We start from the raw sequence: 115,343 nt of genomic DNA, 5'->3' as shown, positions 1-115,343 counted from the left end.
CCCGCACTCACCCTGACCACCTTCGTCGACGTGGCCTGGAACGCCCCGTACTACGCCGCGCGATGCGGCTTCCGGGCCCTGACCGAGGCCGAGCTGACCCCCGGCCTGCGCGAGATCCGGCGCAGCGAGGCCGGTCATGGGCTGGACCGCTGGCCACGGGTGTGCATGCGCAGGGATGTGGGCTAGGGGCCGTCCGGCGGATCGTGACGCCCGCGGTGGGCCGCTCCCCTCCCCGCCCCTTCCCGACACCTGACGATATGCGGCTCAGCTGCGTGGGGGGCTCCGCCCCTTAACCCCGGGGTCCAGGGGCGAAGCCCCTGGTAGCGGGAAGGGGCGGGGAGGGGAAAGCCGCCGCCTAAGCGCACAGCTCCTCCACCGCCCGCCCGAACGCCCGTAGCCGCGCGGTCTCGTCCGCCCGCCGCCACACCAGGCCGAGCATCGAGTCCGGCACCCCCTCGACCGCTACGAAGGTGATGTCCCGGCGGCGGTGGTACTCCGCCGTCGGGGCGCACAGCAGCATCCCGCCCAGGCCCGCCGCGACCGCCGCCAGCCCCTCCTGGAGCGTGTGCACCAGAGGCCCGCGCGGGATGGGCCGCCCGCCGGGGGTGACGGCGGGCGCCATCGCGTCGTGCCAGTAGCGCGGCGCGGGGGCGGACGGGCCGATCAGCGGGCAGTCGGCCAGCGCCTCGGCGTCCACCCGGCCGCGGCCCGCGAACGGATGGCGGGCCGAGACCACCACGGTCTGCGGCTGCTTGGAGAAGACCGGGCCGAGGACCAGATCGGGCTCGGCCACCGGCAGGCAGACGATCGCGGCGTCCACCTCACCGGCCCGCACCGCGCCGAACGGATCGGCCAGCGGGATCTCCACGGTCGTCGGTTCACAGGCGGGATGGCGCTCCCGGAAGGCCGCGATGGCCGCGGTCACCCGTTCGTTGGCGGCTCCCTGGAACCCGATCCGCAGCACGCCGTCCACCCCGCGCGCCGCTCCGCGGGCGCTCTCGAAGGCCCCGTACAGCGCCGCGTAGGCGGGCCGGAGCTCGGCCAGGAACCGCTCGCCGAGCGGGGTCAGCCGCGCCCGGCGGCTGGTGCGCTCCAGCAATCGGGCGCCGATCCGGCGCTCCAGGTTCCGCAGCAGCTGGCTCACCCGGCTCTGCGAGACGTATAACCGCTCCGCCGCGCGGCCGAAATGGAGCTCCTCGCTCAGCACGAGGAAGCACTCCAGCTCGCGGATCTCCAACTCGGCCATGGCCTCCCACCGACTCCGACTCCGACTCCGGTCACCGTCACCGATTGATGAGGCTCGCTCATGGAAGGCTGAAAACTACGGCGTTGTTCCCGCAGGGGCACAGCTGTTCGCTAAAGACATGTCCAATAGCACGGAACTCAGCACTCCGGCAGGCACATCCGGGTCACCTCCGGTGGTGCGCTCGCCGCTCAGAGCCCGGCTCGGGGCCTGGCTCGGGGCCTGGCTCGGGGCCTGGCTCGCCGTCGTCGCCGTCGCGGTCGGCACCTTCGCGGTGGTCACCACCGAGATGCTGCCGGTCGGCCTGCTCACCTCGATCGGCTCCGCGCTCCGGGTCTCGGACGGTACGGCGGGGCTGGCCATGACCGTGCCCGGCCTGGTCGCCGCGCTCGCCGCCCCGCTGCTCACCGTCACCGTCGGCCGCTACGACCGGCGGCTGGTGCTGTGCGGTCTGATGGGGCTGCTGGCCGTCGCCAATCTGCTCTCCGCGCTCGCGCCCGGCTTCGCCGTCCTGCTGTTCGCCCGGGTGCTGGTCGGGGTGAGCATCGGCGGGGTGTGGTCGATCGCGGGCGGGCTCGCGGTGCGGCTGGTGCCCGAGCGCTCCGCGGGCCACGCCACCACGCTGATCTTCAGCGGTATCGCGGTGGCCTCGGTGCTCGGGGTGCCGATCGGGACGCTCATCGGCGATCTGGTCCACTGGCGGGTCGCGTTCGCCGGCTTCGCCGTCCTGTCGCTGGCCGTGGCCGCCGCCATGGCCGTCACCCTGCCCCCGCTGCCCGCCACCGGCACCGTGCGGCTGCGCGAGGTGCCGGGCCTGTTCCGCAACGTCCGGCTGCGCACCGGCCTCATCACCACCCTGTTGCTGGTCACCGGCCACTTCGGCGCGTATACGTACGTCCGCCCGGTGCTCGAGCACGTCGCCGGGGTCGGGACGGGTCTGATCAGCACCCTGCTGCTGGCGTACGGCGTGGCGGGCATCGCCGGGAACTTCCTGGCCGGCGCCACCGCCCACCGCGATCCGCGCCGCACCCTCATGGTCATCTTCACCCTGCTGGCGGCCGCCGAGCTGCTGGTCCCGGTCGCCGGGGCCACGACGGCGGGGGCGGCCGTACTGCTGCTGGTGTGGGGGCTGGCGTACGGCGGGGTGTCGGTGACCTGCCAGACCTGGGTGCTGCACGCGGCACCGGACGCGCGGGAGGCGGCGTCGGCGCTGTACGTCGGCGTCTTCAACGTGGCGATATCGCTGGGCGCGCTGCTCGGCGGCCGGGCGGCGGACGGCATCGCGGTCCCCAGCGTCATGTGGTTCGGGGGCGCGCTGGTGGTCCTCGCCTTGGCGAACGTGGTGCTGTTCGGCAGACGGCGGTGATCGGCAGACGGCGGTGATCGGCAGACGGAGGTGAGGGGCAGACGGAGGTGAGGGGCAGACGGAGGTGAGGGGGCGCGGGGGCTGCGGGCAGTACAGAGGTCACGAGGGCCACGTCAGGCCATGTGGACCCGGCGATCAGGTGAGACCCTGAAACCAGGGGCCTCGTCGGCGGGAGTGGGTCCGATGGCAGTGAGCATGCACGTGGTCTGGAGCAAGTGCGAGCCGGGACGCGTCATCTACGAGACGCATTCCATCGAGACGGTCACCGACGGCTCGGGCGTCCATGCGACCGTCGACAGCCATACGTACGAGATCTCCCTCCGCAGCCAGGCCCAGGCGGAGTCCATCGCGGACGAGGAGGGCTTCGAGCTGTACCGGAAGGGCGAGGCGTGGGCGAGCCTCCCCGAGGAGGAGGGGCTCTCCGAGGAGGGCCTTCCCGAGGAGAACGCATGAGTAAGGAGCAGCGCCCAGGGCGCTGCTCCTTACGTCATGCTCTGTCCGGGCCCCCGCTCAGGGCCCGGACTCACTCCTGGCCGTCGCCGTGCCCCAGCAGGAAGTCCACGTCCCGCCGCTCGGTGCCCGCCGCGCCGCCGACCGTGATCTGGCGGGTCGCCGGGGCGTAGCCGCTGGCCACCACCGTGTAGTGGTCGCCGGTGAGCGCTTCGAAGCCGAAGGACCCGTCCGTACCGGTGATGGCCTGGCCGACCACGTCCCCGGAGGCGTCCAGCAGCGAGACCCGCGCATCCCCGAGCGGCCGGCCGCCCCGGGCCCGTACGGTGCCCCGGACCCGGGCCGCGGGCGGCAGCTCGGCGTCCACGCGCACCGGCTCACCGGCGGTGAGTTCCACCTGGGTGGCGTACGGCCGGTGCCCGGCGGCGGCCACGGTCAGGGTGTACGTCCCCGGAGCCAGCTCCGGCAGCGCGAACTCGCCCTTCTCGTCGGCGGTCACCGACCCCGCGACCTCGCCCTCGGGCCCGGTGGCCGTGGCGGTCGCACCGGCCAGCGGCTCCCCGTCGACGGCCCGTACGGACCCGGTCAGCCCGCCCCCGCCGGACAGCCGCAGATCGCAGACGACCGGCAGATCCGAGACCAGCAGCGTGGCGGCCTGCGGCTGATGCCCGGCGGCCGAGCCGATGAGGACGACACTCGCGGTGTCGGGCGCGGGCAGGTGGTACCGGCCGTCGCGGCCGGTGACCGTACGGCCGAGCTGACGGCCGCCCGTGTCGATGAGGGTGATGGCGGCGTCGGCGAGCGGGGTGTCGCCGGGGCCGAGAACTCGGCCGTGAATGACGCTGCCGGTGAGGACGGGGAGGTCGTCGGCGACCGCGGCGGCAGGCGCCTCCGCGGCGGCTGAGGCGGCAACGGCAGCCGGGACGCCCGCAGGAACGGAGTCAGCGACCGGAGCTGAATCAATCACAGGGGCTGAATCAGCCACCGGAGCCGAAGTGGCCAGGGGACCCGAGCCCGCCACCCGCCCCGCGCGCTGCCGCCCGGGCAGGCAGAGTGCGATCAGCAGACCGCCGACCGAGGCGGCGCACGCCACCAGGAACGAGACCTTGAAGCCGTCCTTGCTCGGCAGCGCCACCCCACCGAAGTCGATGGTCTGGTGCGCCAGGATGACGCCCACCACCGCGCTGGAGGTGGACATGCCGATCGACCGCATGAGGGTGTTGAGCCCGTTCGCCGCACCCGTCTCAGCGGCGGGGACGGCACTGACGATCAGGGTGGGCATCGCCGAGTACGCGATGCCGATACCGACGCCGAGCGCGGTGGAGAGCACCACGATCTGCCAGATGTGGTCGATCATGACGAGCCCGGCACCGTACGTCGCGCCGATGACGATCAGCCCGAGGACCAGCGAGACCTTCGGCCCGCTCGAGGCGTTGATCCGCGCGGACAGCGGGGAGACCAGCATCATCGCGACGCCCATGGGGGCGAAGTAGAGCCCGGCCATGACCATCGACTGGCCCAGGCCGTACCCGGTGGCCTCCGGCAGCTGCAGCAGCTGCGGAAGGATCAGCGACATCGCGTAGAACGAGAAGCCGACCATGATCGAGGTGAGGTTGGTCAGCAGCACCTGGCGCCGCGCCGTGGTCCGCAGATCGACCAGCGGCTCGGCGGTACGCAGCTCGAAGACGCCCCAGAGCAGCAGGATCACGACGGACGCGCCGAACAGCCCGAGCGTGGTGCCGCTCGTCCAGCCCCAGTCACCGCCCTTGGTGATGGGCAGCAGCAGACAGACGAGACCGGCCGTCAGCCCGAGCGCGCCGATGGTGTCGAAGCGGCTGGGGGTGCGGACGGAGGACTCCGGGATGACGGCGAGCACGAGGGCGATGGATATCGCGCCCAGCCCCGCGGCCCCGTAGAAGAGCGCATGCCAGTTGGTGTGCTGCGCCACGAACGCGGCGGCCGGCAGCCCCAGCGCGCCGCCGATGCCGAGCGACGAGCTCATCAGGGCCATCGCCGAGCCGAGCTTGTGCGGCGGAAGCTCGTCCCGCATGATGCTGATGCCGAGCGGAATGGCGCCCATGGCCCCGCCCTGGATGGCCCGGCCGATCACCATCACCACCAGGTCGGAGGTGACGGCACAGGTCAGCGAGCCGATGACCATCAGCGCCAGCGCGACCATCAGCATCCGGCGCTTGCCGAACATGTCCCCGAGCCGCCCCATGACGGGCGTGGAGACGGCACCGGCGAGCAGGGTGGCGGTGACCACCCAGGACGCGTTGGAGCTGGTGGTGTGCAGCAGCTGGGGCAGCTCGGTGACCAGCGGAACGACCAGCGTCTGCATGACGGACACGGCGATGCCGCAGAACGCGAGCACCGCCACGAAGCCGCCGCCGACCTCCCGCGGGAGCGGCGTGCCGGACGGCGCGGCGCTCAGATGTTCCGCGACGCGAGGTGGGGCTGACTGGGGCATGCGAATGCCGCCTCCAAAGAAAGTTCAGGAGATTGATGGAAGCATGAGAGATGTGCATCCTACACAGGGTGTGTATCGTGCACACTTCCATTGAGGGGCGCGGGGGAGGCGAGGAGGAATCGTGCTGGATCGTCGGCTGGAGCGGCTGGAGCGCGAGCTGATGCTGGTGGCCAGGTGCTCAGTCCTGACCCCCCGCGAACGAAAGGGCCAGGCGACGGACCCCCAGGACCCCACCGCGCAGCCGGACACCGGCACAACCGCTGGGGTTGACTCATGTACCCCCACCCGCCTGGACCGCTCCGGCTATCTGCTCCTCTCCCGCCTGGACGCCGAGGGCGCGATGACCATCGGCCGGCTGGCCGACGCCTTCCAGCTGGACGTCTCGACCGTCAACCGCCAGACCGGCGCCCTGCTCCGGGCCGGCCTCGTCGAACGCATCCCGGACCCGGAGGGCGGCCTGGCCCGCAAGCTCCGCGTCACCTCGCGGGGCGCCGACCGCATGGCGGCGGAACGGACCTGCAGACAGACCGACCTGTCCCGGCTCCTGGAATCGTGGACCCCGGAGGACGTGGCCCGCTTCGAGGACGTCCTGACCCGCTTCAACCGCGAGGTGGAACGCCAGGAGGGCCGGGTCTGGCCACGGGAGACGGACGAGGCGGCAAGCGTTCCGGAATGAGGGCGCGGCGAAGAGTGTTGAAAGACACGTTGTGAGGCACAAAGGCATGACGCCCGTCACACCCCCCCGAGGAGGCCAGGAAGAAATGCCCACCCCCGCTTCCCACCCCAAGACCACCGGCACCAGCGGCGGACACCGCGTGGACGTGGAGCGCGGCGCGCAGCACGTCACGGTGACGATCGACGGCCGCGTCGTAGCGGACTCGACCCGCCCCCTGCTCGTCCACGAGACCGGTCTCCCGGTCCGCTACTACCTCCCCCCGGAGGATGTGGACCTGACCCTCTTCGAGCCCACCGACACCCACACCATCTGCCCCTTCAAGGGCGAGGCCGCGTACTGGACCTACCGCGGCCCGGCAGGCGAGGGCGCGGAGCCGCGACCGGACGTGGTGTGGGCGTACCCGCAGCCGATCGAGAAGGTGTCGGAGATCAAGGACCACCTGTCGTTCTACGACGAGGTGGCAAAGATCGACGTAGCAAAGTAAAGGAGCACCAGCAGGCCGGCAGAACGCCACCCGGGACATCACCCAGTCAGGGGCCTTCCGGAAACCCTCCGGGGGGAACCCCTGACGCGTGCACATCCACGCGTACTCGTGGCTGGGCGAGAAGGAGCTGTTCGACCGGGAGTCCCTCCGCCGCCCGCCCGACCGCCCCCACCCGCCCGTCACGGCGGAGGACGAGGAGCACTACCGCACGCTCCTGGAAACGTTCCGCCACTCGGAGCTCCCCCCACTGGAAACCTCCCTCTGGCTCCTGAAGTCCCCCACCCTGATCCACGCCACCTTCGAGGAACCGAAGGACGCGGCGGCGTGGCTGGGCCGCGAACTGACCGAACACGCCCCCGGCTTCCTCTCCCACCAGGAAGCCGACACGGCCCGCCAGGCCCGCCTGGTCACCACGGCCACCGACCGCCTCACCCACGGCACGGACGTCTCCTTCGGCTTCTACCTGGGCCGCACATCATTCCTCTCCCTGGCCCTGGTCACCTGCACCCCCAACCACTGGACCCCGGCCCTCCCGTGCCCCCTCACTCAGTGACCGCGTCGTCCGACGCGGTCAGGGGCAGACGACGGCGTCCGATTGGTATCGGAGCCACCGTTTGAGGTGTGTTGTGTGTACTGGGCTGGTAGATACGGTGTTTGGGGGCCTCTGGATGGCGGATCGTCCCCATGTGCGCGTTCTTGCTCCTGTGGAGGTACTGCCCGTATGACACCCCGGCCTGTGACCGGTGCCGCACGCCCCCGCATCAGCGACCCCGGTCTGGACCGGTTGAAGGCGGCTCGACATGGGCGGACGGAACAGACTGCTGAACTTCCGCCATACGAGGACCGCGACCCTGGAAATCACCTCGCCCGATGCCGCTGCCGTGCTCCATGGTCTGGTGCGGGGCTGGGACTTCGCACCCATCGAGGAACGCGAGGACGACGGCGACGACGGGCACGAGAAGGCAGCTCAGGAGGCGCTGTTCTTACGGGGAAGTCGCGGAGCGATACCAACCGGCGGACTCATCACCCAGAAGACCCGGCAGACGGCGCTGGACGGGGCTCTCCGCCTTCTTCGCAACAAGTCCGCCCAAATGTACAACGACTACGGTCTGTGGGTGCTGTGGCTGGGCGTGGGCATGCTCGATTGGCGGGAAGTGGGCGCGCAGGAGCCAAGCTCGGCCCCGCTGCTGCTCATTCCGGTGGAACTGCGCCGCGATGGGCGGACCGGCCAGGCCCGACTGTATCCGGCGGAGGGCCAGGAGCCGGTTCACAATCCGGCCCTGGAAGTGAAGTGTGACCGGCTGGGCATCGACTGGTCACCGGTGACGGGCAAGGACGTCGCCGAACTCGGGCCGGTACTCACCGCGGCGCGACACATCGCCGACGGGCAGGACGGCTGGTCGGTCGACGAGCGGGTGGTACTCGGCCTCTTCTCCTCGTACAAGGAGGCGATGTACCAGGACCTCCAACAGAACGAGGACCGCATCCTGGCCCATCCTCTGGTACGCGCGGTCGGGCTCGGCCCCGATTCGGAACTTCCGCCGGACGCGATCGAGTTCGAGCCCCCTGATCTCGACCGTATCGACGAGATCCAGCTTCCGGAGCGGACCCCTCTCGTCCTCAACGCCGACGCGTCCCAGCGTCAGTGCGTCGCCGCGGCCCTCGGCGGGCGTTCCTTTGTGATGAACGGCCCGCCCGGAACGGGCAAGAGCCAGACCATCACCAACATGATCGCAGCACTGATGCACGAGGGCCGCACGGTGCTCTTCGTCAGTGAGAAAGCCGCCGCCCTCGACGTCGTACGCAACAGGCTGCGTGAAGTCGGGCTTGGCGACTTCGCCCTCTCCCTGCACAGTGGTGACACCGCCAAGAAGGCCGTGGCGATGGAACTCGCCCGTGTACTCACCACCGAGGCGCGGGTCACTGGAGCCGCCGAGCACGAACTCGAGCGGGCGCGCCGACTGCGCGAGGAACTGTCCCGCTACGCGGCGGCGATGAACCAGGTGCGTGAGCCGCTGGGGCGCACTTTGCACGACGTCCTGGGACGTGTGGTCCTCCTCGAACAGGACGACACTCCTCGGCTTCCGCTGAGCGCCGCCCACCGAGAGGCCGTCGGCGTCTTGAGCGCCGGGGCTCTGCAAGACGCCATCGCGGCCGCCCAAGCCATCAGCCGCGCCTGGCGGCCGGCGGTCGAAAGGGAGGCGTTCGTCTGGCGCGGGCTGGTGGGTTCCACGGCGATGACGGCGGCGTCGGAGGCCGCCGAGGCGCTGACCGCGCTGCGTATGGCCGGTGAACGCAGGCCTTTCGCGGTGGCGATCGACGAACCTCGTACCGTGCATGACCTCGAACGGACCGTGGAATCACTCCGTGCTGGGCTGCCGGACCGCGATCCGGCCCCGCCCAGCGCACTTCCCGAAGACGTTTCGGGCACGCTCGCCCAGCTCGCGGATCGCCTCGGCGCCCGTGAGCCGGTCACGCCCGAGGATGCGTTCACGCTGTTCGCGCTGACGGATCTGGCCTCTGCCGCCGAGCGGCCGCCGCGCGCGTGGTTCGGCACGGAAACGCGTCGCGAGGCCCATGCGGCCGCAGAGGAGCTGCGCCGAGCGCTCGCTGTACTCGCCGAGGCGCGCGGTGGGGCCGACGACGCCTTCGGGGAGCAGATCCTCACGGCGGCAGAGCTTCCGGAACTCGTACGGCGTTTCGCGGAGCAGCATCGCGGCATCACGGGCCGGTTCTCCGCGCAGTACAAGGCCGACCGGGCGGCTGTCGCGGCGCTCACCCGGGACGGTGTCTGGCACAAGAGGCTCATCGGGCGCCTCGACCACGCTCTGGCCTGGCAGCGGGCCGCCGCCGAGGTGGCTCGCCTCGCCGACCGGCACGGCGGGCTCCTCGGCCGCTACACACCGCGTACCGAAGCGGACCTTCCCGCCCTCGACCGGGCACTGGCCACCGCGGATCGAATCGCGGGTCTCTCCGGAGGTATCGAGCACCAGGACAAGATCGCCTCGTACCTCGCCGACGGCGGCTCCACCCCTGACCCGCTGCCGGGACTACTGGCCGGGAGCGCACGGGACTCCTTGACCGAATGGTGCGACGCCGTGGCGCACCGCGTCGCTCGCTGGTCGGACGCGGTCACGACACTTCTCAGTCTCTTTGATGACGCCCGGCGCGCGCACCTTTCCCCCGCGCTATCGGGCACCTTCGAGCAGGCCCAGCAGGTCGTGGACGCCCTCCTGGCGGACCCACAGGGCCCGGAGGAGTGGCAGGCGTACCGCGACGGACTGGCCGTGCTGGCCCGCCACCATGTCGATGAACTGGTGCCCCGTGCGGCGGAGCGCGGTATCCCCGCGGAACGGCTGTCCGACGTCGTAGAACATGCCCTGCTCAAGGCGTGGGCGGACCGGCTCCTCGACACCGACGAGAGGCTCCGCACGACGCGCTCCGCTGACCTGGACGCGCGGGTCGCCGACTTCCAAGAGGCCGACCGCCGTCTCATCGAGGCGGCTGGCGGCGCGGTCATCGAGGCATGCAATCGGCGCAGGCCCCGCAATTTCGGCAGCGGAGCGGGCAGGGTGATCATCCGGCAGGCGGAGCTGCGACGTCGCCATATGCCCGTCCGTGAACTGCTCGGCCGCACGAGGGAAGTGGTCCGGACGATCAAGCCGTGCTTCATGATGAGCCCTCTGACTGTAAGCCAGTTCCTGCCATCGGACTACCATTTCGATGTCGTCATCTTCGATGAGGCGTCCCAGGTGCGTCCCGCCGACGCGATCAACTGCATTTACCGGGGCGATTCCCTCGTTGTCGCCGGCGATGAGAAGCAGCTTCCCCCGACGTCGTTCTTCGACGCGGCCGTCGAAGACGACGGTGATGAGTACGACGAGGACGTGCCCGACTCCTTCGAATCCCTGCTCGACGCCTGCAAGGCCGGAGCCCTGAACGTCCTTCCCCTGCGCTGGCACTACCGAAGCCGCCATGAGGACCTGATCACCTTCAGTAACCGGGAGTTCTACCAGAACTCGATGGTGACCTTCCCCGGCGCCATGGACGGCGGAAACGATGTGGGTGTCGGCTTCTTCCCAGCAGGCGGTACCTATGACCGGGGCGGACGACGGGACAACCGGATCGAAGCGGAAGCCGTGGCAAGCCGCGTCATCCACCACTTCGATACCCGCCCCGGCCGCACCCTCGGCGTCGTCGCCCTCTCTCAGGCCCAGGCATCGGCGATCGAGCTGGCGGTCCAGCAGGCCCTCCTGGCGCGCCCCGACCTCGACCACTGCTTCACCGAGGACCGTCTGCACGGCTTCTTCGTCAAGAACCTCGAATCGGTGCAGGGCGACGAACGCGACGTCATGATCATGTCGATCGGATACGGTCCTGACGAACACGGCAAGCTCGCCCTCAACTTCGGTCCCATCAACAAGGACGGCGGCTGGCGTCGGCTCAACGTGGCTGTCACGCGCGCTCGCCACCGTATGGAGGTCGTCGCGTCCTTCCACGGCGGCAGCCTCGGCGACAGCCAGAACAAGAGCGTCCAGCACCTCAAGCGCTACCTCCAGTACGCCGAGAACGGCCCCGACGTCCTCGCCCAGGACGTGGTGCAAGCCGCCGACGCCGAGCCCGAGAGCCCTTTCGAGGAGTCAGTGCTGCGAGTGCTGCGCGGCTGGGGGTACGAGGTCCAGCCGCAGGTCGGCGTCGCCGGATTCCGTATCGACCTGGGCCTGCGCCACCCCGACGCGCCCGGCACGTACGCCCTGGGCATCGAGTGCGACGGGGCGATGTACCACTCCTCCAAGGTGGCCCGCGACCGCGACCGGCTGCGCGAAGAGGTCTTGCGGGGCCTGGGCTGGAAACTCCACCGCATCTGGGGCACGGACTGGTACCGGGGGAAGGCCGCCGCCGAGGAGCGGCTGCGGAAGGCCGTTGAGCGGGCCGTGGCGATGGACCCGCTGACTGCCTCGGCCGACGAGCCGCCACCTCCCGCGCAGACCCACCCCGCTGTCCCGGCCCAGCAGAAGCCGAGCCCGGACCCCGGCCCCACCGCCGTGGACCACGAGCGGGTCCCCGTCGACACGGAGCCCGACCGCCCCTGGAGCGCCCCGTACGCGGTGCACGAGGTGTACGTAACACCGTCGGCCGAACTCCACACGCCGGAGGCCCGGCCCGCGCTGCGCCGGATCCTGACCCAGGTCATCGAGGCCGAAGGCCCCATCCACGAAGAACTGCTGGTGCAGCGTGCCCGCGAAGCGTGGGGCGTGGCCAGGGCAGGTTCCAGGATCCGCGAGAACATCAGGCAGGTGGTGCGTGGTCTGGGCCGGACGGGCAACGTCAGCGTGGACGGCGACTTCCTCGACACGGCGGACCGGCAGAACCTCAAGGCCCGCCACCCGGCGCACGGAACCGCCCCACGCCAGGCCGCCCACATCGCCCCGTCCGAACGGCGGCTCGCCCTCCGGGAGCTGGCGGCTGAATGCCCTGGGATGTCAAAGGAAGAACTACTTCGTCAGGCTTGCGACTTCTTCGGCTGGCGACGACTGGGCCAGGACATCCGTGCCGCACTGGAAGCGGACATCGCTGAGCTGCACGCACAAGCGGTGTTCGTGGGAGCGGAGGGCCGGATCACGGTGTCGCGGTGACCCCGGCCCGTAGCCTGGCGGGCCCTACGAGCCGGTTCAGGGCACCGTCAGCCCACCGGTTCCGGGGTCCTGGCCTCGGCTTGGACGAGTTCGCGCAGCTTGGCACGCGTCTCGGCGTCCGTGGAGTAGATCACAGTGCCCTTCATGCCTCGGGTCAGCAGGACCTTGTACGTGTTGCGGATCAGGCGGTCCACGTCCTCGTCCGGTGTGGACTTCTTGAACGCCGGGTCCTTCGAGGCAGAGCGATCGGCCACCCAGCGGTCATCGCGCCACACCAAGTCCGACCCCATGATGACGCCGCTCCAGTCGTACTCGAAGCCCTGCGCCGTATAGACACAGCCGACCTGTCCGAAGCCAGCCGAGTCTGTCGCCCACAGGGCGGCCGGAGGCGCACCGGCCACCGCCCGATCCCCGTAGACGTTCCAAGGCCGGGCCCAGTCACCGATGACGACATCCGCAGGGAGCGACTGACCCGGTGCGATCTTGGTGGTCCACTTCCAGCAGTACCCGGCGGACATGCGGGCGCCGTACCTTTGGGCGCGTCGATCTTCGAGGAACACCTCCATTTCCTCAGGACTGTCAGCCACCATGAGCTCCATCTTGGAGTCGGGCTCCCAGGTGACCGGGCCTCCGTCCTCCAGACCGAGCAGCCGTACCACCCACTCCAGATAGGCGTCGCTCCCGCCGCAGCGGAACTGGCCGTCGAGGGGCACCGTGGTGACGGGCAGCCCCTTGGCAGCCGCAGCCTCTTCGATCTCGTGTAGAGAGCCCATCTCGCCGGGGCGTACGACCTGGTGCTCGTCCAGGAGGAAGACCGGCACACGGGCCGCGTCGATAAGTTCCTCCACCTGGCGCTTGCCGGTGCGATCAGCGGCCCGGGTGTAGCGGTTGGCTGAAGTCTGGCGCATCCGGTGTGCCTCGTCGCAGATCAGCACGTCGAGACCGTTGCGTTCGGCGGCCATGAAGCTGTTGAAGTACTTGAAGAGGTCTTGGACCTCCCGTTTGCGGGCCCCCGCCACCTTCCGCATGGTTTTGGTGAAGGAAGCCGAACCTGTGGCGTGCAAAGCGGCGCGCCCCTGGCGGTACAGCTCCCCGAGAAGAGACAGCGCGATGACGCTCTTCCCGCTTCCTGGCCCACCGGTGACGACGATGACTTCCTTGTTGTCGGCCTGCCGGGAGTTCCGAACGGCTTTGAGCACGAGTTCGTACGCGATCTGCTGCTCAGCGAGCAATCGGAACTGTTCCCGGTCGCGGATCTCCTGAGCGGCGACATCGATGAGCTGGGTGGACGGTTTGATCTTTCCTGCCTGGAGGGCATCGGCGGCGGGGGCGCCGGATTCCGGCGCGAGGTTCTCCTGGAGAAACTCGATGAATTTGCCCCGCTTGTCCCCGGTGAAGAAGCGACCCCGTGGGCTCTGCCCGGCGATGTCCAGCGCTCCGGCTCCGAACACCGTGGCGTTGTGGAGGTAGGCCGCACCGACGATCTGGTGTTCCCGCCCGTCCAACGCCCCGTTGAACCGGGCCAGGTAGTCGCAGTATCCCCGGACCTGCTCGATGGGGTTCAGCATCGGGCGGGAGCGCATTCCGTCGACGTGGCAGAGGCGTGGGGCTTCCTCATCCGGATGAGCCTCGGTCCACTGCTTCAATTCCACGACCACGTAGGAGGGTTCACGGGTCTTCGGGTGTACGCCGGCGAGTATGGCATCGGCACGCATGCTGGTGAGTGGCAGCGTGTACTCCAGCATCACCTCGACCTCGCCGAGACCAGCCTCCATCGCGGCGTTCACCAGAGCGGGAAGGGAGTGTTCCCACGATCGGCGCTCGGCGTAGGAGGGCCGATATCCGTGCGCATGAACGAATCTGTCCTCCAGATGGAAGTACAGCGCTCCCGACTGGATCTCGGCGGCGGCCGAGGCAAGGGATTCACGGATCAACAAGAAAGGCCCCCAGACAGCACACGATCGCTGGAGCGGGTGGGGGCGTGTCCTTCACATCCTGTACGGGGAAAGCCCGTCAGAAACGGAAGCCCGGCGGGCCGCAGGAAAATCGGTATCAACTCTAGCTCTGTCACGATGGTTCTCACTGCCCTCCAGGGCAGAGGGGCGAGCCCGGCACGCCCCCCTGGCTGTCGCTGAAAGATCTACCTGCGGCGCCACCACGGCCGCAGGAAATGACGAAAGGCCGTGCCCAGGGCCTGGATGATCTGTGGGCGGTCGGCTGAGCGGCTGCCCCGGAGGGCGGCGGCAGCGATCTTGCCAAAGGTGTTGCAGACGAAGGCGCAACAAATCACCGCTGCCATCGAGGCGACACACACGGTGACGAGGATGGGCGTGGAAAGCACAGCAGTCCTTTCGCGCCCGGCCGGTGTAGCGGGAAGAACCGTTTCCCGTGAGCACGGGCGCAGGCATGAGGTGGAGAGGTGAGATCAGGCGGAACGGGGGAGGGGGCGAATCGGCGACGCCGCGCCGTTCCTGTGGCCTGTCTGCTGTGCGAACGATGATGACCCAGGGTGCCGAATCCCGGCTGCATCGAGGCTGCCGGTGGAAGAAGAAGGCACGTGTGTGCTCCATATGTAGGCGGGAAGGCGATGTCCGGGTCAGACCCGGAAGCCTTGTCGTGGCCGAATGATCTTTCGAAAGTGTACGCAGTCGGTCTGATCGCGACAAGAAAGTTCGCGAGATTGATCAGTCGCCTTCGTTGCCGCTGAGCCCTGCGAGCACGGTCCGGAGGAATGCCTGGGTCTTCGGATCGGTGGAGTAGAGGCGCGTACCCCGTGTGCCCCGGGTGGCGAGGACCCGGTAGGTGTTCAGCGCGTACCGCAGGTACTGCTGAGGGGTGAGGTGTTTCAGGGCCGGGTCTTCGCTCTCGTCGGGCTGGGCCCGCCACCCCTGGGCCGTCCAGACGAGGTCCTTTCCCAGAATGACCGCCCCATAGTCGTACTCCATGCCTTGCGCGGTGTAGACGCACCCGACCTGGTGCTGTCCGCCCTCGTCCGTGGCCCAGAAGGCGCGTCCCGGGACCCCGTCCCCGGCGACGATCATGTCGGCCCGCGAGTTCCAGGGCCGCTCCCACAGGTGTTCCCCGGAAGCGTCCTTCCAGCGAATGGAAACGTCCGGCAGCAGAGGTGGGACGTCGGGGGAATTCCAGCGCCAGCAGTAGCCGGCGGTGATGCGCGCGCTCAGGCCGTCGCGTATGTGACCGGTGATCCACTCCTCGAGCTGTGCGGGATTCTCCGCGAGGGCCAGGTCGTAATCGTCGCCACTCCAGCGCGGCGGGTGCGCTTCCGGAGACAGCAGGGCGTCCACCCAGTCCAGATAGGGGCGAGAGCCGCTGCATCGGAACTGGGTGGGTAGATCGACACGGGCAAAGCTGCAGTTCTCCTGCTCGGCCATGCGCTGCAGCTCATCCACGGTGGTGCCTTCGCCTGGGCGGACGATCTGGCCTTCGTCGAGGAAGAGGACGAGGACGGCACACTCAGCTATCAGGTCGGTCAGCAGCTTGGGGAATTCTTTGGTGCGCAGGCCTTGGCCCGTGCGGGCACGGTGGGCCTCATCCAGCAGCACAACGCTCGTATCTTTGTTGAGCTCGCGGGGCAGGCGGGTGGTGAATGTGGCGATGAGCCCCCGCGCCGATTCTCCGACGGCGCGACCGAGCTGCTGAGACAGGGTCCCCGTCGGGGAGAGAAGACGCGGGTTGGCGCCGGATTCCCGACAGAGGTCACCAAAAATCCGGGTCGCAATGGCGGTTTTCCCGGTCCCCGGTCCTCCGGCGACGACGACGACGTGCCCACGGTGCCCCTGCCGTGCGGCTTTGATGGCGCTGTCGATGCGCTGACGCGCCTCGTCCTGCTCTCCGATGAGGCGAAACGTTTCGTGGCCGCTGATGACGCCGGCGACCCTGGCCAGCAGTTTCGGAGCCGGGCGGTGTCTCGTCTCCAGGAATTCGGTGACACGTTCCGGGGCCGCTGGCTGCAGCCCCGGGCAGTGGAGGCGTTCGGCCAGCAGACGCGGCGGAGTGTCAGCGGTCACGTCGTCGGGGCCGAGTATGGAGTACGCGGCGCTGGGGCCCGACTCCTGAAGCCTCCGCAAGCCGTTGATCAGGTCCGGAGGAGCCGCATGGAGATAAGCGAGGCCTTCGACGTCAAGGTGCAGCTCGGGAGGAACCCACTCGTTGAGGTAGTTGACGTAGCCACCGACCTGACGTGCCGGGTGGAGCACTTCCCTCTTTCCGACATGGAGCATCCCCGACCCCGCGTCGTGGGGCGCGGCATATTTCCACTGCTTGAGTTCGACGGCAACAGCGACCAGGGACTCTGCCCCGGGACGGTGGCCAAGAAGGAGCGCGTCGATGCGCTGGCTGGTGCCCGGCAGCTCGTACTCAAGCAAGAGGTGCAGCTCGCTCAGCTTCGCTGCGAGCAGGACCTCCAGCAAGGGCGGCCAGCTGTTCACCCAACTCTCTACTTCTTCTTCGCCGGGGGAGCGTCCGTGGATGGTGCGGTAGCGATGGGTGCACTCTCTGATGAACTCGGGATCGGTGACCTTCACCGCAGCCTCAGCTACCGTTCCTCCGAAAATATGCATGGCCACGATCTAATCAGTGGTGCCCGCAGGCAGCCGCGCCGCCCCTTGGGCACGGGGCGGTGGCTGATTTCGCCCTCTACCTGTCCACACTCGACCAGGTCACGCTGTCAGATGCGGCTGAATTGTCGACTGGCTTGATGTGCTGGTGGCGCCTGGGGGTGGCCGGTGGCCTACGTGCCGATACTCAAGGGCAAAGCGGGTGAGTTCATGGCCCTTGAGCACGCGACGCCTGAGGTCCGAGCTTGCATCCGCCCAGTGATGGAGATCGTCCCCGACCCGGAGCTCAGGGACATCTTGGAGACCTTCAGCGACCACGCCATGGACGCTGTGCCGAATGGCACGGTGCTCACCGTCGACTGTGGTGCCCTACCAGAGGTCCAGGTTCTCCAAGGTGACGTCGGCGGTCCGATGGCCCGAGTGAGTGAGTCGCTTGGCCTCAGGGGCGTGACCATGTGCCCGGTCGTCCGGTGCACCGACACCGACGGCGCGATGGCCGAGGCGGCGAGCGCGGTGGCCGGACACCAGAGCGGGGCGTGTCTTCGCGTCGCAGTGGCCGCGGACCCAGGCGAACCCTTCCCGGACAAAGAGCGAATTCGCGGGCTGCTCCGCGACCTCAAAGTCGAGCCCGAAGAGACCGACCTTCTGGTAGATGCCGGCCCCGTACGGTCCATCGCTGGTCGGGACGGCGCCGTGGAGCGCGTTCTGGAAGCGTTGAGGTTGCTTTCCCCGTGGCGATGGCGAGAGAGGTGTGTCGCTGCGGGCGCGTTCCCTGCCAATCTCACCGGCTTCCCCCGCGGCCAGGCGACACCTGTGCCACGGCTGGACGCGCAACTGTGGCAGCAGGTGATCAATCGGTGGGATGGCGAGCCGCCGGATTTTGGGGACTTCGGGGTCACGCACCCGCACATGCCGAAGAGATCCAAGGGAACGCCAGACCCCAACATGCGCTACACGACCAGAGGCGACTGGCAGGTCTTCGTCTACCCGAGGATCCGCTCCGGCAATGATGACTTCTTCACCCTGAGTCAAGACCTCGTCGCTTCCCCCTACTGGCCGTCCACTGGTGCACAGACCTCGTGGGGGGACGGCCGGATCCTCGACTGCGCTCATCGACGACGGCCGAAAGCCGGAGGTGGTGCAGAGTGGCGAGCATGGGCGACATCCCACCATCTTGCTGTGGTTTCAGCCAACTTGGAGGCCCTTGGGCGCCCATGACCGCTCCGCTATGTGAGGATGTCGGCCTCTCTGCCCGGCCAAGCGAGTTCGATCCCCGCCCGGTGACATATCCCGAGCCAACGGGAGTCAGTGGGTTCGTGCTCCACCCAGAGGACCGCCCGCACATTCGCGGCTCGAGCTCGGAGCAGATCGTGGTAATCGAGAAGCTGACCCACGCCGAGACGCATCTGTCGCGCCTCATTGGTTCTGGTCAGAGACTTGACCTCACATACGGCGAGGTCATGGTCACCCTTGCGCCAGGCGAGGTCGAAGTCCGGATCAGCCGCGCCGGGCGAGAGGACCGTCATCCCCCGCTCCCTGGCAGCCGCCGCCAGATGGTTCTGCAGTCTCCGATGTGCACTGAGGTTCCGCGTAGCGAGGTCCGCGTCCACTGGACCGGGGGTGGCGGCGGCCGGCTCGACAGTATCGTCCGCGACTCGGTACTCACAGCCCACGGGCACGGTAGCCGGCTGCGAAGCGATGCCCACGGGGACGAGATGGAATTGGATGACCCGCCGCATCGAGCCGCCGCCGGGCTCCGAGACGTCTGCGTAGTTGTACGGAGTCGAGGGATCCACCGCGAATTCCCCGACGTAGCGGACGTCATCGCCGACTCGGTCGAAGAGACGCAGCGCCAGGCCCTCGCGCGCATGGTCACGGACCGCCGTGTCGTTCGTGCTTGAGAGGTCTTGGTCACCGGTCCAGCCTTCACCGATGTAGCGGAAGGTCCCATCCTCCGCCCATCCGTTACGACCACCTTGTCCGTGATCGGTGTGTGAGCTGGTGAAGAGGAGAATGTTCCCGGACTCCGGGCATGTGCTGATGTCTCCGGCCCGGCTGCCTCCGTAGCGGTCGTGGAGATCCCCGCGCCGGATCGTGTCACCGGGCCGCAGCCGCCATTCGCGCGACCCAGCGGTACGGTGCTGGTCGAACGCTTCGCTGAAGGCTTCCCACTGGTCATCGCTCAGGCGATGGGGATTTCCGGCGAAGAGCGTCCGAAATGGCGAGGCACCCACGAACCGTGGGTCCTCGGTGAACTCACTCCGAGGGACCGGCTCGTCGAGCCATTCATCCATGACGAGTGGGGCGTACCAGCGTTGCCCTGGGTCCTCCTGCCAGTACTCGTCCGGAGAGGATGCCTGCTGTGTCGGGGGCCCGGTGAATCGACCGCGGCCGATGAGACCTCCCTTGGGCCCCGTAATCCACATGACGAACCGGCCGCCGTCTGCTAATTCCCTTCTGTAGCGCACCACGCTCCAGGCCTCCAGCTCACGGCCGTCCCGGCGGAATGAGTCCAGATCGAACACCTTTCGGTTGCAGGTGAGGAGCCAGGCGTTCATGTGTCACCTTCTGAGTCGGCCGACCTGTTGAGCAGGACTTGGAGGCTACGGCACGCCTCTGACACACGGTCCCCAGCCATCAGCCGGCTCCACAGCGATCGGCGCCCCGTCACGCATTCCACGTCGTGAACCTGACCGGTTCGCGGAGCGCCGCGGACGCTCCGTCGAGATCGGCCAGGCGGGTAGCCAGCGTCGCCTCGGCGAGGCGAGGTGGAAGGGCGACGCTGAACTTCAAGCCGGTCAGGGCGCGTGGGTCCACCGCGGGCAGGCACAGGTGCTCGGCGCCCTCCGCAGCGGCCTTCTTCCACTCCAGTGGGGTGATGTCCTCACGCAGCCGGACGTACGCGTCCGTGGGGCGCTGGAGGGGGTCGGCGACAGAGGTGAGCGTGGCGGCGAGGGTGGCATTGGCGCGGTATCCCGCCCACGTCCACCAGCGGACGTTCGTGTCCCGCCCGCCCCGCATGATCACGGTGCCGCCGGAGTGCACCAGGTTGGTGCCCGCCTCGCGGGCCTGGGCGAGGGCGCCCTCAGCGCGCCGGGTGAGGGTGACCGGCGGCGTCGCGCCGAGCAGCACTTCCCGCGCCGCCCGCATCAGCTCGTACGAGGCGGCGCGGGCGAAGCCGGCGCTGCCCCAGCGAGCCCTTCCGCCCCCGTCCACCGGCTCGACGAAGCACCGCCGCCGTGACCAGTCGATATAGGTCACCTGCCAACTGCGCCCGGCGAGCAGCAGCCGCCGCGGTCCCACGATCTCGTCGGTGAGCAACGCGGGGTCCGTGGTGCCGATCACGGTACGGCCGGACAGTACGGTGAACTCCGGCGCGGCGGTGAACACCGCCGTAAGGTCCATGAAGTGCCGGAAGCCGAAGCGCTGTTCCGCCTCGGGCCCGATGAACATCAGCCCGCCGTCCCGATTCAGGTATCCCTCGTCGATCAGGTGGCGCACGATGGGCTCCGCCGAAGCGCCGAACGGGCCGAGCCCACCCCACCATTCCCGCCACAACCGGTCGCCGACCCGGTGTTCCTGAAGACACAGGGCGAGGATCTGCTGGGCGGTGATATGCCGGGGTTCCGGCGGAGCGACGACCGGTTCGACCCAGCCGCGGGACCAGAGCAGGAGAAGAGCGGCCGCCGACAGCAGCCCGGCCTCGTCCACGGCCAGGAAGAGGCAGTTGCGCTTCGAGCCGGGCCGACGTCCGGTGCGGCCAAGCCGTTGAAGGAATGAGGCGACCGTTGCCGGCACGTCGATCTGGATGACCCGGTCCAGGTCACCGACGTCGATCCCGAGTTCCAGTGTGCTCGTGGAGACGATCACACAGTCGCGGGCCTCCGCGAAGGCTTCCTCCGCCCGGCGCCGCTCGTCCGCGGACAGCGAGGCGTGGGAGAGGAAAGTGGTGACCCCTTTCGCACGCAGCGCTTCGCCGAGCTTTTCCACGTCCCGGCGCGCCTCGCAGAACACCAGACGCTTCTCGCCCCGGTGCAGGGCCGCGATCACCGTTGCCGCATTGGCCAGCGACCCCACGTAGTCGAGTTCGATGTCACCGGGCGGAGGAAGCTCCGGAGTCTTCTCCCGCAGGTGCGGAGCGACGACCCGCGCCGTGCGCTTGCCGACCCCGGACCCCTGCAACCAGGTCAGCAGCTCCTCCGGGTTCCCGACCGTCGCGGAGAGGCCGACGCGCTGGACCGGCCGGTTGGCCACTCGCTCCAGCCGTTCCAGCACGGCCAGCAGGTGCCAGCCCCGGTCATCGCCCGCGAAGGCGTGTACTTCGTCGACCACGATCGCGCGCAGCCCCGAAAAGAAGGCCCGGTGATCGACGTTCGCGCTGGCCAGCATCGCCTCCAGGGACTCCGGGGTGGTCAGTAGTACATCCGGTCGTTCAAACAGGATGCGCTTGCGGCGCGTCTGGGGGACGTCGCCGTGCCAGAGCGCGGCGGTGCGACCGAGCCAAGAGGCGTACGTCTCCAGCCGGGGCAGCAGATTGTTCAGCAGCGCCTTGAGGGGACAGACGTAAAGCACCGACGTGCCTGTCCAGCTTTCCTTCACCATCCTCGACAGCAGGGGAAAGCTCGCCGCCTCGGTCTTCCCGCCGGCGGTGGGCGCCAGCAGTACCGCGTCCGTCCCGTCCATCAGCGGTGCGATCGCTTCTTCCTGGAGCGGCCGCAGGCCCGGCCAGCCCAGGGAATTCACGATATGGTGGACGAGACCCCGGTGCAGTCGGTCCAGCGGATCGGCGTCCCCCGGCACCTCCGTCACGGCAGGTCCAGGGCGATGTCGTCGGCACTCGTGGCCGCCGCCGCGTTGCGTTCGACCTCGCTCAGCTCCGCCGTGTTCACGGTCAGGGCGTAATGCTCGCGTGGGTCGAAGTCCTCGAACTGATCGACGCGGTCGAGGACGTCGCCGACGAGTTTCTTCAGGAACAGCCGGGGCGCGACCCCCACCTTGCCGCCCAGCGCCCCGCCTACGGCCTTGGCCAGCTCGGTGATGTACGCGTCGTCCGCGACCGTCTTGATGCGGTCCGGGTTCGAGGAGCCGCTCGCGTACAGGTCACGGATGGTGAGCCCCAGGCCGACGAGCGAGTCGAGGGTGAAGCCGGACAGCCGGAGCTGCACCGCGCGCGGGTTGTCGAAGCGGGGATCGGTGGTGAAGTCGGTGGCCAGCCGCTGAGCCAGGGGCGCCAGCCGCTGGATGCCCTGTTGTCCGTCGTAGAAGGCCGGTGTGCCGGTGATCATCAGATAGAGCCCGGGGAAGCGCCCGGAATGCACCTCGTCGATGAGCTGGCGCAGTGCGTTCAAAGCCTTGTCCCGCGCGTCGGAGCGTACCCGCTGAAGCGTCTCCACCTCGTCCAGTACGACGAAGAGTCCCGAGTGCCCGGAGTCGCGCAGCACGGTCAGCAGTCCCTGCAGGAAGCCGAGCGCGCCGAAGTGGTCCAGATCGCCGCGCACCCCGGCCGCCTTGCGCGCTGCGGCGGCCACGTGCGGCTGTCCGCCCAGCCAGGCCATGACGGCTGACGCGGTGGCCTCGTCCCCCGCCGCGAGCGCGTTCCGGTATCCGCGCAGCGCGATGGCGAACGACGGAGCGTGCCGGGAGACTTCGACGAGCCTGGCCGTCATCAGCCGTTCGACCTCGTCCGGCAGGTCCTCCTCCGAGGCGCCGGCGGCGAGCGCGTCCTCTTCCAAGGCGTAGGACCACGCGTCCACGACGGGCCGCAGTGCGCTCGGCGGGAACCCGGGTGTGGCCAGCCGCTCGGTGAGGCGGCGGTAGACGGTCTCCAGCTTGTGCAGCGGTGTCTCGTTCTCGGAGACCTGGATCTCGGCGACGGCGAACTTACGGCGCTTGGCACGCTCGCCGAGCCATCGCGTGAAGAACGTCTTGCCGGATCCGTACTCGCCTCGGACCGCCTTGAACACCGAAGCCCCCGAAGCGACGGCGTCGAGCTCTGCGTCCAGGGCCTGCTCGAAGCGCCCCAGCCCGGTCGCCAGGAGATCGAGTCCGCTTTCGGGGACGGCCCCACGTCGAAGGGCATCGATCACGTCGCGGCGCCGGGCGGCGCTGACGGGTCCGCTCCGGCCGGGGCTGTCTGTACTCACCCCATCAGTCTCGCACTGCGGCAGGCGATTCCGGCGTCCCTGTCATCGCACTTGACGCACGGTTGGTCACTTGGTGCAATCGTGTGTTTACACCGCTCCGCCTCAATCGGGGGGAAGACCCAGCGTGGCGCTCGACGGCCTCAACCTCGGCAATGTCCTCAAGCTCGTGGCATCCGGAGCTCTTCAGCTTCCTGATTTCCAACGCGAATGGAAATGGGATGACGAACGCATCAGGGCTCTCATCGCGACGGTGACGCTCGACTATCCGCTCGGCGTCGTGATGGCGCTGCAGACGGGCGAGACCTCCCAGTTCAAGCCCCGCACGCTCCACGGCGCGGAGAGTGCGGAGGGCACGATGCCCGAATTACTCCTCCTGGACGGGCAGCAGCGCACGACCTCCCTGTTTCAGGCACTTCACCGGGACCAGCCGGTCGATACCGTCGACGCGCGGGGCAAGGAACTCAAGCGCTGGTACTACATCGACATCGCCAAGGCCATCGGAGCGCCGGCGGACCGAGACGACGCGGTCGTTTCCGTGCCGGAGGACCGGATCCTGCGGTCCGATTTCGCCCGCAGGGTCGTCCTCGACCTGAGCACGGTTGAGAAGGAGTGCGCGGCCGGTTTCTTCCCGCTGCACCTCGTGTTCGATACGCAGCGCGTGAACGAATGGCTCCAGGAGTTCGTGAAGGTCGATTCGGCGAACTGGGGCATCTGGAGCGAGTTCCAGCAGCATGTCCTCAACAGCGTGCAGCAGTTCCAGGTGCCGATGATCAGGCTCCCGGCCTCCACCACCATGGACGCCGTGTGCGCCGTGTTCGAGCGGGTGAACACCGGTGGTGTGCCGCTCAACATCTTCGAGCTGCTCACCGCCACCTACGCTGGCAACCAGGAGCATGTCGCCGAGCGCGGCGACTACTACCGGCTCCCGGTCGAGTGGGAGCAGATCAAGAAGGATCTGACCTCCTCCTACCCGGTGTTCGGTCGCATGGAGGCCGGAGTCGAGGACGGCCTGAGCAGCAGCGACTTTCTGCAGGCCGTCGTCCTCGTCTGCACCTGGGAGGAGAAGCAGGCCGGCCAGCGCAGCTCGGTGGCCTGTAAGCGCCGTGATCTGCTGCGACTGCCGCTGACGGACTTCCGGCGCCTGGCGCCTCGGGTGGCCGAGGCGTTCAAGTGGGTCGGGTCGTTCCTGGAGCAGCAGTGCATCGTCCGCTCGGCCGACCTCCCGTACCGCACCCAGCTCGTGCCGCTGGCAGCCGTCCGGGCCATCCTCGGGGAGGAGCTGGACACGCCGGGGGCTGATGAGCGGATCGCCCAGTGGTACTGGTGCGGTGTGCTCGGTGAGATGTACGGCGGATCGACGGAGAGCCGTTTCACCCGCGATGTTGAGCAGCTCATCGGCTGGATCCGCGGCCATGAGGGGACCATCCCGGACACAGTCGCCGAAGCCGCCTTCCTGGACGACCGGCTGGACAGCCTGACCACGCGCAACAGCGCCGCCTACAAGGGCATCTACGCGCTGCTGGTCAAGCAGGGTGCGGTGGACTGGTACTTCACCGAGGCGCCCCTTACCGCCGGGCGGCTGATCGAGCACAACGTGGACGTACGGCAGATCTTCCCCAAGGGATGGTTCGCCAAGAACGCCCCGGCGCTATCGGCCAAGGCGAACTCCATCGTCAACAAGACACCGCTGTCCGCCCGGGTGAGCCGCAGCCTCGTGGGGTCTCCCGGCGTGTATCTCAAGTCGCTCACGCTGGAGTCCGGGATGCGGCCCGAGTGGTTCGATGACGTCCTCGCCACGCATCTCATCGACCCGGCCGCCCTGCACGAGGCGGACTTCGAGCGCTTCTACGAGAACCGCGCCCGGCAGCTCCTCGACCTGGTCAAGTCCGCCATGGGCAAGCGCACCGTCTTCCGTGACACGGCGAGCTGGTGAGTCAGGCCATGTCACAGCCACCTTCCGATGAGCGGCTCCGCGAGCTCCAGGGCAAGAAGATCCCGGTCAGCGAACTGCTCGCGATCTTCGGGACGCGGGTGCGCAACGACCAGTCCGTGCTGTTCATCACGCAGACCCTGAAGGATGCCGGGCTCTCGACCCTTCCCGACTTCGCCAATTGCAATGCCAAGGCCGATGTCCATGTCGTGCCCTTCGAGTCCGTGGTGGAGTCGGAGGAGGAGTCCGGTGGCCAAGAGGAAGAAGGTGAGGGGGACAGGCTGACGCCTGGGGCGCTGCCGCAGCAGTCCTTCAGGATCGGGGATCTCCCGGCCGCCCACAGCGGAGTGGACTGCGTGCCCTCCGAAGCGCTGGTGACCCAGGCCACCTATCTCATGCGCACCATGAACTACTCCCAGGTGCCCGTCATCGACGGCAGGACGACGCTGCACGGCGTGATCACCTGGAGTTCGGTCGCCAAGATGTACGAGACCAACGCGACCACCACCTTGGCGAACGCCCTGGTGGACGATCCGCCGATAGCCGACTGGCGGCAGGACTTCTTCTCCCTCCTGCCGATCATCTGCGAGTACGGCTACGTGCTCGTGCGGGACAACAGCGGACAGTTCACCGGAATCGTCACGGGCGCGGATATCACCGAGCGCTTCGATGCGACGGCGTGGCCGTTCTTCGTGGTGGGAGAGATCGAATTCCGGCTCCGCAAGTGCCTGGGCGCGGCGCTCGATCCGGACAACATTCGTGCGGTGCAGATGAAGAACAAGAAGACCGGCCAGATCACCGATCTGATGTTCAACGGCTATGTGAAGCTCCTCGACGGCCATCAGCAGAACCCGGCACTTCGCCCCCTCGCCGACCAGAACTGGCAGGCTCTGGGCTGGACGGGAGTGGATCGGGTCCAGTTCGTGCACCAGCTCGACCGGGTGCGGGAAGTCCGCAACATGATCGCGCACTTCGAGCCCGAGCCGCTGTCGAAGCGGCTGAGTGACGAACTGCGTCAGTTCGTCGGGCTGCTTCGACAGCTCACCTGACCTCGGTCGTCCGCTGCGGGACCCGTTACCTCAATTCGAACTGGTCCCGCAGCAACCCAAGGCTCAGCCGCAGGGTCCGGCCGTCCGGCAACGTCTCCAGGACCTGCACGCCGTCGTGGTTGAGGAGCTGCCGCAGCACGGCGGCGAAGCCGTCAGCCGCCCTGGAGGCGGGCAGGCCGATGCGCTGGGCGAGAGCGGTTACGGGGAGTGTGCCGCCTGCCTCCAGCAGCGCCCGTACGGCCTTCTCCACCCGGGCCAGCTCCGGTGGGCGGGGCCTGCGGGCGAGCAGATCCACCTGGGCCTCGAAGATCTCGGATGCCATCAGTCCGCTCACCAGCGCGTCGTCCGGTGAGACCGGCTCGGCGGAGAGCAGGGCGTCCTCATCCGAGGGGACCAGCGCCACCTCGAAGAGCGAGTCGTGGCTCCTGGCCAGCTCGGCGGCCTGCTTCGACGGCTTCTTCGCCTGGGCGGTGGCCTGGGCGGGCCGTACCGGCGTCGGCTGCTCGGCGGACGCGGATTCCGTGGTGAGCGACCACCACGAGGGCTGCTGGTCGCCCAGCTCCCGCCAGCCGCTGGGCGGTTCGGCGCCGAACGGCAAGAAGGCCAGGACGGGGATGGCGACCTCGGCCAGGGAGGCGCCCCCGTGGTAGCCGGCCTTCTGCGAGGTGTAGCGGGAGTTGGCGTCCCAGAGCGCGACGATCTGACCGCCGGGCTCCGGAGCGACCACCCGGGGCCCCGAGAGCGCGATCTCCGTCTCGGCGAGCGGGGGCCCGGCGGACCGGTGCCGGGCCGATTCCACGCGGTCGGGGTCGGCGTCGACCCGTACCCCGTGCCGGTCGATGACATGGCCGTGGTCGCTGGTGAGGATCACGGCCCGGCCCTGGGCGGCGGCGAAGCGCAGCAGCTCCAGGAGCCGCCCTATCTCACCGAGCCGCCAGGCGCCGTCGCCGAGCTTCTGCTCCGTGGCGAGCCGGTCGTCGATGGTGTTGAGCACCACGGCGACGTGCGTACGGTCGCCGACGAGCGCTTCGTGCAGCTCCGGCCCGAGGGAAGCCCCGCTGGTCTCGCCGCGCAGGTCGTCCTTGTGGAAGACCGCGGCCTCCTCCTCGCCCCAGAAGGCGTGCGCCGGGAAGAGCCTCGTCTCGTCGGCCTGCGTGCCCCTGGTGAGCCGGGCGGCGAACAAGGAGGTCCGGGACACTGCCGTGACGGTGGGCAGCGCGGCGGCCATCGCCCGGCGCCGCGGGAGACCCTTGGCCTTGGGCATCGGGTCGTACTCGACCCAGTGTTCGCGCAGTTCCTCGCCCAGCTCCGCCGCGATCGCGGCGCTCATCCCGTCGAGGACCAGTAGCAGCACCCGGCGTGTCCCCGCCTTCACTACCGGGCCGACGACGGTGGGCAGGAAGGACTCCACCGTCAGCATGCTCTCCGGAGACCTGCCGGCGGTGGTCCGGGCGGCGAGGCACTGGGCGAAGGAGCGGTCGATCTCGCGGCGGCGGGCGCGTACGGAGCCGCCCAGGGCGTCGTAGGCGGACTTCAGCGTCGGCTCCACGTCCCCGCCGGATTCGATGTGCTCCAGTGCGAGGTCCACCCATGCGGTTTCGTCGACATGGCGGTTGATACCGTCCGCCACGCTCTCGCTCTCCACCGCCGGTTCGGTCGCGAGCCACTGGGCGAGCCGCTGTGCCATGCGAGCCCGTTCGACGCGGGGCCGGGTGTCGGACTCGGGCGCGAGCCGGTGGTCGTCGAGCGCCGCCACGGCCCGCGCGATCCGCTCCCCGTCGTGGCCCAGGAGCGCGTCCCCGACGGCGGTGAAACGCCCCTCGAGCCCCGCCGCCAGCAACGGGCTCGTACGGGCGGCCTGTTCCGCGCCGAACTGCCGGGCCAGGGACGCCGCCCGGTCGAGCGCGGCGCCGGTCAGCCGACGCGCGGCCGACGATGCCTCGTCCTGGTCCGACCGTCCCGTCAGCAGCAGTCCGGAGACGAACTCCTCGCAGGCCCGTCCGAAGGCCGCCACCAGCGTGTCCAGGGCCTCCCCGGGGACGGGCGGCTCCTCGCCCAGCCATTGCTCGGCCCGCCCCCGGGCCCGGTAGTTCTCCGGATCCGCCGCCGCGTCCGCGTGCACCCACAGCGCCGCGCAGACGAGGCCGTACGCGACGGCGTCCGGCCCGTGCTCGGCCTCGACCAGGGCGAGCAGCGCCCGCCCGGCCTGCCCCGCCTGCTCCGACTCGCCGAGGAACTGCCGGATACCGGCCCGCTCGGGCGCCCGCAGCGCCAGATAGCGGTCCGGGCCGCCGGATGCCAGGGACCACCGCAGCAGCGTGTGGATGTCGAGTCCGTCGCCGTTCGCGGACAGGGCGTGCTGGTCACGGTCGGGGTCGTAGCGGCCGATGCCGAGTCTGCGGAGCGTGAGTTCGCCGAGCGCCTTGTCGCGGGAGAGCACACCGCCCGGCAGCTTGGTCCAGCCGGTCGGCGGGGTGGCGTCCAGCAGCGCCTCGGCCGCCCAGTTCTCGTGGACGAGCCGGTTGTCGGTGTGGAGGGCGCCGAAGGTTTCCCGGACCACGTCCCAGGTGTCCACCGCGTTGACGCGGTGGCGGTGCACTTTGGCGAGCAGGTCGGGGCCCAGCTCGGCCTCCTCCCGGTCGGTGAGCACGACCAGCACCTCGGGGCCTGAAGCCGAGGGCGCCTGATGTGCGAGGACCAGTTCGTACGCGGCCAGCGGCGAGGGCGCCGCCACGACGGTCGCCTGGCGCCGCTCGCCCCAGGCCAGCTCGGCCGGGCCGTCCCAGGAGGGCGCGGCACGCAGCAGTACGGCCCGGCGCTTGTCCGGCGTGAGCCGGGGCTGCGAGGCCAGGTACTGGGTGATGGTCGCGGCATTGAGCCGCACCGCGCTCGTCGTGCCCGCCGTGGCCGTGCTCGTGTTCGTGGTGCTCTCCGTGTTCGTGGTGGTCGTGCTCACCGCACACGCCTCGTTCCGCTCATGCTCATTCCACGACCCGCCAGGTGATCTCGACCATCGCGTCGGGCTCGCTGCGGGCCAGCTCGTCCAGCTCCGCCCGGAGCTGGGCCACCGCCTGCGCCGCCTTCGTCCGGCCACCGCCCGAGCGGCGCGCGGCGCGGCGGCCGGGGAGCGGGTGGTGGGTGGACACCGGCGGCTGGGCGGTGTCGTCGTTCAGGCTCACCTGGTTGGGCGTGGTGATCGGGGTGGCGGGGGAGGCCGGGGCGGGCACGGTCGCGGACGGCTGCGGACGGGCGGGCGCCTGGCTGCGCTCGATGACGGTGACGATGGACTTCCGCGCCTCCCGCAGCGCCTCCTCGAGCCGCATGGTGCGCTGGTCGGCACGCGCGGCGCCGCGCAGCGCCTCCAACACCGCCTCGCCCTGCGGCCCGTAGTTGGGCGCGAGCTTCAGCATGTCCCACGCCGCGGTCACCAAGGCGTTGGCGACAGTCTTGGCCTGCTTGATCGAGGCGCCGTAGCGGCTGGCGGACGCCTCGCCCAGATCGAAGGCGGCGAAGGCCGTGATGGCCTGCTTGGCCGCCGCGGAACCTCCGGCCGGGCCCTGGGAGAGGCGGCACAGCTCGTCCAGCAGGTCACGCGAGCGACGGGCGAGGGTGAGCCTGCCCGAGGCGGATTCGTCGGCCCCGTCCAGTCCGAGCAGCCTCGCGTGCTCCTCCAACTGGTCCACGAGCGTGTCCACATGCGGCTTGTACTCGCGGGCCTGGGTGGTGATCTGCCGCGCGAAGTGGCTGACCAACCGGCCGCGGCGCAGCTTCGGCGGCTGGTCGCCGAAGATGTCCCAGAACCGGCGCCCCGCCTCTTCCCAGACGGATTCCTCCGGCAGCGGCTGAGAGCGCAGTGCGTCATGGGGCTTGATCGCCGAGAGCTCGGGGGAGGGGTCGAGCAGCGCGCCGGCCCGCACCCAGACCCGGTCGTCCATCTCCGCGTAGGAGGCGATGACCAGGTTGGCGAGGAGGGGTTCCAGGCCCATCGGCTGGGGCCGGTCGATCCACTCGGTCAGCTGGACCACGCTCAGGTCGCCCGGCCCCGCGTCGTTACGGGCCTGCAGATTGAAGTGGTCCACCCAGCGGTTGGAGAGCTGGAAGTACGCCTCCTTCTGCTGGCCGAGCCCGAGCGGCGCCGCGATCCGCCGCATCGCCGTCCGGTCCTTGGCGGGAATCTCGGCCCGCCGCTCCCCGGCCTCCACCGCCGCCCGGATGTGTCCGAACACGGTGCGGGCGTCGCCGGACTTGAACGCGGTCTTGGTGCCGTCGGGGTCCAGGTCCGGGTGCGCGGGGAACTGGTGCGCCAACAGCTTCCTCACGATGTGCCGGGCCCCCTCGGACAGCGACTGCCCGATGGAGACCCGCAGCTCGGCGGGTGCGTCACGCAGGGGGTGGAAGTGGTCGTCGAAGGACACGTCGACATCGACGGACTTCTTGTCGGCGCAGTCGTATGCCTGCTTGAACGCCCTCTTCACGGTCTTCTTGAGGGATTCCCGCTGCTCTTCGAGGAGCACCCGGGCCCGCGCGCGATTGTCGGCGTTGAGGTGCTGGGCGTAGTGGGTGTCGAAGCGCCGCTGGTCGGCCAGCGCGTAGTCGATGACCACCAGCCGCTGGAAGTCCTTGAAGCGGGCGGCCGACAGATACGTGGGGATCCACCCGACGGTCCGGGGCCCGGCCCCGGACAGCGGTCGCAGACCACGCACGCGGTTGACGGCCTCGACGGCCCCGTGCTCGCCCTCGTGGAAGGGCAGGTCGATCACCAGCCGCCACAGGCCGTCCTGGCTGGGGGAGAACTCGTGGTCGGGCATGTTCTCGGTGTCGTTGACATCGCCGATCACGACCTCGGCGATCCGGTTCGACCCGCGCCAGACGAGCGTCAGCTCGTCCGAGCCCATCCGGTCATGGACCTCCAGGCCCAGTTCGTCGGCGAGGAGCCGCTTGGCGAGGGCTCGGCGGTTGGAGCGGTTGTTGTTCACGTTGGCGTTGGCGATGACGGAGTCGACGTCCACTCCGGCCAGTTCGAGCCGTACGCCCGGGTTGGTCTTGGTGCCGGTCGACTTGATCTCGATGAAGCGGGTGGCCCACTCGTCGACCTTCGCCTGGATCAGTCCGACCTCGGCACCGGGGATGGGGGAGAGGACAGAGCCGTGGTTGAGCGCGCCGAGCCGCCGGATGGTGAGGTCCCGGAGCGCGGGCACGCTGGGCGCGAGCGCGGAGAGCAGCAGCGTGCACATCAGCCGGTTGTCGCCGACGAATCCCTTGCAGCGGCCGACGAGCTGCTGATCGGTGATGGACTCGCGGCGGTGCTGGTAGCGCTCGACGTCCTCCTCGGTGATCTCGTACGCCGCCAGGAGGTGGGGCCGCAGCTTGGTCCGGTACAGCTTGTCCGCGACCTTGAACTCCACCTTCAGGCTGTCTACGAAGGGCCTGTCGCCGCCGTCCGCGATGACCGGGTACAGATCGCCGAGCGGGATCAGGTTCTCCAGCGTCGCGTCGTTCCGGTGGCTGGCGAGAAGCTGGCCCATGAGCTTGAGGCCGGTGCGGGAGCGCTGAAGTGCGGAGGAGATATGGACGAGCGTGTCCATGAAGGCGGGGGAGAAGGGGTACGTCAGCCGGAACGACTCCTCGTCGGCCCCGGTCGTCGTCTCGTCCGAGCCGAGCAGGACGTCCCAGATCTGCGGCCCGACCCGCTTGATCTTGGCGAAGGCCGCGTCGAGTTTGGCGGCGGCCTCGGCGTCCTTGGGGGTGAGGAGTCGGGCGTGAGCGATCTGGGGGAGGTTGCGGTCTTCGAGCGTGATCTTGTCGAAGCGGCCGGAGGCGAGGTTCAGGCTGTCCTGGATGGCTGTCTCGGCGGCGCCGGAGGTCTCTTCGCCGACGAGTTCGCGCAGGTCGCGCTGGCGGGCGATGAAGGAGACGATCGGGATGGCCCGGCGTGAGTCGGCGCCCTCCACGAAGTTGGTGATCTTGTCGGTCTCGCGGGAGACGAACTTCTGGTCGTGGATCCGGTTGGCGAGCCAGAGGATCAGCTCGTCCATGAAGAGGATCAGTCCGTCGTAGCCGAGCGACTTGGCGTGCTCGGCGATGACGGCGAGGCCGGCGTCGAGGGAGATGAACCCGTGCTCGTCCTCCGCCGCGTTACGGGCGAACCCGGGGAACCAGGTGACGCTCGCGTCATGGACGAGCTTCGCGCGTAGCTCGGCCGGCGTGCTGGGGTTGACGAGGTTCAGGTTCGCCTCGCCACCGTCCAGCTCCTCGGCGGCGAGGGCGGTGTTGAGCAGCTCCGGCGTCCAGGCGAACGGCTCGCCCCACTCGTCGTCGTCATCCTCGGTGTCGTCGGCGCCGGCCCCGGGGACGCTGGGGGCGTCGGCGAGCCCGTCGATGAAGGTCTGGTCGCCGACGCGCTGGCGGTGCGAGCGGATGTCCTCGAAGAGGGAGTCGGTCCGGTAGACCTGGGGGGTGGGGGCGTCCTTGTGCTGAGGAAGGCCCTTGATGTGGCTGACATAGCCGCCGAGGACGCGCTGCTCCAGCGACTTCGCGCCGAGCATGTGATACGGGACGAGCAGGAACCGCTTGCCGTCGGTGCCGAGCCACTCGTGCTTGGCCAGGACCGGATCGAAGTCGGCGCGGGCGCGGGCGGCCTGGTCGCCCCGGAGGAGGGCGTGCAGCACGGCCATGAAGTGCGACTTACCGGAACCGAAGGAGCCGTGGAGGTACGCGGCCTTCGAGGTGTGCCCGTCGAGGGACGCCTTGATGAGGCTGAGGGCCTCGTCGAAGTTCTCCAGGAGGCGCTCGGTGACGACGTAGTCCCGTAGTGCCCTTTCCGCGCCCTCCTCGGTGACGGCCTCGGCGAGCTTCAGGACGAAGTCGGAGGTGGAGATCGACGTCTTGATGTCGATGACGTCGCGGAGGAGAGGTGCCGTGCCGGTGGCGTTCGGTGCCATTGGTGTCTCGCTTCTCCTGGTTCCTGCGGTCCTGCTGGCGCGTGGGCCTGGACAGCAGGGTCTCCCCCCTGGGCCGGGGTACGGCGGTCACGGATTGTCTCCGTCCGGCCCCGGTGTGTTGTCGTCCGCCGTCATGGCACGGCTGCGGCCCGTCCTCGATCGTAACCGGGCCGTATATGGAAAAGAACCAGAGTGCGTGGCGGGCCGCGTGGGGCGCTATGCGGCCCGCACGGTCACTGGCCTACAGGTTGTCGAAATCTCCGGCGGTCATTCCAGCCTTGGAGGCTCGCTACTCGCCGGAGGTGAAGCAGAGGTGGAGTCCGGACGGGTTCTTTGAGTCGCGGACGGCCACCCCTCCGTCGGGGAGGGCCGCCAGTTCGAAGCACTCGCCGTTGTTTGCGGTGAAGCTGCTTTTCTGCCAGGCGAGGGTGGCAGGGTCGATCGAGTAGAGGTCCATCTTCTCCATCAGTCAGCCTTCCCTGTTTCTCGTGCGAGCGATGGCGTGGGCTCCGGCCGATGTGCGTGGCGGGACGGTGTGGGGCGTCCCGCCTTCGCTTCGTTCTTCCCCGGGGGTCCTCGGAGCCTGACCTCAGCCCAGATTCGCGAGGAAGGTGCCCCAGGCGGCACGGCTGAACGTGATGACGGGGCCGGTCACACGCTTGCTATCGCGCACATGAACGACGTGCGGGAGGTCGTCGGCGACCTCGACGCATTCATTGTTGCCACCGCTGTACGTGCTGCTGCGCCATGTCGCACCCGACAAGTTCGGCGATATGCCGCCTGCGCTCTTCATGCTTTGTGCTCCTTGGCCCTGCGATGGATGACGGTACGGGACTCCATCGGTGACAGAGCAGACGTGCGTGCGGCGTCGAATAGATCTTGGTAACGAGCGACCTCGACCTCTCGCTCCAGCCACATGGAACCGGTCGGGTTGTCCGCCAGCACCACGTCGAGTGCCCCCTCCTCGGGAAATCCCAGCACTACGTACGGCCCGAACATACTCGCATGGGCTCCACGGGAGAACGGCAGCACCTGAACGGTCACGTTGGGGTTCTCGGAGACGGTCAGCAAGTGCTGTAGCTGCGTCTTCATCACCTCTGACCCACCGACCTGCTGGAGCAGCACGGCCTCGGACAGAACCGCCCAGAGGCGCAACGGGGAGTCACCACTCAGACGTTCCTGGCGAGCGAGCCGCACGTGGACGAACGCCTCGATCTCGTCTGCAGTCTGCCACTGTTGGGAGGCCACTGTCACGGCCCGGATGTACTCGGGGATCTGGAGCAGGCCGGGCACGAGCTGGGCCTGGAACGTGCGGATGGAATCCGCCATGGTCTCCAAGGCGATGTAGTCACGGTACGTGTCGGCCAGGACCGAGCCGTACTGATTCCACCAGCCTTGCCTGCGGCGGCGGTTGGCCTTGCGCGCCAATGCGCCCAGCCGCCCGCTTACCTCGGGATCCGACACGCCGTACGCCTGCAGCATCGCCGTCAGGTCGGGTAGTCGTACTGCCACCCGACCGTTCTCAATGCGGCTGATCTTGCCTTTGGTGCAGTCGAGCGCCTCGGCAGCCTGGGTGGTGGTGAGGCCCGATGCATCTCGTAACCGCTTCAGCTCATCGCCAAGTTGGCGACCGAGGACGGTCGATGGGTTTGGGCTGGCGCTTTTCGCAGACATGCGTACACCTCTAGCAGGCCAGCGGCTTCCATGCGTCGAGATTAACTCGGAAGAGGGAATTTCGGCACGATCCCAGTCGGCAACGTTGCAGATTCGCAGCGTGCCTGGCCATCCTGCTGCGCATGGACATCGGTGTCCTGCGGCTCGAAGTGCGGTCTGTGTCGCGGGATTCCGGTCGAACGTCGACCTTCTGGGGACCGCCATGGCTGCACCGAACGAAGTCACCTTCCGCCTGTCCCGTCGCCGCAGCAGCGTTCCCAGGGCGCGTGCACTGTTGCACGCCGTGCTTGGTTCCTGGGGCGCTGGACCAGACGCATTACAGACTGGGGAGTTGGTCCTCTCGGAATTGGTGACCAACGCGCTGCGGGTGCGGGTGCCGAGTGACCGGCTGGTGGGTGTGCGGATCGCCCGGCTGGTGGACGAGGGGCTACTGCGGCTGGAAGTCAGCGACGCCGGCGATGGCAAGCCCGAGGTGCGGCAGCCCGGCGAGGATGAGACGGGTGGACGCGGGCTACAGCTCGTGGAGGCGATGGCGCATCGCTGGGGCTATGAGGCGCGCGCGTGCGGGATTGGAAAAATCGTCTGGGCCGAACTGAAGGTCCCGGGTCTGGCGCCGGAACGCGACGGCATCGAGGTCGCTGCGGTGGCGGTCCGGGCTGGTCAGCGCGTGCGGGTGTGGGGCGCATGGCACGTGGTCCGGAGTGTGGGCATGGAGCGGTCCTCGTCAGACGGTGGCAGGGACACGCTTGTGCTCGAACTGGGCGAGGGTCCGGCGCTGCGGATCGATTCCACCGCGCCGCTGACCGTATGAGACGGCGATGCGTCCTCCCCGTAACCGCGTGGGGAGGACGCATCGAGCTGATCAGTCGTTCTTGCGGCGTCGCCCACGAGTTGCCGGAGCGGGGCGCCAGTTTCGAAGATCGTCGTCGCTCAGGCCGTGCTCGCCCTGCTGGGTGGTGCGGTAGCCCGCGAAGAAGGCGGCGGGGGAGCTGCCGTACAGCGGGTCGAAGTCGTTGTGCCACTGGTCCAGCCAGGGCTGAAGCTCGAGCAGACCCGCGAGAAGCGGAGTCATCTCCTCGGAGGACAGCCCGTCGTGGTTGGTGAAGTACGTGGCGAGGGCCTGCGCCTGCTCGCGGTGATCCCAGCCCGCCCAGCCGAACAGGTTCGGCGTACCGGAGATCGCACCGGTCGCGTACGAGATGAACCGCTCCTTGGGCATGTCTAGCTTGCCCCGGGCCCGCCAGTAGGACGGCTTGAGGAAGTCGGCCGAGGTGTACTTCGGCGGCACGGGGATCGTGTCCCGGATCTTTCGCTTGGCGGGCTCGTCCGGGGCGGCGTCTTCCTTCCGCTGGAGAGCCCAGACGTGTTCCCAGTCCGCGCGCTTCTTGAGCGCGGCGGGCTTGTAGCGCAACGCGGCCAGGAACGGCACGTGCTCGTCGGCGAGGAGATCGGTGATGACAGTCGCCAGCTCCGTACGAGGGGCGTACAGCTCAGCGACGGACACGAAGTCCTCGTCGAGGGCGAGCGCGGAGGTGAGCTGGTCCCGGGTGAGGAGGGTCGGCTGCCCGTCCTGGAACCAGAGGGCGCGATTCTCTAGCCTGCCCAGCAGCCAAGACTTGAGGGCGCGCTCCTGGAGAACACCCCACCCCTCGGTCGCCCAACGGCGCTTGTACTCCGGTCGCTCGATCATCCCGATTGCGCGGGAAGTCTCGATGACGTTGATACGTTTTTGAACGATGGCCTTGTATGTATCGGACCAGTGGTCGGGCAGTTCAGTGATGGGTGTGGAGTTGTGCCGCTTAAACCACTCGCCGGACGCCTCACCCTTCTTGACGCGCCGAGCCAGTGCAATCTCAAAGGCGCGCTCGCCAAGGGCAAGTACGGGAACTTCGGATTCAGGAGCACATAGATCCTCCTCGTGTAGCTTGTACCGCGAGTACACCTTCCAGTCGAGCTCCTCTTGGAGGGCAATCATTCGGGCGAGTGTCGCCTCCCATTTAGCGCGCGCCTCATGAAGGGCGAGAGCGGTTGGGTGGGCACGGTCGAGGTCGGCCAGCGACGTCGGGGCTGCGGCATCTAGATCCCGAGAAAGGGAGTCGAGAGTGGCACCAAGGGTGGTTGGGTAATCAGCAGGGAGAGGGAAATCCTGGAGCTTGGTTCCTGTGAATTCGAAGAAGCGCTCCCAGTCATCACTAGTGAATCCCCCACCTTCACCTCGGATTCCCTTGTCGTGGCTGACCTGTTTCAGCCAGAAGCAGGCGGTGGAGCTATTGAGAATCCCAAGTAGTCCTTGATGTTCCTTCTCGCTGGTCCCTTCTTGAAGCTTGATAACTGGCGCTGATCTGTTGAAGACTTTACCGCCTCGATCCAGCGCAAAGTGGTTGTGGGTCGTCACGAACGCGAACGCAATTGAGAGTGGTACGCGATATCGCTCCTTGAAAAACATGGAGTACTCGAACCATGCCAGTCCGCGCCCCAGTTGTGTCTTTCCGAACGCAGTGCGGTCGCGGAGTCTTACGCGATGGGGCCACAAGAGCTGCTCGATTGAATCGGACGACTCAGGAGTCAATTTGTGGCTATTGTACGGCCACAGCGACATTACGGGATCCAAAACGAGGAAGTCTCGCACTTCGGTGCCCTCTACCAGCGGTCGTTGATGTTTTGGTGAGACCCGATGCCGGCGAAGGGCGCCCGCCCCGATCATGTATGCGTCGTCTTCTCGCGTAACAGCGCCCGATCCGATATCGCTCGCAACTCCTGACAGGGTTGTTTGTGCTGCGGAGTTGATCTGTTCTACCAACTCAAGGCCGCCCGCAGCAAGAATCCATGGTTGTTTATTAAAGTATCGCTCGCGTTGCAGGTCGTCTACTGAGATCCACTGGCTGATGGAGCCTGGCTGGTCGACATGGGTGACGATTGAGTTCCAGACCAGGCCGTCTTTCCCGTTCTCCGGTGCTTCGGGCTCGCCTTGAACGCTGCGCACGGTTCGAATCGTGGCTGTGCGGCTACTGCCGGATCGCTTTCGCCCAACCAAAATCACCGTGGGTGTGCCGTGTCCGGGAATGTATGCTCCCGATGTGTCGATGACCTCCGTCAGCTCAACCTTGTGGGCGAAGTATTCTTCGATCAATTTGGTCCCGAACTCCCGTTTCATGAAGGAATTCGCGGTGATCTGGCCGACCATTCCATATCCAAGGCCTTCAGGCTGTCCGGCCTTGGCCAACTGGAAAAAGCGTTCAGCGAAGGGGACCGACAGTGCGTACGCCCCACCGCAAGAGGCGTACAATTCCCTATACAATGCATTCAGCTTCTTGTCTTTCACCGTGATGTAGGGCGGGTTCCCCACCACCACGTCGTACCGCCCCACCTCAAGGATCCCCGGGTACTCGTGCACGTCCTCCGTCGTGTACGAGAACTCTGCCAGCGGATCACCGGACTCCTCCCCAAGCAGCGTCAACTCAAGCTGTCGCGCCTTCATGAGCGAGTCGCCCACCGCCAGGTGAATCGGCCAGTCGTACCGGCCCGCCTGTGTCAGCGTCCGCACTCCCGCTGCGGCCATCCCCCCAACCAACAGCCGGAACCGTGCAATAGCCACCGCGAACGGGTTGATGTCCACCCCGTGCACGGCATTCAGCGCATCCCGCACTCGCTCATGCACATCCCGCCCCGGCTCCCGCTCCGCGAATAGCCGCACCATCCGCCGGAACGCGCCCAACACGAAGTGTCCGGACCCGCACGTCGGGTCGATCATCTTCAGCTCGCCGAACTTCTGGCCCAGCTCCCGCACCACGGGGTCCATCGTTCGGTCGAGGATGAACTCCTCCACGAACTCCGGCGTCTGGAGCAGCGCGTACGTCTTCCGGGCCGATTCCGACAACCACTGATACAGGTCACCCAAGAACCGGGTGTCCCACCCCTCCGTACCGTCCTCGTTCAGCGGGTCGGTGAAGTCATGCACCAGCTTGCCGTCGTCACCTTCGCCTCGCTCGCGCCAGAACTCCACCAGCGCGCGCGCACCGTCATGCGACAACGGAATCTGGTACAGCGGATTGCGCTGCTTGTTGAACAGCAGCTTCCCCGCCTGACCCGCGCCCAGTTCCTCAAACGCCCGCTCCAGCCAACCCCGGTAAGTCGGGTCAGCCTCATCCTCCACGTACTGCGCGTACCGCGCCTCCGCCAGGTCCCGACGCTCCGCGTCCGGACCCGACAGATACGGCTCGGGGATCAGCCCGTTGTCCTCGCAGAACCGTACGAACACCGTGCCCAGTACCCACGCCACCGCGACCTGAGTCACGCGCTCGTCCAGCCACGCGTTCCAAGTTGCCGCTGTACGTTCCAGCTCGCGCGCCTTGTCGTACTCCGCCCGCAGCCGCCCCGCGACGGCCTCCGCCGCCCGCACCCGCTCCACGCGGTCCGCCGACAGCCCGTCGCCCTCCGACAGGCGGGCCTCCAGCCAGTCCGCCCACTTCGACGCGCCCGAACCCGATCCCGCTGCCTTGCTCGCCTTCTCGTACTCCTGACGCAGCGGTTTGAGTGTGGACTCACCGTCCTTGACCTGCTTGGCCAGGTCCACCTCAAGCGCCTTCACCTGCTTGATCAGGTCGGCCCGCAGCGCAGCAGCATCGATCACGTCGTCACATCTCCCGAATTCCCCGTCGTCCCCATCGCCTCGGCAGCGCCACCGCCACTACCGGTCCCCGCCCCCGTCGTCTCCACAAGCCCCGCCGCCTCGGCCCGGTGGGCGTTCGCCACCCACGACTCCGGCAGCTCGATCCACTCTCCGAGCCCCGCTTGGTACGGCACAGCCGTCGCCCCCAGCCTCGGCGGTCGTGCCGGGTCGCTCTGCGGGCACAGCACCCACAACCCACGCCCTCCATCCCGCGCGACGTCCGCCAACCGCTCCAGCACGCCCATCGCGTCATACCGGGCGAACGCACCAGAATCGGTGAGCAACACCGGAGACGTCAAGCCCCCCGACGGGGACCCCACCCCCGCCACCAGCTCCCGCAACCGAGGCTCCACCGCACCCCAACTCGTCCGCGCGTACTCCGCGAACCGCATCGCCGCCCTCGAACCCGGCTCCGCCGCGTCCGCCTTCAGGATCGTCTCCCAGGTCGGCTTCGGCCGCGGGTCCACCTGCTCGTGCAGGGCCCGCAGAAACAGATCGGTCACCGACACCACCTCCGCGCCGAAGCGGTCCGACATCAGCTCCCGTATCGCGTTGCCCGCCGACCGCGTTGGCACCGTGAGCACGCGGAAGCCGTCGCGGCGCGCCGAGGCCAGCAGCTGCTCCTCGGCCACGGACGCGCCCGCGAGCTGCGGGTCGTCGGAGTAGCGGTGGGCGGTGAGGGTGCCGGTCGCCTGGCGGGCGGCGTCCGAGGACAGGTATGAGGAACCCCCGTCCCGCTGGCGCGGGATGTACCGCAGCGTCTTGGTGCCCTCCCGGGTCTTCAGCTCCAGGTCGAATCCGGCGTCCCGCAGCGCCTTCGTCAGCGGTCCGCCCGTCGGCAGGGCGTGCCCCCGCCGCTCGTTCAGCAGCTCCGGGAAACGGGACCGCACCCGCTCGTGGATCTCCGGGACAGTCAACCCGGGCTGCCGCCCCTCCGGCATCCCGGGGATGTGCGACACCAGTCCGGCCTGGGTGAGGCGCAGCGCCCGGACGAGCGGGAGGCTCCGGGGGTAGATCTCCAGCCGTGGCGTCGCGGCGGCCCGGCGCGAGGCGGCCGCGGCGACTTCCACCAGACGCCGCTCGTCCCACTCCAGGGCCCGGCTCGGCGCGGTGATGGCCTCCAGCTCCGCCAGGACCGTCGCCGCCGTCGGCAGCGTGTCCAGCTTCGCCAGCCGGTCGGCGACCTTGCCCAGCCGCTGGGCGTAATTGAGCAGTCCGGGCCCGGACGGGGTCTCGGGCGCGTCGTCGGAACTGACCTCCAGGGCCAGCAGGCCGGCGCCCATGCCCTCATCCGCCGCGTCGCGATTCGGGGCGTGCTGGAACTCCGCCTCGTCCGGTACGAGTTGCTCGACCTCCACCACGGCCCGTACGGCGGCCAGCGCCAGCGCCCGCCGCTGCTCGCGCTCCAGCAGCTCGGTGCCGCGCCGTACGGCCAGGGCGTCCGCGATCTCCGCCGCGGAGGCGACCCGGCCCAGGTCGCGCAGGAGCGCGAGGATCTCGGCTCGCAGTACCTGTACGGAGCGATTCCGCTTCCACCGGGTGCGCTGGGTCTTCAGCATCTGCGGGATACGGCCCGCCGACAGCCCGAGCGCGTTCGCGACATCCTTCTGCAGGGGCCACACGCCGATGTCGGGCAGCGTGCCCCGCTCGTCCGGGAGGCGCAGCAACAGCCGCACCATCTCGCACTCGTTGCGGTTCGTCCCGTCCTTCTTCAGCTCCGGTACGAAGATCGTGGCAAGGGTGTCAAGGCTGACGCTGCGCAGCGCGCGCTCGGGCAGTCCGCCCGCGGCACCCTCGGCGGCCATCGCGCTCGCCATCGCGGCCTCGGCCGCCGTCAGCTCCTCCTTCGCCGCCTTTCGCCCGGCGGGGGTGAGAGGAGCCGCGGGCTGCTCGGCGAGGCGCTGACGCCATTCCTTGATGCGGCGGAGGACTTCCTTACGCGTCTTCGCGCCCAGCCCGGGGGCGTTGACGAGCTGGTGACGGCTGTAGTCGAGCAGTTCGCCGACGGTGTTGACCCGCAGGCCGTAGACGAAGGACTCGGCGGCCGGGCTGAGGCCCGAAGCCGAGATGGGGGTCGTACGGTCGACCTGGCCCGCCAGCCGGTCGCGCTGCTGGTCGGCGCTCTCCTCCTCGGCCTGGGGGATGGGAGCGTCCTGGGCCTCGGGCGCGTCCGGTCGCTGGTCCGCGTCACTCGGCGGGGCGGGCTGCCGGGAGCGGCGCGAGGACGGCTTCGCCTCGTCCATCGCCAGGAAGATCTTCTTCCAGTCGTCCCGCATCGGCTTGAGGTCCGGGTAGCGCTGTGCCGCGTCTCGGTGCAGCGCCTTGCGGAAGAACGCGACCAGCCCGTCCCGTACCGCCGGGTCGAACGCGTCACCCGCGATCTTCGGGTACGGCTCCTTCTTCGCGTCGGTCTGGCGTGGCGAGACCTTGCCGTTGCCCCACACCGGAAGTTCCCGGGAGGCCATCTCGTGCAGGGTGACGGCCAGGGCGTAGCGCTCGGCATGCCCGTCGTACACCGAGCGCTCGGTGAGGGTGCCGATGAACGGGTCCAGATAGCCGTCCGTCCCGGCGCCGGTCTCCTGCACGGGGCAGCCGGCCAGGGAGAAGTCGATGAGGACCAGCTCGCGGGTGCGGTTCGGGCGGATACGGATCGCGATGTTGTCGGGCTTGATGTCGCGGTGCCACACGCCCTCGCCCTCGAGAAAGTCCACCGCCCCGAACAAGTAGTCGCCGTACCCCTCCAGCTGGTCCACGGACAGTCGGCCGGACTCGCGCAACTGACGGGCGACGGTCTCCTCGCGCCGCCTTCTCCTCCGCTCGCCGGGGGCGCCGGGCTCGCCGTCGTTCTCGCGCTCGTTGCCGACGTACTCCATGACGAGCACCGTCCGGCCACCGATGCGCTGCGGCTCCGGCTCGACGAGGCGGATGATCCGCGAGTCGGGGCGCAGCCGCCCCATCACCTCGGCCTCGTGGGCGAGGACCTCGCCCTTGCTGTCCGACACCGCGACCTTCAGCACGGCGAGGGACTTCGCGAAGCGCACCTCCGGCCCCGCCGTCACGTCCCGCACCAGGAACGCGCGGCTGGTCGAGCCGGTGCCGAGGCGGCGCCGCACCTCCCAGCGGCCGGCCAGCAGATCGCCCGCGACCGCCTCCAGGGGGTCCTTCTCGGGCTGCGCCGGACGTACAGGTTCTGCTGAGGCGGGCTCGGTCAGGGTCTCCTCGACGACCTCCAGCAGGTCGAGGAAGTCGTCCACCGAGTCCAGCCGGTCGTCGACGTGGTAGGCGGTGGCCATCTGCACCAGTTGGTCGATGTCCTCCGAGAGGCCGTCGACCACCGCGCTGGGCCGCAGCCCCTCGCCCGCCTCGTAGCGGGCCAGCAGCTCGGCCTGGCTGGCGGCCGGAGCCTTGCCGGTGGCCAGCAGATACGTCAGCACGCCGAGGCCGTAGACATCCAGCGTGACCGGGTCGGCCTTGAGCGCGGTCAGCTCCGGGGCGAGATACGGATCCGCGCCCTCGGCCAGGTGCGCGCCCGCGCGGGAGAACGTGGTGGGCGCGAACCGTTCGCTGCCACCCGGCGCGCCCGACTCCGGGCCGCGCTGGACCGCGACCTGCCAGTCCGAGATCTGCAGATACGGGCTGAGCCAGCCCGCCTCCTCACCGTCCGGGCCCGCCGCGCGGCCCCGGGCGCGGGGCAGCACATGGATCGCGCGGGCGGCCAGGGTGCGGTGGTAGATGCGGCGGCCGTGGGCCGAGCGCACGGTCTCGGCGAGCTGCCGGACCAGCGCCATCCGGCTGAGGATGTCCAGCTTCTCGCCGTACTGCGCCAGATACTCGTCGAGGCGCAGCGTATGCGGGTCGAAGTCGAAGATCAGCGCGGGCCCGGCCGAGTGCCCAGACGGGTCGTACTGCTTCAGCTGGACGACACCGGGGTGCTTGAAGCGCCGCAGCACCGCGGCCTCGCGCCGTGCCGCGCGCTCCACCGAGGCCCGCAGCTCGGCGTCCGAGCCGCGCTCCCGCAGATAGACGCGGATCCGGGCGGCCTCCGGCAGCTCGCTGTGCCGGGCCAGATAGTCCGCCCAGGTCGGGCCCGAGTCGAACGACTTCCGGGTCAGCAGGTACGGGCCGACCTTGTACTCGGCGTCGCTACGGGCGATCCCCACCCGCTCCAAGGCCGACTTGATCCGGCGCGACCGCGACCGGTCGATGCGACGGTGCTCGTCGCGCGGGGGCGCCTGGAGGAGCTGGGCGAGCTGGTGCACGGTGTACAGGCCGTGCTGGTCATGGGCGGGCAGCCGGTTCCTCAGAGAGGAGTCGGTGAAGCAGACGGCCTCCGACACCCAGACCCGCTCGCCCTCCTGGGCCAGAAGGCCGGCCAGCTCCTTTGCCTTCTTGTTCGCCAGGTGCAGGGGGTTGCCATGGGTGATCTGCCGCCCGCTGGGCTGGGTCTGCAGCCAGGTGCCGTTGCGGGACTCGACCGAACCGTGCCAGTCCTTCAGCTCGATCAGATACACCCCGCCGGGGGTGACCACGAGCAGGTCCACTTCCCGCACGTGGCCGCTGTGCGCGGTGAAGGTGAAATTCGACCAGGCCCGCCATGGGTCGTTGTCGGGGAGCTTCTCCCGGATGGCCTCCAGCCCCCGGCGCTCGTGCTGGAACTCGGATTCGGTGACCGTGACCCACCGGCCGTCCCGCATGCGCCATCCCCGCTTCGTGTCCACGTCGATCTGTACTGATTGCGGCTGCTCGGCAGCGATATCCCCGGCACAGATCGTATCGGCTCGGGCGCCGGGCGGAGGTGCGCCCGACGGATAGCTCCTGAAGCGGTCGGCAGATGTGCGGCGCGGGACGAATTTATTAATTCACCACATCCACTTTGAGTGCGCGGTCGAGCGTGAAGCAAACCCCAACGGACTGCTGCGAGGATCCCCAACGGACTGCTTCGGTCGTGTACAGTCGCGTGCGGCACGGTGGAGGGGTGCGTGGGTCCACTGACGCTTCGTTTTGAGCTACCCAAAAAGGATTTAGGGGGAGATGTGGACCGGATGCGCCTCATGGCCGTCGCGCTCATCGTCGCGATCGCGGTGATCTGTGCGCTGGTGGCGGGGATTTGGCAGATGGCGAGCACGGGCAGCGTCAACCAGGCCGTGGCGACGGGGGGCTGTGTGTTCGTCGCTGTCGTCGGGGTGGAGTTCTTGATCGTGAACTATCTGCAGTCCCGCTGAGTCGACGGGCATGATGGGGCAGGTCAACGGAGGACGAGAACGAGAACGGCGGTGGCAAGGGTGGCGAGGACGCTGGAAGGCCCGTCGCTCGCACAGGCGCTTGACGCCCTGAGCGGAGCCATGAGCCCGGATGACGCGCTGAGCCTCGCCATGGTGTTGATCCTGCTTCGCCACAAGGCGGAGGCTGCCCAATCCGGCCACGGAAGCGGCACATCTGCCGAGGTGCCTGGCGCCTGGGAGGTGGCTCGGGAGCTGAGGTCGTGGCACCCCCAAGATCTGGAGGTATGGATCCGGGGCGGGCTTCGGCGGTGGGAATCGGAGGCCGGAGAGGCGATGGATCTGGCCGTTCCCTCCCTGGAGGGGGTGCGCGGTTTCCAGCTGGGGCCGTTGTTCGACCTGGTGGCTGCCGCCTCCGATCCCGCGGCTCTCTTCGATATGTGCCTTCAGGCCCAGTCGCAGATGACTGGGAAGGGCGGCCGGTACTACACGCCGCGGCAGATCGTCCACCTCATGACCATGGTGGTGAATCCCAGGGCAGGGGAGACCGTCTACGATCCAGCCTGCGGCTCCGGAGGCTTGCTCCTTCAGGCCCGCGCCCACGTGGAGTCGGCCGGGGGGCAGGGCGACAGCCTCGGCCTATACGGGCAGGAACAGAACAAGTCGGCCCAGGCCATCGCGGCGATGAACCTCGAGGTGCACGGAGCGAGGGCCCGCATCGCCAAGGTGTCGTCCAGCCTCCTCGACGACGGGTTCACGCGGACGCACTTCGATGTCGTCATGGTGAACCCGCCCTTCAACCAGTCCCATTGGGACGACGGGCGGTGGGGACGTTACGGACATCCGTGGTTCTACGGGCCACCGCCGGCCGGGAACGCCAACTTCGCCTGGGTCCAACACGCTGTCAGCAAGATGTCTGACTCAGGGCGAGCCGCAGTTCTTCTGCCCATAGGCGCCGCCTCGGGGACCAGGACGGCGGAGCGCGCTATTCGCGCGGGACTCATCCACGACGATCTCCTGAGCTGTGTCGTCGAGCTGCCCGCGGGGCTGATCCCTCATGTGCGCAATGCCGTGACCCTGTGGGTCTTCGGCAGGAGCAAGAAGCCCGACCGGAGGGAGCAGCTCCTGTTCATCGACGCGCGAGACGCGGCGCTGACCGCTGGGCGGGGCCGCCGCAATCTGCCGGACGAGGCGATCACGCACATCGCGGACACCTTCGCCGCCTGGTGGGGAGCGCAAGGGGCGGAACCGTACGAGGACGTGCCCGGCTGGTGTCGGTCAGTGCCGACCGCCGAGATCGCGGCCAGTGAATACGACGTCTTGCCCAGCCACCACGTCGGCGTGCCAACACCCGCGTCCCCGGCTCAGGAAGGGCGTGAGCGCGTGGCTGACCTGACCAAGGAGCTGTACGAGCACTTCGAGACCTCTCATCGTCTCGAACGTGAGCTTCGCGATCTTCTGGGGCCCGTGTGACATCGTCACTCCTTGAGGACCGGTTGCGTGCGCTTCCCGAAGGCTGGGCACTCGGAAAGCTGAGTGAGCTGGTTACGGTGCTCAGCTACGGGATCACTCGTCCGGGCGCTCACGTGGAAGACGGCGTCCGAATGGTCCGGGCCTCGGACATCCAGCACGGACACCTCAGCAGCAACAACCCAAGGCGCATCGCAGCACGGATCCACGAGGCGAACCCGCGCAGCGAACTTCGGACCGGGGACGTGGTCGTGGTCCTGGTGGGGAGGGTCGGGGAAGCAGCGGTGGTCACCGACGACCAGCACGGCTGGAACGCGTCCCGGACAGTCGCTGTGCTGCGCCCTGGCGCCCATCTGGGAGCTGACTGGCTGAGGCTATGGCTCGGGTCGGCGTACGTCCGAGATTGGTGCGAACGCCGGGCAACTGGATCCACCTTGCAGCGCACGTTGAGTCTGGCCGCTCTGCGAGACCTCCCCGTGCCCCTGCCTCCAGCCGGGCCTCGAGCGGCGTTCGTACGCGCGATGCACACAATAGAAGCGAAGGTGGCGGTCAACGCACGCATAGCCGAATGCGCGGTGGCCTTGAGCGACGCACAATTCGTTGTTGATGCGGAGGCAGGCGAAGACTGGCCTGAGCGAGCCCTCGGCACTTTGGCGCAGATGCAGTCCGGGGCCGCCTCGCGCCCGCGTCCACAATCGGGCAATAGACCGCATGAGACGGGGATGGCATTCGCGGCTCCCGCGGACATTTTCCGAAGCGTCGTGCCTTACCTGTATCGGACAGAGGCGAGTCTCGCCTCTACCGAGGGAGCCGCAGACTGCCCTCCATCCTCGCTCTTGGTGGCTGCCAGGGAGGACGGTGTGCAAGTCGCCGTGAACGCTATGCCGGTCGTCCCCGGCCGTGGTGTCCTCACCCTGCGCCCTGAGAACGCAGCTGACGGGTACTGGTTGCTTCACGAGATCCGTTCCCGAAGCGCCGCACTGACAGCGGCTTCTCAGGGTGTGGGTGGGCGTGAACTCAGTCGACGTGCGTTCGCGGAAGTCTTGATCCGGTGGCCTCCGCTGGGGGTTCGTGAGCGGTTCGCTCAGTTCGCGAAGGCGCTCTATCGGCGGGCACGAGCCGCAGATGTGGAGAACGAGGTTCTCCACAGCCTGCGCGGCAAGCTGCTGGACCGTTTCTTGGACGGTGTGACACCTACCGGCTTGCGTAATGAATCCCTTCGAGCTCACAGCCCTGGAACGACAGCCGCTGCCCCGCCAACGACTCGGAGCCATCAGGATGATCGTGTCCACACTTGAACAGGACGCCCAAGGGAGCGATTAGCGGGGCTCCGATCGTCTCGAATAGCGGTCCAGATTTGGTCCGGCGCCCGGGTTCCGGGGCTGCCTCAGTGGTAGCGGACTGGCCAGAGGGGCCAATGGGCAAGAACAGACAGGTGTGGCCCCGGAGACGCTTCAACGGGCGAAAATTCGAGGGGCGACCTCGTCGGCACGCCGACAGGCGCTGGTAGTCCCGCTGCGCGCCCTTGCGGAGCTTCTGAAGGTAAGTCATCGTCGGGATGCGGGAAGTTGCCTCTGACAGTGCCACGAGTGCGAGCGGAGGAACGGAAATGGCGCAACCGGTCGGCACTTCGTGGTCGCAGGGCGTCTTCGGTGAGTTGGCAGCTCCACTGTCGAAGGTGATACCGAAGTGCATTGTCCGAGCTCATGAACGAGCACGGGATGGTCATCAAGGGGTACACACTCAGACGCTAGAAGCCTACGGACACGGCCTTCACGCTTCTCAGTACGAGGAGTTGGCGGCGGGCTTGGCCGAACTTCCGGGCGCCACTCCGATGCGCCTTCAGGCACGTACGGTCATGGTCGTCACCGGGCAGGTGCTCTACCCGATCCGCTATGCGAAGCGAGACGTCCCGGTCACAGCCGCTCGGCTTCGCCGTGCGGTGGGCTTCCGAGCCGACCTGATCCGCCGCCATGGTCCCGAACCCATGCAAGCGGAGCTGGACCTAGGGCTCGAAGAGCTACAAGAGCATGATTATCACAATGATCTGAATCAGCTCGACCCCAACTTCAGCTTGGTGCTGTTGGCCTATGCGTGTTCCATGGACAGGGGTGTCCTGCGCCTTGAATGGGGAGATGCGGAGTTACGCAGGGGTGACCGCCATCTGCTCTGGCATCATCACGAGGCTCTCGAACTCCCCGACGCCCCTGGATCGGCGTGACGACGTCCATTGCGGAGGTCTGTTCATCATTCTTTCGTGAGCTGTCTGCTGACCGTATTTCCCGGGGTCTCCGCCCGGCCGGTGATCGAGGTAATCCGAGGCCCCGCCGGACAGGGCGCGTCCGGCGGGGTCGTTGTGCGGACGCCTGAGCCGTGGGGTGCCGCTCAGCTGAAGTTCACATCACTGCACAGGAAGTACGTCTGGTCCATGTGCGACGCCTGCCAGATCGTGTAGACGACATGGCGGCCGGTGTAGCCGGAGGTGCTGACGTCGATCGAGTAGTTCTGGCTGGGGGCGTACTTGCCGGTCGTGGTGACCAGCTGCAGGTCACTCCACTTGAGCGGCTGGGTGGTGGGGTCGTAGCCCTGGCGGCTCACATAGACCTTGAAGTAGTCCGCACCATGGCTGGCCTGGTCGTACAGCTTGACGGTGAACTTGCCGCCGATCTTCGTCGTCTGCCAGGCGCCCGGCTTGTCCAGCGAGTTGTAGCGGCCACCCTCGGTGTGGCCACCGCTGCACAACTGCCCGTCCGGGATCACCGCGGGGAAGTTGCCGGCGGAGCCGTTGCGGTACAGCCCGTTCCAGTTCCACATGGCGTTCGGGTTGTCCTGCCACGCCTGCCAGCACATGGGGTCCAACTGCGCCATCTCGGGGTTCTGGAAGTCGTCGCCCCAGCGCAGCCAGCAGCCGTAGTTGCGGGACGCGGGGTCGACGACGGATCCATGGGCGCTCGCGGTGGTGGACCACGGGATCAGGCACAGCAGCGCCGCGGCCAGCAGGCCGAGGGCGCGAGATGCCCAACGTAAGGAATTGCCGCGTTCATGACAAATCATTTGCGATCTTCCTCCATCGTCCTAGGGGGAGTGGGAGAGTGAGTGGGAGCGCTCCCAAACCGGCTGCTTCCCCAACGATGAGCCCTCGAAACGTAGCGCCGGGGGCGGGCGTTGAAAGGTCCTGACGGTTGCGGTTCATGCCAGCTGCCCTCGAACTTCCGGGCGTCCAGGAACGGTTGGCCAACAGTCACTCACCCCTCCATTCACACGACGGCCTGTCTGTTGCGCTCCCCCCCCGGGGTAGTCGGCAGGGCACGGGCGAGATTCTGGTCGGCACGTGTTCATGGACAGACCGCGCGCTGGTGTCCAGCGGCTGGTACCCACCGAGGCTGCGCGACGCGGAGGGAAAACTGCGGCACTACGCCGGCGCCGCCCGTTGCCGGGCGCAGCCCGATTTGCGGATCATGTCGTGTGTGACGGACTGGAATGATCTCATAAGTCAAGCGCTCAGCGCCTTACTGGGGACCGTCGTTGGCGGCGTCATCACGGTATTCGTTGCGCGCTGGCAGACCGACAAGACGATCAGCGCACAGACTCAACTGGCAGCTGAGCAATACGCCGCCAGCGCTCAACTGGCGCGGGCTGAGAGGGAACGGGAGAACTCGGCGGTCGCCGCCAAGCAGCTTCTTGAACGCTTGGCCGATCTCTATGCCTGGTTGCCCTCACTGCCAGACGTAGCTCTTGAAAATCCCAGGCTGAGTGAACATGCGCGGGTGTGTTGCGCCGACGCGATGGAATCTGTCCGACGTGGGATGTTCACCGAACTCTTCTCGATCACGGACACCGAGATGCGTGAGCGGTATCGAGTGTTAGTGCGTCTCGTCTACGACGCAGGGCGGCGCGGGGCAGGAGGCCAGCGTCCTGAACGGCTGATCCGAGATGTGCGCAACTACCTGCGCTACGTGCAGGTGTCTCTCGGTTTCGTCATAGATGGCGAGCCTCTGCCCGTCCACGAAGAGCCTCCGATCCTCGACCGAGACTCACCTGCTGTCTGGTTGCCGTCCAGTTCTTCGGTGACCTGGAGCGATCCAGCCGACGGCAGCTGAAGAAGGAGACAGTGCAGACACGGCGCTCAAAGCGCATGTGACCCGTGTATTTGTCCTTTAAGATCATTACGTGGTCATTGCGTGATCGTCGGCATCGGGCTGCGTTCGTCGGCATCCGGCCGCACATATGCGAAGACCCCGCGCTCAGCGTCTGGGCTGATGGCGGGGTCTGCTGGCACCTGCTGCGAGGTGCCCCCGGCAGGATTCGAACCTGCGCACACGGCTCCGGAGGCCGTTGCTCTATCCCCTGAGCTACGGGGGCTTGCGCCTGTCGCTGCTGTCGCGGCGACAGGTAGAACACTATCAGCTCGCAGAGGGTGGTCATGAACGTTTATCGGGGGGCGGATGTGGGAGTGGAGGGGCGTATACCGCATGTGGAGGGTGGGGCGCAGGGGTCTTGGGGAAAGGTCCCTCGCACGGGGCGGAAGTGGGGAAAACCCGGACGCAGCCGTGGCTGCGCGCCTACTCTTCAGGATGTGCCTGGCTTGTCCGGCCGGGTCCTTGTCGTCGACGACAACAAGGTCATCCGGCAGCTGATCAGGGTCAACCTCGAGCTGGAGGGCTTCGAGGTCGTGACCGCGGCCGATGGTGCCGAGTGCCTGGAGATCGTTCACCAGGTGCGGCCCGATGTGATCACTCTCGATGTCGTGATGCCCAGACTTGATGGGCTGCATACGGCGTCGAGGCTGCGTGCTGATGCTCGAACGTGTCATGTGCCCGTCGCGATCATCAGTGCGTGTACGCAGTACGAGATGGACAGCGGGAAGGCGCTGGGCGTCGATGCCTTCCTCGCGAAACCCTTCGAGCCCGTCGATCTTGTCGAGCTCGTGCGGCGGCTGATGCGGCAGGGGGCGGCCGGTGCGGCCGCGCCTGGTGATGCCGAGCCGGTTGTGGGGCCCACCGGGTAGTGGTGGGCCCCAGGCCCGGGCCTCTGCCTTTTCCTTCCGGTTCGGCCCGGGGGGCTTGGGCTTCGGTTCTGTTCGGGGCTTGGGTTTTTTGTGGGTTCGGTCGGGCCCCGGGTCTCTTTGGGCCCGGGGCCCGACCTCCTCGTTGTGCGCTCGTCCGAAGGGCGAAACCGGTTCGCTTTCGTACCCCCCTCCTCCCATACGCTGGTCCCGTGACTCCCGCCCAGCTCTCCCGCACTGTGCTGCACACCGTGCGTCGTGCCGTTGAGGACGACGAGCTGTGCGTTGCCGTGCCGGAGCGGGTGAAGGTGCGGACGCCGCCTCGGCCTGGGTGTGGGGATTACGCCACCAATGTCGCCCTGCTGCTGGCCGGGGGTGAGGGGGATGCGCTCGTTATCGCCGAGGTTTTGCGGCGGCGGCTTGTCCTCGCTCCCGGGATCGCCCGCGTTGATGTCGCCGCTCCTGGGTTTCTCAACATCACTCTTGATGCCACCTCCCATGCTCAGCTTGTGCGGGACGTCCTCTCCCAGGGGTCTCGCTACGGGCACAGCGATTTGCTCGCTGGGGTTTCGGTTCGGCTTGGGTCAGCTAGCGAGGTGCGGGCCGCCCTTGTCGCTCATGTGGTGCGGGGGCTTGTCCACGCTGCCGGGGGAGTCGTTGTTCCTGGTCATGGGCCTCTCGTGCGGGCCGTTCCGGTCTCCGGGGCTGATCTGCTCCGTTCCCTTGGGGGCGACGCCGCGCGCTGGGCGTTGCTTCGGCCCGCCGGGCATGATCTGCCCGATGTCGACCCTGCCCGGCTTCTCTCGCAGCGCGAGGACAACCCCCTCTTCCGGGTTCAGTACGCCCACGCCCGCACCCGCGCCCTCGTGCGGAATGCGGGTCAGCTCCGCGTCACGCCCGAGCCGGCGTCCGGGGCGTACGACCACCCCGCCGAGATCGGGCTCCTCGGCCTCCTCGCCGATCATCCCCGCATCATCGAGGCCGCCGCCCGGCACCGTGCGCCCGATCGGCTCGCGCGGCATCTTGTCGGTGTCGCCGATGCCTTCTTCCGGTTCCATGACCGGTTCCATGACCGGTTCCATGACGGCTGTCCGGTCCTGCCCTCCGGAGACCCCTCCCACCAGCTCAAACCCTCGGCCGTCCACCGTTCCCGGCTGGCCCTTGCCGATGCCACCGGGGCGGTGCTCGCCGGCGGCCTGCATCTGCTCGGCATCAGCGCACCCGAACATCTGTAAGACCTTGAGAGAGACAGCAGAGACAGCATGAGCCGTTCCGCCCATCCCGCCGGGCCCCGCCACGCCGATGTCCTTCCCGAGGGGCACTACGCCGCGCCGCCCGCCGATCTCAATCAACTCGATCCGCGCGTGTGGTCCCGTACGGTCGGCCGGAACGCCGATGGCGTCGTGGCCGTCGGCGGGATCGACGTCAAGACGCTCGCGGAGGAGTTCGGGACGCCCGCGTACTTCCTCGACGAGGCCGACTTCCGGGCCCGCTGCCGGGCCTGGCGGGAGGCGTTCCAGGAGCAAGGGGACGACGCCGATGTGTTCTACGCCGGGAAGGCGTTCCTCTCCCGCGCCGTCGTGCGCTGGCTGAACGAAGAGGGGCTCAACCTCGACGTGTGCTCCGCCGGGGAGCTGGCCACCGCGCTCGCCGCCGGGATGCCCGCCGAGCGGATCGCGCTGCACGGGAACAACAAGTCCACCGCCGAGATCGAGCGGGCGGTCGAGGAGGGCGTCGGGCGGATCGTGCTCGACTCGTTCCAGGAGATCGTGCGGGTCGCGCACATCGCCCAGCGGCTCGGCAGGCGCCAGCGGGTGCAGATCCGGATCACCGTGGGTGTGGAGGCGCATACCCACGAGTTCATCGCGACCGCCCACGAGGACCAGAAGTTCGGCATTCCGCTCGCGGGCGGGCTGGCCGCCGAGGCCGTACGGCGGGCGCTCAAGCTCGACGGGCTCGAGCTCATCGGCATCCACTCGCACATCGGGTCGCAGATCTTCGACACGTCCGGGTTCGAGGTCGCGGCGCACCGCGTCGTCGGGCTGCTCAAGGAGATCCGGGACGAGCACGGCGTCGAGCTGCCCGAGATCGACCTCGGCGGTGGCCTCGGCATCGCGTACACCTCGGAGGACGACCCGCGCGAGCCGCACGAGATCGCCAAGGCGCTGCGCGACATCGTGCACCGGGAGTGCGACACGGCCGGGCTCGCGGTGCCGCGGCTGTCGGTCGAGCCGGGGCGGGCGATCGTCGGGCCGACCGCGTTCACGCTCTACGAGGTGGGCACGGTCAAGGAGCTGCCGGGGCTGCGGACGTACGTCAGCGTCGATGGCGGGATGTCCGACAATATCCGTACCGCGCTCTACGACGCCGAGTACTCGGTGGCGCTGGTCTCCCGCGCTTCCACCGCCGAGCCGATGCTCTCCCGCGTCGTCGGCAAGCACTGCGAATCCGGCGACATCGTCGTACGGGACGCCTTCCTGCCCGCCGATCTGGCGCCCGGCGATCTGATCGCCGTCCCCGCCACCGGCGCGTACTGCCGCTCGATGGCGAGCAACTACAACCACGCGCTCCGGCCGCCCGTCGTCGCCGTACGGGACGGGCAGGCGCGCGAGATCGTCCGGCGTGAGACGGAGGAGGATCTGCTGCGGCTCGATGTCGGCTAGCGAGGTTCCGCTGGTGGGGGCCTGTTGGTGGGGATCCGCTGGTCGGGACCTGCTGGTATGGGACTGCTGGTAGGGGCCTGCCGGTGGGGCCCGCCAGCGGCAATCCGCCGGCGGAATCGGCTAGCGAGAAATAGATCTCGGATACTGGACCCGGGACAGGAAATCCCGTCCAGTGCATGAGACTGGTGCACTAACGCGCTGATGCATTAACGCGATGGATGAGAGACGAGGTCGGATGATGCGTACGCGTCCGCTGAAAGTGGCGCTGCTGGGCTGTGGAGTGGTCGGCTCAGAGGTGGCGCGCATCATGACGACGCAGGCGGACGACCTCGCGGCGCGCATCGGGGCCCCGGTCGAGCTGGCCGGGATCGCCGTGCGCCGCCCCGGCCGGGTCCGGGAGGGGGTGCCGGCGGAGCTGGTGACCACCGATGCCACGGCCCTGGTCAAACGCGGGGACATCGATGTGGTGGTCGAGGTCATCGGCGGGATCGAGCCCGCCCGCACCCTCATCACCACCGCCTTCGACCACGGCGCGAGCGTGGTGTCCGCGAACAAGGCGCTGGTCGCCCAGGACGGCGCGGCGCTGCACGCCGCGGCCGAGCAGCGCGGTGCGGACCTCTACTACGAGGCCGCGGTCGCGGGGGCGATCCCGCTGGTGCGGCCGCTGCGCGAGTCGCTCGCGGGCGACAAGGTCAACCGTGTCCTCGGCATCGTCAACGGCACCACCAACTTCATCCTCGACCGGATGGACTCCAGCGGCGCCGGTTACAGCGAGGCGCTGGACGAGGCCACGGCCCTGGGGTACGCCGAGGCCGACCCGACCGCCGACGTCGAGGGCTTCGACGCCGCCGCGAAGGCCGCGATCCTCGCCGGGATCGCCTTCCACACCCGGGTCACCCTCGACGATGTGCACCGCGAGGGCATCACCGAGGTGACCGCCGCGGACATCGCCTCCGCCAAGCGCATGGGCTGTACGGTCAAGCTGCTCGCGATCTGTGAGCGGGCCGCCGACGGCCAGTCGGTCACCGCGCGGGTGCACCCGGCGATGATTCCGCTGAGCCACCCCCTCGCCTCGGTCCGCGAGGCGTACAACGCGGTCTTCGTGGAGGCCGACGCCGCGGGGCAGCTGATGTTCTACGGGCCGGGCGCGGGCGGTTCGCCGACCGCCTCGGCCGTCCTCGGCGACCTCGTCGCCGCCTCCCGCAACAAGCTGGCGGGCGCCACCGGACCCGGGGAGTCCGCCTACAGCCGGCTCCCGGTGAGCCCGATGGGCGATGTGGTCACTCGCTACCACATCAGCCTGGACGTCGCCGACAAACCGGGAGTTCTGGCGCAGGTCGCCACAGTCTTCGCCGAGCACGGCGTGTCCATCGATACGGTCCGCCAGCAGGGGAAGGACGGCGAGGCGTCCCTCGTCGTCGTGACCCACCGCGCGAGCGACGCCGCGCTGTCGTCGACCGTGGAGGCGCTTCGCCGGCTCGACACCGTCCGCGATGTCGCGAGCATCATGCGGGTCGAGGGCGAGTAGAAGGCGAGTAGAGGGCGACTGGAGGATGAGTCGTGGGCGAGCAGTGGGCGAGCAGACGCCGGGTAGCGGCCGCGCTGAGGCCGTACAGAGGGTGAGCGGAGAGTAAGGAAAATCATGAACGCAATCGCCGACGCCGGGCCTCGAATGTCCGGCACCCGCCAGTGGCACGGCTGGCGGGGCATCATCGAGGAGTACCGCGACCGCCTCCCGGTCGGCGGGACCACCCCCGTCGTCACCCTGCGCGAGGGCGGTACGCCGCTGGTCCCCGCGCAGGTGCTCTCCGAGCGCACCGGCTGTGAGGTGCACCTCAAGGTCGAGGGTGCCAACCCCACCGGGTCGTTCAAGGACCGTGGGATGACGATGGCCATCAGCGCGGCCAAGGAGGCCGGCGCCAAGGCCGTCATCTGCGCCTCCACCGGCAACACCTCGGCCTCGGCGGCGGCGTACGCCGTACGGGCCGGGATGGTCTGCGCGGTGCTGGTCCCGCAGGGGAAGATCGCGCTGGGCAAGATGGGCCAGGCCCTCGTCCACGGCGCGAAGATCCTCCAGGTCGACGGCAACTTCGACGACTGTCTGACGCTGGCGCGCGGGCTGTCGGAGAAGTACCCGGTGGCGCTGGTCAATTCGGTCAACCCGGCCCGGATCGAGGGCCAGAAGACCGCCGCCTTCGAGATCGTGGACATGCTCGGGGACGCGCCCGACATCCATGTGCTGCCGGTCGGCAACGCGGGCAACATCACGGCCTACTGGAAGGGCTACACGGAGTACGCGGCGCCGTTCGCCGACAGCGAGCCGCGCGCCTCCCGTACGCCCCGGATGTGGGGCTTCCAGGCGTCCGGCGCGGCGCCGATCGTGCGTGGTGAGCCGGTCAAGGAGCCGAGCACCATCGCCACCGCCATCCGCATCGGCAACCCGGCCTCGTGGACCTTCGCAGAGCAGGCGCGCGACGAGTCCGGCGGCCTCATCGACGAGGTGACCGATCGTCAGATCCTCGCCGCCTACCGGCTGCTCGCCGCCCAGGAGGGCGTTTTCGTCGAGCCCGCCTCCGCGGCGAGCGTGGCGGGTCTGCTGAAGGCGGCCGAGCAGGGGCTGGTCGACCCGGGCCAGCGCATCGTCTGCACGGTGACCGGGAACGGGCTCAAGGACCCGGACTGGGCGGTGGCGGGCGCGCCGCAGCCCGTCGTGGTCCCGGTGGACGCGGACGCCGCGGCCGTACGGCTCGGGCTGGCCTGACACCGCGTGCCGCGACGCGACCCGGAGCAGGCTGCTCCGGTAAGGCGCGACGCGACCCGGAGCGGACTGGCCCGGTAAGGCGCGACGCGACCCGGAGCGGGCCGGTCCGGTAAGGCGCGATGCGACCCGGAGCGGGCCGGTCCGGTAAGGCGCGGTACGCCTTGGGCCGGGCCGGTCCGGGCCCCCGGTCCGGGCCCCCGGTCCGATACGCCGCGACCCGGCTCTGACCAGGGCCGGTGCCTGATGTGGTGGGGGTTTCGGCGGCCGCGTGGACCGGCCCGCCGAGCCTCCGCGCACCCCCCATCGGCCCCTCGTCCCACCCGTTCCGTAGGCTTCTCTAAAGATCCACTCAAGCGGTGGCAGAGCAGCGCGAGGGCGCGCGGAACGCTCCAGTAGAGTGGTCGCGGATGATGGCAGGGAGCGCGACACGCATCGTGCGCCTCCCGTGCGCCCTATGTCGCCACAGAACCTTCCTTCGATAGGCTGTACTGAATCCGCCCCGACGCAGAGCGCTCGCCTCTGCGCGGCGTCGCCGTACTTGTCACGGCCCTCGCGGTGTTCCGTACCTCTTCGAGCAATCGCACGTAACCACAAGGAGAGTCATCGAGCGATGGCCGGTCCAGCGTTCCGCGCCGCCGCCGTCCGAGTGCGCGTCCCCGCCTCGAGCGCCAATCTCGGTCCTGGCTTCGACGCCCTCGGCCTGGCCCTGGGCCTCTACGACGATGTGGTGGTCCGGGTGGCCGACTCCGGTCTCCACGTCGACATCGCCGGTGAAGGCGCGGAGTCGCTCCCGCGCGATGAGAACCATCTGCTCGTACGCTCCCTGCGCACCGCCTTCGACCTGCTGGGCGGGCAGCCCCGCGGCCTCGAGCTGGTCTGCGCCAACCGCATTCCGCACGGCCGGGGCCTGGGCTCCTCCTCCGCCGCCATCTGCGCCGGGATCGTCGCCGCGCGCGCGGTGACCATAGGCGGCGCCGAGCGGCTCGACGACGCGGCGATGCTGGAGCTGGCCACCGAGATCGAGGGCCACCCCGACAATGTCGCCGCCTGTCTGCTCGGCGGCTTCACCCTGGCTTGGACGGACGCGGGGTCCGCCCGTGCGATCAGGATGGACCCTGCGGATTCCGTCGTTCCGGTGGTCTTCGTCCCTGGTCGGCCGGTGCTCACCGAGACCGCCCGCGGCCTGCTGCCGCGCACCGTCCCGCATGTGGACGCCGCGGTCAACGCGGGCCGGGCCGCACTGCTCGTCGAGGCCCTGACCAGGCGTCCCGAGCTGCTGCTGGCCGCGACCGAGGACCGACTGCACCAGGAATACCGTGCTCCGGCGATGCCCGAGAGCGTGCGCCTGGTGAACCGACTGCGGGCGGACGGCGTCCCCGCGGTCATCTCCGGCGCGGGCCCCACGGTGCTCGCGCTGGTCGAGGACGGTGCGGCCGACAAGGTCGCACGACTGGCGGGCGAGGGGTGGGCGGCCAACCGGCTGGCTCTCGACGCCGGGGGGGCGAGCGTCCTGCCGCTCACCTGACACCGCGCTCCGGGGTGTCCCGGAGCCGGGAAAACTCGATAGCCGGTCTTGGAGAGGGGGAATGTTTGTTGGATCCGGTAGTGTTAACCTCAAGTCTGCACTCGATGCCTCTTGGATGTACTCGGAGGCGAGGTGCGCAGTGTCCCCATCAGGGACCACCCTTCTTCCGGGAGCCTCCCCCACTGCCTGAGCAGCCTGCCTGAGCAGTACCGAGCACGCTCCGGAATCGGCGTGGCGGATTCTCGTGAATCCTCCGCCGCGTCGGAACCATGAACTGATTCCTCCGCCGTACCCGGCGGACCACCGCCCCGGCCCGGTCCGTAACCGAAGGACCACAGCCGGACAGCACAACCGGTCGCCGAGCCAGACAGGCCGACGCCCGCTCCAGGGAAGGACCCTTCGTGAGCGACACCACCGATCTGATGGGCGTGAACGCCTCCGGCACCTCCGACAGCGGTGTCGGCAACAACGCGCCCGCCACGGACGCTTCCGCGCCCGCCAACGGTGCTGCCACTGGCGCTGCCCCGCGGCGACGCCGCTCGGGCACCGGCCTCGACGCCATGGTCCTGGCCGAGCTTCAGCAGCTCGCCTCGAGCCTTGGCATCAAGGGCACCGCGCGGATGCGCAAAGGCCAGCTGATCGAGGTCATCAAGGACAAGCAGGCCGCGGGCTCCGGCTCCGCCCAGGGCTCCGAGAGCACTCCGTCCGACGCGGAGGGAGAGACCAAGCCGAAGCGCCGCACCACCTCCCGGGCCCGTACGGGCGACGACGCCGAGGAGAAGACCGGCGCCAAGTCCTCGAAGTCCGCCGGGAAGGCGGAGAAGGCCGACAAGGCCGACGCCGAGGAGAAGGCCGCCGCGCAGGGGCAGATCGAGATCCCCGGCCAGCCCGGTGAGCCCGCCGGCGATGAGCAGCCGGCCGGTGACCGCCGCCGTCGCCGGGCCACCGCGCCCGCCGCCACCCCCGACTCCGGGGGCACGGCCACCGCTGTCGAGACCAAGACGGAGGCGCGCAGCGACGTCTCCGCGAAGACCGAGGCCAGGACCGAGCCCAAGGGCGACGGGAAGGCCGAGGCAGCCGCCGACACCGCCGAGGGCAAGGGCGCCAGGGGCGGTGACCGCCAGGAGCGCGGTCAGAAGGGCGACCGCCGGGACCGCCAGGACCGCCAGCGCGACCGCGGCGACCGCGGCGACCGCCGTGGCAAGGGCGAGGACGGCCAGCAGGGCGGCGGCCGTCAGCAGCGCGACGGGCGCGGCCAGAGCCAGCAGCGCGCCGACGAGGCCGACGACGACTTCGACGGCGGGCGCCGCGGGCGCCGCGGCCGCTACCGCGACCGCCGTGGCCGCCGTGGCCGTGACGACTTCGGCAATGAGCCGCAGGTGTCCGATGACGATGTGCTGATCCCCGTCGCGGGCATCCTCGACATCCTCGACAACTACGCGTTCATCCGGACCTCCGGCTACCTCCCGGGCCCGAACGACGTGTATGTCTCGCTCGCCCAGGTGCGCAAGAACGGTCTGCGCAAGGGCGACCATGTCACCGGCGCGGTCCGTCAGCCGCGCGAGGGCGAGCGCCGCGAGAAGTTCAACGCGCTGGTGCGGCTGGACTCGGTGAACGGCATGGCGCCCGAAACCGGGCGCGGGCGGCCGGACTTCGGCAAGCTGACGCCGCTTTACCCGCAGGACCGGCTGCGTCTGGAGACCGAGGCCGGCGGGCTGACGACCCGGATCATCGACCTGGTCGCGCCGATCGGCAAGGGCCAGCGCGGTCTGATCGTGGCCCCGCCGAAGACCGGTAAGACCATGATCATGCAGGCGATCGCCAACGCGATCACCCGCAACAGCCCCGAGTGCCATCTGATGGTCGTCCTCGTCGACGAGCGGCCGGAAGAGGTCACCGACATGCAGCGGTCGGTCAAGGGCGAGGTCATCTCCTCGACCTTCGACCGCCCGGCCGAGGACCACACCACCGTCGCGGAGCTGGCGATCGAGCGGGCCAAGCGCCTGGTCGAGCTGGGCCATGACGTGGTCGTCCTGCTGGACTCGATCACCCGCCTGGGCCGTGCGTACAACCTGGCGGCGCCCGCCTCCGGCCGCATCCTGTCCGGTGGTGTCGACTCGACCGCGCTCTACCCGCCGAAGAAGTTCTTCGGCGCCGCGCGCAACATCGAGGACGGCGGCTCGCTGACCATCCTGGCCACCGCGCTGGTCGAGACCGGCTCGCGGATGGACGAGGTGATCTTCGAGGAGTTCAAGGGCACCGGCAACATGGAGCTGCGGCTCGACCGGAAGCTCTCGGACAAGCGCATCTTCCCGGCGGTGGACGTGGACGCGTCCAGCACCCGTAAGGAAGAGATCCTGCTGGCGCCGGAGGAGCTGAACATCGTCTGGAAGCTGCGCCGGGTGCTCCACGCGCTCGACTCCCAGCAGGCGATCGAGCTGCTGCTGGACAAGATGAAGCAGACGAAGTCGAACGCCGAGTTCCTGATGCAGATCGCCAAGACCACGCCCACCCCGGGCAACAACGGCGACTGACCGGACACCCGCCGGAACGCTCGGTAAACGAGGCCCCCCGCACCGCGGGGGGCCTCGTTTGCGTTTCATGAGAGGTGAGCCACAGCCGAAGAGCGGGCCACGGACCGGTTCTGATCATGTTATCGCCCGCGAAAGTGCAGGTCAGAGCGGTAAGGCGGACGAAGGGGACGAACGGTACGCCCGGCGGCCCGCGCGAAAACCGGCCATCGCACATATGCAACCCTGGCGCACGGCCTTCCATCTGTCAGGTCGGAATACGGGGCCGGAACACAGGCTGACTCCACCGCGAAACGCGACGCCACGCCTGACCGTGACGGCAGGGGGTACTCGGGCACCACAAAGAGGACTGAGGAGCACATGGCCGAGGACAGCAACAACGCACCGGGGAGCGCGGGCCGCCACCGTGCCCGCGGCACGACGTCGGGACGGCGTCGCAAGGGGCCCAGCACGCGCCGTAGGGCCGTGCTCTACACGGTGTGGACGCTGGCCGCCGTGCTGGTGCTCGGCGGTGCCGGACTCGGCTACCTCTACTACAAGCTGAACGGGAACCTCACCGGCGTCGACGTCAACGCCGCCCTCGGCGCCGACCGCCCCGAGAACGTCGACAACGGCTCGATGGACATCCTCGTCCTCGGCTCCGACTCCCGGGCCGGCAAGAACGCCAAGTACGGCACGGACGAGGGCACCTCGCGCTCCGACACGGCGATGATCGTCCACGTCTACAAGGGCCACAAGAAGGCCAGCGTCATCAGCATCCCGCGCGACACCCTCATAGAGCGGCCGTCCTGCACCACGAAGGGCGGGCAGGAGACGCCCGCCGTGCGGGCGGCCATGTTCAACAGCGCCTACGAGGCCGGCGGTCCGGCCTGCACCATCAAGACCATCGAGTCCATGACGGGCATACGCATGGACCACTTCCTCGAGGTCGACTTCTCCGGCTTCAAGCAGCTGATAGACGACCTCGGCGGCGTCAACATCACCACCACCGCCCCGATCCACGACCCCAAGAGCCACCTCGACCTGGAGGCCGGCCCGCACACCCTGGACGGGGAGCAGTCGCTGGGCCTGGTGCGCACCCGGCACGGTGTGGGCGACGGCAGCGACCTCGGCCGGATCAAGCTCCAGCAGGCGTTCGTCAAGGCGCTGCTGGACCAGGTCAAGCACGTGGACCTGTTCGGCAACCCGAAGAAGCTGTACGACCTCGCGGACACCTCCACCAAGGCCCTCACCACCGACTCCGAGCTGGCCTCGGTGAGCAAGCTGAAGGGCTTCGCCGAGTCCCTGAAGGGCATCGGCTCGGGCAACATGAAGATGACCACGCTGCCCGTCGAGTACGACCCGCAGAACCCGGCCCGGGTGCTGCCCATGGAGCGCAAGGCCAAGCTGATATGGACCGCGCTCCGCGATGACCAGCCGGTTCCCGCCTCCGCCACCAAGGGCTCCGCGGGCGATGCCACCAGCGCGGGCAAGGTCGTCAAATAGGGTCGTCCAGGGTCGAACGGGGCTGTCCGAGGGCGTTCCGACAGCCTCCCGGGCGGGCCGGGAATATCCGGGCCCGCCCCCCGGTTTTGGGGGATGCGGCCAGTACTGGCAAACTGGATCGTCGGTCCCGGTTCACGACAGGCAACCCGCCCGTCGACCCGGTGCCCTCCCGAACCTAGGAGATTCCCTTGAAGCGCGAGATCCACCCGGAGTACGTCGAGACGCAGGTCAGCTGCACCTGTGGCGCGTCCTTCACCACCCGTAGCACCGTGAGCGGCGGCACCATCCGCGCCGACATCTGCTCCGAGTGCCACCCGTTCTACACGGGCAAGCAGAAGATCCTCGACACCGGTGGCCGTGTGGCGCGGTTCGAGGCCCGCTTCGGCAAGAACGCCGGGTCCGCCAAGAAGTAGCGACCCGCACGGCGCCGGTCTTCGGTCGCCCCTTCCCTGGGGCGACCGGACCGGCGTTTTGTCGTCACCGGCCCTCCGGCACTTTCCGCAACGCCACCACGCAGACCATTCAGGGAGCCCTCCGATGTTCGAGGCGGTCGAGGAACTCATCGGCGAACATGCCGACCTCGAGAAGCGGCTCGCCGACCCCGCGGTCCACGCCGACCAGCGGGAGGCGCGGCGGCTCAACAAGCGCTATGCCGAGCTGACCCCGGTGGTCACGGTCTATCGCGCCTGGAAGCAGGCCGGGGACGACATCGAGACCGCCCGCGAGCTGGCCCAGGACGACCCCGACTTCGCGGCCGAGGTCAAGGAGCTGGAGCAGAGCCGCGAACAGCTCACCGACCGGCTGCGGCTGCTGCTCGTCCCCCGCGACCCGAGCGACGACAAGGACGTCATCCTGGAGGTCAAGGCCGGGGAGGGCGGCGAGGAGTCCGCGCTGTTCGCCGGCGACCTGCTGCGGATGTATCTGCGGTACGCCGAACGGATCGGCTGGAAGGCCGAGATCATCGACTCCAACGGATCCGACCTCGGCGGCTACAAGGACGTCCAGGTGGCGATCAAGACCAGGGGCACCATCGAGCCCGGCCAGGGCGTCTGGGCCCGGCTGAAGTACGAGGGCGGGGTGCACCGGGTGCAGCGGGTGCCCGCCACCGAGTCCCAGGGCCGTATCCACACCTCCGCGGCCGGTGTGCTGGTCACGCCCGAGGCCGAGGAGGTCGAGGTCGAGATCGGCCCCAACGATCTGCGGATCGACGTCTACCGCTCCTCAGGACCCGGCGGCCAGTCGGTCAACACCACCGACTCCGCGGTGCGCATCACCCACCTGCCCACCGGCATCGTCGTCTCCTGCCAGAACGAGAAGAGCCAGCTCCAGAACAAGGAGCAGGCGCTGCGCATCCTGCGCTCGCGGCTGCTGGCCGCGGCCCAGGAGGAGGCCGAGCGGGAGGCGTCGGACGCGCGGCGCAGCCAGGTCCGCACCGTCGACCGGTCCGAGCGCATCCGTACGTACAACTTCCCGGAAAACCGGATCTCGGACCATCGTGTCGGTTTCAAGGCGTACAACTTGGACCAGGTGCTCGACGGTGAACTCGATCCGGTCATCCAGGCGTGCGTCGACGCCGACGCGGCCGCCAAACTGGCGGCCGCGGGCTGAGCCACCCACTGATCAACGCTTCGTGCCCTTGTCCGGACCGGCTGGAGGAATTCAGTGAACGTGCTGCTCGCCGAGGTGGCGCAGGCCACTCAGCGGCTGGCCGACGCGGGCGTGCCCTCACCGCGCTTCGACGCGGAGGAGCTCGCCGCCTTTGTGCACAGCGTCAAGCGGGGAGAGCTGCACGGCGTGCCCGACGCCGACTTCGACGCCCGCTACTGGGAGGCGGTGGCCCGCCGGGAGGCCCGCGAGCCCCTTCAGCACATCACCGGCCGCGCCTTCTTCCGCTATCTCGAGCTCCAGGTCGGACCGGGGGTCTTCGTGCCCCGGCCGGAGACCGAGTCGGTGGTCGGCTGGGCGATAGACGCGGTGCGCGCCATGGACGTCGTCGAACCGCTCATCGTCGATCTGTGCTCCGGTTCCGGGGCCATCGCGCTCGCGCTCGCCCAGGAGGTGCCGCGCTCCCGGGTGCACGCCGTGGAGCTGGACGAGGGCGCCCTGCGCTGGGCCCGCAAGAACGTCGAGGGGTCCCGCGTCGTTCTCCATCACGCGGACGCGTTGGCGGCCCTGCCCGAGCTCGACGGGCAGGTGGACCTCGTCATCAGCAACCCGCCGTACATCCCGCTGACCGAGTGGGAGTACGTGGCGCCGGAGGCCCGCGATCACGACCCCCAACTCGCGCTCTTCTCCGGTGAGGACGGCCTCGATGTCATCCGTGGCCTGGAGCGCACCGCCCACCGGCTGCTGCGCCCCGGGGGCGTGGTGGTCATCGAGCACGCAGACACCCAGGGCGGCCAGGTGCCGTGGATCTTCACGGAGGAGCGTGGCTGGGCGGACGCCGCCGACCACCCCGACCTGAACAACCGGCCCCGGTTCGCCACCGCGCGGAAGGCCATGCCGTGACGGCGGCACCGCACCACACATTGGCCACGTACGAGGAGGTCGGTTAAATGGCACGGCGATACGACTGCGGGGACGCGACAGACCGCAAGACCGGCCTGCGTGAGGCCGCCTCCGCCGTCCGCCGCGGCGAACTGGTCGTGCTGCCCACCGACACCGTCTACGGGATCGGCGCGGACGCCTTCAACGCCGAGGCGGTCGGCGATCTGCTCGAGGCCAAGGGCCGCGGCCGCAACATGCCCACACCGGTGCTGGTCGGCTCGCCGAACACCCTGCACGGACTGGTCACCGACTTCTCCGAGATGGCCTGGGAACTGGTGGACGCCTTCTGGCCCGGTGCGCTCACCCTCGTCGCCCGGCACCAGCCGTCGCTCACCTGGGACCTGGGGGAGACCCGGGGCACGGTCGCGGTCCGGATGCCGCTGCACCCGGTGGCCATCGAGCTGCTGACGGACTTCGGCCCGATGGCGGTCTCCAGCGCCAATCTCACCGGACACCCCTCACCGCAGGACTGCGACGCCGCCCAGGACATGCTGGGGGACTCGGTCTCGGTGTACCTCGACGGCGGGCCGACCCCGGCCGCCGTGCCCTCCTCGATCGTCGATGTGACCGGCAAGGTGCCGGTGCTGCTCCGGGCGGGCGCGCTCACCGCCGAGCAGCTCCGGGAGGTCGTACCCGACCTCGAGGTGGCCAATTGACAGCCCCTGAGGGGCGTGGCATAGCGGAACACCGTGAGAAGAACGCCGAGGCCACCTTCCGCATCCTCCACGTCAGCACCGGCAATGTGTGCCGCTCGCCGATCACCGAGCGGCTGACCCGGCATGCGCTCGACCACCGCCTCGGAAGTGTCCGCACCCGCGGTCTGATCGTGGAGTCCGCCGGCACCTGGGGCCATGAGGGCGCGCCCATGGAGGCGCACGCCGCGACGGTCCTGACCGACTTCGGGGCCGACCCGGCGGGCTTCCTCGGCCGTGAGCTGCTGGACGAGCACGTCATCCGCGCCGACCTGGTGCTGACCGCCACCCGCGACCACCGGGCGCAGGTGATCTCGATGGGGCACTCGGCGGGGCTGCGCACCTTCACGCTCAAGGAGTTCACCCGGCTGGTGCGGGCCATAGACCCCGCGACGCTGCCCGACCCGGCGGAGGCGGGCGGCGTGGTGGAGCGCGCCCGCGCCCTGGTGCAGGCGGCGGCCGCGCTGCGCGGCTGGCTGCTGGCGCCCAACGAGGACGCGGACGAGGTGCACGATCCGTACGGGGCGCCGATCACCTTCTTCCGCTCCATCGGGGACGAGATCAACCAGGCCCTGGACCCGGTCGTCACGGCGCTGACGGGGGTTCCCGCCCCCGCGTAAGGCCCCTCGGGGACCCGGGGGCGCGCCGTAAGGGGGCCCGCACGGGCCGCACGGCGCGCCGTACGGCGTCGCGAGGCCTACATTGGGGGTGACCACGTAAGCGTCGACCCGCCGTCCCCTCCGAAGGCTGTGAGCACGCCATGGCCGTCACCCCCTGGGGCCCCGATTTCGCAAGCCTCGCCCGCCAGGACCCGGAGCTGGCGGGAATCATCCTGAGCGAGATCGACCGCGTCTCCGGCGGACTCCAGCTGATCGCGGCCGAGAACTACACCTCGCCGGCCGTGCTGGCGGCGCTCGCCTCACCACTGGCCAACAAGTACGCCGAGGGGTATCCCGGCGCCCGCCACCACGGCGGCTGCGAGATCGTGGACATCGCCGAGCGGGTGGCCCAGGACCGGGCGAAGGCGCTGTTCGGCGCCGAGCACGCCAATGTGCAGCCGCATTCGGGGTCCTCCGCGGTGCTGGCCGCCTACGCCGCGCTGCTGCGGCCCGGGGACACGGTGCTGGCGATGGCGCTGCCGCACGGCGGTCATCTCACCCATGGCTCACCCGCCAATTTCTCCGGCCGCTGGTTCGACTTCATCGGCTACGGCGTCGATCCGGCGACCGGGCTGATCGACTACGAGCAGCTGCGCGGGCTCGCCCACGCCCACCGCCCGAAGGCGATCGTCTGCGGGTCGATCTCCTATCCCCGCCATCTGGACTACGCCGCCTTCCGTGCCGTCGCCGACGAGGTGGGCGCGTATCTCATCGCCGACGCCGCCCATTCGATCGGCCTGGTCGCGGGGAAGGCGGCGCCGTCCCCGGTGCCGTACGCGGACGTGGTGTGCGCAACGACACACAAGGTGCTGCGCGGGCCGCGCGGCGGAATGCTGCTGTGCGGTGCGGAGCTCGCCGAGCGGGTGGACCGGGCGGTGTTCCCGTTCACCCAGGGCGGGGCCCAGATGCACACCGTGGCGGCCAAGGCGGTGGCGTTCGGCGAGGCCGCGGCGCCCGCCTTCACCGCCTATGCGCGGCGGGTGGTGGCCAATGCCCGGGTGCTGGCGGACGCGCTGGCCGGGGAGGGTCTGGCGGTCACCACGGGCGGCACCGACACCCATATGATCACCGCCGATCCGGCCCCGCTGGGCCTGGACGGACGGGCCGCGAAGGGCCGCTGCGCGGCCGCCGGGATCGTGCTGGACACCTGCGCGCTGGCGTCCGCCACCGAGCCCCGGGGATGCGTCAAGGGGCTGCGTCTTGGCACCGCCGCGGTGACCACCCAGGGAATGGGAGCTCCGGAAATGGAGCGCATAGCCAATCTCATGGGAACCGTGTTGCGGGACGAGGGCGTGGTACGGGAAAAGGTGGCGGATCTGGCCGGGAGATTTCCGCCCTATCCGGACGACGGCCGAATCATGCAACCATCCGAAGGTGTAGGACGTCTGTAAGTACGTTCACCGCGAGGCGTCGGACACGCATAGGGTGTGGGGCTGTGATGGCCAGCGATACCTCTGGGGCAGCCTGTGCGTGAATACCTGCTGACTCTGTGCATCACGGCCGCGGTCACCTATCTGCTGACCGGGCCGGTGCGGAAATTCGCCATCGCGGCCGGTGCGATGCCCGAGATCCGCGCCCGTGATGTGCACCGTGAGCCCACGCCGCGGCTCGGCGGCATCGCCATGTTCGGCGGGCTGTGCGCGGGGCTGCTGGTCGCCGCCCACCTGACCAACCTCAAGGACGTCTTCGCGGTCTCCAACGAGCCACGGGCGCTGCTGTCCGGCGCCGGGCTGATCTGGCTGCTCGGGGTGCTGGACGACAAGTGGGGCGTGGACGCGCTGATCAAGCTGGGCGGCCAGATGATCGCCGCCGGTGTGATGGTGCTCCAGGGTCTGACCATCCTGTGGCTTCCGGTGCCCGGTGTGGGACCGGTCTCGCTGACGCCCTGGCAGGGCACGCTGCTCACCGTCGCGCTGGTCGTCATCACCATCAACGCGGTCAACTTCGTTGACGGGCTCGATGGTTTGGCGTCCGGGATGGTGTGCATCGCCGCCGCGGCGTTCTTCATGTACGCGTACCGCATCTGGTACGGCTACGGCCTGGAGGCGGCCGCGCCCGCCACCCTGTTCGCCGCCGTCCTCATGGGCATGTGCCTGGGCTTCCTGCCGCACAACGCCCACCCCGCGCGGATCTTCATGGGCGACTCGGGCTCGATGCTGATCGGGCTGGTGCTGGCGGCGGGCGCCATCTCCATCACCGGCCAGGTGGACCCGGACGCGATGAAGCTGTTCGAGGGGTCCGAGCAGGCCGCGGTGCACGCCACCGTCCCGGTCTACATCCCGCTGCTGCTGCCGCTGACCGTCATCGCGGTGCCCTTCGCCGACCTGGTGCTGGCGATCGTCCGGCGCACCTGGCGGGGCCAGTCGCCGTTCGCCGCCGACCGTGGCCATCTGCACCACCGGCTGCTGGAGATCGGCCACTCGCACAGCCGGGCCGTCCTGATCATGTACTTCTGGTCGGCGCTGATCGCCTTCGGCGCCGTGGCGTACTCGGTGAACTCGGCCGGTGTGTGGTTCGTGCTGGCGATCGTGGCGCTGAGCGGGGTCGGGCTGTTGCTGTTGCTGCTGCCGCGGTTCACCCCGCGCGTTCCGCGCTGGGCGGAGGCGTTCGTTCCGCCGCGTTACCGCCGCGCCAACCGGATCGCCAGGGCCGAGCGGGGTGCCGAACCGGCCGCGGAGCCCGTGGCGGCCACGGCCGGTGCCGGGTCCGCCGCCTCGGAGTCGGAGTCGGGGTCGGGGTCGGAGCCGGCCAAGCCCGAGCCGGTGGGCTCCGGGATGAACGGCGGGGCGAGCAGCGGGGTGAAGGGTGTGAACGGCGCCACCGCGATCGGCGACCGGTCCCGCTTCACCCACCGCCGGCGCATCGGAACACCCCAGTAATCTCCCCAGTCATCGCCGCGATGTCCTCAGCCATCGCCGCGGCCAAAGGGTCCGGCGATACCGATGAAGATCACAGGGCGGCGTCAGCACGGTACACATCTCATAACTCTCCCGTGTGACGTGCAGCACACTCGGTGGGTAAAGACCTCATCAAATAGTTTGTGATACCGTTCACTAAACCCGGTGCTTAGACCCGAGGGGCCGTAGGGCGACGGCTCTTCCTCGTGAGGTCCTCTCTGTTCCCGGGGATACGCTCGTCCACGACGAATCGTTGCTTCCGACACTTGCCGGAGAAACCCTTCATGCAGTCCAACGACGCCAGAACGCTCCTGAGTTGCGCCGTGCCCACAGCCATCGCCGGTGTGGTCGCCGTCGCCGTCGGTTCTGTGCTCGCAGGTGGCAAGGGAGCGATCGGCGCGGGCTTCGGCACATGCGTCGCCGCGGTGGTGATGGCTTCCGGGCTGATCGTGCTGGAGCGCACGGCGAAGCACCTGCCCCATCTGTTCCAGGCCATGGGCATGGTGCTCTTCATGGCCGAGTTCCTGCTGGTGGCGGTCGTGCTCGCGGTGTTCCAGGACACCACGATGTTCAACGTCAAGGCGTTCGCCCTCGCACTGCTCGCCGCGACCCTGGTGTGGGTCGGCGCACAGACCCGTGCGCACATGAAGGCCAAGATCCTCTATGTGGAGCCGGAAGCCGAGGACGAACGCAAGCCCGGGGGGGCGAAGAAGTCCGCTCCCGCCGGGTCCACGCCGTGAGCAGTAGGGCCGGGATAAGAGCATGTGCGCTCACCTGCTATCGTCCGGTGCCATCTGAGGCACAGCGGGCGCAGGTAGCTGAACCCCCGGAATCCACGGGACGGAATCGGCGGCCCATGCAGCTGATGCCCGACATACCACTCGGCCACGCGCCGATCAGCCGCCCCCACATTCGTAAGACCAGTCCAGTGCCGTTCCGTGGCCGCGTGCCGCGCCGACACAACGAGGTTGCCGTACCCATGCGCCACGCTGAAGGAGTCTCGCGGTGAGTTCTGACCAGACGCTCGCCTTCGAGACGAACTGCCACATCTTCGACGGGTGCGGCTTCCCGGCACCCGGACTCCATTCGTTCAAGTTCGAGCCGCTGTTCTCGGTCGGCGGATTCGACTTCAACAAGCCGATGCTGCTCGCGCTGGTGGGCACCGTCGTCATTGTCTGGTTCTTCTGGGCCGCGTTCGGCCGGGCCAAGGTGGTCCCCGGCAAGCTGCAGATGGTCGGCGAGGCCGGTTACGACTTCGTGCGCCGCGGGCTGGTCTACGAGGCCCTCGGGAAGAAGGAGGGCGAGAAGTACGTCCCTCTCATGGTCTCGCTGTTCTTCTTCGTGTGGATCATGAACCTGTGGTCGATCATTCCGGTCGCCCAGTTCCCGGTGACGTCGATCATCGCCTTCCCGGCCGGTCTCGCCGCCATCGTCTACGTCCTCTGGATGTACCTGACCTTCAAGAAGCACGGCTTCGTCGGCGGCTGGAAGAACATCACCGGCTACGACAAGGAGCTCGGCGCGATCCTGCCGATGATCGTCGTGATCGAGTTCTTCTCGAACGTGATCATCCGGCCCTTCACCCACGCGGTCCGGCTCTTCGCCAACATGTTCGCCGGCCACCTGCTGCTGCTGATGTTCACCATCGGCTCCTGGTACCTGCTGAACGGCATCGGGATCGCCTACGCGGGCGCGTCCTTCGTGATGACGATTCTGCTGACCGCCTTCGAGCTCTTCATCCAGGCTGTCCAGGCGTACGTCTTCGTGCTCTTGGCCTGCAACTACGTTCAGGGCGCGCTCGCCGAGCACCACTGAGCGCACCTGCCTCCCAGACCATCAGACGTCCGGTGGACAACCCCCACCGGCCCATGAAACGCAAAGGAAGAACCGGCATGTCCGCTCTCCAGACCCTCGCCGCCGACGGCGTCACCGGCAACCTCGGCTCGATCGGTTACGGTCTCGCCGCCATCGGCCCCGGCGTCGGCGTCGGCATCATCTTCGGTAACGGCACCCAGGCCCTCGCCCGTCAGCCCGAGGCGGCCGGCCTGATCCGCGCCAACCAGATCATGGGCTTCGCCTTCTGTGAGGCGCTCGCGCTGATCGGTATCGTCATGGGCTTCCTTTTCAAGTCCTGAACGGACCGCTTTAACCACGACAGACGGAAGGCACTGATGTGAACGCCCTGGTACAGGTGGCGGCTGAGGAGAGTGAGAACCCCCTCATCCCGCCGATCCCGGAGCTGGTCATCGGCCTGATCGCCTTTGCCATCGTCTTCATCTTCCTCGCCAAGAAGCTCCTCCCGAACATCAACCGGGTTCTGGAGGAGCGCCGCGAGGCGATCGAGGGCGGCATGGAGAAGGCCGAGGCCACTCAGGCCGAAGCCCAGCAGGTCCTCGAGGACTACCGAGCCCAGCTCGCCGACGCCCGTCACGAGGCCGCGCGACTGCGCCAGGAGGCGCAGGAGCAGGGCGCCGCGCTCATCGCCGAGATGCGCGCGGAGGGCCAGCGGCAGCGTGAGGAGATCATCGCGGCCGGTCACTCGCAGATCGAGGCCGATCGCAAGCAGGCCGCTCAGACCCTGCGCCAGGACGTGGGCAGGCTCGCCACCGACCTGGCCGGCCGGATCGTCGGTGAGTCGCTCGAGGACGTGGCCCGGCAGAGCCGCACCATCGACCGGTTCCTCGACGAGCTCGAGGCGAAGGCGACCGATGGCTCGAAGGCCGAGGCCGGCCGATGAACGGAGCGAGCCGGGAGGCACTGGCAGCCGCGCGCGAGCGCTTCGACGCCCTGACGGACAACACCGCCGTCGACGCGACGAAGCTCGCCGATGAGCTGGCCGCCGTCACCGCGCTGCTCGACCGCGAGGTCTCACTGCGCCGGGTCCTCACCGACCCGGCGCAGCCCGGCGAGGCCAAGGCCGAGCTGGCCGCGCGGGTGCTGGGCGGGCAGGTCGGCGGCGAGGCCATCGACCTGGTCTCCGGCCTGGTCCGGGCCCGCTGGTCGCGCTCGCGCGACCTGGTGGACTCGCTCGAGGAGCTGACCAGTGCCGCCGACCTGGTCGCGGCCGAGCGGGCCGGCACCCTCGACGATGTGGAGGACGAGCTGTTCCGGTTCGGCCGGATCGTCTCCTCCTCGTCCGAGCTGCGCGGCGCGCTCACCGACCGGCGCGCGAGCGTCTCCGCCAAGTCCGGGCTGGTCGGCGAGCTGCTCGGCGGCCGGGCCGACCAGCGGACCGAGCGGCTGGTGATCCGTCTGGTGACCCATCCGCGGGGTCGTAGCCTGGAGGCGGGTCTCGACGAGCTGTCCAAGCTGGCGGCGGCGCGCCGGGACCGTACGGTCGCGATCGTCACCTCCGCGGTGCCGCTCAGCGACCGGCAGAAGCAGCGGCTCGGTGACGCACTGGGGAAGCTGTACGGACGGAAGATGCACCTGAACCTCGACGTGGACCCCGAGGTCCTGGGCGGGATCTCGGTGCGCATCGGCGACGAGGTCATCAACGGGACCATCGCGGACCGCCTCGAAGGGGCGACCCGGCGGATGGCCGGCTGACTGAAGCCACCAACTCAACAAGCATGTAAGCGGCCCGAGTTGGGCCGTAGTCAAACACTTCGGGCCCAACAAGGAGAGCAGGGAACCCAGATGGCGGAGCTCACGATCCGGCCGGAGGAGATCCGGGACGCGCTGGAGAACTTTGTCCAGGCGTACAAGCCGGACGCGGCCTCGCGCGAGGAGGTCGGGACGGTCAGCGTTGCCGGCGACGGCATCGCGAAGGTCGAGGGTCTGCCCTCGACCATGGCGAACGAACTGCTGAAGTTCGAAGACGGCACCCTCGGCCTCGCCCTCAACCTCGAGGAGCGCGAGATCGGTGCGGTCGTCCTCGGTGAGTTCAGTGGCATCGAGGAGGGTCAGCAGGTGCACCGCACCGGCGAGGTCCTCTCGGTCGCCGTCGGCGAGGGCTACCTCGGCCGCGTGGTCGACCCGCTGGGTGCCCCGATCGACGGCCTCGGCGAGATCGAGACCGACGGCCGCCGCGCCCTCGAGCTGCAGGCCCCCACGGTCATGCAGCGCAAGTCGGTGCACGAGCCGATGGAGACCGGCTACAAGGCCGTCGACGCGATGACCCCGATCGGCCGCGGCCAGCGTCAGCTGGTCATCGGTGACCGGCAGACCGGCAAGACCGCGCTGTGCGTCGACACGATCATCAACCAGCGCGACAACTGGCGCTCCGGCGACCCGAAGAAGCAGGTCCGCTGCATCTACGTCGCCATCGGTCAGAAGGGCTCCACCATCGCGTCCGTGCGCGGCGCGCTGGAGGAGGCCGGTGCCCTGGAGTACACGACGATCGTCGCCGCCCCGGCGTCCGACCCGGCGGGCTTCAAGTACCTGGCGCCCTACACCGGCTCGGCCATCGGCCAGCACTGGATGTACCAGGGCAAGCACGTCCTGATCGTCTTCGATGACCTGTCCAAGCAGGCCGACGCCTACCGCGCGGTGTCCCTGCTGCTGCGCCGCCCGCCGGGCCGTGAGGCCTACCCGGGTGATGTCTTCTACCTGCACTCCCGGCTGCTGGAGCGCTGCGCCAAGCTCTCCGACGACATGGGCTCCGGTTCGATGACCGGTCTGCCGATCGTCGAGACCAAGGCCAACGACGTGTCGGCGTTCATCCCGACCAACGTCATCTCCATCACCGACGGCCAGTGCTTCCTGGAGTCGGACCTGTTCAACGCCAACCAGCGGCCGGCCCTCAACGTCGGTATCTCGGTCTCCCGAGTCGGTGGTTCCGCGCAGCACAGGGCGATGCGCCAGGTCTCCGGCCGGCTCCGGGTGGACCTCGCCCAGTACCGTGAGCTGGAGGCGTTCGCCGCCTTCGGTTCCGACCTGGACGCGGCCTCGAAGGCGTCGCTGGAGCGCGGTGCGCGCATGGTCGAGCTGCTGAAGCAGGGCCAGTACGCCCCGTACTCCACCGAGGACGAGATCGTCTCCATCTGGTCCGGCACCAACGGCAAGATGGACGATGTGCCGGTCGGGGACGTCCGCCGCTTCGAGCGTGAGCTGCTGGACTACCTGCACCGTGAGCACAAGGGGCTGCTGACCAGCATCGTCGAGGGCGGCAAGATGTCCGACGACACGATCGCGGCGCTGGGCGAGGCCGTCGACAGCTTCAAGAAGCAGTTCGAGACCTCGGACGGCAAGCTGCTGGGCGAGGGCTGAGTATGGGTGCCCAGGCCAAGGTCTACAAGAGGCGGATCAAGTCCGTCTCCGCGACCAAGAAGATCACCAAGGCGATGGAGATGATCGCCGCCTCGCGCGTCGTCAAGGCGCAGCGTCGCGTGGCCGCGTCGACTCCGTACGCCACCGAGCTCACCCGGGCGGTGGGCGCGGTCGCCAAGGGCTCCACCACCCAGCACGCGCTGACCACGGAGAGCGAGAACCCGACCCGCGCCGCGGTGCTGCTCATCACGAGCGACCGGGGTCTGGCGGGCGGCTACTCGTCCAACGTGATCAAGGCGGCCGAGGAGCTCACCGAGCGGCTCACCCGTGAGGGCAAGGAGGTCGACGCGTACATCGTCGGCCGCAAGGGCGTGGCGTACTACTCCTTCCGTGAGCGCAAGGTCACGGAGTCGTGGGGTGGCTTCACCGACAGCCCCACCTACGCGGACGCCAAGAAGATCGCGGGCCCGCTGATCGAGGCCGTCCTCAAGGACACGGCCGAGGGCGGCGTGGACGAGCTGCACATCGTCTTCACCGAGTTCGTCTCGATGCTGACGCAGACCCCGGTCCAGGACCGGCTGCTGCCGCTCAGCCTCCAGGGGACGGCGGAGGAGCAGGAGAAGAAGGGCGAGATCCTCCCGCTCTTCGACTTCGAGCCGTCGGCCGAGGACGTCCTGGACGCCCTGCTGCCCCGGTATGTCGAGGCCCGTATCTACAACGCCCTGCTCCAGGCCGCCGCCTCCAAGCACGCGGCCACCCGGCGGGCGATGAAGTCGGCGACCGACAATGCCGATGAACTCATCAAGTCGCTCACGCGGCTTGCCAACGCGGCCCGCCAGGCCGACATCACCCAGGAAATCAGCGAGATCGTCGGTGGCGCGAGCGCTCTGGCCGACGCCTCCGCGGGGAGTGACTGACACTATGACCACCACTGTTGAGCCAACCGCTGTGGCCGCCGGCCGCGTCGCGCGGGTCATCGGCCCGGTCGTCGACGTGGAGTTCCCCGTCGACGCGATGCCGGACATCTACAACGCGCTGACCGTCGAGGTCGCCGACCCGGCCCAGGACGGGGCGAAGAAGACCCTGACCCTCGAGGTCGCGCAGCACCTCGGCGAGGGCCTGGTGCGCTCCATCTCCATGCAGCCCACCGACGGCCTGGTCCGCCAGGCCGCCGTGACCGACACCGGCGCCGGCATCACCGTGCCCGTCGGCGACGTCACCAAGGGCCGGGTGTTCAACACCCTCGGCCAGATCCTCAACGAGCCCGAGGCCGAGTCCGAGGTCACCGAGCGCTGGTCCATCCACCGCAAGGCCCCGGCCTTCGACCAGCTCGAGTCCAAGACCGAGATGTTCGAGACCGGTCTGAAGGTCGTCGACCTGCTGACCCCGTACGTCAAGGGCGGCAAGATCGGCCTGTTCGGCGGCGCGGGCGTCGGCAAGACCGTCCTCATCCAGGAAATGATCATGCGTGTGGCCAAGCTGCACGAGGGCGTTTCCGTGTTCGCCGGTGTCGGCGAGCGCACCCGTGAGGGCAACGACCTGATCGAGGAGATGGCCGAGTCCGGCGTGCTCCCGCAGACCGCGCTGGTCTTCGGCCAGATGGACGAGCCCCCGGGCACCCGGCTGCGGGTCGCCCTGGCCGGTCTGACCATGGCGGAGTACTTCCGCGATGTGCAGAAGCAGGACGTGCTGTTCTTCGTCGACAACATCTTCCGCTTCACCCAGGCCGGTTCCGAGGTCTCGACCCTGCTCGGCCGGATGCCCTCCGCGGTGGGCTACCAGCCGAACCTGGCCGACGAGATGGGCCTCCTCCAGGAGCGCATCACCTCGACCCGTGGCCACTCGATCACCTCGATGCAGGCGATCTACGTCCCCGCGGACGACCTGACCGACCCGGCCCCGGCCAACGTCTTCGCGCACCTCGACGCGACGACGACGCTCTCCCGGCCGATCTCGGAGAAGGGCATCTACCCGGCGGTGGACCCGCTGGACTCGACGTCCCGGATCCTGGACCCGCGCTACATCTCGCAGGACCACTACGACTGCGCCTCGCGCGTGAAGTCGATCCTGCAGAAGTACAAGGACCTCCAGGACATCATCAACATCCTGGGCATCGACGAGCTCGGCGAGGAGGACAAGCTCACCGTCTTCCGCGCCCGTCGTATCGAGCGCTTCCTGTCGCAGAACACCCACGCGGCGAAGCAGTTCACCGGTCTCGACGGATCGGACGTGCCGCTGGACGAGTCCATCGCCGCGTTCAACGCGATCGCCGACGGTGAGTTCGACCACTTCCCCGAGCAGGCGTTCTTCATGTGTGGTGGCCTGGACGACCTCAAGGCCAAGGCCAAGGAGCTGGGCGTCTCCTGAGCCCGGTAGCTCCGCGAGAGGGGTGGGCCCGGTCCCGCCCCTCTCCGTACGCCCGTTATTCTTTGACGAAAGCCCTGCCCGACCCGGCAGGGAGAGACCCGAGGAGCCACGTTGGCTGCTGAGCTGCATGTCGAGCTGGTCGCGGCGGACCGTAGTGTCTGGTCCGGTGCGGCCACCTTGGTCATCGCGCGCACCACATCGGGTGACATCGGCGTCATGCCCGGCCACCAGCCGCTGCTCGGTGTGCTGGAGTCCGGCCCGGTGACCATCCGTTCGGTCGACGGCGGGACGGTCGTGACCGCGGTGCACGGTGGGTTCATCTCGTTCTCGGACGACAAGCTCTCACTGCTGGCCGAGGTCGCGGAGCTGTCCGACGAAATCGATGTGAAGCGCGCGGAGCGGGCGCTGGAGCGTGCCAAGTCGGAGGCGGACGCCGCCGCCGAGCGGCGCGCCGACGTCCGGCTGCGCGCGGTGGCGGGAGCGCACTGAGCCTGTCACGTACGGTCGGAAAACCTCAGCCGCGGACCTCGCTGGAGCTCCCCTTCAGCGGTCCGCGGCTGAGGCGATGCAGGTGCGGTTTTTCCGGATGACGCGAGGAGGTCGGTGAAGATGGTCCTCGCTCTGCTTGTGGGCGGCGTGGTCGTCGCGCTGGTGGTGGTGGGACTCTTCGTCTTCGGTCTCCGGCGGCGGCTGATCCAGCGGTCCGGCGGAACCTTCGACTGCTCGCTGCGCTGGGATCCACCGCCCAGCGAATCCGAGCCCAGCGGCAAGGGCTGGGTGTACGGCGTCGCTCGCTACAACGGTGACCGCGTCGAGTGGTTCCGGGTCTTCTCCTACGCGCCGAGGCCCCGGCGAATCCTGGAGCGCGCCTCGATCGAGGTGCTGGAGCGGCGCACCCCCAAGGGCGAGGAGGAGCTGGCGCTGCTCTCCGACGCGGTGGTGCTCGCCTGCCGGCACGGCGGCACCCGGCTGGAGCTGGCCATGAGCGACGACGCCCTGACCGGCTTTCTGGCCTGGCTCGAGGCCGCGCCCCCCGGCCAGCGCGTCAACGTGGCCTGAGCAAGCCACGACGACGCCGCGGTCGGCCGACGACACATCGACATCGCGGCACTCCCCGCGGTGCGCTCAGCGCACGCCCAGTTCCTGGGCCAGTACCGCGGCCTGGACCCGGCTGCGCAGCTCCAGCTTGTTCAGCAGTCGGCTGACATGTGTCTTCACCGTCGCCTCCGCCATGGTGAGCCGCTGCGCGATCTGCGCGTTCGACAGCCCCTGCCCCAGACAGGCCAGCACCTCCCGTTCCCTCGGGGTGAGCGTGGCGAGCGCCTCGGGGCTGGGGGTGGTGGGGGAGGGGGCGGGCTGCGGCCGGGCGAATTCCGCGATCAGACGGCGGGTGACCGCGGTGGCGATCATGCCCTCGCCGCGCCCCACCGTACGGACCGCCTCGATCAGATCGGCCGCCTCGCTGTCCTTGAGCAGGAACCCGGAGGCGCCCGCGCGCAGCGCCCCGAAGACGTACTCGTCCAGGTCGAACGTGGTCAGCACCAGCACATCGGCCAGCTGCTCGGCGACCACCTGGCGGGTGGCGGACACCCCGTCCAGCCGGGGCATCTGGACGTCCATGAGCACCACATCGGGGCGCAGCGCCCGGGCCATCTCCACCGCCTGGAGGCCGTCCACCGCCTCGCCGACCACCTCGACATCGGGGGCGGACCGCAGTATCAGCACCAGCCCGGAGCGGACCGCGCTCTGGTCCTCGGCGACCAGAACCCGGATCCGCTCGGACGCGGTACCCGAGGGCGGGGCGGGCTGGGTCACGGTGGCTCCTGGTCGTCGAAGGGTCATGGTCGTCGAAGGGTCACGGCACACTCTGCGCGCTCTCGTCACCGCGGGGCAGCGCGGCCCGCACCCGCCACACCGTGCCCCGGGGTCCGGTGACGGGTCCGGCGTCGAGCGTGCCGCCGAGCAGGGACACCCGCTCGCGCATCCCGATCAGCCCGGTGCCGGAGCCGGGCGCCCGGGGGCCCTCGCGGTCGCCGTACGGGCTGATCACGCTGACCTCGAGCGGGCCGTCCGCGCGGTGCGCCAGCGTCACGTCCACCCGGCCGGGTGCGGCGTGCTTGAGGGCGTTGGTGAGCGACTCCTGGACGATGCGGTACGCGGCGAGCTCGACCGGGGCGGGCAGCGGGGCGGCGCCGTCCGGCCGCTCGTCGCACAGGACGATGTCCTGGCCGCCGGGGCGCGCGTTGGTGCGGGCCTGCTCCAGCAGGGTGTCGAGCGCGTCGAGGGTGGAGGTGGCGGCCGGTTCCGAGGTGTCCCCGGGGTCCCGTAGCAGCCCGATCAGCCGGCGCATCTCGGTCAGGCCCCGCACGCTGTTCTCCCTGATGACGCCGAGTGCCTCGTCGGTCGCGGCGGGGTCCTTCAGGGAGAGCGCGGCGCTGGAGTGGATGGCGATGGCCGACAGGTGGTTCGCCACCATGTCGTGGAGTTCGCGCGCCATCCGGGAGCGCTCGGAGGCGACCGCCTCCCGCCGGTCCAACTCGGCCAGCAGGGCGACGCGTTCCGCCTCCAGACGGGCGGCCGCGGCCTCTTCGCGGTGGTTGCGGACCACCGTCCCGGTCCACGCCGGGGTAAGGGTGAGCAGCGCGACGAACGGGCCGATCAGCAGCGTCACCGGGTTGCCGAAGATGGCCAGCGGCACCACGGTCGCCAGCCCCGTGATGAGCCCGCAGAGCTGCGGGATGCGCCGGGCGGCAAGGGGGCCGGAGTACATGACGGCCGCGTACACCAGGTCGGTGTAGATCAGGAACGTCACGGACAGCCCGCCGCTGAGGACGTCGATGCCGAGCGCGGCGGTCCCCACGCCCAGGGCGATGAGGGGCCTGGAGCGCCGCAGCAGCACGGCCGCCGAGATCACGACCAGCGCGATCAGTCCCAGCGATCGGGGCGCGTGGAAGAACGGATGGTTGTTGCTCACCCCCAGCGCCCACATCAGGGCCCCGCCGAGCAGTCCGCAGAGGGCGATCAGAACGTCATGCCGGTGGGGACGCGGCAGTTGGGGACGGGACGGCATGGCACCCATCACACCACGTGGCGCGCCGCGCGGGCCTCCCTCTTGGGGCCGGGCCCGTCACCCGGCGGCGTACATCGAAGGATGCAGTCGGGTTTCATCGCCGACGACGACGCGCGGGCCCCGATCACCGGGAGAGGGTGGGACCAAGGGCAGAGCGAGAGAGGAAACATCGTGGTTGTCGCGCTGATCATCGCCTGTGAGGTCGGCTTCTGGGTGCTGTTGGCCATCGGCCTTCTGCTGCGCTACGTGGCGAACATGCCGAAGGCGAGCACCGTGGTGCTGCTGTGCGAGCCGCTGCTGGAGCTGGTGCTGTTCGTGACGACCGTGATCGACCTGCGGAACGGTGCCGAACCGGACTGGAAGCACGGCCTCGCCGCGGTCTATATCGGCTACTCGGCCGCGCTCGGCCATTCGACGATCAAATGGGTCGACGCCCGGGTGGCCCACCGCTTCTTCGGCGGGCCGCCGCCGGTCAAGCCCGCGAAGTACGGCGCGGGGAAGACCCTGCACGAGTGGAAGACCGCGGGCCGCTGGGTGCTGGCCGCGGTCATCGCCATCGCACTGCTCCAGGGCGCGATCTGGTACGTCGGCGACGACGGTGAGATCGGCTCGCTGCGCGACTGGCAGCAGAAGATGCTGTTCCTGATCGGTATCAACGTGGTCATCGCGCTCAGCTACACGCTCTTTCCCAAGCGGGAGCGCTCCGCGTCGTCTGCCCGCTAACCCCCGTAACGGGCAGACGACGCAGGGCCCCGCCCCGCCCCGTCGGCCCCGGCGACGCGCGATACGCGCGGCCGGGCCGGCGGGGCTCGTGGTTTTCAGCGGTTCTCGCCCGGGACCCACAGGACGTCGCCGACCTCCTTGTTGGCCGAGCGGGCCAGGATGAACAGCAGATCCGAGAGCCGGTTGAGATAGGTGGCGGTGAGCGCGTTCATCGAGTCCCCGTGCTCGGTGAGCGCCGCCCAGGTGGAGCGCTCGGCGCGACGCACCACCGTGCACGCCTGGTGCAGCAGTGCCGCGCCCGGGGCGCCGCCCGGGAGGATGAAGCTGCGCAGCTTCTCCAGCCCCTCCAGGAAGTGGTCGCAGTCCGCCTCCAGTTTGTCGACATAGCCCTGCTCCACGCGCAGCGGCGGATGGGCGGGGTCCGCCACCACCGGTGTGCACAGGTCCGCGCCCACGTCGAACAGGTCGTTCTGGACGCGGACCAGCACCTTGACGATCTCGGCGGGCAGTTGGCCCAGTGCGATGGCCACCCCGATCGCGGCGTTCGCCTCGTTGGCGTCGGCGTACGCGCCGATCCGCGAATCGGTCTTGGCGGTGCGGCTCATATCGCCGAGGGCGGTGGAGCCCGTGTCGCCGGTACGCGTATAGATGCGGGTGAGATTGACCATGGCTCCGAGCCTACGCGGCGGTCCTACGCTCCGGCCCGCTGGAAGAGCCGCGCCCCGAGGGTGACGGCCACGGCCGCGAGCGCGGTGGCGACCAGCGCGGCCAGCGCGATCTTCCCGTCCCCGTACTCCCCGGCGAAGGCGGCCCGCACCCCGTCCACGAAATAGCGGAACGGAACGAAGTGCGAGGCGATGTCGAGCCAGCGGGGCCCGAGCGACATCGGCAGCAGAATCCCGGACAGCAGCATCGCGGGCATGGTGACGGAGTTGATGACCGGCGCGAACCCCTGCGGCGAGGACACCCGCATCGCCAGCGCGTAGGAGAGCGAGGCGAGCGAGATCGTCAGCACGCCGACGAAGACGAAGCCGATCGCCACGCCCAGCACCGGGGCGCGCAGCCCGAGCGCCACGGCGACGCACACCAGCGCCAGGGACTGCGTCAGCAGCAGTACGACGTCCTTGAGCACCCGGCCCATCAGCAGCGCCAGCCGGCTGACCGGGGTGACCCGCATCCGCTCGATGACGCCCGTACGGCGCTCGAGGATCAGCCCGATCCCGGTGAACGAGGCGCTGAACAGGCCGAGTTGGACGAGGATGCCGGGGACGATGGTCTGCCAGGAGCCGGCCCGGCCGCCGAGCGGCAGATCGGTGAGCAGCGGGCCGAAGAAGACGAGGAAGAGCAGCGGCTGGACCATCCCGAAGATCAGGGCGGGTTTGGAGCGCAGCGTCTGGCGGGCGTAGCGGCCGAATATCAGGGCCGTGTCGGAGACGAGATGAGGCATCGGGCCTTCCTCCGGGGCTTGGGGGCAGGTGTCCTGGTCAGACGGCGAGCGGGGCGGGGTTCCGGGGTGCGGTGCCGCGCCCGGTGATGGCGATGAAGGCGTCCTGGAGGGTGGCGTCCGGTGCGCCGCCGTGCTCGGCCTTGAGCCGCTCCGCCGTCCCCTCGGCGGCCACCAGGCCCTGGTCGACGATGACCAGCCGGTCGGACAGCGCCTCCGCCTCGTCCAGGTAGTGGGTGGTCAGGAAGACCGTCATGCCGCGCTCGGCGCGCAGCCGGCGGATCAGCTGCCAGAGGTCGGCGCGGCTGCCGGGGTCGAGCCCGGTGGTCGGCTCGTCCAGGAAGAGGACCTCGGGCCGGTGGACCAGGCCGAGGGCGATGTCCAGCCGCCGCCGCTGGCCGCCGGAAAGTGCGGCGCAGGGGCGGTCCAGCAGCTCGGCCAGGCCCAGGTCCCGGGCCAGCTCCCCGGCGCGGGCGGTCGCCTCGGCCCTGCCCATCCGGTAGAGCCGCCCCTGGGTGACCAGTTCCTCCCGTACGGAGACGGTCGGATCGACCCCGCCGGACTGGGCCACATAGCCGATCCGCCGGCGCACCCCGGCCGGATCGCGGGCGAGGTCGTGCCCGGCGACGGTGGCGCTGCCGCCGGTGGGCGGGAGCAGCGTGGTGAGCATGCGCAGCGTGGTGGTCTTGCCCGCTCCGTTGGGTCCGAGGAAGCCGAGGATCTCACCGCGCTCGACGGTCAGGTCGATACCGCGCACGGCTGCCACGGGGCCGCGTTTGGTCCGGAAGGTGCGGGTGAGGCCATTCGTCGTGATGACTGCCATGGGACCCAGAAAAACAGAGCCGCACCAATTTTGCAATCACCCCAAAAATCAAGGATCCCCAGCGAAGCTAGGATGAGGCCATGGCGGAAGGACTCAGGGAGCGGAAGAAACGGCAGACCAAGCAGCACATCTCGGACGTCGCGACCGGGCTGTTCATGGCGCGCGGCTTCGAGGCGGTCACGATCGCGGAGATCGCCGAGGCGGCCGAGGTCTCCGTCAACACGGTCTACAACTACTTCCCGACCAAGGAGGACCTCTTCGTCGACCGCGAGGAGGAGGTCGTCGACCGCCCCTCCCGGCTCGTACGGGAGCGCGCGGCCGGACAGTCGGCGGCGCGGGCGCTGATGGACCAGCTGCGCCAGGACATCCGCGAACGGCACGCCTACGTCGGGCTGAGCGAGGGCTACGACCGGTTCCGGCAGGTCATCGTGGCGTCCCCGACGCTGATGGCCAGGCTCTTCGCCATCCAGGGCAAGGCGGTCCACCAGCTCGGGGTCACCCTGCGCGAGGAGGCCGCCGCCGACCCCGGGGACCCCAGACCCGAGTTCATCGCCCACCAGCTCGTCGGGTTGCAGAACGCGGTGCTGCGCTCGATCATCCACGGGCTCGCGGAGGGCGGCGGTGTGGACGCCGTCGCCGAGGACGCCCTCCGTAAGGTCGACGTCATGGAGTCGCTCCTGAGCGACACGGTCCTCAACTATGCGGCGAAGAACACACCGTGACGCGCGTTACGAGGGGCTGCCCGCGGGGGTGAACGGACGTTAAGGTCCGGCACATCGGACTGTCGACAGATCAGACGGACTGCCGGCGGAACGGACGGAAACTACCGAACAGAGGGGTGTGTGTCGTGGCCAAGAAGCTCGTGGTCATCGGAGCCGGACTCATGGGGTCCGGTATCGCGCAGGTCTCGGCCCAGGCCGGCTGGGACGTGGTGCTGCGCGATGTGACCGACGAGGCGCTGCGGCGCGGCACGGACACCATCCGGGCCTCGTACGACAAGTTCGTCTCCAAGGGCAAGCTGGAGGCGGAGGAGGCCGAACGGGCGCTGGGCCGGATCACCACCACGACCGACCTGGACGCCGCCGCCGACGCGGATGTCGTGGTGGAGGCGGTCTTCGAGAAGATCGAGGTCAAGCGGGAGATCTTCCGCACCCTCGATGAACTGGTCAAGGACGACACGATCCTGGCCTCGAACACCTCGGCCATCCCGATCACCAAGATCGCCGCGGCCACCCGGCGCCCGGAGCGGGTCGTCGGCACCCACTTCTTCTCGCCGGTGCCGATGATGCGGCTGTGCGAGCTGGTGCGCGGGCACAAGACGAGCGACGAAACCCTGGCCGCCGCACGGGAGTTCGCGGAGGGCGTCGGCAAGACCTGTATCGTCGTCAACCGCGATGTCGCGGGTTTCGTCACCACCCGGCTGATCTCCGCCCTCGTGGTGGAAGCGGCGAAGCTGTACGAGTCCGGGGTCGCCACGGCCGAGGACATCGACACCGCCTGCAAGCTGGGGTTCGGCCATGCGATGGGACCCCTTGCGACGGCCGACCTGACCGGCGTGGACATCCTGCTGCACGCCACCGACAACATCTACACCGAGTCGCAGGACGAGAAGTTCGCGCCGCCGGAGATCATGCGCCGGATGGTCGATGCGGGGGACATCGGCCGGAAGAGCGGCGAGGGCTTCTACCGCTACTGAGGGCCTTGGTGCGGCGCCAGGCCCAGAACTCACCCTCCTGGGTGATTTCGGTATCGGTTCGCTTACAGACGGCAACTTCCTCGTGTGAGAGGCAGTCAGTTCTGTAGACAGAAATGGCGCATTGACGACACGACGCACCGTATTGGGGAGCGCATATGCACATCAGGGGCGACCACGCCGAGCTGGTCGTCGGGGGCCGACTGGACGTCCGGAGCGCGGCGGACGCCCGTACGGCCCTGCACACCGCCGTCGACAGGGGCGGCGGGGATCTCGTCCTCGACCTCACCGAACTGGACTCCTGGGACGCCACCGGGCTCGGGGTGATCATGGGTGCGCACCGCCGCGCGGGCCGGGTGGGCAGACGGCTGGTGCTGCGCGGGGTGCCGCCCCAGATGCAGCGGCTGCTGGTGGCCACCCGGCTGCACCGCATCCTCGCGATCGAAGGCGGGCTGGAGGCCGAGTCCCTGCCGCGTGTCTGAGCGGCGGGGACCGCCCGCCCCGGGGGCGGTCGGCTACCCGGTCGGTTACCCGGGGTGGCGTGGGCCCCCTCCGGCGCGGTGGATACTGTGAGCAGGTCCAGGCCGTCTGATACGGCCCGGGGTTCGGTGAGCGCCGGACACATTCCCTACGGCGGCACCGGACCAGAAGCGAAGGCAGGCCGGGGAGCCTTGGAGCACGCCACGCATCTGGGGGGCAAGGACAGTGGACCCGAAGAACCGCGGATCGCAGGAGCACGGCCACGACGAGGCCGCGCCGGGTGCGGCTTCCGGTGCGTCGCGTGCGGCGGATGGCCCGGACGACGGCTCGTCGCCGCGCCCGCCGGGGCCGACGGGGGACGTACCGACGCCCCCGCTGGGCGCCCCGGTGCCCGGCGCGTCCGCCTCCCCGCCCTCCTCCGCCTCGTCGTCCGCTTCCTCCGCCTCCTCCACTTCCTCCGCGCCCGCCTCCGCCTCCGCCTCCCCGGCCCGCACCGCGCGCATCGTCGCGGGTGACCATCTGCTGACGGTCAACCCCGTCGACGGCAGCGAGATAGCACCCTGCCCGCCCGGTGCGCGCCCCGCCCGTCCCGAGCGCCACGACCCCGACGAACGGGCCGAGCTGCGCCGCGCCGCCGCCGCGCCCCGCCCGTCCGGCACCGTCCTGCCCGAGCTGCCGGTGCTGGAGCGCGACGAGGAGCGGGACCGGCTCGCCCGGCTGCTCGCCCGCGGCCGCTCGGTGCGGGTCACCGGGCCCTCCGGCGCCGGGCGCAGCACCCTGCTGGAGGCCGTCGCCTCCGACTGCGAGCAGCTCGCGCCCGACGGTGTCGTACGCCTCTCCGGCTACCACCGCACCCCCACCGACCTCCTCCACGACCTCTACGCCGCCGTCCTCAGCGCCCCGCTCCACCGGCCGGACCGCGCGGAGCTGCTGGCGGCGGTCCAGGAGATCGGCGCGGTCGTCGTCCTCGACGACATCGAGTTCGGCGGCGCCGCGCTGGACGAGTTCCTCGACGCGACCCCCGAATGCGCGTTCCTGATCTCCGCCACCCCCGATGTCCCGGCGCCGTCCCCCGACTCCCACCTGGAGGAGGTCTTCCTCTCCGGGCTCAGCCGTACGGCCGGACTCGAACTGCTCGAGCGGGCCGCACGACGGCCCCTGGACGAGGACGAGGCGAGCTGGGCCGCGGACCTGTGGTTCGAGTCCGAGGGGCTGCCGCTGCGCTTCGTCCAGGCGGGCGCGCTGCTGCGGCAGCGGGACGCCCAGCGGGACGCCGAGGGTGACGCCCACCGGGACGCCCACCGGGACGCCCGGCGCGACGCCCACCAGGACGCCCGGCGCGACGCCCAGGGCGACGACGCCTCCGCGCCGGAGGCCGGGATCCCGCTGCCCTCGATCGCCGAGGCGGCGTCCCCCGCCGCGCTGCTCGCCGCCCGGCTGAGCGGGGCGGCTCAGGACACGCTGCGCTTCGCGGTCGCGCTCGGCGGCGAATGCCCGCACCAGGTGCATCTGCGCGCCCTGTCCGCGGACACCCACGCCGACGCGGCCCTCGGCGAACTGCTCGGCTGCGGCCTCGTCACCCCGGCCGGATCGCACTACCGGCTGGCGGCGCGCGTCACCGCCCAGCTCGCGGAGGCGGGCTACGCCGACGAGGACGCCGAGCGCGCGCACACCGTCGCCCAGCACTACGCCTGGTGGGCCGCACACCCCTCGGTGGCCCCCGAGCGCGTCGCCGCCGAGGCCGACGCGATCCTCGCGGCGATGACCGCGCTCATCGGCAGCCGCGAGGCGGGCCACGCCGACGCCGCCGTACTCCTGGGCCGCGCCGCCGCGCCCGCCCTCGCCGCGGCGCTGCACTGGGGCGCCTGGGAGCGCGCGGTGCGGCACGGCCAGGAGGCCGCGCGGCTGGCGGGGCAGGTCGCGGACGAGGCGTACTTCCACCACGAGCTGGGCGTCCTCGCGCTGTGCACGGGCCATCTGGACCGGGCCCGCGCCGAACTGGAGGCGTCCATCGGGCTGCGGGGCGTCCTCGCGGACAAGCGGGGCACGGTCGCGGGCCGCCGCGCGCTGGCGCTGGTCGCCGACCGCTCGCCCGGCTCGGCGATGGCCGGGGCGTTCGGGACGAGCGGTGGGAACCGTAAGGACGACGCGGCGCCCCCGGCGGCCGACGGAGCGCCGGACGACACCGAGACCACGATCGTCACCCCGAAGGTGGCGACAACGACGCCGATGGCCGCCATAGGCAGCACGGCGCCGACAACGGCGGTGACTGCGGCGGCGACGACGGCGGCGACGACGGCGGTGACCGCGGTGGTCCCGTCCGCCTCCCGGACCTCCGTGGCGGCCCCCGCCACCCCCACGGCCCCCACCGCCGCCTCCGCCCCCGCCGGGCCCTCGGGCGGCAAGCCGGGCGGTCTGCGGCGGCTGGCGATGCACGGCGGCCGGCGCAATGTGGTCGCGGCGGCCGCGGGTGTGCTGCTGGTGGCCGTGCTCGGCACCGTGGTGACCCTGGGCATCTCGGGGAACGACTCCGACAGCCCGTCCGACAAGGTCAAGCCGGACCGTTCGGCCAGTCAGCGGGACGACGACAAGGGCCTGACCGCCGACGAGCCCACAAGCGGCACCAGCCAGGCCCCCCAGCCGGGCCTCAGCGGGGTGCCGAAGGCGTCCACGTCCCCGACCGCGCCGAGCGGCAGCGGCTCGCCCAGCGGCTCCACGGCGCCCAGCGGCCCGTCGTCCACGAGCGGCTCGCCCTCGGACACCGAGCAGCCGCCCTCGCCGCCGTCCTCGCACCCCACGACCTCCGACCCGCGGCCGACGACCAAGCCGCCGACGAGCAGGCCGCCGACGCCGACCGGCGAGCCCACCAAGCCGACGCCCACGACGTCGTCCCCGACCACGACCCCCACCGGGGACACCTCCACCACCGCGAGCGCCCCCACGACCCACACGGCGCCGAGCACGGCCACGCCGGTCGCGTAGCGGGGGAAGGGCGTACGGGGGCCGGATCACGCCAGGGGGCGCGCCGCGCCAGTGGCGTGATGTGCTCGGCGCGGGGGTGTCCGGACGCCTGCGGCGGACTGTCCCCCACCCCGCCCCTCCCCGAAACTGGTGCTCCGCCCCAGACCCCGGCCCCGGGCTCCGCCCCAGACCCCGGATGGGGGCTCTGCCTAAGGTCCCGGATCGGGGTTCTGCCCCAAGTCCCGGGCGGGGGCTCCGCCCGAGGTCCCGGGTGGGGGCTCTGCCCTACGCCCCGCACCGGAGCGGCCCGAGACCTCGGGGTCCAGGGGCGAAGCCCTTGCCGCGCGGCGGAGCCGCAGATCGATGCTGCGGGAAGGGGCGGGGAGGGGAAAGTGCCGCTGTGCGGCTTCGCCGGGCGCCTCGTCGGGGCCCGGCTTCGAGGGCCGGGGGTGAGGTCGTACGACGGCAAGGGGGCCGGGGCCTCGCGGCCCCGCCCCCCCCGCGTCGGAGCGGGTCCCGCGTCAGAAGAGCCGGAGCTTGTCGTCCTCGATGCCCCGTAGCGCGTCGTAGTCCAGCACCGCACAGCCGATGCCCCGGTCCGTGGCGAGGACGCGCGCCTGGGGCTTGATCTCCTGGGCGGCGAAGATGCCCTTCACCGGGGCGAGGTGCGGGTCCCGGTTGAGGAGTTCGAGATAGCGGGTGAGCTGCTCGACACCGTCGATCTCACCACGGCGTTTGATCTCCACGGCGACCGTCGCCCCGTCCGCGTCGCGGCAGAGAATGTCCACGGGGCCGATGGCGGTGGGGTATTCACGCCGAATAAGCGTCCAGCCATCGCCAAGTGTCTCGATACGATCGGCGAGCAGCTCCTGCAGATGGGCCTCGACACCGTCCTTGATCAGGCCAGGGTCGACGCCGAGTTCATGCGAGGAGTCATGGAGGACCTCCTCCATGGTGATGATGAGCTTCTCGCCCGCCTTGTTCACGACCGTCCACACATCGTCGTCGCCTTCCTTCAGCGTGCACGGCGGAGACATCCAGTTGAGGGGTTTGTAGGCCCTGTCGTCCGCGTGGATGGACACACTGCCGTCGGCCTTGACCAGGATCAGACGGGGTGCCGAGGGGAGGTGGGCGGTGAGGCGGCCGGCGTAGTCCACCGAGCACCGGGCGATGACGAGACGCATGGTCGGCAACGCTACTCGACCACCACCGCCGCACGCGATTCGTCCGTCGATGGACCCCTTCGCCGATGGCTGGTTGTGTGCCCATTCTCCTGGTGCGGGCGCAGTGGCCGAATTACCGTTGAAGCGGGCGGTCGTCGGACGGGTACGCTGCGTCGCCGTCCGCCCTTCCCATCCCTGAGACCCCGCGCGCGGGGTCGCGAGAGGAGAACCCATGTCGCTCGACGTCTCACCGGCCCTGCTCGAACAGGCCGAGCGAGGCGAGGTCGACGAAGCGGCCTTCGTCGACTGCGTCCGGAACTCCCTACCGTACGCATGGGAGATGATCAGCTCGCTGGTGGCCCAGCTGAAGGTGGACGGCGGGGAGTTCGCCGACAACCAGACGCCGCCGCCCGACGAGCAGGCACGTGGTCAACTGCTCCGCGCACTCGCCAGCGACGCGATACGCGGCGCGCTGCAGCGTCACTTCGGGGTGCGGCTGGCCTTCCAGAACTGTCACCGGGTGGCGGTCTTCCCGATGGACGCATCGGCCGACGAGCGCCTCGCCCGCTTCACCTCGGTCCGGGGGCAGCTGCTCAACCAGTCACCCGAACTCCGCGACTGCTGACGGGACGTCCCGCTGCCGCTCCACCAGGGGGAGGTGTATCAGCGCAGGAGCGGCAGCACCTCACCACCGAGCCGTCGTACGTTCTCCTCCGTGGCCGCCAGATCGCCCGACCCCTCGACCAGCAGCGCGAACCGGTGGATCCCGGTGCGCTCGGCGGTCGCCGCCAGCCGGTCGGCGCACAGCCGCGGCGAGCCCACCGGGTGCAGCTCGCACAGCAGCTCCGCGTAGGCCACCGGGTCGCGCATCCGGCGCTCCCGGCCGTCGACCGTCACATGCGCCTCAAGACCCTGCCGCAGCCAGCCGGGCATCGCCTTGGTCAGGATCTCGGCCGCCGCGGGGCGGGTGTCCGCGATCTGCACCACCCCGGCCGAGACATGGCGCGCCGCCACCGCCTCGACGTGCTCCGGTGAACGGCCCGCCGCCAGCGCGGACTTCCGCCACAGGCCGACCACCTCGGCCTTCTCCTCGTCCCCGCAGTGCATGCCGAGCAGCATGGGCAGCCCGCGCTCGGCGGCCAGCCGCACACTGGTGGGCGAGGTGCAGGCGACGACCACCGGCGGGGCGCCCACCACCGGCCCGGCGAGGGCGTCGTCGGGGCGCGGCACCACCGCCACCTCGCGGAAGGCGAACCGCTCGCCGTCCGCCCCCACCCGGGGCTCGCGCAGCCAGCGCAGCAGCAGATCGAGCGATTCGGGGAAGCCCTGCTCGTACGCCCGCAGACCCGAGCCGAAGACCTCGAGGTCCACCCAGGGTCCGCCGCGGCCGACACCCAGCGTGAACCGGCCCCCGGAGAGGAGATGGAGCAGTGCCGCCTGCTCACCCAGCGCGACGGGATGCGCGGTCGGCAGTACGCTCACCGCCGTACCGACGCCGATCCGGCGGGTGCGTCCCAGCAGCAGCGCGGCGAGGGTGACCGCGGACGGGCAGACGCCGTACGGAACGAAGTGGTGCTCGGCGACCCAGACCGCGTCCAGCCCGGTCTCCTCGGAGAGCTCGGCCGACCGCACCGCCCGGTGCAGCGCCTCCTCCTGTCCCTGGCCTGGGAATTGAGCGGCCAGGATGAAAGCCCCCACATCCATCGTGAACCTGCCTCCTTGTCGCGGCTGAAGTGCCGGCGCGGGCATCCCCCCATAGGCATTAACGCCTGACACGTGCCAAGGGCACGGCCAGGCATGAAGTTTTCATGATGATCAGAGGACGGGTGTGGACGACGGCTTTCCCGGAGGGTGACCGTAGCGCGTACGCTGGTCACAGCCCGTTAGCTCCAAGCTCTGTCGAGGTGCCCCGTGTCTCCACGCCGAAACCGCTCGCGAGGCGGCGAGAAGCCCGTCGGCCACGAGAGCACGGACCGTTATGGCCTCGACCGCATGGAGACCTGGCAGGGGGAGGAGTGGGTGGTCCGGCAGGTGGGCGGCGGGGCGGCCGCCAAGCACTACCGCTGCCCGGGCTGCGACCAGGAGATTCCGCCGGGGGTGGCGCATGTGGTCGCCTGGCAGCAGCACATGGGCGCGGACGACCGGCGCCACTGGCACAAGGCATGCTGGAACGCACGGGACCGCCGGAGCGCGAAGCTCCAGCGGTCCCGTAACGCACCGCGACATTGACTCGAGCGCGGTACGTCCGGCTCGGGCGCCGCGTATCGGGCTCGGGCGCCGCGTATCCGGCTCAGGCGCCACGTATCCGGTGCGGGCCGGCCCCACGAGCCTTACATCCCGCGAGCCCTACACGTCGCGCTTCTCCAGCAGCACATAGGCGGCGATCATCGCTGCCGCCGTGACTCCGGCCAGTCCCCACAGCTGGGGCCAGCCGCTGTTCAGGCTCTCGTCGATCCGGAAGAGGGAGGCGAGCGCCTGGGGCGAGGAGTACTCCTGCATCTTCTCCCCCAGCTCGCGGAGGCTGTCCGACATCATCAGGAACGCGGGGAGGATGGCCGGGAGCAGCACCACACCGAGCATCGCGGTGATCGCGCCCGCGGAGTGCCGCAGCATGGAGCCGACGGCCAGCGAGAGCAGCCCCAGCAGCGACACATAGAGCCCCGCGCCGACCGTCGAGCCCAGGAGCTGGTCACTCGTCGGCTCCTGGACACCCGGACCGCTGTGCATCCCGGTACTGGCGAAGGCCACCAGCGCGAGCGCGAGGGTCGTGGTGGTGAACGAGAGGGTGAAGAACACCAGCGCCTTGGCGGTGAGCACCCGGGAGCGCTGCGGGGAGGCGGTGAGGGTGGTCCGGATCATCCCGGTGCCGTACTCGGAGGTGATCACGAGCACCCCGAGGGTGACGATGCACAGCTGGCCGAGCAGGGTGCCGAAGAACCCGGGGAGGGTGGTGGGGACGGTCTGGTAGTCGCTGTCGCTGGTGCTCGCCGACACCAGGAGGCCGATCCCGGCCACCAGCCCGACCATCACGCTCAGCGTCCAGATCGTGGAGCGCACCGACTTGATCTTGGTCCACTCGGAGGCGAGGGCATTGCCGAGGTGGGTCTGGCGGACCGGGATCGGCGAGGTGTACGGGCCGACACCGGCGTACGGCTGCGACGGAGGCCCGGAGGGCACCGGCTGGTGCGGGGCCGCCTGCGGCGGCATCTGTGGTGGCATCTGCGGAGGACCGCCCTGCGGGGGGCCTTGCGGGGGGACGGGCGCCTGGTACTGCTGCTGGTACGGGGTGGTCATCGGGCGTCCTCGGTGTCGCTCTTGGTCAGATCGGCGGGGGCGGACGGCGCCGCGGGCGGCTGAGCCGGGGGAGCGGTGGGCGGCATCGAGGGAGCCGCCGGTGCGGTGGGCATCGGGGCGCCCGGGGTGTGCGGGGCGCCCGGGGCGTGCTGGTGTGGCGGGGCCGGGGGTTCGGCGTAGCCCGGCAGCATGGTCCCCGGCGGGAAGCCCACCTGCTGTGCCGGGGCGCCCGGCGCATAGCCGTACGGTCCGCCCTGCGGCACCGCGCCCGGCATCTGCTGCTGCAGTGCGGCGCGCTCGTCGGTGGTCGAGCGGTAGTCCACCGCGCCCTGAGTCATCCGCATGTACGCCTCTTCCAGCGACGCCTGGTGCGGGGAGAGCTCCCACAGCCGGACGTCCGCGCCATGCGCCAGATCGCTGATGCGCGGCAGCGGCAGCCCGGTCACCCGCAGCGCGCCGTCCTGCTCCGGCAGCACCTGGCCGCCCGCCTCGCTCAGCGCGGCGGTCAGCTTCTCGCGCTGCCCCGGGTCGCCCTCGGGGGTGCGGACGCGAGCGAAGTCCGCGGAGTTGTAGGAGATGAAGTCCTTGACGCTCATATCGGCGAGCAGCTGCCCGCGCCCGATCACGATCAGATGGTCGGCGGTGAGCGCCATCTCACTCATCAGATGGCTGGAGACGAAGACGGTGCGGCCCTCGGAGGCCAGCTGCTTCATGAAGTTGCGGACCCAGAGGATGCCCTCGGGGTCCAGGCCGTTGACCGGCTCGTCGAAGAGCAGCACCTGCGGGTCGCCGAGGAGGGCGGCCGCGATGCCCAGGCGCTGGCCCATGCCGAGCGAGAAGCCCTTGGAGCGCTTGCGCGCCACGTTCTGGAGGCCCACCACGCCCAGCACCTCGTCCACCCGGCGGGCCGGGATGCCGGACAGCTGGGCCAGGCAGAGCAGGTGCTGGCGGGCGCTGCGGCCGCCGTGCACCGCCTTGGCGTCGAGCAGCGCGCCCACCTGGCGGGGGGCGTTGGGGAGTTTGCGGAACGGGTAGCCGCCGACCGTGACATGGCCGGCGGTGGGCTCGTCGAGGCCCAGGATCATCCGCATGGTGGTGGACTTGCCCGACCCGTTGGGTCCGAGAAAGCCGGTGACGGCGCCTGGCCTCACCTGGAAGGACAGGTTGTACACGGCCGTCTTGGCGCCGTAGCGCTTCGTCAGACCGACTGCCTCGATCATTCTCCGCCCCTCATGAGCATGGGTCGGGCGTGCTCGCCCCCGATGAGGCTTAGGAGCCTAACGGCGTCTTGACGGTTCCCGTTACTCGGGAGATGAGAGGGCATCGTAACTCTTGGGGCCGCCGCACTCGCCGGGGCCGCCGCACTCGCCGGGGCCGCCGCACTCGCCGGGGCCGCCGTGCTGCCCGTCTTCCGGGCAGCGGAGGAGGTCGGGCTGCGGCAGCGCCCAGCCCTCCTCCTGGAAGATCCGGGTGCCGGTTCCGCGTACGGCGGGGTCGGCGCCCGCGCGGGTGACCCAGGCGCGGGGGTCCGGGCCGAGGAGTGCGCGCAGCCGTGGTGAGCCGGCGAGCAGGCGGGTGAGCAGGGCGCTCTGGTCGCCGCCGCCGGGGAGGGGGCGTTCGGTGCCGTCCGGGGACATCAGCACTCCGCGCTCGCCGACGTAGAGGTACGCGCCGCGGAGCCGCTCGCCGGACGGCATGACCATCGGGTACTGGCTGCCGGGCAGCAGGACGCGGCGGTAGTTGGGGTACTCGGTGGCGTCCACGGCCGCCAGCTGCTCGGCGTCCAGCCAGCTGATGACGAGCGGGGTACGGGCGCCGGGCGCCGTGTACGGGGCGGAGGCCACGTAGCCGTACCGGCCGATGTGGGCCGAGCAGCCGACCGCGATGCCGTGTACGTCGACCGGGACCATGGGGACGGCGGCCGGGTGGCCGGGGCGGGACAGCTTGTGGTGGAGCTGGGCGGGGGAGGCGTTGGAGCCGACCGCGATGACGGGGTGGCGGTGGGGGGTTGGGGGGTGGCCGAGGTGGGTGAGGACGGTGTCCAGCGGCTCTTGGGGGGCTTCGTTGTTGTCGGGGCTGTCGGGGCTGTCGGGGCGTGGGCTGACCGTCCAGGTGCCCAGGGGGCCTGGGGTGGGGGTGAGGTCCCAGAGCTCGCCGGTGGTGAGGAGGGTGGGGTGGGTGATGGGGCGGCCGGGGTAGGTGAGGGGTTGTTGGGCGGGGATGTCGGCGAAGCCGAGGGTTTTGAGGGTGCGGTCGGTCACGGGGGGTTGCCTGCCCCACCCCGCCCCTCCCCGAAACCGGGCCCCGCCCGGCCCCGCCGGGGGCTCCGCCCCCGGACCCCCGCTCCTCAATCGCCGGAGGGGCTGGATTGTTCCCCTGGAAGGCTGGGTTGTTCCTCTGGAGGGCTGGGTTGTTCCTCTGGAGGGCTGGATTGTTCCTCTGGAGGGGCTGGGGTGTTCCTCTGGGGGGACGGATTGTTTGCCCGGAGGGGACGGATTGTTCGACCGGAGGGCCGCTGGATTGGTCGCCCGGAGGGGCTGGTTGTCCGTGTCGCGCCCCGGGGAGGGCGGGTTGCCCCGGTCCTAAAACTCTTCGCGTCGGGGCGCGGCCGCAAGGCCATAGTCGGCCTGGCCGGGAAGGCGATCGTGGCCCATAACATGCGCGTGCCCCGCGCCGCTTGGGCGGCGCGGGGCATCGGGCGCTCCGGTGTGACCGAGGGTCACCGGGACTGCTGGGCCGGGACGCCGCGGGTGGCCGCCTCGTCCTCGCCCGGGGCACCGGCCGCGGCCACCGCCGCGCCGGTCAGCGTGGCCAGCATCTCGCGGACGTTGGTCAGCTGGGCGTTGATGCTGTCGCGGCGGTTGGTGAGGGCCGCGAGCTCGCGCTCGGATTCGCTGCGGATGCGGTCCGCCTTGGCGTTGGCGTCGGCCACGATGTCCTCGGCCTGGCGCTGCGCGGTCTCCACCGTCTGGCGGGCGCGGCGCTCGGCGTCGGTGCGCAGCTTCTCGGCCTCCAGGCGCAGCTGCTCGGCGCGGTGCTCGATCTCCGCGAGCCGCTTCTCGGCCTTGGCCTGACGCGAGGCCAGGTCGCGCTCGGACTGCTCGCGGCGCTTGGCGAGGTTGGTCTCGAAGTCGGCGGCGGCCTGCGCGGCCTTGGCGCGGGTCTCCTCGAAGAGGGAGTCCGCCTCCTCGCGCTTGGACTGCGCGTCCTTCTGCGCCTCCTGGCGCAGCGTGGCCGCCTCGCCCTTCGCCTTCTCGACGATCCGCGCGCCCTCGTCCTCGGCCTTGGACTTGCGGTCGGCGGCGAACGACTCGGCGTCGTTGCGGACCTGCTGGGCGGCCGACTCGGCCAGCTCACGGTGCTGTTCGGCGGCGCGGCGAGCCTCCTCGCGCAGATCCTTCGCCTCTTCCTCGGCGAGACGGAGGATCTTCTCGACCCGGGCGCCGAGCCCCGCGTAGGACGGCTCCGAATCGTTGATCTGGGCCTGAGCGTTCTGCGTCTCGAGGTGCAGCTCCTCGATGCGCTTTTCCAGAGAGGTGATACGGGCCAGTGCACTGTCACGATCGGCGACGAGCTTGGAAATGCGGTCGTCCACCTGACCGCGGTCGTACCCACGCCGCACGAGCTCGAAGCCGAAGGGGGAGGAAGTGTCGCTCATGGGGTTCCTGTCGAAAGAGACCGGTGAGGTGATAGAGGGAATCCTAGGGGGCCGAACGGCGTGTCATCGAGTCAACGTCTGTTTGATCTGCAGAATGTCCAGCCTTTTGAGTGGCAGTAAGACGGAGACCCCGTCACTCGTCGGGATGATACGGACATGCCGTGATGGACGCAGCCTGACGCGAGACTTACGCGAAACCGACGCGAGACTTAAGCGAAACCTCGATAGGCACAGCTGAGACTCGTCCCCCCGGATACGGTTACCCCTCCGACCGCTTTCCACTCCTCGTCGCACCCGCACCCGCCGCTGTCTTGACTTGGCCGTTCTCCTTGCCGCCCGCGCCACCCGACGCGGGGGTCTCGAAGGATTCCAACGCCTCGAGGACGTCCTGGACACGGGAGATCTCCGCGTTGATGTCCTCGCGGCGGCGCTTGAGCAATTCCAGTTCGCGCTTGCCCTCGTCCACGATCTGCTGCGCCTCGTCCGTGGCCTGGGTCCGGAGCCGGTTCGCCTCCCGCTCGGCCTCGGACTTCTTCTGCTCGGCCTCCTTCAACAGACCCTCGGCCTTCTTCACCGCCGCGATCCGCACCCGGCTCGCTTCGGTTTCCGCCTCCGCGACCAGTGACTTGGCCTTCTCCTCGGCCTTCATCAGCTGCGCGGTGGCCGCCGCGACCAGCTTGTCCACCCGCTCGCCGGTGGACTTCATCTGCTCCGCGGACTCCCGGCGGGCCCGCTCGTGCAACTCCTCGACCTCGGCCTCGGTACGGGTGCGCAGCTCCTCGGCGCGCTCCCGGATGGCCGTGGCGTCGCCCCGGGCCTCGCCCAGCATGGTGTCGGAGTCCGTACGGGCCTTCTCCACCATGGCGTTGGACTCGGCCGTGGCCTCGGAGACCAGCCGGTCCGCCTCATGGCGGGCCACGCCCACCATGGTGTCCGCCTGCTCCTCGGCCGCGGTCGCCGCGCGCAGCGCGGCCTCCCGCGCCTCGGAGGTGAGCCGCTCGGCCTCCGCCGAGGACTCGGTGATCAGCCGGTCGGCCTGCTCGGCGGCGTCCGAACGCCGCTTGTTGGCGTCCTCGCGCGCCCGGTCGATCAGCCGGTCCGACTCGGCCTGCGCCTCGTTGCGGATCCGCTCCGCCTCGGCCGCCGCCTCGGTCTCGACCCGCTCGGCCTCGGCGCGGGTGCGCGCCGCGTGCTGCTGTGCCGAACCGACGGTCTCCGCGGCCTCGCCGCGCAGCCGCTCCGCCTCGCCGCTCGCCTCCGCGTGCAGCCGGTCGGCCTCGTTCCGGGCCTCGGTGACCAGGCGGTCCGCCTGCTCGGCCGCCTCCGAGCGGATGCTGTTGGCGTCGCCGCGGGCCTGGGCCCGGGTGCGGGCCGCGTCCTGCTCCGCGGTCGCCCGCGCGTCGGACGCCTCCGTACGCAGCGCCTGCGCCCGTGTGGTGGCCTCCGAGACCAGCCGCTGGGCCTCCTCGGTGGCGCCGCTGACGAGCGTATCGGCCTGCTCGGCGGCCTCGGCACGGGACTTGTTGGCCGAGCGCCGCGCGTCGTCGAGCGTCTCGTTGGCCTCGGCGCGCAGCCGCTCGGCCTCGTGGGTGGCCTCGGTGACCAGCCGGTCCGCCTGCTCGGCGGCATCCGCGCGGCGCCGGTTCGCCTCCTCGCGGGCCCGCTCGGTCAGCCGCTCCGACTCGGCGATCGCCTCCGCGACCGTGCGCTCCGCGAGCGACTTGGCGGCCTCGGACTCCTCCGTGGCCTCCCGCCGCACCCGGGTGGCGTCCTGCGAGGCGCGCTCCCGCTCCGCGTAGGCGTCCGCGCGGACCCGGTCGGCCTCGGCCTGCGCCTCGTCGCGCACCCGCTGCGCGGCGTGCTCGGCGGTGCCGCGCAGCGCGGTGATCTCCTGCTCGGCCTGCTCGTGCAGCCCGGCGACCGAGTCCCGCACCTGCTGGGCGGTCTGCTCGGCGGCGGCCACCAGGTCGGCCGAGCGCCGCTCGGCCTCCTCGACCAGCCGCTGTGCCTCGGCCTGTGCCTCGGCGACCCGGTTCCGGGCGGCGGCCAGCAGCTCCTCGCTCTGCTCCCGCGCCGCCGTACGCTCCGCCTGCGCCTCCTCGCGGGCGTCGGCGAGCAGCTCCTCGGCCTCGCGGCGGCGGCGGGCCGCCTCCTCCTGGGCGGCGGCCAGGGCCTCGGCGGCCTCGGTGCCGATCCGCTCGGCGGCGCTCGCCGCCTCGGCGCGCACCCGGTCGGCCGTCTCCTGGGCCTCCGAGCGCAGCCGCTCGGCCTCCGCGGCGGCCTCGCCGCGCAGCCGTACGGCCACCGACTCGCCCTCGGCGCGCGCGTTCGACGCATCCGCGGCGGCCTCGTCGCGCAGCCGGGCGGCCTCGTCCTCGGCCTGCTGGCGCAGGCCGTTCAGCCGCTCGGCGGACTCGGTGCGCTGCCGCTCGGTCTCCTCGGCGGTCTCCTTGCGCAGCCGCTCCGCCTCTTCGCGGGCGTCCCGCAGCGCCTGGTCGGCGGAGGAGAGCCGCTGCTCGGCCTCCTGGTGCAGCCGGTTGAGCTCGCCCTCGGCCTCGGCGCGGCGGTCCTCGGCGGCCCGCTCGGCCTCCTCGCGCAGCTCCTCGGCCGCGGTGGCCGCCTCCGACTTGACCCGCTCGGCCTGCTCCTCGGCCGAGGTCACCAGCTCCTCGGCCTCGCCACGGGCCCGCTTCAGCAGCTCATCGGCCTGCCGGCGCAGCGCGTTGGCCCGCTCGATGGCCTCGGTGCGCACCCGCTCGCTCTCGGCGGTGGCACCGGAGCGGGTCTCCTCGGCGTCGGCCTTGGCCTTGGTCAGCAGGTCCTCGGCGGTGCTGGCCGCCTCCTCGATCTGCTGGACCGCCTCACGGCGCGCCTCGGCCCGGACCCGCTCGCCCTCGGCGGCCGCCTCCGACTTCAGCTGCTCGGCCTCGCCGCGCAGCCGGCGGGCCTCCTCCTGCAGCTCGACGGTCTTGGCGCGGTACTCCTTGGTGTCGTCCTTGGCCGTGCCCTTGAGCTGCTCGGCGGTGTCGTGCGCCTCGGCCCGCAGCCGGTCGGCCTCGTCCTCGGCCTCGCGCCGGATCCGCTCCGCCTCGTCGGTGGCCGCCTTGGTGGTGCTCTGCGCCTTCTCCGCGGCGCGGGTCAGCACCTCCTCGGCGCTCCGGGCCGCCTTGGCCAGCTGGGCCGCGGAGTCCTCGGCGACCCTGGCGCGGGCGTCGTCGCCCGCCTCGGCGACCATCCGGTCGGCCTCGGCGCGGGCGTCGTCCCGCAGCTGCTCGGCCTCGGCCCGCAGCCGCTCGGCCTCCTTGGTGGCCTCGCCGACCAGCCGGGCGACCTCCGCCTTGGCGGTACGGGTGCGCGTCTCGTTGTCCGACTCGGCGGCCGTGAGCCGCTTGGCCGCCGCGTCCTTGGCCTCGGTGACCACCTTCTCGGCCTCGCTGCGCGCCTCCCGCAGCGCCTGCTCGGCCTCGTGCATCCGCTGCTCGGCGGCGCGGGTCTGCTCGACCGCGGCACGGCGGGCCTGGTCCGCCTCGCTGGCGGTGGAGGTGCGCAGCTGCTCGGCGTGGTCGGTGGCCTCCTGGGCCTGGGTGCCGGCGTTGGTCAGCAGCCGCTCGGCGTCGGTACGGGCCCGGCGCAGGATCGCCTCGGCCTCGGCACGGGCGGCCTCCGCCTCCGACCCCAGCCGCTGGCGCGCCTGTTCGGTCATCCGCTGGGCCTCGGCGCGGGCCTCGGCCAGGGCGTGCTCGGCCTCCGTCCGGGACTCGTCCATGAGCCGGCGGGCCTGCGCCTCGGTACGGGCCCGCAGCTGCTCGGCCCAGGCCACGTTCTCGTTGACGTGGGACTCGACGGTGGAGCGGCGCTCGGCCAGCTCCTGGTCCAGCCGCTGGCGCCGGGCCACGGCCTCGGCGTGCAGCTCGGCCTCGAGCCGGGACTGCCGCTCGGCCTGCTCCTGCAGCAGCCGCTGGGTCTGGGCCCGGGTCTCGCGCAGCTCCCGCTCGGCGTTGGCGCGCAGCTGGTCCGCCTGGAGCTGCGCGTCCCGCAGCAACTGCTCAGCCTGGTAGCCCGCGTTGGCGCTGTTGTCGTAGGCGGGGCGGGCCGCCAGATTACGGCGCGCCTCATGCAGCTTGGCGCGCAGCACCTCGACTTGGTAGCCGAGGTCGTCGGCGTGCTGGACGGCCTTCTCCCGCTCGGTCTTCAGCCGCTCCATCTCGGCCTCGAACTTCGAGAGCTGATCGTCAGGCTCGTAGCGGTCGTAGCCCCGCACTGCGCGGTCCCATCCGTCCCCTGGTCGCATTGGCGGCCGCTCCGTAACCCTCCGGGTTCCCGTGGTCCCTTGCGGTGCCGCGGGGTCCGTCGACGGGTTCCCTTGCGGTACCGACCAGGCGAGGTGCGTGCCGGGTCGGACCGGAGCTGGCCCTTCCGAGAAATGGTGTCAGATCATCGGCGAAGCCCGGGCCGGACCCCGAACCCTCTCCGTTTCCGTACCCCGGCCGATGCAGCACTCTACCGGCCGGGGAAGGGGTAGGTCAGTGGTCCGCTTCAGTGATCCTCTTCAGTCCTTGTGCGCGGCGGGGTCCGCGGCGGTGACGAGCTCGGTCAGCACACCGTGACAGTCCTTGGGGTGGAGGAAAGTGATCCGGGAGTCCATCGAGCCACGGCGGGGCTGCTCGTAGAGGACCCGGACGCCCTTGTCGCGGATGGCCTCGGAGTCGGTGTCGACGTCGGCGGTGCCGAAGGCGATGTGGTGGACCCCCTCACCGTTCTTGGCCATCCACTTGCCGACCGCTGAGTCCTCCCGGATCGGCTCGAGAAGCTGCAGGTAGGAGGCCCCGCCGTCGGAGGTCTCATTGATCTTGAGCATGGCCTCGCGGACGCCCTGCTCCTCGTTGATCTCGGAGTGGAACACCTCGAAGCCGTACGTGGCACGGTAGAACTCGACAGTCTTGTCGAGGTCGGAACAGGCGATCCCGATGTGGTCGATTCTCGTCAGCATGGGAACAGTGCACCGCCGTACGGTCGGTTACGCAACGTGCGCGCGATCACACCGATGGGCCGGTGACCGCGCGGGTACTCGTCAGTACATTGACGATAACCCTCGTTAACTTCCTTCTCCTCGTGAAGGGGACGCACCAATGACTCGTACGACTTCTGTGATGGTGGCGGGCGCGCGCACGCCCATGGGACGGCTTCTCGGCAGTCTGCGCTCGTTCTCCGGCGCGGACCTGGGCGGGATCGCGATCAAGGCCGCGCTGGAGCGGGCCGGGGTCGGTGCCGAGCAGGTGCAGTACGTGATCATGGGGCAGGTGCTCCAGGCCGGCACCGGGCAGATCCCCGCACGTCAGGCGGCGGTCAAGGCCGGTATCCCGATGAGCGTGCCCGCCCTCACGATCAACAAGGTCTGCCTCTCCGGGCTGGACGCGATCGCCCTGGCCGACCAGCTGATCCGCGCCGGTGAGTTCGACATCGTGGTCGCGGGCGGCCAGGAGTCCATGACCAACGCCCCCCATCTGCTGCCCAAGTCCCGTGAGGGGTACAAGTACGGCGCGGTCGAGATGCTCGACGCGATGGCGTACGACGGGCTGACGGACGCCTTCGAGCACATCGCCATGGGCGAGTCCACCGAGAAGCACAACACCCGGCTGGGCATCCAGCGCCCCGAGCAGGACGAGTTCGCGGCCCAGTCCCACCAGCGGGCCGCCGCCGCGCAGAAGAACGGCCTCTTCGACGCCGAGATCACCCCGGTGGAGATCCCGCAGCGCAAGGGCGAGCCGGTGGTCTTCGACAAGGACGAGGGCATCCGCGGCGAGACCACCGCGGAGCTGCTGGCCCGGCTGAGGCCCGCGTTCACCAAGGACGGGACGATCACCGCGGGCACGTCGTCGCAGATCTCGGACGGTGCCGCCGCGGTCGTCGTGATGAGCAAGGCGAAGGCCGAGGAGCTCGGGCTGGAGTGGATCGCCGAGATCGGCGCCCACGGAAATGTGGCGGGACCCGACAACTCCCTCCAGTCGCAGCCGTCCAACGCGATCGCGCACGCCCTGGGCAAGGACGGGCTGACGGTGGACGACCTCGATCTCATCGAGATCAACGAGGCGTTCGCCGCGGTCGCCGTGCAGTCAATGAAGGACCTGGGCGTCTCCCCCGAAAAGGTGAATGTGAATGGGGGCGCGATCGCCCTCGGCCACCCCATCGGCATGTCCGGCGCGCGCATCGCGCTGCATCTGGCGCTGGAGCTGCGGCGGCGCGGCGGCGGCACCGGCGCGGCGGCGCTGTGCGGTGGCGGCGGGCAGGGCGACGCGCTGATCCTGCGGGTGCCGGCGGGGAAGTAGACGGGAAGCGGACGGCCCCCGCGCGGGAATCCGGTTTCCGTCGCGGTCAGGCGATTGTGATCAAGCGATTGTGCTCGAGCGAGTGAGGAGTACGGCCCCCATGGCTGATGTGCCCACGCTGGTGGAGCAGGCACGGCAGGGGCGGCCGCGTGCGGTCGCCCGGCTGATCTCGCTGGTCGAGGGCGCCTCGCCGCAGCTGCGCGAGGTGATGGCCGCGCTCGCTCCGCTGGCCGGGGGCGCGTATGTGGTAGGGGTGACCGGCTCGCCGGGGGTCGGCAAGTCCACGTCGACCTCCGCGCTCGTCTCCGCCTACCGGCGGGCGGGCAAGCGGGTGGGCGTGCTCGCCGTGGACCCCTCCTCGCCGTTCTCCGGCGGGGCGCTCCTCGGCGACCGGGTACGGATGTCGGAGCACGCCTCCGACCCCGGTGTCTACATCCGCTCCATGGCCACCCGCGGCCACCTCGGCGGGCTCGCCTGGGCCGCCCCGCAGGCCATCCGGGTGCTGGACGCGGCCGGCTGCGACGTGATCCTGGTGGAGACGGTGGGCGTCGGCCAGTCCGAGGTCGAGATCGCCGCCCAGGCCGACACCAGCGTGCTGCTGCTCGCGCCGGGGATGGGCGACGGGATCCAGGCGGCCAAGGCCGGGATCCTGGAGATCGGCGATGTGTACGTGGTCAACAAGGCCGACCGGGAGGGCGCCGACGCCACGGCCCGCGAGCTCAACCACATGCTGGGCCTGGGCGAGTCGCGGTCGCCGGGCGACTGGCGGCCGCCGATCGTGAAGACCGTGGCGGCGCGCGGCGAGGGGATCGAGGAGGTCGTCGAGGCGCTGGAGAAGCATCGTGCGTGGATGGAGGAGCACGGTGTGCTCGCGGAGCGCCGGATGCGGCGGGCGGCGGGCGAGGTCGAGACGATCGCGGTGACCGCGCTGCGGGAGCGGATCGGCGATCTGCACGGCGACCGCCGCCTGGGCGCGCTCGCCGAGCGGGTCGTCGCGGGCGAGTTGGACCCGTACACGGCGGCGGACGAGCTGGTGGCGGCGGTGACCGAACAGGGGTGACCGGACAGGGGTGATGGAGCGGGGGCTCACCCCCGCTCCCCCTCTCGGCCGACGCCCGGTCAGTCGTCGTCGCCGCTGTCGTCGTCGCCGTGGTCGTCGCCGTGGTCGTCGTCGGCCGGGGCCTGGGTGACCTTGCCGGACCGCGGGTCGACGTTCAGGTCGCGCTCCTTGTGGTTCTTGACGGTCTCGACCTCCCACACCGGGGTGTGGTCGCCGTCGAACTCCACGGAGGTCACCGTGCCCCTGGACGCGGCCTTCCGGGCCGCCTCGACGGCCGAGACGTCGGCGTTCCGCAGGGCCCTGGCCTCGGCGGCGTCCTCGGGGTCGTTGTCGTCGTCCCGGTCCACCCGCTGGTCGATCACCTTGCCGTCGGCGTCCAGCGTGACCTCGTGCCACCTGCCGTCCTTGCCCAGGACGTCCGCCTCCCAGCGGCCGTGGTCCCGGTCGATGGAGTCCAGCGTGCCCGGGACGGCCTTCAGCGCGGCATGGGCGGCGTCGGTCAAGGACGCGCGGGCGGTGGTCGCGGCGGTTGCGCCGGTCGTCCGGGAGGCGGGGGACGAGGACTGGGTGCCCGCCACGGCGACGGCCGTACCGCCGGTGATCAGGGCGGCCGCGGCGACGGACGCGATGACGATGTTGCGCTTCATGTGGGTTCCTCCCCATTCGTGTTCGGACGCCAACCACCCTGGCCGATCGATGCTGAAGCCCACCTGAAGCCGCCTGAAGAGATCTTCAGGTTCGCTCTGCGACGCTGGCCGCATGCGTTTGCTGATCGTGGAGGACGAGCGGCGGCTGGCCCTGTCGCTGGCCAAGGGGCTGCGGGCGGAGGGGTTCGCCGTCGATGTGGCGCACGACGGCCGGGAGGGGCTGCACCGTGCGCAGGAGGGGGTGTACGACCTCGTCGTCCTCGACATCATGCTGCCGGGGCTGAACGGCTACCGCGTGTGCGGGGCGCTCCGGGCGGCCGGGCACGACGTCCCGATCCTGATGCTCACCGCCAAGGACGGCGAGTACGACGAGGCGGAGGGGCTCGACACCGGGGCGGACGACTATCTGACCAAGCCGTTCTCGTATGTGGTGCTGGTGGCGCGGATTCGGGCGCTGCTGCGGCGGCGCGGCCCCGGGGCCTCGCCCGTGGTGCGGGTGGGACCGCTCACGGTGGACCGGGGCGCGCGCCGGGTGGAGCGGGACGGCCGGGAGGTGCCGCTGACCGCCAAGGAGTTCTCCGTGCTGGAGCAGTTGGCGACGCGGGCGGGGGACGTCGTCTCCAAGCCGGACATCCTGGAGCATGTGTGGGACTTCGCCTACGACGGCGACCCCAACATCGTCGAGGTGTATGTGAGCGCCCTGCGCCGCAAGTTGGGCGCGGGGCTCATCGAGACCGTACGGGGAGCGGGGTACCGGCTCCGTGCGTAAGGTGTTCGGTTCGGTACGGGCACGGGCCGCGCTCGGGGCGACCCTGGTGGTGGCGGTGGCCCTGGTGGCGGCGGGGATCGCGCTGCTGCGGGTGCTGGGCGCCGATCTGGGGGACCAGGCGCGGCTGAAGGCCCAGGTGGACGCGCGGGAGGTGGCGTCGAAGATAGCCGCCGGGGCGGGCTACGGGTCGCTGAAGCTGGACGAGAGCGTCCCGGTGCAGGTCGTGGACGAGGACGGCCGGGTGCGGGCGGTCAGCGAGGACCTGGAGGCCGTGAAGGGCACCGGGAGCGCGTCCGTGCGGCCCGTGGTGCCCGCCCCTGAGAGCGACGACGACACCGACGATGACGACCGGTCCGCCGGAAAGGTCTCCGCCGGGGAGGAGTACAGCGACGGCTCCGCCCGTGTCGACGGGGAGACCGCGGACTACGTCTGGGCGGCCGTGGAGGCCACCGACACCTCCGGCGAGGACGTCACCGTCTACGCGGGCGCCCCGCTGGCCACCGAACGCGGCGCGGTCACCACGGTGCGGGACGCGATGCTGCTCGGGCTGCCGCTGCTGCTGCTGGTCGTGGCGGCCGTGACCTGGCTGGTGACCCGGCGCGCGCTGCGGCCCGTGGAGGGCATCCGGCGCGAGATGGCCGCCATCACGGCGAGCACGGACCTGGCCCGGCGGGTGCCCGAGCCGGGGTCGCACGACGAGGTGGCGCGGCTGGCCCGGACCACCAACGAGACGCTCACGGCGCTGGAGGCGTCCGTGGAGCGGCAGCGGGCCTTCGTGGCCGACGCCTCCCATGAGCTGCGCTCCCCGGTGGCCTCGCTCCGCACCCAGCTGGAGGTGGGCGCCGCCCATCCGGAGCTGCTGGACCTGGACGGCGCGGTGGCGGACGTGGTGCGGCTCCAGCGGCTCGCGGCCGATCTGCTGCTGCTGGCCCGGCTGGACGCGGGGGAGCGGCCCGCCGGAGGGACGCCGGTGGCGCTGGACGCCCTGGTGCGCGAGGAACTGGCCCAGCGGGTGGCGGACCGGGTGCCGGTACGGGACGAGGCGGCGCCGGTCGCGGTGGAGGGCTCGCGCGGGCAGCTGGCCCAGGTGCTGGGCAATCTGGTCGACAACGCCCAGCGGCACGCCCGGAGCGGGGTGCGGGTGGCGGTGCGCGAGGAGGGCCGGTGGGCCGTGCTGGAGGTCGCGGACGACGGCGCGGGGGTGCCCGAGGCCGAGCGGGAGCGGATCTTCGAGCGGTTCGTACGGCTCGACGACGCCCGCAGCCGCGACGATGGCGGGGCCGGACTCGGCCTCGCCATCGCGCGGGACGTGGCGGTGCGCCACGGCGGCACGCTGACCGTCCGGGCGGCCCCCGAGGGCGGCGCCCTGTTCGAGCTGCGGCTGCCGACGTAGGTCGTGCTGCCGACGTAGGCCGTGCGGCCGGTCCGGCCTACGGGCCCCTTAGACCCGGCCCCGCTGGGTGCGCAGATGCTCCGCGACGGGCGCCAGCGATCCGTGCAGCGCCTTGAGGTCCTCCGCCGCGAGCAGATCGATGAAGTGCCTGCGCACGGACGCCACATGATGGGGGGCGACCTTGCGCATGGTGTCCCAGCCGTGCTCGGTCAGCACGGCGTACAGCCCCCGCCGGTCCGATTCGCAGTTCTCGCGGCGGACCAGGCCGGCGTTCTCCATCCGGGTGATCTGGTGCGACAGCCGGCTCTTGGACTGCAGGGTCGCGGAGGCGAGATCGCTCATCCGCATCCGGTGGTCCTCCGACTCCGAGAGGTTGACCAGGATCTCGTAGTCGTTCATGGTCAGGCCGAACGGCTGCAGGTCCTTTTCGAGCTGGTAGGTCAGCAGCCGGCTGACGTCCAGATGGGTGCGCCAGGCGCGCTGTTCCTCGTCGCTGAGCCAGCGCGTGCCGTTCTCGGTCTCCATGGGATGTATTCTACCTATAGAAGTTGAATTCCGAACCAATGGATGTATCGGGCTAGAGGTCACCTGTTCGACGTTACACTCCGCACCTTCGCGCTCACGAACCGGTACCCCCCGTCTCGCCGACCGATATCTCGGCGACGACCTCCTCCGTGGACTGGAGCAGTACGGTCCCCGCGCCCACGAACTCGAATTGGTGCTCCTCGCCCGAAGCGCCCCCGATGCCCGTACGCGACCGGACGGCCCCGAGGAAGCCGCGCAGATACTGGTGGTCGTAGTGGTGGCACGGCGTCGGACAGTCCGCCCAGCCGACCAGCGCCTGCGGATCCACCCGGATCGGCGGCTCCATGAAGACCACGGGCCCGTTGGAGGCGGCCACGAACTTGCCCGTGCCGAGGAGGGTCAGGAAGCCCGGGACGATGGACTGCTTCAGGGACAGCGAGGGCTGGAAGGCGAGCAGATTGCCGGACCGGATGGAGAGGTTGCCGTCGTCCAGGTCGTAGGAGTTGACGTCGAAGGCGCGGTCCGCGAGCACCATCCTGCCCTGGCCCTCGGCCACCACCCAGTCCGCCGCGTGCAGCGGGGAGTGGAAGCTGTGGGCGATGAGGTGGTCGAGGTGGCCGAGTCCGACGCCCTGGAAGTCGATCTGCCCGTAGTAGGCGATCATCTTCCCCTTCTGCAGGAACCACTGGCCGTTCAGATCCACGCTGAAGGCGTACGGATTGATGTTGTCGTCGACGGGCAGCGTCCAGACGTCATGGATGACGGGGCCGTTCACAGCTTCTCCTCCGATGCCTGGACGTAGACCATGCCGGTGCCGGACAGCTCCAGTTGGAACGCCTCCCCCGAGCCGCGGCCCACCATTTCGCGCCAGCCGATCGCCGTCGAGAGCTTATTGCGAACATCACCCCGGTGGGCGACATAGGCTTGCGGATCGACATGCACCGGACGTCCCGGGACGATCGGCAGCTCCAGCACCCCGCCGTGCGCCAGGACCGCCGCGGAGCCGTGCCCCTCCAGGGTGGTGGTGAACAGCCCCTGGCCGGTGACCTGGCCGCGCACCATGCCCATCACCCCGCCCTGGGAGCCCAGGAACATCGTGCCCTGGCGCAGCGAGCCGTCGAAGGCCAGCAGCCGGTCCGACTCCACATAGAGGGTGTCGCCGACCAGGTCGATCACATGGACGTGGTGGCCGCCGTGCCCGAACATCACCGTGCCCTGGCCCTCGACGGTCATCAGCGGGGTGGCCTCATTGGCGACCCGCCGCCCGATCATCCCCCGCAGCCCGCCCTGGCCGCCGGTGATGCTGGGGGTGAAGTGGACGTCCCCGCGGTAGGCGAGCATCGCGCCACGCTGGCTGAACAGGGTCTGGCCGGGCATCACCTGGGCCTCGACCATCCGCGAGGTGAGCACCTTGAACGGCATCACACCTCACCCCCGATCGTGTTGCGCTCGCTCGGCTGGACATAGACCAGCCCGTCGCCCTCGAAGCGGATCTGGAAGGACTCCCCGCCGCTCTCGCCTATCAGCGCGCCGAAGTTCACCCCCGACTGGAAGTGCTGTTTGAGACCGCCGGTGTGGGCGATGTACGCGCCCGGGTCGACCTGCAGCGGCGTCTGCGGGGTGACGCGCAGCACGACCGCCGTGCCGTCGGAGACGAGCGCGGCCTGCCCGGTGCCCTCGACGGTCGTGGTGAACAGCCCGTTGCCCTGCGCGGAGCCGCGCAGCCCGGTGAAGGAGGTGCCGGTGCGCAGCGCGGCGTCCGTGCACAGCAGATTGCTGGACTCCACATAGAGCTTCTCGCCCTGCAGCGACACCAGGTTGATCTCGCTCGCCCGGTCGGCGAAGTAGCACGTGCCGTGCCCCTTCACCTCCATGACCGCCATCTGCTCACCGGTGAGCCGCCGGGTCACCATCCCGCGCAGCCCCTCCCCGCCACCCGTCCTCTTCTTGAAGGTCATATCCCCCTCGTAGGCGACCATCGCGCCGTTCTTGGCCTTCACGGAGTCGCCGGTCAGATCGACCGCGAGCACCCTGCTTCCCTGGAGCCGAAACTGAGCCACGGAGCCGACGGTAGCGGTCCGGCGACGTCGGCGGACAGGGAGCACCGGGGGCATGGGGTGCCCCCCGGGCGGAGATCGCCCGCGAGGCTGCGACAATGGGCGAAAGCTTGTGCATTCCTTCACAAGCTGGTCCGTGTCTCTCTCTTCACACGAAGGTGCTCTCGTGGACTTCAAGACCGCCACCGCGCTGCGCCGGCTCCGCCTGGTCTCCGCGCCCGAGGCCGTGTCGTTCCTGCTGCTGCTCATCTGCTCGGTGCTCAAGCGCACCACGGACTTCAACGCGGTGCCGGTGATGGGCATGGTGCACGGCGTGCTCTTCATCCTCTACGTGGTCTTCTGGGCGGACGCCTGGAACCGCGCCAAGTGGAAGTGGCAGACCGCGGCCCTGTACTTCGTCCTCTCCGTCCTGCCCACCGGCGGCTTCTTCGCCGAGCGCAAGCTCAAGCGGGAGACCGAGGCCGGGGTGATCGCGGCCCGCGCCCGTAAGGAGGGCGTGGTCAACGCATGATCGTGGCCTTTTCGGTGACACCGCTGGGCGTCGGCGAGGACGTGGGGGAGTACGTGGCCGACGCGGTGCGGGTGGTCCGCGAGTCGGGGCTGCCGAACCGTACGGACGCGATGTTCACCTCGATCGAGGGCGAGTGGGACGAGGTCATGGACGTCGTCAAGCGCGCCGTCGCGGCCGTGGAGGCGCGGGCGCCCCGGGTCTCGGTGGTCCTCAAGGCCGATATCCGCCCGGGGGTCACGGACGGACTGACCTCCAAGGTCGAGACGGTCGAGCGTCACCTCTCCGACTGACTCCGGTGACTCCGGTGCGGGCGGGGGCCTCAGCCCCCGCCCACCAGGGCCATGCCCAGCGGGGTGCGCTCGTACAGCACCTGATGGCCCTGGCGGCGCGAGCTGAGCAGCCCGGCGGCGCGCAGCACCGCCAGATGCGCCGAGACCGACGAGGGCGCCAGCCGGTGCCGGGCGGCCAGGGCCGTGGTGGACGCGGGCTCCTCCAGACCGGAGAGGATCGCGGCGCGGCTGGCCCCCAGGAGCCGTACGAGCGCGTCCGCCGCGACCGCGTCCGGCTCCCGCCACAGCCCGCCGACCCCGCGCGCCGGATAGATCACCGTGGGCTGCCACGGCGGGGCGAAGCCACTGATCACATCCGGCCAGACGAAGACGCTGGGCATCAGCAGCACCCCGCGGCCGTCGAGGTCCTGGGTCTGGGCGGGCAGCACGGAGTTGCGGATGGTGAGCGTCCCGCCGGTCCAGCGCAGCGCCGGGCGCAGATCCGCGAACAGCCGTTCCAGGCCGCCCTCGGCCAGCTGCCGTGAGCGATAGGCGATATCGGCCTCCAGCAGCGCCCGCAGCCGGGGCCAGTCCGGTTCCACCAGGGCCCGCCAGGCCCGTTCGGTCACATCCGCCAGCCGCTGGACGGCCCGCGCCGGATCGTCCAGCATCGCCCGGCCCCGAGGGGAGCCGGCGGCCCCCGGGGTGCACTCCAGGGACAGGGCCAGCTCACGGCGGGCCATGGCGGGATCCGTGGCCCGCATCCGCGCCAGCTCGTCCTCGAACGGCGCGTACGGCACCTCCGGCGGCGGGCCCAGGAAGTCCGGGGTGTAGCCGCGCCCCGGCAGCAGCAGCCACAGCTCCGACAGATCGAGCCCGGCCATCGCCTCCCGCACCCGCCGCAGCCACGGCAGGTGATAGCCGTGCCGCTCGGTCCGGCGCAGGGTGCGCACCGCCTCATGGGTCTGGCACAGCGGCGAGATGGCGAACCGGCAGCGCAGCAGATCGTCGGCACCGAACTGCATATGCAGCGGCATGGTGTCACCCCCCGGGCCCGAAGATTCGGCTCAGTCCGAAACACTAGAGCCCGCCCCGTCCGCACGGGCAGGCTTCCGACATGTCAACGCCCCCCGGGCCCGGCACCACGGGTCCTCTCGAGTCGCGTCCCGACGCGCCCGTCTCCCGACCCGAGCTCGCGCCCGGTGCCGACGAGGGGCCGCCGCGGGGCCCGGGGAGCGTTGGCTACCGCGCGGTGTTCGCGGTCCCGGAGTTCCGGGCCGTCTTCGCCGCGCACCTGGTCTCCATGCTCGGCGAGGTGGTCGGCCAGCTCGCGCTGTCCGTCCTGGTCTTCCGGCTCACCGGATCGCCGCTGCTGAGCTCCCTGACGTTCGCCACCTCGATGCTGCCGTACGTGATCGGCGGCGCCCTGCTGTCCTCCGTCGCGGACCGCTTCCCGGCCCGCCGGGTGCTGGTGGTCTGCGATCTGGTGCACGCCGCGTGCGTGGCCGCGATGGTGGTGCCGGGGATGCCGGTGGCGGCGCTGCTCGCGCTGCGCTGTGTGCCCGCCGCGATCTCCCCGGTGTTCAGCGGCACCCGGTCGGCGACGCTCGGCGACATCCTCGGCGAGGGCGACGCCTTCGTGCTGGGCCGCTCGGTCATCCGGATCACCGCCCAGACCGCGCAGCTCGCCGGGTTCGGCGTCGGCGGGCTGCTGCTCGCCGCCGTCTCGCCGCGGGCCGCGCTGGCGCTCACCGCGGCCGCGCTCGTCGGCTCGGCGCTGGTGCTCCGCTTCGGCACCCGCCGCCGCCCGGCGCGGCAGCTGACCGGGGGCGGGGCTCCCCCGGCTACCGCTGGGAGGTGCTCCCTGCTCGGGGACTCGCTGAGCGGGATCCGGCGGCTGTTCGCGGACCGCCGGATCCGGGCGCTGATGCTGCTGTCGTGGGTGCCGCCGATGTTCGTGGTGATGCCCGAGGTCCTGCTGACGCCGTACTCCGATGGGCTGGGCCTCGGCTCGGCGGGTCTTGGGCTGCTGATGTGCGGGATGCCGGTGGGCGCGGTCGCCAGCGAGACGCTGGTGGGCTCGCTGCTGGGGCCGCGCGCGCGGGCCCGGCTGACGCTGCCGGTCGGCGTCGCGGCGATGCTGCCCGCCCTGGGGTACGCCGTCCATCCGTCGTTCGGCTGGGCGCTGGCCCTCCAGGTGCTGACCGGCTGCGGTATCGCCTACAGCCTCGGCCTCGACCAGTGGTTCTTCGCCGCCGTCCCCGATGAGCTGCGCGGCCGGGCGATGACGGTGATGACGGCCGGGCTGATGACCGCGCAGGGTCTCGGCATGGCGGTCTCGGGCGCGGTCGCCGAATTCGTACCGGTCCATGTGGTGGCCGCGACCGCGGGCGGCTGCGGGGCGCTCTGCTCGCTGCTGGTGGCGCTGGAGGTGCGGCGTACGGTCTCCAGGCCCGTCCGGCCCGAAGTGTGAGATAGGGCTGACCGCGATATGACCGGCCGGTAGGGTCGGTGGTGTGCCGAAGCCGCTCAGCCTGTCGTTCGACCCCATCGCCCGCGCCGATGAGCTCTGGAAGCAGCGGTGGGGTTCCGTGCCGTCGATGGCCGCGATCACCTCGATCATGCGGGCCCACCAGATTCTGCTGAGCCAGGTCGACGCGGTCGTCAGACCCTACGGACTGACCTTCGCCCGCTATGAGGCGCTGGTGCTGCTCACCTTCTCCAAGGCCGGTGAGCTGCCGATGTCCAAGATCGGCGAGCGGCTGATGGTCCACCCGACCTCGGTCACCAATACGGTGGACCGCCTGGTCACATCGGGTCTGGTCGACAAGCGGCCGAACCCCAACGACGGCCGCGGCACCCTGGCCTCGATCACCGACCGGGGCCGTGAGGTGGTCGAGTCGGCCACCCGCGATCTGATGGCGATGGAGTTCGGGCTCGGGGCCTACGACGCCGAGGACTGCGGCCGGATCTTCGAGATGCTGCGCCCGCTGAGGGTCTCGGCGGAGGACTTCGAGGACGACTGAGCGGGGCTTCGGGGGCGGCCGCCGAAGACCGGGGGCGGCGAAGATCGCCCCGGAACGGGCGGTTACGCTCAGGGCATGAAACGCAGTGTGCTGACCCGCTACCGGGTCATGGCCTACATCACCGCAGTGATGCTGCTCGTGCTCTGCACCTGCATGGTGTTCAAGTACGGCTTCGACACGGGCGAGGACCTCACGCTCGTGGTCTCCCAGATCCACGGTGTGCTCTACATCGTCTACCTGGTCTTCGCCTTCGATCTCGGCTCCAAGGCCAAATGGCCGTTCGGCAAGCTGCTGTGGGTCCTGGTGGCGGGCACCATCCCGACGGCCGCGTTCTTCGTCGAGCGCAAGGTCACCCATGAGGTGGAGCCGCTGGTCAGCGGCGCGGAGCCCGCGCCCGCGCAGGTCTGACCCGCGGTTTCGGGGTACTCCGCGCGTCCCGTCCGAGCCCGGACGAGGCGCGCGGAAGCGGTAGCCGGGGTCACCCGATCGGCCGGGTGCGGCGTGTCTTCCTTCGACAATTAGTAGGACGTCCAAGTACTTTTGAAGGATGGACGCCGAAGGCATTGACGCGGGCCGCCGACGGTGGCAGGCCCGGTACGACGCTGCACACAAGCGTGACGCGGCCGGGGGTTCGGGGGCGGAGCACCCAAGGGATTGGACGCGCAGCACGCTCTCGGGGGACCCCGTCGAGCCGGTCTACGGACCCGCCCCGGGCGACTCCGTGGACGGGTTCGAGCGGATCGGCTGGCCCGGGGAGTTCCCGTTCACCCGTGGCCTCTACGCCACCGGGTACCGGGGCCGGTCCTGGACCATCCGCCAGTTCGCCGGGTTCGGCAATGCCGAGCAGACCAATGAGCGCTACAAGATGATCCTCAAGGCGGGCGGCGGCGGGCTCTCGGTCGCCTTCGACATGCCCACCCTGATGGGCCGCGACTCCGACGACCCGCGCTCGCTCGGCGAGGTCGGCCACTGCGGTGTCGCCATCGACTCCGCCGCCGACATGGAGATCCTCTTCAAGGACATCCCGCTCGGCGAGGTCACCACCTCGATGACCATCAGCGGTCCGGCCGTCCCCGTCTTCTGTATGTACCTGGTCGCCGCCGAGCGCCAGGGCGTGGACACCGCACGGCTGAACGGCACCCTCCAGACCGACATCTTCAAGGAGTACATCGCGCAGAAGGAGTGGCTCTTCCCGCCGGAGCCGCATCTGAAGCTGATCGGCGACCTGATGGAGTACTGCTCCGAGGGCATCCCCGCGTACAAGCCGCTGTCCGTCTCCGGCTACCACATCCGCGAGGCCGGGGCCACGGCCGCGCAGGAGCTCGCGTACACCCTCGCCGACGGCTTCGGCTATGTGGAGCTGGGCCTCTCCCGGGGCCTGGACGTCGACACCTTCGCGCCCGGACTGTCCTTCTTCTTCGACGCGCATGTCGACTTCTTCGAGGAGATCGCCAAGTTCCGCGCCGCCCGCCGGATCTGGGCCCGCTGGATGCGCGATGTCTACGGGGCGACCACCGAGAAGGCGCAGTGGCTGCGGTTCCACACCCAGACCGCCGGGGTCTCGCTCACCGCCCAGCAGCCGTACAACAACGTGGTGCGGACCGCCGTGGAGGCCCTCGCCGCGGTCCTCGGCGGCACCAACTCGCTGCACACCAACGCCCTGGACGAGACCCTCGCGCTGCCCAGCGAGCAGGCCGCCGAGATCGCCCTGCGCACCCAGCAGGTGCTGATGGAGGAGACCGGGGTGGCCAATGTGGCCGACCCGCTGGGCGGCTCCTGGTACATCGAGGCGCTGACCGACCGGATCGAGGCCGACGCCGAGAAGATCTTCGAGCGGATCAAGGAGCGCGGCCGCCGTACGGTGCCGGACGGGCGGGAGCCCCGGTGGCCGATCACCGCGGGCATCCTCCAGGGCATCGAGGACGGCTGGTTCACCGGCGAGATCGCCGAATCCGCCTTCCGCTACCAGCGGGCCCTGGAGAAGGGCGACAAGAAGGTCGTCGGCGTCAACTGCCACGAGGGCTCGGTCACCGGCGATCTGGAGATCCTGCGGGTCGGCCACGAGGTCGAGCGCGAGCAGGTGCGGGCGCTGGGCGGCCGTAAGGCCGGGCGTGACGAGGCCGGGATCACCAAGGGGCTCCACGCGATGATCGCCGCCGCCCGCGCGGGGTCCAACATGATCGAGCCGATGCTGGCCGCGGTGCGCGCGGAGGCCACGCTCGGCGAGATCTGCGACGCCCTCCGCGACGAGTGGGGCGTCTACACGGAGCCGGCCGGCTTCTGAACCCCGTCCGGTGCGGGCCCGGCGGCCACCGCGTCCCCGGAGTCCGCCCCGGTCATCCCGTACAGCAGCAGATCCGTGAAGTCCCGCGCCCAGCGCGGGTCCACCGGCTCCGCGCTGACCATCAGCCGGTGGAGCACCGTACCGGCGACCGCGTCGAAGATCAGGTCCGCGTTGCGGGCCGACGCCTCCGGGTCCTCCTCGCGCGGCAGCTCACCACGGAGCCGGGCGCGCTCCCGGCCGATCGTCACCAGCCGCTTCTGCCGCTCCACGATGGCCGAGCGCACCCGGCACCGCAGCGACTCGTCGTGCATGGCCTCGGCGAGGACGGCCATCAGCGCGGTGCCCGTCTCCGGGCGCTCCAGCAGTGACCCCAGCCGGATCACCGCGGCCTCCACATCGGCGTGCAGACTGCCGTGGTCGCACGCTTCCAGGTGTTCGTCGAAGACCGCCGCGACCGCGTCCACCACCAGCTCGCACTTGCTCGCCCAGCGGCGGTAGAGGGTCGTCTTGGCCACTCCGGCGCGGGCCGCCACATCGCCCAGGGTCAGCTTCGCCCAGCCCAGTTCCACCAGGGCGGCACGCGTCGCGCTCAGGATGGCGCGGTCGGCCTCGGCGCTGCGCGGGCGCCCGGTGCGGCGTGCGGACGGGCTCATGCGCGGCACCCTACCCGCCAGTACCACGCATCGTCCCGGGTGAGTTACGCTACGACTCGTAGCGTAAGGGCGTGCCACGGCCGGTCCATCGGCCGATGCGCTTTTCCCTTCACCGCGCGAAGAGGGGAGGATGGGACCATGCAGCCACGGAACATGTCCATGAGTGGAGTGGTC

Annotated in this window: 93 protein-coding genes, 1 tRNA gene and 1 pseudogene (2 of these 95 cut by a window edge); 58 read left to right on the top strand and 37 right to left on the bottom strand. The window is 70.0% G+C overall.

What is annotated here, in order from left to right:
- Positions 1 to 186, top strand: partial view of a GNAT family N-acetyltransferase gene (locus tag JK364_RS14520; RefSeq protein ID WP_201851358.1) — the final stretch only. Its footprint begins 327 nt before the window's first position; 186 of the gene's 513 nt are visible here — the last part of the coding sequence; the start codon falls outside the window, past its left edge; its stop codon occupies positions 184 to 186.
- Between the two features lie 169 nt (positions 187 to 355).
- Here JK364_RS14520 and JK364_RS14515 read toward each other — a convergent pair whose 3' ends face one another.
- Positions 356 to 1,246: a LysR family transcriptional regulator gene (locus JK364_RS14515; RefSeq protein ID WP_201851357.1), complete on the bottom strand. Its 891-nt coding sequence runs from the start codon at positions 1,244 to 1,246 to the stop codon at positions 356 to 358.
- A gap of 118 nt (positions 1,247 to 1,364) precedes the next feature.
- Here JK364_RS14515 and JK364_RS14510 point away from each other — a divergent pair, with 118 nt between their 5' ends.
- Together JK364_RS14510 and JK364_RS14505 are read left to right on the top strand one after the other, a co-directional pair.
- On the top strand, positions 1,365 to 2,609 hold the full coding sequence (locus JK364_RS14510) for an MFS transporter (protein WP_201851355.1): 1,245 nt from the start codon (positions 1,365 to 1,367) through the stop codon (positions 2,607 to 2,609).
- A 183-nt stretch (positions 2,610 to 2,792) separates the two neighbouring features.
- Positions 2,793 to 3,062 (top strand): hypothetical protein, encoded by a 270-nt coding sequence (locus tag JK364_RS14505; RefSeq protein WP_201851353.1) that lies wholly within the window; start codon positions 2,793 to 2,795, stop codon positions 3,060 to 3,062.
- 70 nt (positions 3,063 to 3,132) lie between these two features.
- On the opposite strand, the gene JK364_RS14500 is transcribed toward JK364_RS14505, so the two are convergent.
- Positions 3,133 to 5,529 (bottom strand): MFS transporter, encoded by a 2,397-nt coding sequence (locus JK364_RS14500; RefSeq protein ID WP_201851351.1) that lies wholly within the window; start codon positions 5,527 to 5,529, stop codon positions 3,133 to 3,135.
- Between the two features lie 121 nt (positions 5,530 to 5,650).
- On the opposite strand from JK364_RS14500, the gene JK364_RS14495 reads away from it, so the two are divergent.
- From JK364_RS14495 to JK364_RS14480, 4 genes are all read left to right on the top strand, one after another.
- Positions 5,651 to 6,205 (top strand): MarR family winged helix-turn-helix transcriptional regulator, encoded by a 555-nt coding sequence (locus JK364_RS14495; RefSeq protein ID WP_307841279.1) that lies wholly within the window; start codon positions 5,651 to 5,653, stop codon positions 6,203 to 6,205.
- A gap of 85 nt (positions 6,206 to 6,290) precedes the next feature.
- A complete protein-coding gene (locus JK364_RS14490; RefSeq protein ID WP_201851349.1) occupies positions 6,291 to 6,689 on the top strand; it encodes a DUF427 domain-containing protein in 399 nt (132 codons plus the stop codon).
- 88 nt (positions 6,690 to 6,777) lie between these two features.
- On the top strand, positions 6,778 to 7,242 hold the full coding sequence (locus JK364_RS14485; RefSeq protein WP_201851347.1) for a hypothetical protein: 465 nt from the start codon (positions 6,778 to 6,780) through the stop codon (positions 7,240 to 7,242).
- Between the two features lie 247 nt (positions 7,243 to 7,489).
- Positions 7,490 to 12,325 (top strand): DUF3320 domain-containing protein, encoded by a 4,836-nt coding sequence (locus JK364_RS14480; RefSeq protein ID WP_201851345.1) that lies wholly within the window; start codon positions 7,490 to 7,492, stop codon positions 12,323 to 12,325.
- A gap of 47 nt (positions 12,326 to 12,372) precedes the next feature.
- On the opposite strand, the gene JK364_RS14475 is transcribed toward JK364_RS14480, so the two are convergent.
- The 3 genes from JK364_RS14475 to JK364_RS14465 all read right to left on the bottom strand — a co-directional run bounded on the left by JK364_RS14475 (position 12,373) and on the right by JK364_RS14465 (position 16,869).
- A complete protein-coding gene (locus tag JK364_RS14475; protein ID WP_201851343.1) occupies positions 12,373 to 14,262 on the bottom strand; it encodes a DUF2075 domain-containing protein in 1,890 nt (629 codons plus the stop codon).
- A 203-nt stretch (positions 14,263 to 14,465) separates the two neighbouring features.
- Positions 14,466 to 14,666 carry a hypothetical protein gene (locus tag JK364_RS14470; protein ID WP_201851341.1) on the bottom strand — a complete coding sequence of 67 codons (201 nt, stop codon included), beginning with the start codon at positions 14,664 to 14,666 and terminating at the stop codon, positions 14,466 to 14,468.
- A gap of 343 nt (positions 14,667 to 15,009) precedes the next feature.
- Positions 15,010 to 16,869: a DNA/RNA helicase domain-containing protein gene (locus tag JK364_RS14465; RefSeq protein WP_307841278.1), complete on the bottom strand. Its 1,860-nt coding sequence runs from the start codon at positions 16,867 to 16,869 to the stop codon at positions 15,010 to 15,012.
- A gap of 210 nt (positions 16,870 to 17,079) precedes the next feature.
- Here JK364_RS14465 and JK364_RS14460 point away from each other — a divergent pair, with 210 nt between their 5' ends.
- Positions 17,080 to 18,120 (top strand): beta family protein, encoded by a 1,041-nt coding sequence (locus JK364_RS14460; RefSeq protein WP_307841277.1) that lies wholly within the window; start codon positions 17,080 to 17,082, stop codon positions 18,118 to 18,120.
- 8 nt (positions 18,121 to 18,128) lie between these two features.
- Here the strand turns inward: JK364_RS14460 and JK364_RS14455 are convergent, their stop codons facing one another.
- The 3 genes from JK364_RS14455 to brxD all read right to left on the bottom strand — a co-directional run bounded on the left by JK364_RS14455 (position 18,129) and on the right by brxD (position 23,045).
- On the bottom strand, positions 18,129 to 19,460 hold the full coding sequence (locus JK364_RS14455; protein ID WP_201851336.1) for an SRA domain-containing endonuclease: 1,332 nt from the start codon (positions 19,458 to 19,460) through the stop codon (positions 18,129 to 18,131).
- Positions 19,461 to 19,569: 109 nt separating this feature from the next.
- Positions 19,570 to 21,711 (bottom strand): DEAD/DEAH box helicase, encoded by a 2,142-nt coding sequence (locus JK364_RS14450; protein ID WP_307841276.1) that lies wholly within the window; start codon positions 21,709 to 21,711, stop codon positions 19,570 to 19,572.
- On the bottom strand, positions 21,708 to 23,045 hold the full coding sequence (brxD, locus tag JK364_RS14445; protein ID WP_201851334.1) for a BREX system ATP-binding protein BrxD: 1,338 nt from the start codon (positions 23,043 to 23,045) through the stop codon (positions 21,708 to 21,710). The genes JK364_RS14450 and brxD overlap by 4 nt, the downstream gene beginning before the upstream one ends.
- A gap of 124 nt (positions 23,046 to 23,169) precedes the next feature.
- Here brxD and JK364_RS14440 point away from each other — a divergent pair, with 124 nt between their 5' ends.
- Complete coding sequence (locus JK364_RS14440) at positions 23,170 to 24,978, top strand: GmrSD restriction endonuclease domain-containing protein (protein WP_201851332.1); 1,809 nt, start codon at positions 23,170 to 23,172, stop codon at positions 24,976 to 24,978.
- Between the two features lie 8 nt (positions 24,979 to 24,986).
- A complete protein-coding gene (locus JK364_RS14435; protein ID WP_201851331.1) occupies positions 24,987 to 26,024 on the top strand; it encodes a CBS domain-containing protein in 1,038 nt (345 codons plus the stop codon).
- A 25-nt stretch (positions 26,025 to 26,049) separates the two neighbouring features.
- Here JK364_RS14435 and pglZ read toward each other — a convergent pair whose 3' ends face one another.
- From pglZ to JK364_RS14410, 5 genes are all read right to left on the bottom strand, one after another.
- Positions 26,050 to 28,980 carry a BREX-2 system phosphatase PglZ gene (pglZ, locus tag JK364_RS14430; RefSeq protein ID WP_201851329.1) on the bottom strand — a complete coding sequence of 977 codons (2,931 nt, stop codon included), beginning with the start codon at positions 28,978 to 28,980 and terminating at the stop codon, positions 26,050 to 26,052.
- A 25-nt stretch (positions 28,981 to 29,005) separates the two neighbouring features.
- Positions 29,006 to 32,965, bottom strand: coding sequence for a BREX-2 system ATPase PglY (pglY, locus tag JK364_RS14425; RefSeq protein ID WP_201851327.1), 3,960 nt, complete (start codon positions 32,963 to 32,965; stop codon positions 29,006 to 29,008).
- Positions 32,966 to 33,254: 289 nt separating this feature from the next.
- Positions 33,255 to 33,431, bottom strand: coding sequence for a DUF397 domain-containing protein (locus JK364_RS14420; protein WP_201851325.1), 177 nt, complete (start codon positions 33,429 to 33,431; stop codon positions 33,255 to 33,257).
- A gap of 123 nt (positions 33,432 to 33,554) precedes the next feature.
- Entirely contained in the window at positions 33,555 to 33,758 is a 204-nt protein-coding gene (locus JK364_RS14415) for a DUF397 domain-containing protein (protein WP_201851323.1), read from the bottom strand.
- Positions 33,755 to 34,639 carry a helix-turn-helix domain-containing protein gene (locus JK364_RS14410; RefSeq protein ID WP_201851321.1) on the bottom strand — a complete coding sequence of 295 codons (885 nt, stop codon included), beginning with the start codon at positions 34,637 to 34,639 and terminating at the stop codon, positions 33,755 to 33,757. Before JK364_RS14410 ends, JK364_RS14415 begins: the two co-directional genes overlap by 4 nt.
- Here JK364_RS14410 and JK364_RS14405 point away from each other — a divergent pair.
- Positions 34,638 to 35,450 carry an ATP-binding protein gene (locus JK364_RS14405; RefSeq protein ID WP_307841274.1) on the top strand — a complete coding sequence of 271 codons (813 nt, stop codon included), beginning with the start codon at positions 34,638 to 34,640 and terminating at the stop codon, positions 35,448 to 35,450. The two genes, JK364_RS14410 and JK364_RS14405, sit on opposite strands and share 2 nt — an antisense overlap.
- A gap of 51 nt (positions 35,451 to 35,501) precedes the next feature.
- Here the strand turns inward: JK364_RS14405 and pglX are convergent, their stop codons facing one another.
- Together pglX and pglW are read right to left on the bottom strand one after the other, a co-directional pair.
- On the bottom strand, positions 35,502 to 39,062 hold the full coding sequence (gene pglX / locus JK364_RS14400) for a BREX-2 system adenine-specific DNA-methyltransferase PglX (protein WP_230991967.1): 3,561 nt from the start codon (positions 39,060 to 39,062) through the stop codon (positions 35,502 to 35,504).
- Positions 39,063 to 39,265: 203 nt separating this feature from the next.
- The gene (gene pglW / locus JK364_RS14395) at positions 39,266 to 44,002 is read right to left on the bottom strand and encodes a BREX system serine/threonine kinase PglW (RefSeq protein WP_201851317.1); all 4,737 of its coding nucleotides are present in this window, start codon (positions 44,000 to 44,002) and stop codon (positions 39,266 to 39,268) included.
- Between the two features lie 285 nt (positions 44,003 to 44,287).
- Here pglW and JK364_RS14390 point away from each other — a divergent pair, with 285 nt between their 5' ends.
- The 3 genes from JK364_RS14390 (at position 44,288) to JK364_RS14380 (ending at position 48,218) form a co-directional block, all read left to right on the top strand.
- Entirely contained in the window at positions 44,288 to 44,530 is a 243-nt protein-coding gene (locus JK364_RS14390) for a hypothetical protein (protein ID WP_201851315.1), read from the top strand.
- Positions 44,531 to 44,590: 60 nt separating this feature from the next.
- Positions 44,591 to 46,000 (top strand): N-6 DNA methylase, encoded by a 1,410-nt coding sequence (locus JK364_RS14385; protein ID WP_201851313.1) that lies wholly within the window; start codon positions 44,591 to 44,593, stop codon positions 45,998 to 46,000.
- A gap of 1,804 nt (positions 46,001 to 47,804) precedes the next feature.
- Positions 47,805 to 48,218: a hypothetical protein gene (locus JK364_RS14380; RefSeq protein WP_307841273.1), complete on the top strand. Its 414-nt coding sequence runs from the start codon at positions 47,805 to 47,807 to the stop codon at positions 48,216 to 48,218.
- Positions 48,219 to 48,382: 164 nt separating this feature from the next.
- On the opposite strand, the gene JK364_RS14375 is transcribed toward JK364_RS14380, so the two are convergent.
- Entirely contained in the window at positions 48,383 to 49,051 is a 669-nt protein-coding gene (locus tag JK364_RS14375; RefSeq protein WP_201851309.1) for a lytic polysaccharide monooxygenase auxiliary activity family 9 protein, read from the bottom strand.
- Between the two features lie 413 nt (positions 49,052 to 49,464).
- Here JK364_RS14375 and JK364_RS14370 point away from each other — a divergent pair, with 413 nt between their 5' ends.
- Positions 49,465 to 50,097, top strand: a complete 633-nt coding sequence (locus tag JK364_RS14370; RefSeq protein WP_201851307.1) for a hypothetical protein — start codon at positions 49,465 to 49,467, stop codon at positions 50,095 to 50,097.
- 190 nt (positions 50,098 to 50,287) lie between these two features.
- On the opposite strand, the gene JK364_RS14365 is transcribed toward JK364_RS14370, so the two are convergent.
- Positions 50,288 to 50,359, bottom strand: a tRNA-Arg gene (locus JK364_RS14365).
- 165 nt (positions 50,360 to 50,524) lie between these two features.
- Here JK364_RS14365 and JK364_RS14360 point away from each other — a divergent pair.
- From JK364_RS14360 to JK364_RS14240, 25 genes and pseudogenes are all read left to right on the top strand, one after another.
- A pseudogene (locus JK364_RS14360) lies at positions 50,525 to 51,005 on the top strand (response regulator).
- Positions 51,005 to 52,237 carry an ArgS-related anticodon-binding protein NrtL gene (gene nrtL / locus JK364_RS14355; RefSeq protein ID WP_307841272.1) on the top strand — a complete coding sequence of 411 codons (1,233 nt, stop codon included), beginning with the start codon at positions 51,005 to 51,007 and terminating at the stop codon, positions 52,235 to 52,237. Before JK364_RS14360 ends, nrtL begins: the two are co-directional and overlap by 1 nt.
- Before the next feature lie 27 nt (positions 52,238 to 52,264).
- Positions 52,265 to 53,665, top strand: coding sequence for a diaminopimelate decarboxylase (gene lysA / locus JK364_RS14350; protein WP_201851303.1), 1,401 nt, complete (start codon positions 52,265 to 52,267; stop codon positions 53,663 to 53,665).
- A 235-nt stretch (positions 53,666 to 53,900) separates the two neighbouring features.
- Complete coding sequence (locus JK364_RS14345) at positions 53,901 to 55,193, top strand: homoserine dehydrogenase (RefSeq protein ID WP_201851301.1); 1,293 nt, start codon at positions 53,901 to 53,903, stop codon at positions 55,191 to 55,193.
- Positions 55,194 to 55,307: 114 nt separating this feature from the next.
- The gene (thrC, locus tag JK364_RS14340) at positions 55,308 to 56,426 is read left to right on the top strand and encodes a threonine synthase (RefSeq protein WP_230991895.1); all 1,119 of its coding nucleotides are present in this window, start codon (positions 55,308 to 55,310) and stop codon (positions 56,424 to 56,426) included.
- Positions 56,427 to 57,036: 610 nt separating this feature from the next.
- Positions 57,037 to 57,951 (top strand): homoserine kinase, encoded by a 915-nt coding sequence (gene thrB / locus JK364_RS14335; RefSeq protein WP_201851299.1) that lies wholly within the window; start codon positions 57,037 to 57,039, stop codon positions 57,949 to 57,951.
- 401 nt (positions 57,952 to 58,352) lie between these two features.
- A complete protein-coding gene (gene rho / locus JK364_RS14330) occupies positions 58,353 to 60,485 on the top strand; it encodes a transcription termination factor Rho (protein WP_201851297.1) in 2,133 nt (710 codons plus the stop codon).
- A gap of 357 nt (positions 60,486 to 60,842) precedes the next feature.
- On the top strand, positions 60,843 to 61,967 hold the full coding sequence (locus JK364_RS14325; RefSeq protein WP_201851295.1) for an LCP family protein: 1,125 nt from the start codon (positions 60,843 to 60,845) through the stop codon (positions 61,965 to 61,967).
- A 188-nt stretch (positions 61,968 to 62,155) separates the two neighbouring features.
- Positions 62,156 to 62,380 (top strand): 50S ribosomal protein L31, encoded by a 225-nt coding sequence (rpmE, locus tag JK364_RS14320; protein WP_201851294.1) that lies wholly within the window; start codon positions 62,156 to 62,158, stop codon positions 62,378 to 62,380.
- Positions 62,381 to 62,504: 124 nt separating this feature from the next.
- The gene (prfA, locus tag JK364_RS14315; protein WP_201851292.1) at positions 62,505 to 63,575 is read left to right on the top strand and encodes a peptide chain release factor 1; all 1,071 of its coding nucleotides are present in this window, start codon (positions 62,505 to 62,507) and stop codon (positions 63,573 to 63,575) included.
- Between the two features lie 54 nt (positions 63,576 to 63,629).
- A complete protein-coding gene (gene prmC, locus JK364_RS14310) occupies positions 63,630 to 64,475 on the top strand; it encodes a peptide chain release factor N(5)-glutamine methyltransferase (protein ID WP_201851290.1) in 846 nt (281 codons plus the stop codon).
- A gap of 47 nt (positions 64,476 to 64,522) precedes the next feature.
- The gene (locus tag JK364_RS14305) at positions 64,523 to 65,170 is read left to right on the top strand and encodes an L-threonylcarbamoyladenylate synthase (RefSeq protein WP_014054918.1); all 648 of its coding nucleotides are present in this window, start codon (positions 64,523 to 64,525) and stop codon (positions 65,168 to 65,170) included.
- Entirely contained in the window at positions 65,167 to 65,826 is a 660-nt protein-coding gene (locus JK364_RS14300) for an arsenate reductase/protein-tyrosine-phosphatase family protein (protein ID WP_201851288.1), read from the top strand. Before JK364_RS14305 ends, JK364_RS14300 begins: the two co-directional genes overlap by 4 nt.
- 140 nt (positions 65,827 to 65,966) lie before the next feature.
- Positions 65,967 to 67,256, top strand: coding sequence for a serine hydroxymethyltransferase (glyA, locus tag JK364_RS14295; protein ID WP_201851286.1), 1,290 nt, complete (start codon positions 65,967 to 65,969; stop codon positions 67,254 to 67,256).
- A 75-nt stretch (positions 67,257 to 67,331) separates the two neighbouring features.
- Complete coding sequence (locus tag JK364_RS14290) at positions 67,332 to 68,744, top strand: MraY family glycosyltransferase (protein WP_307841271.1); 1,413 nt, start codon at positions 67,332 to 67,334, stop codon at positions 68,742 to 68,744.
- Positions 68,745 to 69,046: 302 nt separating this feature from the next.
- A complete protein-coding gene (locus JK364_RS14285; RefSeq protein ID WP_201851284.1) occupies positions 69,047 to 69,502 on the top strand; it encodes a Cg1360 family ATP-synthase-associated protein in 456 nt (151 codons plus the stop codon).
- Positions 69,503 to 69,767: 265 nt separating this feature from the next.
- Positions 69,768 to 70,577 carry a F0F1 ATP synthase subunit A gene (gene atpB, locus JK364_RS14280; protein WP_201851282.1) on the top strand — a complete coding sequence of 270 codons (810 nt, stop codon included), beginning with the start codon at positions 69,768 to 69,770 and terminating at the stop codon, positions 70,575 to 70,577.
- 77 nt (positions 70,578 to 70,654) lie between these two features.
- The gene (gene atpE, locus JK364_RS14275; RefSeq protein ID WP_020868408.1) at positions 70,655 to 70,897 is read left to right on the top strand and encodes an ATP synthase F0 subunit C; all 243 of its coding nucleotides are present in this window, start codon (positions 70,655 to 70,657) and stop codon (positions 70,895 to 70,897) included.
- Between the two features lie 38 nt (positions 70,898 to 70,935).
- Positions 70,936 to 71,499 carry a F0F1 ATP synthase subunit B gene (locus JK364_RS14270; RefSeq protein ID WP_037951034.1) on the top strand — a complete coding sequence of 188 codons (564 nt, stop codon included), beginning with the start codon at positions 70,936 to 70,938 and terminating at the stop codon, positions 71,497 to 71,499.
- The gene (locus JK364_RS14265) at positions 71,496 to 72,311 is read left to right on the top strand and encodes a F0F1 ATP synthase subunit delta (RefSeq protein WP_201851281.1); all 816 of its coding nucleotides are present in this window, start codon (positions 71,496 to 71,498) and stop codon (positions 72,309 to 72,311) included. The genes JK364_RS14270 and JK364_RS14265 overlap by 4 nt, the downstream gene beginning before the upstream one ends.
- A gap of 90 nt (positions 72,312 to 72,401) precedes the next feature.
- Positions 72,402 to 73,973 (top strand): F0F1 ATP synthase subunit alpha, encoded by a 1,572-nt coding sequence (gene atpA / locus JK364_RS14260; protein WP_201851279.1) that lies wholly within the window; start codon positions 72,402 to 72,404, stop codon positions 73,971 to 73,973.
- 2 nt (positions 73,974 to 73,975) lie between these two features.
- Positions 73,976 to 74,890: a F0F1 ATP synthase subunit gamma gene (locus JK364_RS14255; RefSeq protein ID WP_201851276.1), complete on the top strand. Its 915-nt coding sequence runs from the start codon at positions 73,976 to 73,978 to the stop codon at positions 74,888 to 74,890.
- 4 nt (positions 74,891 to 74,894) lie between these two features.
- A complete protein-coding gene (atpD, locus tag JK364_RS14250; RefSeq protein WP_121824841.1) occupies positions 74,895 to 76,340 on the top strand; it encodes a F0F1 ATP synthase subunit beta in 1,446 nt (481 codons plus the stop codon).
- A gap of 111 nt (positions 76,341 to 76,451) precedes the next feature.
- The gene (locus JK364_RS14245) at positions 76,452 to 76,829 is read left to right on the top strand and encodes a F0F1 ATP synthase subunit epsilon (protein ID WP_046086211.1); all 378 of its coding nucleotides are present in this window, start codon (positions 76,452 to 76,454) and stop codon (positions 76,827 to 76,829) included.
- 120 nt (positions 76,830 to 76,949) lie between these two features.
- A complete protein-coding gene (locus tag JK364_RS14240; protein ID WP_198276172.1) occupies positions 76,950 to 77,399 on the top strand; it encodes a DUF2550 domain-containing protein in 450 nt (149 codons plus the stop codon).
- A gap of 66 nt (positions 77,400 to 77,465) precedes the next feature.
- Here the strand turns inward: JK364_RS14240 and JK364_RS14235 are convergent, their stop codons facing one another.
- The gene (locus JK364_RS14235) at positions 77,466 to 78,155 is read right to left on the bottom strand and encodes a response regulator (RefSeq protein ID WP_307841270.1); all 690 of its coding nucleotides are present in this window, start codon (positions 78,153 to 78,155) and stop codon (positions 77,466 to 77,468) included.
- Between the two features lie 40 nt (positions 78,156 to 78,195).
- Positions 78,196 to 79,410: a sensor histidine kinase gene (locus JK364_RS14230; protein ID WP_201851274.1), complete on the bottom strand. Its 1,215-nt coding sequence runs from the start codon at positions 79,408 to 79,410 to the stop codon at positions 78,196 to 78,198.
- A gap of 171 nt (positions 79,411 to 79,581) precedes the next feature.
- Between JK364_RS14230 and JK364_RS14225 the strand changes: the two genes are divergently transcribed.
- Complete coding sequence (locus JK364_RS14225) at positions 79,582 to 80,133, top strand: hypothetical protein (protein ID WP_201851272.1); 552 nt, start codon at positions 79,582 to 79,584, stop codon at positions 80,131 to 80,133.
- A 95-nt stretch (positions 80,134 to 80,228) separates the two neighbouring features.
- Here JK364_RS14225 and JK364_RS14220 read toward each other — a convergent pair whose 3' ends face one another.
- From JK364_RS14220 to JK364_RS14210, 3 genes are read right to left on the bottom strand one after another with little or no spacing between them, the layout of a single operon-like run.
- The gene (locus JK364_RS14220) at positions 80,229 to 80,801 is read right to left on the bottom strand and encodes a cob(I)yrinic acid a,c-diamide adenosyltransferase (protein WP_201851270.1); all 573 of its coding nucleotides are present in this window, start codon (positions 80,799 to 80,801) and stop codon (positions 80,229 to 80,231) included.
- Between the two features lie 23 nt (positions 80,802 to 80,824).
- Positions 80,825 to 81,580 (bottom strand): ABC transporter permease, encoded by a 756-nt coding sequence (locus JK364_RS14215; protein ID WP_201851268.1) that lies wholly within the window; start codon positions 81,578 to 81,580, stop codon positions 80,825 to 80,827.
- Positions 81,581 to 81,617: 37 nt separating this feature from the next.
- Positions 81,618 to 82,400 (bottom strand): ABC transporter ATP-binding protein, encoded by a 783-nt coding sequence (locus JK364_RS14210; protein ID WP_201851266.1) that lies wholly within the window; start codon positions 82,398 to 82,400, stop codon positions 81,618 to 81,620.
- 80 nt (positions 82,401 to 82,480) lie between these two features.
- Here JK364_RS14210 and JK364_RS14205 point away from each other — a divergent pair, with 80 nt between their 5' ends.
- The 4 genes from JK364_RS14205 to JK364_RS14190 all read left to right on the top strand — a co-directional run bounded on the left by JK364_RS14205 (position 82,481) and on the right by JK364_RS14190 (position 87,555).
- On the top strand, positions 82,481 to 83,122 hold the full coding sequence (locus JK364_RS14205) for a TetR/AcrR family transcriptional regulator (RefSeq protein WP_201851264.1): 642 nt from the start codon (positions 82,481 to 82,483) through the stop codon (positions 83,120 to 83,122).
- A gap of 125 nt (positions 83,123 to 83,247) precedes the next feature.
- Entirely contained in the window at positions 83,248 to 84,096 is an 849-nt protein-coding gene (locus JK364_RS14200; RefSeq protein WP_201851262.1) for a 3-hydroxyacyl-CoA dehydrogenase family protein, read from the top strand.
- Positions 84,097 to 84,251: 155 nt separating this feature from the next.
- The gene (locus JK364_RS14195; protein WP_201851260.1) at positions 84,252 to 84,575 is read left to right on the top strand and encodes an STAS domain-containing protein; all 324 of its coding nucleotides are present in this window, start codon (positions 84,252 to 84,254) and stop codon (positions 84,573 to 84,575) included.
- 223 nt (positions 84,576 to 84,798) lie between these two features.
- Entirely contained in the window at positions 84,799 to 87,555 is a 2,757-nt protein-coding gene (locus tag JK364_RS14190; RefSeq protein ID WP_201851258.1) for an ATP-binding protein, read from the top strand.
- Between the two features lie 500 nt (positions 87,556 to 88,055).
- Here JK364_RS14190 and nucS read toward each other — a convergent pair whose 3' ends face one another.
- Entirely contained in the window at positions 88,056 to 88,718 is a 663-nt protein-coding gene (gene nucS / locus JK364_RS14185) for an endonuclease NucS (protein WP_201851256.1), read from the bottom strand.
- Between the two features lie 211 nt (positions 88,719 to 88,929).
- Between nucS and JK364_RS14180 the strand changes: the two genes are divergently transcribed.
- Positions 88,930 to 89,322 (top strand): SCO5389 family protein, encoded by a 393-nt coding sequence (locus tag JK364_RS14180; protein WP_037951008.1) that lies wholly within the window; start codon positions 88,930 to 88,932, stop codon positions 89,320 to 89,322.
- A gap of 38 nt (positions 89,323 to 89,360) precedes the next feature.
- Here JK364_RS14180 and JK364_RS14175 read toward each other — a convergent pair whose 3' ends face one another.
- On the bottom strand, positions 89,361 to 90,401 hold the full coding sequence (locus JK364_RS14175) for an LLM class flavin-dependent oxidoreductase (protein ID WP_201851255.1): 1,041 nt from the start codon (positions 90,399 to 90,401) through the stop codon (positions 89,361 to 89,363).
- Between the two features lie 207 nt (positions 90,402 to 90,608).
- Here JK364_RS14175 and JK364_RS14170 point away from each other — a divergent pair, with 207 nt between their 5' ends.
- A complete protein-coding gene (locus JK364_RS14170; protein WP_201851254.1) occupies positions 90,609 to 90,926 on the top strand; it encodes an Rv1322 family protein in 318 nt (105 codons plus the stop codon).
- A gap of 117 nt (positions 90,927 to 91,043) precedes the next feature.
- Here the strand turns inward: JK364_RS14170 and JK364_RS14165 are convergent, their stop codons facing one another.
- From JK364_RS14165 to mce, 6 genes are all read right to left on the bottom strand, one after another.
- The gene (locus tag JK364_RS14165) at positions 91,044 to 91,991 is read right to left on the bottom strand and encodes an ABC transporter permease (protein WP_201851253.1); all 948 of its coding nucleotides are present in this window, start codon (positions 91,989 to 91,991) and stop codon (positions 91,044 to 91,046) included.
- Positions 91,988 to 93,211 (bottom strand): ABC transporter ATP-binding protein, encoded by a 1,224-nt coding sequence (locus JK364_RS14160; protein ID WP_201851252.1) that lies wholly within the window; start codon positions 93,209 to 93,211, stop codon positions 91,988 to 91,990. Before JK364_RS14160 ends, JK364_RS14165 begins: the two co-directional genes overlap by 4 nt.
- An 81-nt stretch (positions 93,212 to 93,292) precedes the next feature.
- Positions 93,293 to 94,252, bottom strand: coding sequence for a hypothetical protein (locus JK364_RS14155; RefSeq protein ID WP_201851246.1), 960 nt, complete (start codon positions 94,250 to 94,252; stop codon positions 93,293 to 93,295).
- A gap of 458 nt (positions 94,253 to 94,710) precedes the next feature.
- Positions 94,711 to 95,649 carry a coiled-coil domain-containing protein gene (locus JK364_RS14150; protein ID WP_020868384.1) on the bottom strand — a complete coding sequence of 313 codons (939 nt, stop codon included), beginning with the start codon at positions 95,647 to 95,649 and terminating at the stop codon, positions 94,711 to 94,713.
- 259 nt (positions 95,650 to 95,908) lie between these two features.
- Positions 95,909 to 99,940, bottom strand: a complete 4,032-nt coding sequence (gene scy, locus JK364_RS14145) for a polarized growth protein Scy (protein ID WP_307841269.1) — start codon at positions 99,938 to 99,940, stop codon at positions 95,909 to 95,911.
- A 258-nt stretch (positions 99,941 to 100,198) separates the two neighbouring features.
- Positions 100,199 to 100,639: a methylmalonyl-CoA epimerase gene (gene mce / locus JK364_RS14140; protein ID WP_201851245.1), complete on the bottom strand. Its 441-nt coding sequence runs from the start codon at positions 100,637 to 100,639 to the stop codon at positions 100,199 to 100,201.
- A 157-nt stretch (positions 100,640 to 100,796) separates the two neighbouring features.
- Between mce and JK364_RS14135 the strand changes: the two genes are divergently transcribed.
- Together JK364_RS14135 and meaB are read left to right on the top strand one after the other, a co-directional pair.
- Positions 100,797 to 101,975 carry an acetyl-CoA C-acetyltransferase gene (locus JK364_RS14135; RefSeq protein ID WP_201851471.1) on the top strand — a complete coding sequence of 393 codons (1,179 nt, stop codon included), beginning with the start codon at positions 100,797 to 100,799 and terminating at the stop codon, positions 101,973 to 101,975.
- 100 nt (positions 101,976 to 102,075) lie between these two features.
- Entirely contained in the window at positions 102,076 to 103,035 is a 960-nt protein-coding gene (gene meaB / locus JK364_RS14130) for a methylmalonyl Co-A mutase-associated GTPase MeaB (protein ID WP_201851243.1), read from the top strand.
- Between the two features lie 59 nt (positions 103,036 to 103,094).
- Here meaB and JK364_RS14125 read toward each other — a convergent pair whose 3' ends face one another.
- Positions 103,095 to 103,682 carry a PepSY domain-containing protein gene (locus JK364_RS14125; RefSeq protein WP_201851241.1) on the bottom strand — a complete coding sequence of 196 codons (588 nt, stop codon included), beginning with the start codon at positions 103,680 to 103,682 and terminating at the stop codon, positions 103,095 to 103,097.
- 112 nt (positions 103,683 to 103,794) lie between these two features.
- Between JK364_RS14125 and JK364_RS14120 the strand changes: the two genes are divergently transcribed.
- Both JK364_RS14120 and JK364_RS14115 read left to right on the top strand, forming a co-directional pair.
- Complete coding sequence (locus JK364_RS14120; protein ID WP_201851239.1) at positions 103,795 to 104,451, top strand: response regulator transcription factor; 657 nt, start codon at positions 103,795 to 103,797, stop codon at positions 104,449 to 104,451.
- Complete coding sequence (locus JK364_RS14115) at positions 104,444 to 105,844, top strand: sensor histidine kinase (protein ID WP_201851237.1); 1,401 nt, start codon at positions 104,444 to 104,446, stop codon at positions 105,842 to 105,844. The genes JK364_RS14120 and JK364_RS14115 overlap by 8 nt, the downstream gene beginning before the upstream one ends.
- A 48-nt stretch (positions 105,845 to 105,892) precedes the next feature.
- On the opposite strand, the gene JK364_RS14110 is transcribed toward JK364_RS14115, so the two are convergent.
- The 4 genes from JK364_RS14110 to JK364_RS14095 all read right to left on the bottom strand — a co-directional run bounded on the left by JK364_RS14110 (position 105,893) and on the right by JK364_RS14095 (position 108,429).
- Positions 105,893 to 106,369: a MarR family winged helix-turn-helix transcriptional regulator gene (locus tag JK364_RS14110; RefSeq protein ID WP_201851235.1), complete on the bottom strand. Its 477-nt coding sequence runs from the start codon at positions 106,367 to 106,369 to the stop codon at positions 105,893 to 105,895.
- A 94-nt stretch (positions 106,370 to 106,463) separates the two neighbouring features.
- Positions 106,464 to 107,144 (bottom strand): AIM24 family protein, encoded by a 681-nt coding sequence (locus JK364_RS14105; protein ID WP_201851233.1) that lies wholly within the window; start codon positions 107,142 to 107,144, stop codon positions 106,464 to 106,466.
- Positions 107,141 to 107,791, bottom strand: a complete 651-nt coding sequence (locus JK364_RS14100; RefSeq protein ID WP_201851231.1) for an AIM24 family protein — start codon at positions 107,789 to 107,791, stop codon at positions 107,141 to 107,143. The genes JK364_RS14105 and JK364_RS14100 overlap by 4 nt, the downstream gene beginning before the upstream one ends.
- Positions 107,791 to 108,429 carry an AIM24 family protein gene (locus JK364_RS14095; RefSeq protein WP_201851229.1) on the bottom strand — a complete coding sequence of 213 codons (639 nt, stop codon included), beginning with the start codon at positions 108,427 to 108,429 and terminating at the stop codon, positions 107,791 to 107,793. The genes JK364_RS14100 and JK364_RS14095 overlap by 1 nt, the downstream gene beginning before the upstream one ends.
- Before the next feature lie 163 nt (positions 108,430 to 108,592).
- Here JK364_RS14095 and JK364_RS14090 point away from each other — a divergent pair, with 163 nt between their 5' ends.
- Positions 108,593 to 108,937 (top strand): DUF3817 domain-containing protein, encoded by a 345-nt coding sequence (locus JK364_RS14090; protein WP_020868373.1) that lies wholly within the window; start codon positions 108,593 to 108,595, stop codon positions 108,935 to 108,937.
- Positions 108,934 to 109,227: an MTH1187 family thiamine-binding protein gene (locus tag JK364_RS14085; RefSeq protein WP_201851227.1), complete on the top strand. Its 294-nt coding sequence runs from the start codon at positions 108,934 to 108,936 to the stop codon at positions 109,225 to 109,227. The genes JK364_RS14090 and JK364_RS14085 overlap by 4 nt, the downstream gene beginning before the upstream one ends.
- Positions 109,228 to 109,256: 29 nt before the next feature.
- Here JK364_RS14085 and JK364_RS14080 read toward each other — a convergent pair whose 3' ends face one another.
- Positions 109,257 to 110,243 carry an ArsR/SmtB family transcription factor gene (locus JK364_RS14080; protein ID WP_201851225.1) on the bottom strand — a complete coding sequence of 329 codons (987 nt, stop codon included), beginning with the start codon at positions 110,241 to 110,243 and terminating at the stop codon, positions 109,257 to 109,259.
- 80 nt (positions 110,244 to 110,323) lie between these two features.
- On the opposite strand from JK364_RS14080, the gene JK364_RS14075 reads away from it, so the two are divergent.
- The 4 genes from JK364_RS14075 (at position 110,324) to icmA (ending at position 114,516) form a co-directional block, all read left to right on the top strand.
- The gene (locus JK364_RS14075) at positions 110,324 to 111,679 is read left to right on the top strand and encodes an MFS transporter (RefSeq protein ID WP_201851223.1); all 1,356 of its coding nucleotides are present in this window, start codon (positions 110,324 to 110,326) and stop codon (positions 111,677 to 111,679) included.
- Between the two features lie 43 nt (positions 111,680 to 111,722).
- Positions 111,723 to 112,232, top strand: a complete 510-nt coding sequence (locus JK364_RS14070; RefSeq protein ID WP_201851221.1) for a MarR family winged helix-turn-helix transcriptional regulator — start codon at positions 111,723 to 111,725, stop codon at positions 112,230 to 112,232.
- A 75-nt stretch (positions 112,233 to 112,307) separates the two neighbouring features.
- Positions 112,308 to 112,640, top strand: coding sequence for a DUF3817 domain-containing protein (locus tag JK364_RS14065; RefSeq protein ID WP_164432901.1), 333 nt, complete (start codon positions 112,308 to 112,310; stop codon positions 112,638 to 112,640).
- A 139-nt stretch (positions 112,641 to 112,779) separates the two neighbouring features.
- Entirely contained in the window at positions 112,780 to 114,516 is a 1,737-nt protein-coding gene (icmA, locus tag JK364_RS14060; protein ID WP_201851219.1) for a coenzyme B12-dependent isobutyryl-CoA mutase large subunit, read from the top strand.
- Here the strand turns inward: icmA and JK364_RS14055 are convergent.
- A complete protein-coding gene (locus JK364_RS14055) occupies positions 114,492 to 115,169 on the bottom strand; it encodes a TetR/AcrR family transcriptional regulator (RefSeq protein WP_201851217.1) in 678 nt (225 codons plus the stop codon). The genes icmA and JK364_RS14055 overlap by 25 nt on opposite strands.
- Positions 115,170 to 115,307: 138 nt before the next feature.
- Here JK364_RS14055 and JK364_RS14050 point away from each other — a divergent pair, with 138 nt between their 5' ends.
- On the top strand, positions 115,308 to 115,343 hold the 5' portion of the coding sequence (locus JK364_RS14050; protein WP_201851215.1) for a tetratricopeptide repeat protein. It continues 936 nt past the right edge of the window; the window shows 36 of its 972 coding nt (coding positions 1-36); it begins with the start codon at positions 115,308 to 115,310; its stop codon lies off the right edge, out of view.

Origin of the sequence: Streptomyces endocoffeicus (assembly GCF_016741935.1) — a bacterium.
Taxonomy (GTDB): domain Bacteria; phylum Actinomycetota; class Actinomycetes; order Streptomycetales; family Streptomycetaceae; genus Streptomyces; species Streptomyces endocoffeicus.
Note: the sequence above shows the minus strand (reverse complement) of the source record. Positions and strands in the feature narration are given on the sequence as shown.

Excerpts from the sequence above, each read along its gene's own strand:
- JK364_RS14110 (WP_201851235.1), bottom strand. The coding sequence starts at position 106,369 with ATGGAGACCGAGAACGGCACGCGCTGGCTCAGCGACGAGGAACAGCGC.
- JK364_RS14195 (WP_201851260.1), top strand. The coding sequence starts at position 84,252 with ATGCACATCAGGGGCGACCACGCCGAGCTGGTCGTCGGGGGCCGACTG.
- JK364_RS14075 (WP_201851223.1), top strand. The coding sequence starts at position 110,324 with ATGTCAACGCCCCCCGGGCCCGGCACCACGGGTCCTCTCGAGTCGCGT.
- JK364_RS14210 (WP_201851266.1), bottom strand. The coding sequence starts at position 82,400 with ATGGCAGTCATCACGACGAATGGCCTCACCCGCACCTTCCGGACCAAA.
- JK364_RS14180 (WP_037951008.1), top strand. The coding sequence starts at position 88,930 with ATGTCGCTCGACGTCTCACCGGCCCTGCTCGAACAGGCCGAGCGAGGC.
- JK364_RS14505 (WP_201851353.1), top strand. The coding sequence starts at position 2,793 with ATGGCAGTGAGCATGCACGTGGTCTGGAGCAAGTGCGAGCCGGGACGC.
- icmA (WP_201851219.1), top strand. The coding sequence starts at position 112,780 with ATGGACGCCGAAGGCATTGACGCGGGCCGCCGACGGTGGCAGGCCCGG.
- JK364_RS14240 (WP_198276172.1), top strand. The coding sequence starts at position 76,950 with ATGGTCCTCGCTCTGCTTGTGGGCGGCGTGGTCGTCGCGCTGGTGGTG.
- JK364_RS14305 (WP_014054918.1), top strand. The coding sequence starts at position 64,523 with ATGGCACGGCGATACGACTGCGGGGACGCGACAGACCGCAAGACCGGC.
- JK364_RS14410 (WP_201851321.1), bottom strand. The coding sequence starts at position 34,639 with ATGTCTGCGAAAAGCGCCAGCCCAAACCCATCGACCGTCCTCGGTCGC.
- JK364_RS14515 (WP_201851357.1), bottom strand. The coding sequence starts at position 1,246 with ATGGCCGAGTTGGAGATCCGCGAGCTGGAGTGCTTCCTCGTGCTGAGC.
- JK364_RS14405 (WP_307841274.1), top strand. The coding sequence starts at position 34,638 with ATGCGTACACCTCTAGCAGGCCAGCGGCTTCCATGCGTCGAGATTAAC.
- JK364_RS14325 (WP_201851295.1), top strand. The coding sequence starts at position 60,843 with ATGGCCGAGGACAGCAACAACGCACCGGGGAGCGCGGGCCGCCACCGT.
- JK364_RS14230 (WP_201851274.1), bottom strand. The coding sequence starts at position 79,410 with ATGCCGTCCCGTCCCCAACTGCCGCGTCCCCACCGGCATGACGTTCTG.
- JK364_RS14120 (WP_201851239.1), top strand. The coding sequence starts at position 103,795 with ATGCGTTTGCTGATCGTGGAGGACGAGCGGCGGCTGGCCCTGTCGCTG.
- JK364_RS14455 (WP_201851336.1), bottom strand. The coding sequence starts at position 19,460 with ATGAACGCCTGGCTCCTCACCTGCAACCGAAAGGTGTTCGATCTGGAC.
- JK364_RS14420 (WP_201851325.1), bottom strand. The coding sequence starts at position 33,431 with ATGGAGAAGATGGACCTCTACTCGATCGACCCTGCCACCCTCGCCTGG.
- JK364_RS14065 (WP_164432901.1), top strand. The coding sequence starts at position 112,308 with ATGAAACGCAGTGTGCTGACCCGCTACCGGGTCATGGCCTACATCACC.
- JK364_RS14160 (WP_201851252.1), bottom strand. The coding sequence starts at position 93,211 with ATGATCGAGGCAGTCGGTCTGACGAAGCGCTACGGCGCCAAGACGGCC.
- JK364_RS14510 (WP_201851355.1), top strand. The coding sequence starts at position 1,365 with ATGTCCAATAGCACGGAACTCAGCACTCCGGCAGGCACATCCGGGTCA.
- JK364_RS14125 (WP_201851241.1), bottom strand. The coding sequence starts at position 103,682 with ATGAAGCGCAACATCGTCATCGCGTCCGTCGCCGCGGCCGCCCTGATC.
- meaB (WP_201851243.1), top strand. The coding sequence starts at position 102,076 with ATGGCTGATGTGCCCACGCTGGTGGAGCAGGCACGGCAGGGGCGGCCG.
- JK364_RS14220 (WP_201851270.1), bottom strand. The coding sequence starts at position 80,801 with ATGGTCAATCTCACCCGCATCTATACGCGTACCGGCGACACGGGCTCC.
- JK364_RS14175 (WP_201851255.1), bottom strand. The coding sequence starts at position 90,401 with ATGGATGTGGGGGCTTTCATCCTGGCCGCTCAATTCCCAGGCCAGGGA.
- JK364_RS14265 (WP_201851281.1), top strand. The coding sequence starts at position 71,496 with ATGAACGGAGCGAGCCGGGAGGCACTGGCAGCCGCGCGCGAGCGCTTC.
- mce (WP_201851245.1), bottom strand. The coding sequence starts at position 100,639 with ATGCTGACGAGAATCGACCACATCGGGATCGCCTGTTCCGACCTCGAC.
- nucS (WP_201851256.1), bottom strand. The coding sequence starts at position 88,718 with ATGCGTCTCGTCATCGCCCGGTGCTCGGTGGACTACGCCGGCCGCCTC.
- JK364_RS14345 (WP_201851301.1), top strand. The coding sequence starts at position 53,901 with ATGATGCGTACGCGTCCGCTGAAAGTGGCGCTGCTGGGCTGTGGAGTG.
- JK364_RS14480 (WP_201851345.1), top strand. The coding sequence starts at position 7,490 with ATGGGCGGACGGAACAGACTGCTGAACTTCCGCCATACGAGGACCGCG.
- JK364_RS14285 (WP_201851284.1), top strand. The coding sequence starts at position 69,047 with ATGCAGTCCAACGACGCCAGAACGCTCCTGAGTTGCGCCGTGCCCACA.
- JK364_RS14085 (WP_201851227.1), top strand. The coding sequence starts at position 108,934 with ATGATCGTGGCCTTTTCGGTGACACCGCTGGGCGTCGGCGAGGACGTG.
- thrC (WP_230991895.1), top strand. The coding sequence starts at position 55,308 with ATGAACGCAATCGCCGACGCCGGGCCTCGAATGTCCGGCACCCGCCAG.
- JK364_RS14080 (WP_201851225.1), bottom strand. The coding sequence starts at position 110,243 with ATGCCGCTGCATATGCAGTTCGGTGCCGACGATCTGCTGCGCTGCCGG.
- thrB (WP_201851299.1), top strand. The coding sequence starts at position 57,037 with ATGGCCGGTCCAGCGTTCCGCGCCGCCGCCGTCCGAGTGCGCGTCCCC.
- JK364_RS14415 (WP_201851323.1), bottom strand. The coding sequence starts at position 33,758 with ATGAAGAGCGCAGGCGGCATATCGCCGAACTTGTCGGGTGCGACATGG.
- JK364_RS14255 (WP_201851276.1), top strand. The coding sequence starts at position 73,976 with ATGGGTGCCCAGGCCAAGGTCTACAAGAGGCGGATCAAGTCCGTCTCC.
- JK364_RS14100 (WP_201851231.1), bottom strand. The coding sequence starts at position 107,791 with ATGCCGTTCAAGGTGCTCACCTCGCGGATGGTCGAGGCCCAGGTGATG.
- JK364_RS14500 (WP_201851351.1), bottom strand. The coding sequence starts at position 5,529 with ATGCCCCAGTCAGCCCCACCTCGCGTCGCGGAACATCTGAGCGCCGCG.
- JK364_RS14055 (WP_201851217.1), bottom strand. The coding sequence starts at position 115,169 with ATGAGCCCGTCCGCACGCCGCACCGGGCGCCCGCGCAGCGCCGAGGCC.
- JK364_RS14215 (WP_201851268.1), bottom strand. The coding sequence starts at position 81,580 with ATGCCTCATCTCGTCTCCGACACGGCCCTGATATTCGGCCGCTACGCC.
- JK364_RS14205 (WP_201851264.1), top strand. The coding sequence starts at position 82,481 with ATGGCGGAAGGACTCAGGGAGCGGAAGAAACGGCAGACCAAGCAGCAC.
- JK364_RS14375 (WP_201851309.1), bottom strand. The coding sequence starts at position 49,051 with ATGATTTGTCATGAACGCGGCAATTCCTTACGTTGGGCATCTCGCGCC.
- lysA (WP_201851303.1), top strand. The coding sequence starts at position 52,265 with ATGAGCCGTTCCGCCCATCCCGCCGGGCCCCGCCACGCCGATGTCCTT.
- glyA (WP_201851286.1), top strand. The coding sequence starts at position 65,967 with ATGGCCGTCACCCCCTGGGGCCCCGATTTCGCAAGCCTCGCCCGCCAG.
- atpD (WP_121824841.1), top strand. The coding sequence starts at position 74,895 with ATGACCACCACTGTTGAGCCAACCGCTGTGGCCGCCGGCCGCGTCGCG.
- prfA (WP_201851292.1), top strand. The coding sequence starts at position 62,505 with ATGTTCGAGGCGGTCGAGGAACTCATCGGCGAACATGCCGACCTCGAG.
- atpA (WP_201851279.1), top strand. The coding sequence starts at position 72,402 with ATGGCGGAGCTCACGATCCGGCCGGAGGAGATCCGGGACGCGCTGGAG.
- JK364_RS14435 (WP_201851331.1), top strand. The coding sequence starts at position 24,987 with ATGTCACAGCCACCTTCCGATGAGCGGCTCCGCGAGCTCCAGGGCAAG.
- pglW (WP_201851317.1), bottom strand. The coding sequence starts at position 44,002 with ATGCGGGACGGCCGGTGGGTCACGGTCACCGAATCCGAGTTCCAGCAC.
- scy (WP_307841269.1), bottom strand. The coding sequence starts at position 99,940 with ATGCGACCAGGGGACGGATGGGACCGCGCAGTGCGGGGCTACGACCGC.
- JK364_RS14165 (WP_201851253.1), bottom strand. The coding sequence starts at position 91,991 with ATGACCACCCCGTACCAGCAGCAGTACCAGGCGCCCGTCCCCCCGCAA.
- JK364_RS14490 (WP_201851349.1), top strand. The coding sequence starts at position 6,291 with ATGCCCACCCCCGCTTCCCACCCCAAGACCACCGGCACCAGCGGCGGA.
- atpE (WP_020868408.1), top strand. The coding sequence starts at position 70,655 with ATGTCCGCTCTCCAGACCCTCGCCGCCGACGGCGTCACCGGCAACCTC.
- JK364_RS14150 (WP_020868384.1), bottom strand. The coding sequence starts at position 95,649 with ATGAGCGACACTTCCTCCCCCTTCGGCTTCGAGCTCGTGCGGCGTGGG.
- pglY (WP_201851327.1), bottom strand. The coding sequence starts at position 32,965 with ATGGCACCGAACGCCACCGGCACGGCACCTCTCCTCCGCGACGTCATC.